The organism is Domibacillus sp. 8LH (assembly GCF_038806185.1).
Classification (GTDB): Bacteria; Bacillota; Bacilli; order Bacillales; family Domibacillaceae; genus Domibacillus; species Domibacillus indicus_A.
The window spans coordinates 57,350-145,711 of sequence record NZ_JAVJNG010000007.1 but is presented as its reverse complement, the minus strand read 5'-3'; the positions used below and the strand labels follow the sequence as shown (position 1 = coordinate 145,711).

Here is an 88,362-nt window from a genome sequence, read left to right as displayed (position 1 = left end):
ATGTATTAGGCACGCCGCCAGCGTTCGTCCTGAGCCAGGATCAAACTCTCCAAAAAAGTTTGACTTGCTCATTTGTTCCCATTAAAACACGGGGTGTTTTTAATGGGAGATAAAAATTTAAAACGTTGACGTTTTTATTGATTTTGTTCAGTTTTCAATGTTCAATTCGTTCACGCCATCTTTGCGACAGCTATAACATCATATCATTAAGCTCTTTTGTTTGTCAACAACTTTTCCAAAAAAGTTTATTAACCTTTTTTATGTTCCTCTCATTTTAACTAGAAGAACTTCTCAATGACAGGCTTTATTCTATCGCATTTCTCAAAAGCAAGTCAACTTCTTTTTAAAGCAAAATGATTGGTGATCTTCACTTTAATTCAGTTGTGTTTTCGCTTGATGTCTTAGCGACGTTTAATAATATAGCATCTCTTATTCTATATGGTCAATACATTTTTCGAGAAAAATATAAAAAATTCTTTTCACCTTTTCTCACATCTCTATCCCGCTTATACAGAAAGCCCCGGTCGTGTGTTGGACCGAGGCTTTCCTTTAGGATTTTTTATTTTGGATAAGCTTGATTACTTCCATAAGCACAACCGCTGCTAAGGCAAGTCCTGCAGCAACGAGCCACTCATCCCAGCCAAACGAAGGCGGAATCGAAAAAATGTTTCGTATGCCTGGCAGCACCGTTAATCCATACAGTAAAAAACAAACACTTACGGCACCAAGAATATATTTATTACTGAAAAATCCTATTCCAAATACTGTTTGTGTATTGGAACGGGCTGCAAAAGTTTGAAGCGTCCGGGCCAAGATCAATGTAGTAAAGGCCATAGCGATACCCATTTCTGCCGACGTCTGCACCCCCATGTAATGAGAGACAATAACCGCGATTCCAATCAGCAGCCCCCGGGTGACTACCGCTCTTAGCGTTCCTCCAGAAAAGATGCCTTCGTTTATATCGCGCGGCTTTCGTTTCATAACCCCCGGTTCTTCCTTTTCCATTCCAAGCGCCAACGCTGGAAGTGAGTCATTAATCAAGTTGATAAATAAGAGCTGCAGCGCTGTAAATGGGTTCGGAAGATTAAAAAATACTGCGAATAAAATAGCGATGATTGCGCCGAGGTTTCCAGCAAACAAATAACTAATCGCTTTTTTAATATTGTCAAACACCGTACGTCCAACGCCGACGGCATTCACAATCGAAACAAAGTTATCATCTGCGAGCACCATAGCGGCTGAATCCTTTGCTACATCCGTCCCGCTTCCCATCGCAATGCCGATATCCGCTTGTTTTAAAGCAGGTGCGTCATTGACGCCATCTCCCGTCATCGCTGTAATGGCGCCTTTTCGCTGCCATGCGCGGACAATACGGATTTTATTTTCGGGCGAAACACGTGCATAAACCGAGATATTCTCCAGCTTCTCATCCAGCTCTTCGTCTGAAAGCCGATCCAGTTCCTGGCCGGTTAAAGCAATATCATTTTCATCCATTAAACCTATATCCCGCCCGATCGCCTTCGCGGTCGTTTTATGATCACCTGTAATCATAATCGTCCGGATGCCAGCACTTTTCGCTTCTTCAATAGCTCCATATACAGCTTCACGCGGCGGATCGATCATGGCGGTCAAGCCGACCAGTACCAAATCATTTTCATCCTCTGTCGTAATAGAAGTTTTTTCAGCAGAAAGCTTTTTATAGCCATATGCCAAAACACGAAGCGCATCATTTGAAAAAGCTTCATTTGCTTCTTTTACTTCGTTCAGCTTCTCTTCGGTAAGCGGCTCCTCCTTACCGTTCGTTAAAATAAAGCGGCAGCGCTTGAACATCACATCCGGGCCGCCTTTTGTAAGCATCAGCCGTTCCCCTTCAATCGTATAAACGGTTGACATAAGTTTACGGTCAGAGTCAAACGGCAGTTCCAGTTCACGCCGAAACTGATTCCGCAGCTGTTCAGGAGGTTCGTTCATCTTTTTCCCAAAATGAAGCAGAGCGGTTTCAGTCGGGTCCCCAATTTCCTGACCTTCTTTATTTACATATGAGTCATTACAAAGCAAGGCGATATAAAGAAGCATTTGCTCAGACTTGTTTCTTTTCTCATGCGCTTCCGTAAATGTCTGTCCTACTCCCGGCAGAAAGGTGTTTGTAACGGTCATTTTGTTTTGGGTGAGCGTGCCGGTTTTATCTGTACAAATCACACTCGTTGACCCGAGTGTTTCTACTGCTGGCAGCTTCCGGATAATCGCCTGCCGTTTCGCCATTTTCGTTGTTCCAACCGCCATGACGATGGTTACAATAGAAGAAAGAGCTTCAGGAATCGCAGCTACGGCAACAGCGACCGCGAACATAAATGCATTCAGCATCCCTTCTGTCGTATCTACCTGCTCATTGCCAAACCAAATGCGCAATGCCTGGGCCGCAAAAATCAAAATACATAAAACAAGAATACCGATTCCAAGCTTCTTGCTGAATTCGTCCAGCTTCCGCTGAAGCGGGGTTTGTTTAGACTCAGCAGTCGCGATCATATTAGCAATTTTTCCGATCTCTGTTTCATTGGCCGTTCCCGTTACTACAAAACGGCCGCGTCCATTTACGACCAGGGAACCGCTATGTACCATATTAAGCCGATCACCAACAGGTACTTGCTCTGTTAATGTATCCGTGCTTTTTTGGGCTGCTTCAGATTCTCCAGTCAGCATTCCTTCGTTTACCTTCAATGATTCACTGGCAATCAGTCGTCCATCTGCCGGAACATAATCACCTGCATCAAGCTGAACAACATCCCCTTTTGCCAGCTCTCTTGCGGGCACCGTTTGACTCACGCCGTCACGTATTACTTTTGCGGACGGGGCGGACATTTCACGCAGTGCATCGAGGGAGCTTTCCGCTTTTCTTGTTTGAATGACGCTGATTACGCCGTTTAACAAAAGAACAAGAAAAATAATAACGGACTCTACCGCCTCGCCAAGTACAAGCTGGATGCCGGCTGCTACAAGCAGAACAATTACCATGGCATCTTTAAACGTGGCTAAAAAAAGCTTCCAAACAGGGTCCTTTTTCTTGCCCTTAATCTCATTATAGCCATGCTCTTCGAGTCGTTTTATTGCTTCCCCGGTTGTTAATCCCTGACTGGTTGTATTCCATTCTGCGATCACATCATCTGCACTTTTGCGATAGGTTTCCAATGAGTCAACTCCTTTCTGTTATTTGGCTTTTGTTTTTTGCTTCCCTAAACATCCGTACGCATCATCCGCTTTTTCCATCTTGTACTGACAAAAGAAACTGTTTAAACAAGTCCGCTTCCTCTGTTATCGTTTTTTCAATTAAATACGTATGGGATGCTTGTTTTTCCGCAGCTTCAGACGGATAGGTGCTTAGCCTGCCCGAAACAAGCTCTTCTTTTACCATCGATTTCGGTATGTATGACACCCCAAGCCCCGCTTCAATAAATCGCTTTGTTACATCCATCTGGCTGACGGTCATGATTTTCAAGCGGGGATATTTCTTTTTCAGTTCTTTTAAAAGCTCTTCCCAGTAACCCGGATGGTTATGCGCTAGAACCCGGTAATTTTTTAAAAGAAAAGCTTCATCGATCTTTTCGGCCGCCGGCCCGGCCAGTACAACCGCTTCACTGTGAATGATGCTGACAGATGTACCGGCAAAAGCAGAAGGCATTCGTGCAAGCCCAATATCTGCCTTACCGCTCCCCACTTTTTCGCCGATTTCATAAGACTTATGAATGTCGATCTGTACATCAATTTCCGGAAAACGGGCCATAAACTGCTGAAGTACGGGGGGCAGAAAGGACGAGGCAATCTGCGGTGCGCAGGCAATCGCCAGCTTTTTTGTATATCCCTGCTTCCAGGCGTCAAACTCACTTATATTCCGATCAAATGATTCGGCGATTTTCTTTGCACGCGGGAGAAAAAACAAGCCGGCAGGTGTCAGCTTGACCGCTTTCCCATGCCGCTCAAACAAAGAGATATCCAGCCGGTCCTCCAGCCGTTGAATATGCTTTGTGACGGCCGGCTGGGAAATAAACAATTCTTCTGAGGCCTGCCGGAAATTTTCTGTTTCCGCTGCTTTTAAAAATGTTTTAATCCAATAAATATTCATACGTTCCTCCTTATTCCACTTCGTTATCTATTTTCTCATTTTTAACTAATTTTCATTATATAGGAAAACCCCTATACTAAATGAAAAGGAGTGAAGTGAATATGATTTGGAATGCACAGTTGTACGATGGAAAACACCAATTTGTCTCAAAATTTGGCGAGGATGTTGTGGACCTGCTTGCACCAAAAGCCGGTGAAGCGATTTTAGACGTTGGGTGCGGTACAGGTGATCTGGCTTTTACATTGTGTAACGAAGGAATTCATGTGGTTGGCATTGACCAGTCTGCCTCCATGATCGAAGAAGCAAAACAAAAATATCCGCACATCCCATTTTTCGTAGAAGACGCGCACAACCTCCCGTTTGTGGAAAAATTTGATGCGGTATTTTCAAACGCCGCTCTTCATTGGATGAAAAAGCCCGAACAAGTGCTGGATGGTATATTTAAGAGTTTAAAGCCGGGCGGCCGGTTTGTGGCAGAGTTTGGTGCCAAAGGAAATGTCGCTTCTATTTCCCGGGCTATTATTGGGCAAATTGATCATTATGATCATAACCAATATCCATGGTTTTTCCCTTCGATTGGGGAATACACTTCTTTAATGGAACAAGCCGGCTTTCATGTTGCGTTTGTCGAGCACTTTGAACGGCCGACCCGTCTTGAAGGTGTAGACGGGATGCGGAGTTGGATCCATATGTTTGGTGATGTGGTCATGGGCGCACAGACGCCGGAAGAAAAAGAGCGGATCATATCCGGGGCTGTAACCGAATTGACGGAAGAACGGTTTTATGAAGATCATTGGATCGCGGATTACTGGCGGATTCGTGTAGTGGGAACGAAAAAATAACCGCGATGCCCTCTTTGGGCTTCGCGGTTATTTTGCCGTTCCTCTTTTTACGCTGCTTTATTTTTATTGTAAATATCAAATGCAACTGCCGCGAGAAGCACGAGCCCTTTGATACCCTGCTGCCAGTCGATGCCGAGTCCAAGGAGGGACATCCCATTATTCATGATTCCCATCACAAGGCCGCCGATGATCGCACCCGGGACAGTTCCGATACCGCCGTACGCAGAGGCACCTCCGATAAAGCAGGCCGCAATGGCATCAAGCTCAAACAAGTTTCCGGCTTTTGGAGTAGCCGCATTTAAGCGGGCCGCAAAAATCAAGCCGGACAGCGCAGAAAGAACGCCCATGTTGACGAATACCCAAAATGTCATTTGTTTTGTTTTAATCCCCGACAGCTGTGCCGCTTTTTCATTTCCGCCAATTGCATAAATATGGCGTCCAGCTTTTGTTTTTTTCATGACATATGTGTAAACGACAATTAAAATGCCAAGCAGGATTAACACATTCGGAATGCCTTCGTAGGAAGCCAGTATGTAGGTAAACACATTCAGCAGCACAATCATGCTGACAAGCTTTAAGATAAACATTCCTTTTGGCTGTACATCAAAACGAAACTTTATTTGTGTACGGCGTGTTCTCAGCTGACTGATCACAAGCACAACAGACAACACAGCACCAATTAAAAGAGTTACTACATTTGCGGCGCTTCCATCCGGAATAAAGCCGGAGCTTATTTTTTGGAATGCCTCTGGGAATGGAGCGATTGACTTTCCTTCTAATACAATCATCGTCAAACCGCGGAACAAAAGCATGCCGGCAAGCGTCACGATAAAGGCCGGAATTTTTACATAAGCAACCCAGAAGCCCTGCCAGGCGCCAATCAAAGCACCGATCAAAAGAGAAATCACGACAGCGCCAAACGTGGACATTTCGTAATTTACCATTAAAATAGCTGAAATTGCGCCGACGAACGCAGCGATCGAACCGACAGACAAATCAATATGGCCGGTAATAATGACAAGCATCATGCCAATCGCCAAAATTAGAATGTAACTGTTTTGCAGGATTAAATTGGTGATATTCAGCGGCTGAAGAAGCAGGCCGCTTGTCAGCACCTGAAACAGCATCATAATGACAATCAATGCAAAAATCATGCTGTATTGGCGCATATTATTTTTCAAAAGCTCTTTCATCGGAGACTCTGGCTGAAGCGACGAGTAATTTCTTTGTTTTTGAGCGTGTGACTGCATCGATTATCCCCTCACCTTTCTTTTGGTCATATACATCATCAATGTTTCCTGGCTGCCCTCTTCTCTTGCGACTTCACCTGTAATCGATCCTTCATTCATGACATACACGCGATCACACATACCAAGAAGCTCCGGCAGCTCAGAGGAGATCAGCAAAATGCCTTTTCCTTCTGCGGCCAATTCATTGATAATCGAGTAGATTTCGTACTTTGCACCAACATCGATGCCACGTGTCGGCTCATCCAGAATTAAAATATCCGGCTCTGAAAAAATCCATTTGCTGAGAACAATTTTCTGCTGGTTCCCGCCACTTAAGTTGCCGGCTTTCTGCAAAACAGACGGTGTTTTAATCCGGAGCTTTTTACGATAATGCTCCGCTTCGATCTTTTCTTTGTTTTCATCAATGATGCTTCGCTTGGAAATTTTATCGAGGCTTGCGAGCGTAATATTTTGCTTAATGTCATCCATTAAGATAAGACCGTTGCCTTTCCGATCCTCCGATACATACGCCATCCCCTGCTTAATCGCACTTGTTACATTGGGAAACTGAACTTCCCGGCCGTTTTTCACAAGATGGCCGCTGATTTTTTTGCCGTATGATTTGCCGAAAATACTCATCGCCAGTTCTGTGCGTCCTGCGCCCATTAATCCGGCAACACCAACAATCTCCCCGCGCCGGATGTGGAAGCTGACATTGTCAATCATTTTCCGGTCGGCGTGCGCCGGATGATACACCGTCCAGTTTTTCACTTCAAAAACCGTTTCACCAATGTTTGGTGTGCGCTCTGGATACCGGTTTGTCAGGTCACGGCCGACCATTCCTTTAATGATTCGATCCTGGTTAACGTTATCCCGTTTCATATCGAGCGTTTCAATAGACTGCCCATCCCGAATAATCGTCATGGAGTCCGCCACCCGCTCAATTTCATTTAACTTGTGAGAAATCATAATGGCTGACATGCCGTGGTCCTTAAATTCAAGCAGTAAATTCAATAGGTTCTCACTGTCATTTTCATTTAAAGAAGCAGTCGGCTCATCTAAAATCAAAAGTTTTACATCCTTTGCGAGTGCTTTTGCAATTTCTACAAGCTGCTGCTTGCCGACACCAATATCTTCTACTTTTGTTTGCGGTGACTCTTTTAATCCGACTTTTTGCAAAAGCTCTTTTGTTCTCATCATCGTTTCATTCCAGTCAATCACGCCATTGCGGCTCAGCTCATTACCGAGGAAAATGTTTTCGGCTATCGACAAATATGGAATAAGGGCAAGCTCCTGATGAATAATGACGATGCCCCGCTCTTCACTTTGACGGATGTTTTTAAATTCGCATACTTCTCCATCCAGCAAAATGTCACCTGTGTAAGAGCCGTGCGCATAAACACCGCTGAGTACTTTCATGAGCGTAGATTTTCCTGCACCGTTCTCTCCGCACAACGCATGAATTTCACCTCTTTTAACTTGAAGGTTTACGTTGGAGAGTGCTTTAACTCCGGGAAACTCTTTTGTAATACCGCGCATTTCGAGAATGATGTCTGTCATTGTGCCACCTCTTCTTTCTGGCCAAGCTGCTCAGCCGTATAATAACCGCTGCCTACCAGCACGGAGTCATAATTGGTTTGGTCCACTGAGACAGGATTTAATAAAAACGAAGGAACGATCTTTGCGCCGTTGTCATATGTTTTTGTGTCATTTACGTCCGCCTTCTCACCATTAAGCACCGCTGTCGCCATATCCACCGCTTTTTCCGCTAATTGGCGTGTGTCTTTAAAAATGGTCTGGGTCTGCTGTCCATGAATGATCGATTTTATCGAAGCAAGCTCAGCGTCCTGGCCGGTAATAACCGGCATCGGCTTTCCGGCTGAACCATACCCGATTCCTTTCAAGGAAGAAATCACACCGATGCTGATTCCGTCATACGGGGACAGCACCGCATCGAGCCGGTCTTTCGTATAGTAAGCGCTTAACAAATTATCCATCCTTGCTTGCGCCACCGCTCCGTCCCAGCGAAGAGTCGCACCTTGATTAAATTTTGTTTGTCCACTTTTCACCACCAGCTTGCCGCTGTCGATATACGGCTGAAGAATGGACATAGCGCCGTCAAAAAAGAAATACGCGTTATTGTCATCTGGCGAACCGGCAAAAATTTCAATATTAAATGGACCTTTTCCATCTTTCAGCCCCAGTTTTTGTTCAATATACTGGCCTTGCAGGACACCGACCTGAAAGTTATCAAATGTCGCATAATAATCAATGTAGTCACTGTATTGAATCAAACGGTCATAGGCAATAATTTTAATGCCTTGCTTGTGCGCCCGCTCAAGCACTGTCGTTAAGGCTGCCTGCCCATCAATGGGCGCGACCACCAGAACGTCCACACCTTTTGTGATCATATTTTCAATTTGAGCTGTTTGGTTTTCCACAACATCTTCTGCATATTGAAGATCCGTTTTATAGCCAAGCTTTTCAAATTGCTTTTTCATATTTTCTCCATCGTTCACCCAGCGCTCTGATGATTTAGTCGGCATGGAAATACCGATATAACCTTTTTCGCTTCCACTCGTATCAATGACACCGCATGCGGATAAAAACAACATCAGCAGCAGAAGGATTGGAACCGAAAGCCACTTTCTCATTTGATGCTCCCCCTTTTGTTCCTTGTTTTCTTACCTTGACTATAGCACCGCACCTGATATGCGTCTTTTCAATAAATTACCTTCTTTTATAAAAATTCAACTTTTATAAAAACGCTTTCATAAACATATAAAAAAACTGCCTTTTTCCTTAAAAGGCAGTCAGTGTGTGGACAAAGTCTTTCGCTTTTAAAAAAGAGCCGATAAGTGGTGTGGAAGATCCATAAGCAAGGACTGACTAGACATTTTCTCTTTTTAAACAGAAGGCTCTGTTAAACACTGTTATTGATTTTCTTGTTAGGCCAACGGAGCAGACTAGTTGAAGAAGAAGTACATGCTACCTTCTGTTGATGTAATAATTAATGTTAGAATTATTATGTGAAATAAAAGTAGTCTTTGGGGGAAAATGTATGAACTCTTTTTTTAAAAAAATTATGAGCTTGTTCTTTGAAAAAGCCGAACGTAGAGTTAAACCGCTTATGTATGCACAATTAGCTATATTAATTGGTGTAATATTTTTAGAGTTTTTAGTGAGTAATAGTGTTGATAATTATTGGAGCTATTCTGCAATTAGGGATCTTATGCTCGGAACAGTAATCCTGTTAATCGGCATAGAAAATTTTGTAGTTAGAGGAAAAGAGCGTAAGGACTACTTCATTTTCTTTGTTGTTGCATTACTCTTTTATGGAATAGCTATTGATAATTTTTTCTTAAACTAACGGTTACTTAGCGAAGAAGCTGCCGATAATAAGAACTCATAAATGGGTTCTTTTGCTTTTCGTGAAATATCAACAATTATATTTAACAGAGCTAAACAGAAAAATACGATCTTATTAGCTCTGTACAATCTTGTCGCAAGCCACTTGGCGGCGGGAGGGCGGCGCAGACTCCTATGGGACTAGCGGGCAGCGGAGACCGGTGGAGCCGCCAGGCGAAGTCGGGCTCAGCGCCTGCCCCATGGAAAGCGGAGCTGCCTGGACGCCGCCGATCCATCCCCTTTATGTGCACGGTCATCCATATAATTTGCCTGCAGTCTGACTGCTTTTTTCTTAAGAGGCGGCTTGTTATCCGCTATTTTTACGATACTGATTCGGTGACATGCCCACAGCTTTTTTAAAAGCGGTGCTAAAATAATGCTGGGATTCATAGCCGACAGCTTCTGCGATATGCAAAATCGGCAGATCCGTTGTTTGAAGCAGATGAACAGCTTTATTCATTCTTTTCCCTGTTACAAGCTGGACAAAAGAAATGCCAAGCTCCTGCTTTATAATCCTGCTTAAATAAACCGGTGAGACTTGCAGGGCTTCTGCAGTAGATTCAAGTGAAAGCTCCGGATTTTCAAAATGCTCATGAATATATTCTTTTGCCCGGCGGACTACAGGGGACGCCAAGGCATCCTGGTTTGCCCGCTGCAGGCATTTTTGATAAGCAAGTGCTACATGTTCCTTAATGTTCTCCCGGTAAAACTGGCTATGTATGTTCATATATTGCTTCAACGCTTCCTCTATCTCCCAAACAAGCTTTTCTGAAAGGGAAACCCATGTAATTAACACAACATGTTCTTCGTTTGAAAACAATAAATGCTCCGTTTCTTTCAGCCAGTCTTCTGCAATATTTTTTACAGCAAACAGCATCATTCGGCGGTCGTTGTCCGTTAAAATCGGCTTGCCAGAACGGTATGCCTGACTTCGAATAATGCCAATTTCCTCCGGCACTTCAGCAGGAAGCCCAAAAAACTCCAGCTGCGCCCTGACTTCTTCCTCTTTTAACGTCTGCTCAATCCATTCCCTTCCGAATGCTTCCTTTAGTGTTAGTTCATTTTTGGTAAGCTGCGCACTCATTCTTTCTACACGGGTGGATTCTCGTTCACTTTGCTGAAGCTGGTCACGCACACGTGTAACAACTTCAAGCAGCTGCTCCGGTTTTACCGGCTTTAAAATATAGTCTGTTACATTTAAACGAAGCGCTTCCTGCGCATACGTAAACTCGTCATGCCCGGTAATAATAATGACCTTGCAGTCCGGCTTTTGTTTTTTCAAGGCGCGTATCATTTCAATTCCATTCATAATAGGCATATTTAAATCGGCGAGCACGATATGAACATCGTGCTCAAGGGCGAGTTCCAGTGCTTCTTCTCCGTCTTCCGCCAATGCCGTTACTTCCATTCCGAGTTCTGTCCAGTTAATGGACTCCTGCAGCCCTTCCCGAATCATCGGTTCATCGTCTGCAATAAGCACCTTCCAATTTTTCATAGTCCTCCCCCTTATTCTCCTGTTAAACGATGATTCAGCGGCAGCACAACCACCACTTTTGTGCCAGCACCCCGCAGGCTTTTTATTTGGATGCCGTATTGGGAACCGAATACGAGCTGAATTCTTGCCTGCACGTTCATCATGCCGTAGCCAAAATCCGTTTTCTGCATCGTTTTTTCAGTCTGGACGGATGCCAGCTTAGCGCGCATTTGTTCCAGCCTTTCTTCTGTCATGCCGGCTCCGTCATCTTCTACCGTTAACAAAAGCTGTTCGTTTTCTTCATAAGCGGAAATGTGAACATGTCCCGGTCCCCGCCTTTCTTTTATTCCGTGGTAAATCGCATTTTCCACTATCGGCTGAAGAACGAGTTTAAGCACGGATGCGTTTTCTACTTCAGAGGCCATATGGATCGTGTAATGGAGCTTATCCTTATATCGGGCTTTTTGAATGCTCAAGTAGCTTTTAATGTGTGTGATTTCATCCTGCAGAGAAATAACATCGTGCCCCTTACTCAAGCCAATCCGAAACAATGTAGACAGTGATTCCACAACCTCTGCCACATCGTATGCTTTTTGCTTTCTGGCCATCCAATTAATGGTGTCAAGCGTGTTATACAAAAAATGAGGCTTAATATGTGCCTGCAGACTGCGCAGCTCCGCTTCCCTTTTTTGTTGCTCCTGCACTTTGTTCATCATCATCAGTTTTTCGATACGCATTAACATTCGGTTTAAGCTTCTGCCCAGCATGCCAATTTCATCTCTCCGACTATCCCTGTAGCGAACCGCCAGATCACCTGCATCTACCTTTTGGATAAATGAAATAATTCGCTCGATCGGCCTTGCCATTGAGTTTGACAAGAGATAAGCAGCCGTAATAGCAATGAAAAAAATAAGAAAAATAAAGCAAACAACGAAAAAGTTAATCGTCCGCACTTCTCGAACAGATTCTTGTGTTGAAAAAACGCCGACGGTGGTCCAGTTGGTAAAGGGCTGGTTCTGATAAATAAACTGTTTCTTTTCTCCATTTATGATAGACGAAAAAGATCCGGCTTTCTTCGCCTTGAACCGCTCAACAGGAACGCCTTTAAGCAGCGAGGGCTCAGGCGAATAAATCGGCCGGCCGGCTTCATCAAGCACCATTAAGTAACCCGCTTTTCCTGTATTAATATTTCGAGCCGCTTCTGCTATCACCCGGATTTTCAAATCAATTAAAATCACACCTTTTACTTTCTTTGTGTCTGGGTCTACAATAGCCCGTACAACCGATACCACTTCCTCTTCGCTGTAATGGACGTGGCTCGTAATAGAGCGGTTTTTCGGCCGGCCGATCATTTTAAAAATCCCGGCTCCTTCAACTGCCTGCTTGTACCAGTCCTCTTTCGCAAGATCCCAATCAGGCAGAGCATATAATTCATTACTGACAGCTTCTCCCTTGCTGTTTACAGCTAAAATACCGGCTACTTCAGGATAAAGCGTTGTAAGCCTTTGCATAAATTGCCGAATTGAATACTCTCCTTCTTCCGTTCGTTTCCCATCTAAAAACGCCTCTACTTCAGGATCAAATGAAAGCAGGTAACTGACATTCTGCATATTTCCTGCATAGTACTCGATTGATTTATTGACCTGCCCAATGAGCTGAAGCGTATTTTCGGTTACTTGATCCTCAATCACACGTTCAACCGTCACGGCAATAAGCAGGCTGAGGACAATGGCAGGAATGATCGTAATAAAGAGCAGCAGCGCGACCAGCTTATGCTTAATCGGAATGTTATTCAATTTCCATTTAGTTATTTTCATGTTTATCTCTTCTTTCCTTTACCATGCATAATAGGAGGCGGCATTCTCTTTTGTAACGACTGTTACCCCTGTATTGACACGGGCAGGAATGGACGAATCCGGATCTTGATGAAGCTGGACCAAAAAGTGCAGAGACTGGTAACCCATCTCCCATGTTCCCTGGGCAATAGCCGCATCGATTTCTCCCGACTGAATCAAATCCAGCGTCGTTTTGTATGTATCAAACCCGACGATTTTCACATCCCGGCCGGCTGCCCTGGCTGCCTGTGCAATACCTGCTCCTGCATTTGCCTCTGTTGAAAAAAAGCCGCCAATATCCGGATGCTGCTTAAATAAATTTAGAACCGCCTGTCTGGCTGTTTTTTCATCCCGTCTTCCGTTTTCAACAGCGACTACCTGCATATTTGGGTAATGCTGCTTCATGGCTTCGGTAAAACCCTTTGTGCGTTCCTGCAAATTCAACTGGCCGGGTGCGGTAATGACCGCTGTTTTTCCTTTTTCGTTCATAAGAGACGCAAGCTTATGAGCCGCTTCTGCTCCTGCTTCTTTGTTATCCGTGCCTAAAAAAGAAGCTGCACCGCTTTTCGGCGCATCTGCGTCAAACAATACAACCTGAATACCGGCTTCAACAGCCTGTTTGATTGTTGGATTTAGCTTTTCTGCGTCTACTGCTGATATGGCGATGCCGGCAGGCTTACGGGCAATGACCTGCTCAAGGACTGTAATTTGTTCATAAGCGTCAACTTGTGGCGCTCCTTTATATTCAATCGAAACACCCAATTCCTCTGCTGCGTCTTCAAATCCTTTGATTGCCGGCTTCCAATAATCAATACCGGCTTGAAACGTCACCATTACATATTTCTCATCAAGCGATTCCGGTGATGAATGCTGAAGTGCTCTTTCGCTCGTTTGATAAAAATAAAAATAAAGACCGAATGCGATGATTAATACTACATAAATAGCAAGCAGCTTTTTCATTGAGCAAGCCCCTTTCGAAGGAAGCATTAACTTGTACGTATAACGTAATTTCAAGATAGCATTTTTATGCTTTTTCTACAATGAGTGCCTGCATAAAAAAATGTGCGCCTTTAAAGGCGCACATTTTTTTATACAGTAGAAGCCGGTGCTGCGTTTGGAAGTGGCTCCCCGAACACCGGATATCCTTTTTCATCATAATGAAACGGCTGAATGCAGGCGTGCCGGCCGGCATCATTTAACGCTTCTCCGCCGCCCGTTTTATGGTCGCGGGCATGGTACACAAGCAGGTCGGTTATGCCGTCTTCGGCAACCGTAAAACTGTTATGTCCCGGGCCAAACTTTTCGTTTTGTTCACTCGTTTGAAAAACAGGCTGCTGCACTTTTTCCCATGACGCCGCATCAAGCAGGTCGGCTTCCTTGTCTGCCGCAAGCATCCCCATCGCATAGTTTTCATCGGTCGCACTCGCTGAATAGGTGATAAAGATTTTTCCGTTCCGCTTCAGCACAGCCGGCCCTTCGTTCACAGGAATTTTACGCATTTCCCATTCAAGATCGGGCTTTGTCAGCATCACTTGCTTGGCTTTCAGCGTCCACGGGTTTTCCATCTCCGCAATATACAAATTCGAGTTTCCTAGAATAGCTGGATCTTTTTGTGCCCAGACATAGAAGTATGTGCCTTTATGCTCGAATACAGTCGCATCCAGTGAAAATGACTCCCAGTTCGTTTTAATCTGCCCTTTTTCTTCCCATTCGCCTTCTAATGGATTTTCACCCTTATTTTCAATCACATACATGCGATGCTGAAATGTTTTATGCTCCGGATGTGCTTTTTCACTTGGAGCCGCTGCAAAATAAATGTACCAGCTTTCTTCTATATAATGAAGCTCCGGTGCCCAAATCAGGCAGCTTAGCGGACCTTCCTCATGCTTTGTCCAGACGGTTACAGCATTTGCTGTACGGAGACCATCAATAGTCGTTGAACGCCGCAATTCAATACGGTCAAACTGTGGACTTGATGCAATAAAATAGTAGAAACCATCTTTATGTTTATAGATAAACGGATCTGCCTGCTTTAACAGCAGCGGGTTTTCATAAACAGTCATTGGAGCACCTCTCTTTCAAATTTGATATGTTGTTCATTTAAAAATCGGAGCATCGTGTGACGGTCCCGCAGCCTGTGGGCGTGTTGAAGGCTGGAGGCTACAAGGCCTTCTTCAATATGAAGGTCAGCCGGTGAAACCGGAGCCCCTACACGTTTTAACAGCTCAGCAATAAAATTCGGATCGGGCGTTGTTACATCTGCTCCTGCTTTTTCAATTTCTGATTGGTATTTTTTATAGATAGAAGCAATGAGCACCGTCGCTGCTGCTACTTTCGCGCCGTGCAAAATTTGCGGGCGCCCTGTTCGGATAAATTCCATCTCCCAAAAGTGCGACAAATGATGCTCTGCTCCAGAAGCTGGGTGCGATTGCCCAAACAAGAGCATCGCTTTCCCGGATTCAATGAGCGCATTCATTAAAATCCGGATGCCTTCTTCTTCTTTTGCAGCAATTTGCTCCACATGATGAACGCATTGCCATAAGGCTTTTTCTGTTATGACTGCCGCTTCTTCCGAATAAGGCTCGCCTGCTGTTGAATGGCTGAACCGCCAGTCCGCAAGTGACGTGAACTTTGCCGTCATGTCGCCGAAACCGGCTGCAATCATTTCAGGCGGCGCAGCGGTTAAGACGCCAATATCCGCAAAAAGCGCCGCCGGTGACGCGGCTTTAAAGGTTGTTTTCTTTCCACGGACGATGAGCGGTGCACCAACCGATGTAAATCCATCCACAGACGGAGCAGTCGGAATCGAAATGAATGGAACTCCAGTTTTGTCGCTGCAAAACCGGGTAATATCATGAATGGTTCCTGCCCCAACAGCCAGGAGTGCATCCAGGCTTTGATCAATCGCAATAAGTGCCTGCACAAGAGAGATTTCATCTGCTTTAACATCACCATGATCATCCGGCTCAATGAGACACGTCTTTACGTTGATCCCTGCCTGGATCAGCTGTTCTGTCAGATCATGACCGGCTGCTTTTTGTGTATACTGATCGGCAATAAGCAGCACGCTGGTCCAGCTCTTCGACTTCAGGTACTCCGCACATTGTTGAAACGCATCCCGTTCCACAACAATCGGCTCGATCTTCATCCTCTTTCTCCTCTTTTTTGCAGGCGGATTACATTCCAGGAAAGCGCTGGAAGCGATGCTGTGACAGTGCCGCCGTCAATCGAAGCATCACCGTTTGAGTGGGGCTTAACCGGTGCAGAACCGGCGGAATTCGACTGTTTCACGTTGCCGCCGTTTTCAAGCACAATATGCTCTGCCACCTCATAGCCTTCAAAATTGCGAATATCACATTCAAGCTGAAGCGGCTCCCTTACCTCGCGGTTCAGCGCAAAAATAGTCAGCTGATCCTGCTCATCGTTGTATACCGCCATTGATTCAAGCACAGGTACGTCAGTAAAATCCTTACTGTCGTATTTCGGTGACGAAACAATCGGATGGAGCGCTATGCCGCGTCCGTATACAGATGCATGCATAAACGGATAATAGATCGTTTGTTTCCAGGCTGACCCGTTTTGCTCGGTCATAATTGGTGCGATGACATTCACAAGCTGTGCCAGGCAGGCGATTTTTAATCGGTCGGCGTGCTTGAGCATGGTAATGAGCATGCCGCCTACAAGCAGTGCATCTTCAAAGTTATAAATATCTTCGAGCTGAGGCGGTGCGACAGTCCATGGCTCCAGCTTCTTATCCTGCTCATTCGAGTGATACCATACATTCCACTCATCAAAAGCAAGATGAATCTGCTTTTTGCTCCGTTTTTTCGCTTTAATGTAATCGGCAATCGAAATAACCGAGCGAATAAAGTCATCCATTTCCATCGTTTGAGCCAGGTAGTTTTGAAGGTCGTTATCGCGGTTGCCGTAATACTGGTGAAGTGAAATAAACTCCACATGCTCGTACGTATGATCTAACACTGTCGCTTCCCATTCAGCAAATGTCGGCATGTTCCGGTGCGAGCTGCCGCAGGCAACAAGCTCTATCGTTGGATCTACCCACTTCATTGCTTTAGCCGTTTCTGCGGCAAGACGACCGTACTCGTGTGCGGTTTTGTGCCCGATTTGCCAGGGGCCATCCATTTCATTTCCTAAACACCACGTTTTAATGTTATAAGGGTCTTTTACGCCGTGCGAGATGCGTAGATCACTATAAAAAGAGCCGCCTGGATGATTACAGTATTCCACCAGGTTTCGGGCTGCATCAATACCGCGCGTTCCCAGATTCACCGCCATATTAACGTCTGTGCCAGCCCGCTTTGCCCATTCCATAAATTCATTTGTACCAATTTCATTTGTTTCAAGCGCGCGCCATGCAAGCTCCAATTTTTTCGGACGCTTACTTTTAGGACCAACCCCATCTTCCCAGTTGTAGCCGGATACAAAGTTGCCGCCCGGATAACGGACAAGCGGTACCTGCAATTCGTTTACGAGATCGATCACGTCGCGGCGAAACCCGTGCTCATCCGCTTCAGGGTGATCCGGTTCATAAATACCGCCGTATACAGCACGCCCCAAATGTTCAATAAATGAACCGTATACCCGTTTATCGATTTCTGCGATTTTAAAATCTTTTTCAACAATCATAGTCGCTTTCATCTTGCACGCTCCTTAAGAGTGGATTGTGAGCTGGATAATAGACATGTTCGGCAGCTGTGCCGTTAATTGGCCGTTTTCCACTGTAAAGTCAGTGTACGCTTCTGGCTTTACGCGTTCCGGATTTTCGAATGTGTTATGCGCATTCATTTCATCTGCTGTTAACATGCGTCCTTCAATAGATAAAGAGCCGCCAGCAATACCCCGGATATCAATAGAAACGGAAGCTGGGTGCTGGTGGTCAATGTTATACAAGCTGAGATGAATAACGCCATCTGCATTTTTCGATGCTGTTGCACTTACTTGTGGAAGCACATCCCCTTCCATTTCATACGTTCCGCTGTCAACACTTACATCAAGGAGCTGTGCTCCCTGGTGCTCTTTATACATATCAAATACGTGATAAGTCGGTGTAAGAAGCATTTTTTCGTTATCCGTCAGCACCATCGCCTGCAGAACATTTACGGTTTGAGCAATATTGGTCATCTGCACGCGGTCCGCATGATTGTGGAAGATATGGAAGTGCACGGCCGCCACAAGCGCATCGCGGATCGTATTCTGCTGGTATAAGAAACCTGGGTTTGTACCCGGCTCCACATCAAGCCATGTACCCCACTCATCAATAATCATGCCGATACGCTTGTCAGGATCATATTTATCCATGATCGTTGAATGGCGTGTAATGAGCTCGTTCATATGTAATGCTTTTTTCATTGTCACGAACCACTCTGATTCTTCAAAATCAAGCGCAGAGCCTTTTCCTTTCCAGAAGTCACCTGGAATCGTGTAATAGTGAAGGCTCAGCCCATCCATAAACGGCGCCGCTTCACGCATCAGCACTTCAGTCCAGTTGTAATCATCGACGTTGGCACCACCGGCAATGCGGTAAATTTTATTATCGCCGTAGTTGCGGACGAACGTTTGAAAACGGCGGTATAAATCGGCATAGTATTCCGGACGCATATTGCCGCCGCAGCCCCAGTTTTCATTTCCTACGCCGAAATACGTTAAGTCCCACGGTTCCTGACGGCCATTTTCCCTGCGCCAGTTGGCCATTGGCGACTCGCCGTCAAATGTCATATATTCAATCCACTCTGACATTTCCTGCACGCTGCCGCTGCCGACGTTGCCGCAAATGTAAGGCTCGCATTCAAGCATCTCACACAGCATCATAAACTCGTGTGTACCAAAATGGTTGTTTTCCACCACACCGCCCCAGTGTGTATTGATCATATGCTTCCGCCCTTCACGGGGTCCGACTCCATCACGCCAGTGGTATTCATCTGCAAAACAGCCGCCCGGCCAGCGAAGCAGCGGAATGCGAATGTCTTTTAATGCCTGCAGCACATCGTTGCGAATGCCGTTTGTATTTGGGATCGAAGAGTCTTCTCCTACCCAGATTCCTTCATAAATACAGCGGCCAAGGTGTTCAGCAAAATGTCCGTAAATGTTTTTATTGATTGTTCCTTTTGTTACATCGGTATTGAGTACAACGTTGGTCATCCCAATCTCTCCTTTTTCATTCAGTACGTGTTCAGTTCTTTTCTAGTAAGCCTGCCGGGACAGTTTAATCGCTTTGTTTTTGGCTGAGTAAACAATGAACGCAAGTAAAAAGAGGACAAATCCGACTACATCCATCACAAGCAGCTGCAAGATGCCCCAGCAAGCAATCCAAACGACGATTTTCGGCTGAATGGCGTTGTCTTTTATGCTTCTGGCAATCAAAAAGTTGATAATAGCCCCGACAAAAATAAACAAACCAAACGTCACAATCACTTTTGATACATTGTCCAGTAACGTTGCGCCCGCCATTGCATTTTCAACAGAAGCCCCTTGAAGCCCCTGTGCCCCTGTTGTTTTAAACCAGGTTGAATAGCCGAAAATCGTTACAATCGCTGTAAATGCATTCCACAGGGAGCCTGCTGTCAGCAGCTTTCTTTCTAATCCTCTGTTCATATGTGTTCCTCACCTTTTAAACCAAATTTTTGATCCTTATCCTTTTACGCCGGAATTCAAGTTAATAGATTGAACAAAGTATTTTTGCGCGAATATAAACAAAAGCAATGTCGGAATAATGGCCAATATCGCCGAGCTCATCAGCTGCCCGATCATCCGGTAATTTCCGTAAATGTCCTGAAGCAACAGAAGACCAGCTGTAACAGGCATTTTTTCTACATCGGTGTACACGATAACCGGCCAGAGAAAGTCATTCCACGACCCGGTAAACGAAAACAGTCCGCAAACAATTAATACTGGCTTAATCAAAGGAAGGATAATCGAGTAGTAAATTCTAAATTCACTGGCGCCGTCTACCCGGGCTGATTCATCAAGCTCCTTTGGAATCCCTTTCATAAACTGTCGGACAAGAAAGATATTTCCCATACCTGCAAGACCCGGAATGATCATGGCCCAGGCTGTATTCACCCATCCAAGTGCATCAATAATCTTATAGGAAGGAATCAGATTGACGACGCCTGGAAAAAAGGAAATACCGAGAAGAGTGAAAAATAATGTATCTCTTCCTTTAAAGTTCAAGCGGGAATAGCCATAGCCGGTAATGGAAATTACAACAATCACCAGGAGTGTATGCATTGTTGCAATAAACATTGAGTTTAAAAGCCATCGTAAGATCGGCGCCGTGGATGTGTTTTGCAAAACGACTACGTAGTTATCGACGATCCAGTTGACCGGCAGCAGGCTGAATCCGGTAGATACCACTTCTGTCTGGGAACGAAACGATGTAGTAATCCCAAATAAAACGGGAATGGCCCAAATCACACAAACGGCGATTAAAAACAAATACGCTAAATACTTGGAGACACTTATTTTTCCAGGCTTCATGCGAACGGCGCTTCTTCCCATCTCTTTAGAAATCGTTGCATGCTTTGACATCTTGCTTCCCTGCCTTTCTATTCTGTAGTTCCAGCTCATGATCAAACATTTAAGCCGCATTCCGGTTCATGATAAAATATTGCAATGCGGAAATCACCAAAATAACCAGCCCCAACAAAACAGCCATCGCTGAAGCCATCCCTGCAATCGACTCTCCATGCCCAAATGCCAGCTGGCGGATGTACATCATTAACACGGCTGTACTTTGATGCGGGCCTCCATCTGTCATCATAAGCGGCTGGCCGAAAACGTTAAAAGCACCGGCAGTCGTCATAACAAACGTGTAAATAAGCGGGAAACGAATAGATGGCAGTGTAATGCTGAAAAATTTCCGAATCGGTCCAGCGCCATCAATATCTGCTGATTCATATAAATCTTTTGATACTCCGTTAATCGAAGCACGGTAGATAATCATATTTCCACCTACACCGCCCCATACTGTCAAAACAATAATGATCAGCCAGGCATACGGCTGGTTTGCAGCCCAGACCGTTTCGGAACCGAATACATTATTGGTGATGCCCAGCTGCTTATTAAAAATCAATGACCAGATCAGAGCGGCAGCAGAAATAGAGATCAAACCCGGTATATAAATAACGGACTGGATCAGGCTTTTCATTTTTACTGCTTTATGTTCCAGCGCCACAGCAATCATTAATGGAATAACAATCAGCAGCGGTACGCTCAGAAGAACGAAAATCAAGGTATTTTTCAAGCCGTTTGTGAATTGAACATGAAAGGTCGATTCTTGATCAAAGAGAATCGTCCGGTAATTCTCCAGCCCTACCCATACGGGATCACTCATTAAATTCCACTGAGTAAATGAAGCATAAATACCGTAAATAGTCGGCAGGAAAATAAAAACAGCAAACAAAATCACATGCGGACCTACAAAGAAAAGAGGGGTTGCGTTCAGTTTTTTATTCATAGGCTTTCAGTTCTCCTTTTAGAAAAGGGATGTGCCGCAATCGGGCACATCACCTGTTACTTTCTACTTTGCTGCTCCGTTGTCGCCTTCTGAAATCTTATCCTCAACAAATTTCTGCATCGTTTTCAGGCCTTTATCGATATCCGTTTCACCGCGGACAATGTCTGGCGCATAAGTGTCTACCGCTTCAGCCACATACGGATAATATTCATATGTGTAAATATGAAGCGACTGTGTTTCTTTTTCATTTGATGTAAAGAAAGACTGCGTAAATTTCTTGTATTCTGGGCTTTGGTTTACTTCGTTACTCGCTACAATCTGGCCGGCTTCCGCCCATTTAATTGAATTTTTGCGGATAAAATCAAGGAAGTCGGCAATCCCTTTTTCTTTTTCTTCTGTTCTTTCTTCATTTTTCAGCATCGCGAACAAGTGCGAAGATGCTCTGTTTGTAAACTTCTCAGGAGTAGGGGAGTACACATTTGTGACGCCGAAGTTCAACCCTTCAACATCTGCGTGAGCAGTAGAGCTCCACGTTCCATCCGTTGAGAATAATACGTTGCCGGATTGGAACATTAGATATCCATCTTCCCCGTACGGCGTCATGATTCCCGCATCATTCAAGCTTTTTACAGATTCAAGTGCTTTTCTCATTACATCTGTGTTAACTGCCGGTTTGCCGTTTTCTTGAATGTCTCCATTGAAGTTTTGGATCTGCGCTAAGATCACCCAGCCAAGAAGTGCATCGTTGACAACATAGTCGCCTTTATCAAGTTTGCCTTGCAGAGAAAGCATTTCGTCGATCGTTACGACATTATCATCCAGAAAACTTGTCGCATTGTATTTTTCAAGCAGATCTTTGTTGTAGTACATGGCGCTGCTGTGGATATCGAGTGGTACTGTATACTGTGTTCCGTCGATGTTGCCGGATGACCAGGCCTGCAGCAGGTAGTTTTCTTCTTTTAACCCTTCTTTTGAAGAGATAATATCGGTCATCGGTTTTAATACATCTTGTTTAACAAAGCCTGGTACACGGTCTGCATGAATAATAGATAGATCCGGTACGCCTTTGCCAGAATTTAAGACAGTAGACATTTTTGTGTACATATCCGCTGTTACAACATGTTTTACTTTAATTTCTGGATCTGTTTCGTTATAGGCTTTAACAAGCTCATCCATGTACGCACCGTCTTCTCCGGTCAGCGGTGTCCAAAATGTGATGGTATTTTTATCACTGCCGCTGCACCCCGCCAAAATGGTTGTTACAAGAAAAACAATGATCAACGAAAGGCTAAAGCTTTTTTTCAAAATGTTCTCCTCCTCATTCGTCCCATTTCTGTTTAGACAATTGATTTTCGGCCTTTAATCAATTAACTTAGTCATATTATAGCCCTATACTGAAAACGCTGTCAATAACTTATTGATAAATTGTGCATTTGATTATTTTTATTTGATTAATAAATATGTTAATTATATAGCTAAAAAAATATAAATAAAAAAATAATTAACTTTTTAATTATTTTATGTTTTAATTAATCATTATAAAGTTATTGTTTATGTTAATCATAGTTCCGACAGAAAGAAGGAGTGCTTATGCAATTAGAAATCGACAGCTCTTCGCTCGTTGTTTATGAGGCGCTGGCAAGCGAAGTCCGCTTAAAGATCATTCAGCTGCTTTCACGGAATAAGATGAATATTAAAGAGCTGGCTGAGGAACTCGGCATCAGCAGCCCTATCGTCACCAAACATATTAAAAAGCTCGAAGAAGCAGGAATCATTAAAACGGAAAAGGTGCCCGGAAAATCCGGTCAGCAAAAAATCTCCATCTTAAAAGTTGATCATATTGAGATTAACTTTCCGAAAAAGATCTTTCACTCGTTTGCTTCGTATGAGTCTTCCATTCCGATCGGCCACTACACTGATTTCAATGTAAAGCCGACGTGCGGGCTTGCAACGGAAAAAGAATTTATCGGCCGGGTGGATGAACCGCAGTATTTTATGGATCCGCAGCGGGTGGATGCAGAAATTCTCTGGTTTACCCAAGGGTTTGTTCAATATAATACAGCCAACTTTTTAAAACCGGGTGAAACATTGCAGCAGTTGGAGATTGCGTTGGAACTATCTTCGGAATTTCCTTTTTCTAACGATGTCTGGCCTTCAGACATTACATTTACTTTGAATGGAATCGAGCTGGGCACGTGGGTAAGTCCTGGCGATTTTGCGGATACACGAGGAAAATACACGCCCGACTGGTGGCCGCATAACATTAATCAATATGGACTGTTGAAGACAATCCGGATTACCAAACACGGCACATATATTGATGGCGACCCGTTATCCGATCTTTCTGTGGAAGACTTGGATACGACCTGTGACAGATGGACGTTTCGAATCGAAGTGAAGGAAGATGCCGAACATGTTGGAGGCGCTACCCTTTTTGGAAAAAAATTCGGAAATCATGCCCAGGATATTGTATTTAAACTTTACTATTTATAAGCACTTGAGAAAAAGCGGACATTTCACATGAAACGTCCGCTTTTTAACATTATTGGATGCTAAATTGATAAATCGTGTGGGCTGTATACGTTTCTCCTGCACGGATAATGCTTTGCGGAAAGTGCGGCTGGTGAACAGAATCTGGCAGCCCCTGTGTTTCAAGACAAAGACCTGCATACTTTCGGGAAATTCCGCCATCCAGTTTTTCTCCGTCTGTTATTTGCGTGCCAGAATATAAAACAACACAGTTCTGGTCCGTTTTCATGCGCAGCACACGGCCGCTTCCCTCATCTGATAAGACGATATCCTCCTGCCCGTTTAACAAGAATGGATGATCATACCCTTCACCCGCCAGCTTGTTCTGCGGATCCTCTGACTCTACACCGGCTCGAATCGGCTGGCCGCGGCGGAAGTCAAAAGCCGTGCCTTCAACCGGCCGCAGCATGCCGGTCGGCAGAAGTTCCTCATTCAGCTCCCCATACCGGTCGCTGTCGAGCTGGAGCACGTGGTCGGTAATATCTCGCTTTAAATCGCCGCTTAAATTAAAATACGTATGGTTGGTCATATTGAGAAGAGTCGGCTGGTCCGAGACCGCTTCGTAATGAATCGCAAATTCGTTCTCATCATTCAGCGTGTACGTAACCACTGCTTTCACATTCCCCGGATATCCGCCTTCCCCATCAGGACTTTCATGGGTAAACCGGACACCGCCTGCTATACATTCCGATTTCCAAACTACTTTGTCAAAACCGGATTTGCCGCCATGCAGATGATTATTTCCATCGTTTTGTTCAAGTGTATACGTTTTTCCGTCCAGCTTGAACGATCCGCTGCCGATCCGTCCGGCAAACCGGCCAATTACCGCTCCCAAATACCATGGATTTTGAACATAACGATCTGCATTCTCATAGCCGATTACAACGTTTTCCAGCTTTCCTTCCCGGTCCGGCACAACGATTTTCGTAATGATACAGCCATAATCCAAAAACGACACAGTCATGCCATTTTTATTTGAAAGCGTAAATTCTTTTATATTGATGCCATTAATGGTGCCTGTCATAATGTCCATTCCTTTCCTTATGAGAAAAAAGGCCGGCCCACGAATGAGACAGCCTCTCCCTTTTGTTTACTTCCAGATTGCTTCTCCCCACTTCAGCTCGTTGCGAAGCTGGGAAGTTTTTGTGTCCTTATCAATGATAATGCATTCAATGCCGGCCATTTCTGAAAAATCATACAGCTGCTCAGCGCTGACAGCGAATGAAAGAACAGTGTGATGGGCTCCGCCTGCGTAAATCCAGGATTCAGTGGCTGTTTTCAAAGACGGCTGCGGCTTCCACAGGACTTTAGCAACCGGCAGATTCGGCGTTTGCTGCGGTGACTCAACCGCATCTACCACATTGACGATCAGCCGGTAACGCCCGCCCATCTCAACAAGTGATGCGTTAACTGCCTGGCCGCTCATCCCATCAAACACAAGGCGGGCCGGGTCTGCTTTGCCTCCAATGGACAATGGATTCACAACAATACGCGGTTTCGAGGCGGCAACAGTCGGGCATACTTCAAGCATGTGCGAGCCAAGAATCATTTCATTGCCGGCTTCTAAATGATACGTATAATCTTCCATAAACGATGTCTGTTTGTTGCCTGCCGCGATTTTCATCATGCGGAGCAGAGCGGCTGTACGCCAGTCGCCTTCACCGGCAAATCCGTAGCCATCTGCCATCAGCCGCTGTGCAGCAAGGCCTGGCAGCTGCTCCATGCCGTGCAAATCTTCAAAGTTTGTTGTGAACGCGTTATAATTTCCCCGTTCCAAGAACGAACGCAGCCCGATCTCGATTCGTGCCTGTTCTTTGATCGCCGCGCAAATATCGTCACTTTCTTCAAATATATATTGCTGCTTGTATTCTTCATAAAGAGAATCGATTTGGTCCTGTGTGACGTTATTCACTTCTTCTACAAGATCACCAATGCCATAATAGTCTACGACCCAGCCGAATTTAATTTGCGCTTCTACTTTGTCACCATCCGTAACGGCTACGTTCCGCATATTGTCACCAAAGCGGGCAACCCGGATATTCGGCCCCTCTGTTACCGCGGCGGCGATATTCATCCAGTCGCTTACGCTTTTCTTAACTGACTCATCCTGCCAGTGGCCGACAATGACTTTGCGGCCAATTTGCATACGTGTACCGATAAATCCATACTCACGATCTCCATGTGCCGCCTGGTTTAGATTCATAAAGTCCATATCAATGCTGCTCCACGGGATCTCACGGTTAAACTGTGTATGCAGATGAAGAAGCGGCTTTTGCAGCGCTTTCAAACCAGCAATCCACATTTTCGCCGGAGAAAAAGTATGCATCCAGGTAATGATGCCGGCACAGTTTTCATCGCTGTTCGCCTGCTGCATCAACTGGTGAATATCTCCGGATGTTGTCAGTACTTCCTTAAAAACAATCGGGTAAGACAGCTCAGCCTCTCCATTTAGTCCATTTACGACTTCCTCTGAATTTTTCTGAACTTCTTGCAGCGCTTCTTCTCCGTACAAGTGCTGGCTTCCTGTAACAAACCAAAATTCTTTCTTATCTATTGCTAACATACTTCTCGCTCCCTTGAGTTATTTTCGCCCCTAACAGGTGCATTCAATATATTTGATTCATTCAAGACCGGCCTAAGAAACTTTTTCTTTAAACCAGCTGCTCTACTACCTTCTTCTGAATGAGTAAATGATCAATAGCGGCTTGCTCAATGCTAAGTCCTTGTTTATAACGATCCATAAAGGCTTCAAAACCTTCCACATCTTCTTCGTCTGCCTCTACTTCCACGCCGACATTGTCGCCAAATACCTTTTTATCCAGATACTCTTCTAATGATTCATTTTCTTCTTTATTAGCTGTAAAAGATGCAAGCAGCGCAATTCCCCAAGCACCGCCTTCACCAGCAGTTTCCATAACAGATACAGGCGCATTCATGGCTGCGGCCATAATCTTCTGTCCAACACCTTTGGTCTTAAACAGACCTCCATGTCCCAAAATCTTGTCGATCCCAATATTTTCTTCATGTAAAAGAATGTCCATTCCGATTTTCAAAGTGCCAAGTGCCGAAAATAAATGTACACGCATAAAGTTTGCAAGGTTAAAATTGCTTTCTGGCGAACGGACGAATAACGGCCGGCCTTCTCTCATTCCTGTAATATTCTCACCAGAATAATAACCGTAAGACAGTAGTCCTCCGCAATCCTTATCCCCTTCAAGAGCCTTATTGAACAAGACTTCAAACAGTTTATCCTTATTTACTTGATAACCCAGGGCTTCTGAAAACTCTTCGAACAGCTTTATCCAGGCATTGATGTCAGAGGAACAGTTATTCGCGTGAACCATACCAACTAAGCTTCCAGAAGGCGTGGTCACGAGGTCGATTTCTGGATAAACCTTTTTCAATTCTTTTTCCAGCACGATCATCGCAAACACTGACGTTCCTGCTGAAACATTTCCTGTACGCTGGGCAACACTGTTGGTTGCGACCATGCCCGTTCCTGCGTCGCCTTCTGGAGGACAAAGCGGAATGCCAGCTTGAAGGCTGCCACTCACGTCTAATAGCTTGGCGCCATCTTCTGATAATTGCCCGGCTTCATCACCCGCTTGCATCGCCTGCGGTAAAATCTCTTCTAATTTCCACGGATAATTCTTTTCAATGATCAAATCATCAAAAGCTTGAATCATCCTTGTATCGTAATCCTTTGTTTCCATATCAATTGGAAACATACCAGAAGCATCTCCAACCCCTAAAACTTTTTTGCCGGTCAGTTTCCAATGGATATAGCCAGCTAATGTTGTGAAGAAATCAATATTTTCTACATGTTCTTCTCCATTTATAATCGCTTGATATAAATGAGCGATACTCCATCTTTGCGGGATATTATAATTAAAAAGGGCTGTTAATTCTTTTTCTGCCTGTTCAGTGATCGAGTTCCTCCATGTACGGAATGGAACCAGCAGCTCTCCGTCTTTATTAAACGCCATATAGCCGTGCATCATCGCACTAAAGCCAATGGCACCAACCTTTTGAAGGGTTACTCCATACTTTTCTTTCACTTCATTTGCCATCTCTTGATAACTTGTTTGAAGACCTTTCCAGATGTCATTAAGAGAATATGTCCATATTCCCTCTTCCAAACGATTCTCCCATTCATAGCTTCCAGAAGCTATGGGTGAGTGATTAGAATCAATCAAAACGGCCTTGATACGAGTAGAACCAAACTCAATACCTAAAGCTGTTCGACTGCTAGCGATATCAGCTTTTATTAGATCCAGCTTATTCATCATTCAGCCACTTCCTTTTAATCGATAATGTACGATTCCTCATTAGACTTTGCCGGGTGCTGAAGGGTTCATTTATAGTCAGGTCCCGAAGCCCTTATCAACGACGCTATAACGGTTTATCCTTTTTGCCCGTAATAGGCGTTAACTCCGTGTTTCCGCAAATAGTGCTTATCCAGCAAAAATTGGTCAATCGGCTCAGTGTCCGGATTCAACTGAAACGTATTCAAGCCCATCTTAGCCACTTCTTCCAGTACAACTGCATTATGAACCGCTTCGCTCGGCGTTTTTCCCCAGTTAAACGGCGCATGTCCGTACACGAGAACACCAGGCATCGCTTTTGGATCAAGGTGTGTAAAGGTTTCAATAATGACATTACCGGTCTCCACTTCATATGCCTGTTCAATTTCCTCCCTTGTCAGCGGGCGGGTACAGGGAACTTCTCCATAGTAATAATCAGCATGTGTGGTTCCAAGCGCCGGAATGGCTCTGCCCGCCTGCGCCCAGCTTGTAGCACAAGGAGAGTGAGTATGAACCACGCCGCCAATTCCCGAAAAATGCTTGTATAGAATCAAGTGCGTGGCTGTATCTGATGAAGGCTTTAACGTCCCTTCCACTACATTTCCGTCCAAATCTACGACAACCATGTCTTCTACAGTCAGCTGGTCATACGCAATGCCGCTCGGTTTAATGACAACGAGCTGCTCTCTTTCGTCGAAACCGCTTACATTACCCCAAGTAAAAGTAACGAGTCCATGCTTCGGAAGAGATAAATTCGCTTCCAGCACTTCCTGTTTTAATTGATCCAGCATAATAAGCCTCCTCATTTCAACTTGTACGTATATATTTACTTCTTAAGATTCATAATAGTACAATATGTACGCATAATCAATATCTATTATGATAATTTTTCAATAACTTGTAGAAAAAACAAAAAGCACATAAACAAGTTACTGTTTATGTGCTTCTTCTGCTATTTTAACCGATGACCGAATGTGAAGCTCCGGTTCAAATAAAATGGATTCCTGCTTTGGTTCCCTTTGTGCTGCTGACCCTTTCCTCTCTTGAACAAGTTCTAAAACGAGCCGAGCCGCTTCCCTGCCAAGATCACTTTTCGGATGTGTAACTGTGGTAAGCTTGACTTCAGATACATCCGCTAAAAAGGAGTCATCGTATCCAACCATGGCGATATCGTCCGGGACACGGAGTTTTTTCTCACGCAGAAGGTTCAGCAGGCTGAGCGCCAGCTGGTCATTGTAGCATACAAGAGAATCCGGTGCCCCGTCTCCCTGCTGTTTGAGCAGTTGATCCAGTTCCCGAGCCGGCTTACTTTCCTTTTCTTCGGTGTAATACGTAATAATATTTTGCGGTTCAATGGGAATCCGGTGCTTTCGATGTGCTTTCAGGAAGCCTTTCATCCGTTTGACCCCCTGGATATCGTCGGTTTTAAAAAACCCGGCAATATTCCGGTACCCCTGCTTAATTAAAAACTCTGTCTGCAGAAAACCTCCTCGTTCGTCATCCACTGCGACATAAAGAGGCTCAAGCTCATCATAGTAGGCATTCATCATCACATAAGGAATGTTCTGCCGTTCTAAATTTAAATAATAGTTGATATTCGGATTGCTGAATGCACTTTTGGTTGGCTCAACAATCACTCCATCAAATGAACCGGACAGTATTTTCTCTAAAATCTCCCGTTCTGTTTGATGATTGTTGTTTGTGCTGAAAAGTGTAACATGATAGCCCTGCTCGCTTAATACAGATTCCGCACCTCGAATAATGGACGGAAAAATATAATCTGAAATATACGTTGTAATAAGGGCAATGTTTTTCTGTCCAGCCGGGTCTAAAACCGCACCGTTTGCCTGACGGTCAGCGCAGAATGTGCCTGCTCCCTGCTCCCGATAAAGCCAGCCTTTGTTGACAAGATCGCCTATTGCAAGCCTGACCGTGTGGCGGCTGACTCCAAACTCCTTCATCAGCTCACTTTCCGAACTGATTTTTTGGTGAGGCAAAAATGTACCATCCAAAATGCGCGATTGAATCGCCTGTTTCACGATGCTGTGTTTGGTTGCCAAGCGATCACCTCCCCGTTTTGTTTCTTTTCCCTATAACTTATACGTATATATTATCACAAGAAAAATAAGATGTATGTAGTTTTATTCAGTCAACGAAGAGCCTGCTTCCCGCTGATTCGTCCAAAAAAAGAACGGCCTTCTCATAAGAAGGCCGTTTTTATTATCCTTTTACACTGCCTGCTGCAAGTCCTTCAATAAAGAAACGCTGCAGGAACAAGAACACAATCACCATTGGCAGCGAAGCCATAAGGGCGGCGGCTGCTACTAAATTCAACTGGCTTGAATTTTGTCCGAAGAAGCCAGCCAGGGCTACCGTTAAGGTCTGCACGCTCGAATCCTGCAGGAAGAAAATCGCAAATTGATAGTCGTTCCAAATATAAACGGAGGAAATGATTAACACCGTCGCCGTAATTGGCTTTAAAAGCGGGAATACAACCCTGAAAAAAACACCAAGTGTACTCGCTCCGTCGATTCGCGCTGCTTCTTCCAATTCTTTCGGAATCGTCGAACGGATAAAGCCGGCATAAAGGAAAATCGTCAGCGGCATAAAAGCTGCCACGTTATTTAAGATCGCAACAAGGTGGGTGTTCATCAAGCCGACATCGACAACAAGCCGGTACAGGGGTACAAGTGCTGTTAGCGGTGGAATTACCATCACTCCAACAAACAGCATGTACACATATTTATTCAGCTTTGTTGTCCGGCGTGCCAATGCATACGCCGCCATTGAGCCAAAAAAGATCAATAAAACGGCTGAGCAAATAGTAATAATCGCCGTGTTGATAAACGCGTTGCCGAGATTTGCCTGCTCCCAGGCAAGCACAAAATTTTCAGTATCAAAGGAAGTGGGAAACGCCCATTTTGACGTAAAATCCCCCACTTTTTTCAGCGATGTGGTGATCAGTATATAAAACGGGACGAGGTGAAAAAGCGTAATGACAAGAGCGAGCCCGGTCAGCAGCCATTTTGTTCTTGAAGATATGTGTTCCATTATGCTTCAACCTCTTTTCGTTTAAAGTAGATGAGCGCCGCCATGCTGATGACTAAAATAATAACCGCCATTAAAACCCCCTGGGTCGCCGCATAGCCTGCATCCTGGCGTGAAAAATAAAGATTGTACATAAAAGTAGACATCGACTGGGAAGCATTCCCCGGTCCGCCATTTGTCAAAGCGACGATTACATCAAACAGCTTTAATCCGCCAATAATATTCAGTACCATATTAATAGTAATAGATGGCATAAGAAGCGGAATCGTAATGTTTTTAAACTTTTGCCAGCCGGTTGCTCCGTCGATGTTCGCTGCTTCGTAATAATCTTTTGAAATGCTTTGCAGTCCTGCCAAATAGATAATCATGGCAATACCGACGAATTGGAAAGTGTTCACAAAAACAATAATATACGGGTTTACAGCGGGGTTGCCGAGCGCGTTAATCGGCTCTTTTCCAAATAGAAGGAAAATATCATTTAATGCTCCTCCTTGAAACGCAAAGAAGAAATACCAGATGTAGCCCATAATAAGCGGGCTGATAATAACAGGCAGATAAATAACCGTTCGTGTGAAAGAGCGTACTTTTAAATTGTGATTGAGCAATAAAGCGTAACCCAGCCCGACAATGTTTTGTAAAATCGTACTGCCTATGCCGTACAGCAATGTATTTTTTACAACAAGCCATGTGTCAGGATCAGCGAACATACGCTTATATTGATCAAGCCCAATGTAATCGTACGTTTGTGAAAACCCGTTCCAGTTGGTAAAGGAAATACGAATTCCATCTATAAACGGATATACAATAAACAAAACAACAATCAGGACACTGGGCAGATACATCCACCAAAGAGACGATTCCCGGCGGCTTCTTTTCAACTTGGCGCTTTTTGTTTTCATGCTTGTTTTTTCGGGTACTTTCGTCAGCTCGGCCATTTTTTATCCATCTCCTTTACGAGCCGGTCGGCCAGGGAAGCAGCTGCCCGCCTCCCTGTTCCGGCCCTTATTCCGCTCTTAAACGCTTGTATTCCTCTTCCATTTTCTCGGATACCTGTTTCGGCTTCATCGTTCCAGCGACCAGCTCCTGGCCGGTTGCTCCCATTGGATCCCACATGCCGCTTGGCAGGTAGACACGGTCGAAGTACGGCTGAATTTGCGTGCCTTCATACTCTTTGTAAAATTCGGCGAAATAGTTGTCTGCATCTACATTTGTCAGTGCGTCTGGAAGAGATGTGCCTTCTGCCAGCTTTTTAGCCACTTCCGGCTGAGTCAGGTATTCAATAAACTGCTTTGCTTCTTCCTTATGCTCAGAATTTTTCGAGATGGCAAATGTATGGCGCTCACCGCCAATCCAGCTTGGTGAGTCTCCTTCATGAATAGCCGGTACCGGAATCGTGCCGACTTGGACCTCTGGATTTAATTCGGATACTTCACGCCCGACTGATCCATTCAGCATCGTGAAGGCAATTTTGTTTTGTGCCATCAATTCAGCACCCTGTGTTACCTGAGCCGTCAGCACGTCTTTGTTTAACAGCCCTTTATCATTCATTTCTTTCAGCTTTTCAGGCAGGTACGTGTAGTTGGACCAGTCAAATGAGCCGTCGAGCAGCGCTTCACCATGACTGTTTTCTTTATCTGTAATAAGAAGAGGTGTAGCGAATTCATCAAAGTACTGGCCGAATTGGCTTTTGTCAGAGCCACCGAGCCAGAATGGCACCACTTCTCCTTTGCTTTTCTTTTTTACTTCTTCAAGCGCCGCCATCAATTCATCAAATGTCTTTGGCGGTTTGATTCCATACTTGTCTAACAGCGTTTTGTTGTAGGTCATTCCATCCAGTGCCTGATTGACCGGGTACGCATGTACCTTTCCTGCGTCATCGGTTACGATTGGCTTCATCGCTTCATCCAGGTTTTTCACCCAATCCATCCCGCTTAAATCCTCTGTGTACTCTCCGTACCGGCTTTTCGCCCAGCCATGCGTATCAAACAGGTCCGGCATGTCGTCCGCTGCCATTTTAACGCGAGCCAAGTCTTCATAGCCGTCGCCTGGATACGTATCTTCAATATCAATTTCCGGATGCGCTTTTTCAAAATCTGCTACGATTTCCTTGAAAATCTGCTGGTCTGCTTTTGTTGTGGCCGTCGACATCATCGTCAGTTTCACTTGTTCTCCGCTGCCGCCGCCCTCTGCGCTGTCCTTGCCGCAAGCCGACAAAGCCATCATGGCAGATAAAGAAAGAACAGATAAGGTGACTCGTTTTTTCATGGAATTCCCTCCGATTTTCATTGAATATTATTGTCGTTCCTGCTGGCGCAGTGCTCCGCAGCTTTCACGGACAACCAGCGTTGTTGGCACCATAATTTTAATGGGCATGTCCCGGCCATCCAGCCGGTCAAGCATAATTCGGACACCGAGCCTTCCCATTTCTTCAGTCGGTATTTTAACGGTGGTCAGCGGTGGAGATGTAAATTGAGCCATTTCAATATCGTTGAAGCTGACAATCGCAACGTCATCCGGCACCTGAACACCGGCTTCGTGAAGCGCTCTCATCGCGCCAATGGCCATCGAATCGCTGGCAATGAAAAAAGCGTCCGGCACGTTTCCCTGCTTAATGGCTTCTTTCATCAAATCGTAGCCGGACTGAATAGAATACTCTTTAACAAACAGCAGGCTTGGGTCATACAAGCCGCGTTCCTTCATTTTGCTTTCGTAAATCGTTTTCCTTGCATCGGGCGTATAAATTTTTTTTAATGACTGCTCCTGTTCGACGGAAATTCGCTCTGTGCCGCCAATATAGCCGATCCGTTCATATCCCTGTGCCGCCAGGTGATCCATTGCCTGGCTGGCGGCTTTTTGGTAATCAAAAATGATTGAATCGTATTGATCTTCATAAGCATCCTGGTTAATTAGCACAATATTGCGGTTGTACTCGCGAATGGTTTGCAAAATCAGATAGTCGATCCGGCCAACGACAAGAAGCCCATCAAGCTCAGCCAGTTTCTCTCTTGCTTTTACCATATGCTGAAGGCGGATCAGCTTTAATGAGCTGATCCCCCGAACTGCACATTCTTTTTCGATTCCTTCCCGGATAGACAGCCAGTAGGGATCACTTGCTTCTTCTTCTTTTGTTTGCAAAAGCACCATACCAATATTAACCGTTTCATGCTTCAAACTTTCCTGTTTCTTTGGCTGGCTTTGCAGCCGTCTGCTTTTAACCGTCCGGTAATTTAACTCTTTTGCTGTGTCAAAAATCTTTTGTTTTGTTTCCGGAGAAGCGGAAAGTGTTTCGTCGTGATTCAACACTCTCGATACGGTTGAAGGAGATACATTTATTCGTTTAGCAATATCTTTGATTGTTACCATGTGGCATCCCTCACTGATCGTTTAGTAAATTTTACTCTTCAAAACGATCATACCATGGATGATAAGCGCTTACAAAATATTTTTTTGAAAAATCAGACAGTTTCACTGTCTGATCGGCTGTTTAGAGGATTGGTATTCCGGCAGCATGTCACCATGTGCTTCAATCAAGTCATCACACAAGCTGATAATGTCGTCCATCGACAGCTCTGCTGCTGTGTGCGGGTCAAGCATGGCTGCCTGATAAATCTTTTCTGTCGATTTTGTAATCGCTGCTTCAATCGTTAACAGCTGCGTATTAATGTTAGAGCGGTTCAGCGCCGCCAGCTGTTCAGGCAGTTCACCCATATAAGCCGGAGTAATACCGTTTCGATTGGCGATACACGGCACTTCTACTACCGCTTTTTCCGGAAGGTTTGAAATAAGTCCGCCCGTATTTAACACATTTCCGCCAAATACAAACGGCTCGTTCGTTTCCATCGCTTCAATAATACGCGAGCCATATTCGTGAGAGCGTTCGTGTGTTAAGTTTTGGTCATTCATCAGCTCTTCTTTTGTTTTCAGCCAGTTGTCGATCTGTTCTTCACAGCGGCGTGGATACTCATCAAGCGGGATGTTGAAGCGGTCAATCAACTCTGGATACTTTTCTTTAATAAAGAACGGATGATATTCAGCATTATGTTCAGAAGATTCCGTCACATAAAAGCCGAATTTATCCATCAGCTCGTACCGCACCATGTCATGATGCTTCGTTTGCTGCTTTTCTTTTGCTCTTCTTTTAATTTCCGGGTATAAATCTCTGCCATTGGATTTAATTTCAAGAAGCCATGCCATATGGTTAATGCCGGCGATGCGCTCTTCAACATTTTCATGCGGGATGCCGAGATCTTTCAGCAGATCTTTTGTGCATACCTGCACGCTGTGGCAAAGCCCAACCATTTTTACATTTGTGTAGCGGGAAACAGCACCTGTTAATGTAGCCATCGGATTGGTGTAGTTTAGAAGCCATGCATCCGGGCACACCTCTTCCATATCTTTTGCAATATCAAGCATCACCGGGATGGTGCGCAGCGCCCGGAACAAGCCGCCAATACCGATGGTGTCCGCGATCGTCTGGCGCAAGCCGTATTTTTTCGGGATTTCAAAATCGATGACCGTACTTGGCTTATAGCCTCCAACTTGAATAGCGTTGATTACATATTTGGCATCTTTCAGTGCTTCCTTCCGGTCTGTGTACGTGTTGATCGTAACACCCGACTTCAGCGTATTCTTCAGTGCCTTAAGCAATACTTCCGACTCTGACAGGCGATTTTCATCAATATCGAATAGTGCAAATTCAAAGTCCTGAAGTGCCGGGGACATCATGCAGTCACCTAACACATTTTTCGTGAAAATTGTGCTTCCTGCGCCAATAAACGTAATTTTTTTCATTTGCCCGCCTCCATTAAAAGTTCATGTTGAAATTTTAGTAAATTTTAATTAATGTATTTCTTATACCAAATAATATAACGCTTTCATTTTTCGAACAATGGTAAATAAAATCGGAAACGGGGTAATATATTGTTCTCACTCCCAGATGATCCTCATCATAGTTTTGTTTATCATCATTCAAAGGAACCTTTAACAGATTCAGCCCGCATTGCTTCGATCGGCTTTGAAAAACGCACCTCCACCGATTACTATTGGGACGGGCGCATGCGGCCGAACGACCATAATACGTTTATTTTTCAATATACCGTTAAGGGCTGGGGAGAAATCCAGGTCGGAGACCGGACGATGGCGGTCCGGCCGGGGCAGGCCTTTATCGTAGAGGTTCCAAGTGACCATTGCTACTACCTGCCGGCGGAAAGTCCAGAATGGGAGTTTCTCTTTATTACACTGGAAGGAACGAAAGCAAAAGAATGCTGGACTCAGTTAAGAAACGAGCTCGGCCCGATTGTTCAGCTCGAAGACGCCTCTCCACTTGTTTTTTTGCTGCAGAAAATCTATCAATTTGCCCTGAAAGAAGGTATTGAAGACACGTTTACGTCTTCTGCCCGTGCTTACGAATTTATTATGGGACTATACCGGTTTGCCAAAGGACTGGACCAGCCAAAAGCAAGCATTCCGGATGACATTCGGACGGCCCTGCAATTTATGGCCTCCCATTACGACCAGCCGCTGTCTCTTGATGAGATTGCCCATCATGCGGGGCTTTCCAAGTATTACTTTACAAACAAGTTTCATAAATATATGAACACAACACCCATTCAGCACTTGGCTAAAGTCCGCATGCAAAAAGCGATGGAGCTATTAACGACCACAAACAAAACCATTCATGAAATCGCTCTTCAAACCGGCTATGACAATGCGAACTATTTCAGCAAGGTATTTAAGAAAATGATCGGCATGTCTGCTGACAGTTTCCGCCGTGACAAAAAAATGACAGACTTTCAGCACGTTATTATTGATTAAGCAAAAAAGCTGCTCCGCCATAGCGGAGCAGCTTTTTTATCTTCGCTTGAATGGCCACCAGACTCCCTGGTTAAAGGAGACGGTCACCGCCGGAATGAGCAGCGGCAGAACAATGAGTCCATACAGGAGAAGTCCTGTAATCACGATTGTCGCGATTTGAACTAGGCTGAGCACACCAGACGGCATCATCGCGCCAAAGGTGCCGGCCAAAATAATCGCTGCCGTAATAATCACAGTGCCCATTTTAGCCATGGACACAGACATCGCCTGCTGAACGCTGACACCATCCCGCGCTTCTTCCCTGAAACGGTCAAGGAGGAAAATCGAATAGTCAATACCGAGCGCCACCAGCATCACAAATCCGAAAAACGGAACGGCCCAGCTGACGCCGTCATAGCCAAGCCCATTTACAAAAATTAATTCTGCTGCAGCAACGGATGTATAATATGTTAAAAGCAGCGAACCGATCATGTAAAGCGGCATAATAACCGAACGGAACAGCAGCGTCAGTACAATAAACAAACTGGCAAGCATAATGATTGCTGTACGACTGAAATCGTTCGATGAAATATCTTTTAAATCACTGTTTACACTGGAAATGCCGCTGTAAGCAAATGTTGCTCCCTCAAACGGGGTGTCAATGGATGCCCGTTTCACAGCCCGCTTCACTTCCTCTATGCTGTCAATCGCTTGAGAAGAATACGGGTCTTCAGACAGCACTACTTCCAGTTTAATCGTTTTTTCGTCATTTACTGTATAGCGGTCGAGCACATCTTTAAATTCTTTTCTTTCCAATGTACCGTCAGGAATATAGATACCGGTATCATGGACACTTTTCGATTGGCTCATAGACCGGGTCGTCTGAGCGGCTTTTGTAAGACCTTGTGCAATCTCTGTCAGCCCATCGTTTGCATCCCCTACTCCAGAGGCAAGCTGGGATAGTCCTCCGCCAAGCTGGCCGACCTGACCGGCAGTTCCTTCAAGTTCTCCTGCCGCTGCATTGATTCCCTGGCCGATTTTGCCAAGCTGCTGCTGCACAGCTCCAAGCCGGGCAGCTGCCTGCTCTGCATTGCCCGACTGCTCAATGCCGGCAGAAATACGGCCGATCTGTTCGTTGACCTGCCCGATGCCCGATGCTGCCTGCTGCAGCCCTTCTGCACCAGAAGCAGCTTCACTTCCAGATGGAATCTGTCCCTCTGCCTGTGTTAATCCGTTTTGAATATCCGCAAGGCCATCCTGCACTTGCAGCAGGCCGTCTCTCGCATCCACAAGACCATCTGTCAGTGTGCCTAGCTGGTTATCTACATATAGCTCATCAAGTGCTTCACCCGTTGGCCGGGTAAGGGTCCGCACCGACTTTACACCATCGACTTTTAAAATATCTTTACTGATGGATTCAAGATACGGAACCGTTTCTTCAGTTGCCATATCTTCTTTCCCACTTATGAGCACGGTAACTGGAAGTGAATCGCCGCTGCCAAACCCTTCCGCAATCGCATCTAGTCCTTTCACAGATTCATAGTTACTGCCAATCTCATCTACCGTGTTAAATGAAAGCTTGCCGTCATAGGTAAACAGAAGCGGTACGGTAATAACGGCAACAATAAGCATAGAAAGAAGCGGACGGTGAACAGATAATTTGCTGAACCAGGCCCACAGCTTGCTGTCGTCATGGGAAGCAGGCTTCTTCGACGGCCAAAATAGCTTTTCTCTTAAAACAGCCATAAAAAACGGCACAAGGGTAAACAGCACAACAATAAGCACGGCAATCCCCACGGCAACGCCGACTGCTGACTTGAAAATTGGGAAATCCGCAAAGCCGATCGCCGAAAAGCCGATAAAAACAGCAATGCCGCTGACCAAAAGCGTACGTCCGGCTGTTTTGTACGTATTCACGATTGAGTCTTCAACCGAATGACCTGCCTGCAGCTCTTCTTTGTACCGGCTGAGCAGCAAAATGCAGTAATCTGTTCCAATTCCGAACAGCACCGCGACAAGAAAAATCTGAGTATAGTTTGAAACAGGAAATCCAAACCAGTCGATGAAAAATGCCACAAGTGACTGGCTGAGCAGGTACGTAAAGCCGACAGCCGCAAGCGGAATAAGCGGTGTGACAATCGACCGGAAAACAGCTAAAAGCAGAACGAAAATCAACCCAACTGTAATGAGCTCAGTCCGCTTAAGCCCTTCCTGCGAGCTTTTATTGACATCATTATTGATGATGGCTTCGCCCGTTACGTATGCAGTCAAATCATCCGGCAGTACTTCCGCGCGGATTTCATCGGCCAGACGATTAATCTGATCCTGCGTTCCATCCACTGTAACCGGCACAAGAACAGTTTTTTGATCCTTTGATACAAGCTGCTTTTTTATTTCTTCACTTTCAAACGGATCCATTACATCTGTAATCGGACCGTCCATTTTCTTAAGGGATGCTACACTTTCGGCAATGGACTGCTGCGCCTGTTCCGTAAGCGGCTGATCCAGCTGGAAAACAAGCGAAATGGTTTCTTCTCCAGCTCCAGCCTGCTCAAGCAGGTCGGCTGCCCGCTGTGAATCTGCGTCACCTGGCAGCTGGAATGACCCCGCCTGTTCAGCCTGCTTGGATAAATTAGGCGCCAGTAAAAACAGGGCGGCTGTTAAAACGAGCAGGCTGACAAAAATCGGCCAGCGCCATTGAATGATCCTTCTCATCTATGATCCTCACCTATCTTTATAATTTCTTTTAGCTTGCGGAACATATTCACAAACTGCTCCACTTCCTGTTCATCAATATGACTGGATAGGAGCGAAGAAATAAAGTCTGAAACACATTCTCTCGTTTTTTGAATAAATTCCCGGCCTTCCTCCGTCAGCTCTACCCATTTTGTCCGCTGATCGCTTTCTGATCTCACCATTTGGATCAGTCCTTTTTCCTCCAGCTTTTTCATGCGATTGGAAATAGCACTTTTATGCACCCCCTGCATCACCGCCAGTCTGCCTGATGTAATGGGCCCATGCTTTTCGATAATTTTCATCATTTGAATTTGTTCCGGTGAAAATTCATGCACAATCGGATCGTCAATCGACTTAAGGATTCGCTCGGTTCCGTAAACGATCACTTCCTCAAACAATTCCACCGCTTCACGCAGCTGTTTCTCCATATTGTTTACCCCCTAAACTTCTTACATTTAGTTTAGGGGGTAAACGGTTTTCCGTCAAGAGATAAGGTATAATTCCTAGGGGGAGGGGGTTTTTTATGGATATCAATGGATTAACCGCTTTATTTAGCAAGAAAGAACAGCACACCTATCTGGTTGCGATTGATGGCGGAGGCGGTGCTGGAAAAAGTACGCTCGCCCGCGCCTTGCAGCAATCACTTGGCAGCGGAGCCGTAATTGTTCATGCGGATGATTTTTATGCGCTGTCGAGCAGGCGAAGCAGCGAAATTGGAGGCGGCTGGGATTTAAAGCGTCTCGAAGAACAGGTGTTAAAACCGCTCAGTCAAAACAAGCCGGCCCGGTATGAACGATATGACTGGGAAACGGACCAGCTTGCAGAAGCACACGATGTGCCGGCAGGCGGATTTGTGATTGTAGAAGGCTGCTATACAATGGTTCGGCCTCTTCTGCCTTACTATCACTTTAAAATATGGGTGGAAAGCCCGGAAGAACTCCGGCTCGAGCGTGGGATTGAGCGGGACGGCGAGGAAAAACGGCATCTTTGGGAGGAGTTGTGGATGCCGGCAGAGAAAGTGTATATGCGTGAACAAAACCCCGCTGGCTCCGCAGACGTTGTGGTCAGTGGAACAGGCGGAGACGATCTTACAATTCTTTCTGCCCGGAACTGAATCTTCAAAAGAAATGTTTTGACTGAACTGAAACTTTTTACACGAACAAATCGTACATTTAGCTGATCATAAGGAGGATAAATCATGAACAATCACGAAATTGACTTTCAATTATTTGGCGATGATATGCAGTTTGTACAAGTGGAGCTTGATCCGCAGGAAACGGTTATCGCTGAAGCCGGCAGTTTGATGATGATGGATGATGGTATTCGAATGGAGACCATTTTTGGCGATGGCTCCTCAAACCGCGGCAGCGGCTTGATGGGCAAGCTGCTCGGCGCAGGGAAACGTATGCTGACAGGCGAAAGCTTGTTTATGACGACCTTTACCAATGAAGGCAGCGGCAAAAAACATGTTTCATTCGCTTCACCGTATCCCGGGAAAATCGTTCCCATGGATTTAAGTGAACATCAAGGCAAGATTATCTGCCAAAAAGATGCGTTTCTGGCAGCAGCAAAAGGCGTATCAGTCGGCATTGAATTGCAGCGCAAGCTCGGCACCGGTTTTTTCGGTGGTGAAGGCTTTATTATGCAGAAGCTCGAAGGCGACGGAATGGCGTTTGTTCATGCCGGTGGAACGATTTATGAAAAAACCCTTGCTCCGGGCGAATTGATTCGTTTGGATACAGGCTGCCTGGTCGCTATGACTGGTGATGTTGATTACAACATCGAAGCAGTTAGCGGCGTAAAAACAGCCCTGTTTGGCGGTGAAGGCTTGTTCCTTGCGACGCTTCGGGGACCTGGGACGGTATGGGTACAGTCTCTCCCATTCAGCCGCTTGGCCAGCCGTGTTTTTGCGGCAATGCCGCAAAACGGCGGATCAAAGGGTGAGGGTGGACTGTCCGGACTGTTTGATTTTATCGGCGGCGACGGCGACTGATTCTATACTAAAAACCGGTGTTCCGAATCGGGAACACCGGCTTTTTTGCTTTACGTCTTACTGAATGTCTTCGTTATAGTATAAATGAGGAACTTTTACTTTGCTCGCTTTCTTCACTTTGATCCCCTGATTATCAAAACGGGCTTTTTCATAAATGGCCGTTCCAACAATTTCACCCACGTCCTGAAGCTTTTCTTTACTAATTTTATCAATTGTATCATCCGGTGTATGGTACCAAGGCTCCGCTGGATCGTGAATAAACAGGGCAGCAGGAACCCCCGCTTCCGCGAATGGAACATGATCGCTGCGGCCGCCTTTAAGATAAGGGATTACTTCTCCATTCAAGCGCGTGCTCGATGCCTGTGCCAGCTCAGTTACCAGATTGGGTTCCCCATCTGCTGTCATCATCACCAAATCACCGGCATCTCTGCTTCCGACCATGTCTAAATTAAAATTCGCAATTATGCGCGAAACTTCTTCTTCCGGCAGCCCTTCTACATAGTACTCAGAACCAACCAGTCCAACTTCTTCTGCTCCGAATGTAATAAAGCGAAGCTCCGTATCGGTTGGAATATCTTTAAACAACCGAGCGAGCTCCAGCGTCATGGCCGACCCGGACGCATCATCGTTTGCACCGGGAGCGCCCGGTACAGAATCATGGTGAGCACCAACGACGATAATGTCATTCGTTGCTTTGGTTTGATTTGCTGGCTTTTTCACCGCGATCACATTATGCGAGGTTTTTTCGTCAACGCTTGCTCCTTCAACGGTCAGGGAAGCCGTCAGTGTTTCCGCTGCTGCTTTCGCAGCAAGCGCTTCTCCTTCGGCTTTTGTTAAAGAAACAGCCGGAACGTATGCGTCATTCGCTTCTCCTAATGTTCCATTTAGGGCACCATCCGTGTTGTTATAGATAATCACGCCGGCAGCGCCTTTTTCAGCTGCATTAAGCACTTTTTCGGCAAAACTAATTTCTCCGCGCTGAATAAGAGCGATTTTCCCCGTCAAACTCAAGTCCGCAAGCTCTTCTTTTTTACCAAGACCGGCCACCGCCAGCTCTCCTGTGATGCTGCCGCTCACTGTGTATGTAAAAGCAGATGGTGTAAATGTTTCATCAGAGCCTTCGATGGAGAGAAAAATAGATTCTGGCTCCGTGTAACTTAAAAACGTAAAAGGCTGAATCTCTGTTTCATAACCGTAGGATTGAAATTGGGATTGAATGTATTGAACTGCTTTTTCTTCTGATTCTGTTCCAGCAATACGAGGTTCTTTCGATAAATAATCAATGTTTTGATACACATTTTCCACGTTAAAATGTTGAACAATCTTATGATCCAAAACATTTACCGGCTGCTGCGCATAAACAGGTTCCACCTGGACTGCTGCAGCTTGAAAACTAAATGTACCGGCTGTGATAGCAGCGGCTATTGTCAGCTTTAAAACAAGTTTCTTCATCTTGCGAACCTCCTTCTGAAAATTACTATTATTTTAAAATAGTCTTGGTTTTTCTGAAAAGAGGCATTATTCTCATTATTTATATGGAATTCCATAGATTACAAGTTCTCATTAAAAGAGAAAGAGGATTTCGAACGGAAATCGTTTCTTTTTATTTAACTTGCTTGTATCTATTCCCCCATGTCTTTTTCATTGTTTTATTTACCCTTAACTGGGGGAATGATGTAAAAAGTGTGTCTAAATGTAAATGCGTACTGTTACAATCTTTAAAAAATGGGATTGAAATTTGAATTTCGGCGTTTTATAATAAGTTTGTGAATAAATTCACATTAACAGCTCAAATCCCTTACTTATCAAATAGAGGAGTGTTTTAGGATGATCGAAATCAGAGGCAACAAAGTCGTTCTTATTGGTACAGGTGCAGTGGGATCAAGCTATGCGTTTTCCATGTTAAACCAGGGTGTATGCGATGAGCTTGTCTTAATTGATTTAAATGAACAAAAATCAATGGGCGATGTAATGGATTTAAATCACGGCGTCCTTTATGCTCCTACTTCTACAAAAGTAAGCTTTGGTAAATATACAGACTGCGTGGACGCAGCTCTCGTCGTGATCTGCGCAGGCGCTAACCAGAAGCCCGGTGAAACACGCCTTGAACTGGTTGAAAAAAACATGGCGATTTTTAAAAATATTGTTGGTGAAGTAATGGCTTCCGGCTTTGATGGCATTTTTCTGATTGCTACAAATCCAGTGGATATTTTAACGTATGCGACGTGGAAATTTTCCGGCCTGCCAAAAGAGCGTGTCATCGGCTCTGGCACAATCTTAGATACGGCCCGCTTCCGTTACCTGCTTGGCGAAAACTTTGGTGTTGCACCGCACAGCGTCCATGCATCTATTATTGGCGAGCATGGTGATACCGAAGTAGCAGTTTGGAGCAGCGCCAACATTGCCGGGATTCCACTGAAGGATTACCTTGCGCGGGATGAGCATGAAAACCCGGAAGAAAAAATGAAGGAAATTGCCGTACAGGTTCGGGATGCGGCGTATGAAATTATTGAAGCAAAAGGCTCTACTTACTACGGAATTGCAATGGGGCTTACTCGTATTTCCCGGGCAATCCTGCAAAATCAGGACGTCGTGCTGACTGTCTCTGCTCTTCTCGAAGGAGAGTTTGGCCATCATGATGTTTATATCGGCGTACCGGCTGTCATTAACCGCTATGGTGTCCGGGATGTAGTGGAGATTCCACTTAGTGAACGTGAAAAAGAGTTATTTGATCATAGCGTGCAAACCTTGAAAAAAGTTCAGGAGCCATTTTGGAAAGAATAATGCACGAAAAAAGCGAAAGCCTTATTTCTCCGACAGGCTTTCGCTTTCTATTTCAATGGAGCTGGCATAAACAAGACCGCTGTGCCGATGGTTTTTTAAAAACGGCGCGTGGACAGGTTTCACCCCTACAATTCGAATGTTCGCATCAAGTAAGAGCAGAATGTCAACGAGCTGGTTAAACTGCTCAATACCGGACAGTGTAATCAAATCCACTGCTGTAAAATCGATGTACAGGTATTCATAATTCCCGTCGTAAAAGCGTTGTGATAATACATCTTTTGTGTGCTCCATCAGGGCGGAGTCCAGATCGCCAAACATTGGAATGAGTGCCGTCGTGCTGCTCAGCGCAATGAGCGGAGCAGAGCGCTCCTTCATTTTAATGAGCGCGGCTTCGGCTTCTTCTTTTTTTTCAAGAAGCTGAAAATCGGCTTCGGCAAGCCTCATCTGCTGCTGGTGTACCATTTTCTCCAAACGGGCGAGCCGGCGGTCAAGCCCGACACACTGCAGATACCCTTCATGCTCGTCCCATTGAACGGACACTGAAAAAGCTTCGGGCTTTAACCCAACAGTTAACAGAGCCAGTTCAATGGTTGTTGATTGTTCTTGCAGTTTTGCTAATTTCCGCTGGCTTCCTTCATCTACGATCGATTCCAAATTCCGCTGGTTTCCGAATCGGCGTTGTGCCGAGTCGGAACATTCAAGAACATTCAGCTTTCGATCTACTCGAAAAGTCGGCAGCGGCATAGACTTAAGATGCCCCACTTGCTTTCCCCTCGCTTTGATCATTCATCCAGTCAGTTAACTTTTTATAATCCGTTATAAAAAGCGTGTTCGGCGTGCAATAAGGTGATAAATCATACATGGATAAAAGACGGCTTCCCACAATGATTTTCGGGCGGAACGGCAAGGACTCCAATGCTTCTGCATACGATTTCAAGACCGGTACATGATACAGAATCGTGACGGATAAACAAATCACGTCCGGCTTCCACTTTTCTGCAGCAGAAACGGCGTGTTCAAGTGGTAAATTCGCCCCCATCATCCGCGTTCTCCAGCCGTTTTCTTCAAACAGCAGCGATGCCATCCGCATGCCGAGCGTGTGCTGCTCTTCTTCTACACATAAAAACATCACTTTACGGCTGGACGTTTTTCGTTTCGCTTGTGCATGAAAACGGGAAATCATAAAATCACACGTAGCCGTTGCTAAATGTTCATCTGCCACGGAGATATCATCCTGTTCCCACAGAAACCCGATATGCTGCATCGCCCCACCGACGATAGACTGGTAAATATCGACCGACGTCCACCCTTTTTCGCGAAGATCACATAAAAAAGCAAAGCTTGCATCCACATCGCCATCAAGCAGCAGATGGGCTAGTTTCGCTGCTTCTGTGTTCATTTCGCTTCCCTTCTTTCAATATCGGCTATCGCCTCTGTCAACACCGTGCGGTAAAATACCGCCTCGTCTGAACGCTCCTCTTCCAAAACATGATAGATTCGTTCAAAATTATCGATCACATGCGCCGCTTTCATTCCACGTGAAACGAGCAGATTCGTCAGCCAATAGGCATAGTCAATGAAAAACTGTCCATTTTGAAGCGTAAAAGCCGTTTTTAAATGGTGAAAATGGTGATGATTGTCTTCGCGGCATTTCACTTTCCCATACTCACCAAATCGTTCCTCAAGCTCCGGATAATCACGGTACATTCCATTCATAATTACATCAATACACTGGTCAATCCGGCTTTGATTCATGTAGCCACCACACGATACTTTTGCACTTTTGGGACGATCGAGGCAAGCTCCTGATCCGGGTAATTCTTTTCTAGATCGTGCACTTTTTGAAAAGCTTCGCTTGTTACCCATTTCATATAAGCCTCTTTTGATTCCCAGACGAGCTGAACGGTTAATTCAGATGGGCGCTTTTCATTTTGAAGCAGCCCGAAAGATACGAAGCCTTCATACTCGTCCACAAGCTTGGACCGGTTTTGATAAATAGAAATGGTTTCCTCAATCTTATCCGGCGGCACATTGACAATGGAATGAACAATATAGCTCATAAAATATCACACACTCGTCCAACTTGCCCATCTTCAAGACGGACTTTAATGCCGTGCGGATGAAAACTGGATTTTGTTAAAATGTCTTTGACCGTACCGCTTGTTTTAGTGCCCGTCCGCTGGTCCTTCTTTAAAATGACGTTGACCTTCAAGCCGGGTTTAATCTCACTCCTGTTTTGTCCGTTCATCACTCATACCCCTCTTTGTTCCAGTTATTAGTACTAGTATAAAGGTTTTTGTTTCAATAATCGAAGAAAAACGGTTCAAACCTCCAGAAACAAAGAAAAGAGACAGGTTATACCTGTCTCGAAGTGTAGACAAAGTTAGAAAGCGGGCAAGCGGCTTTTCAGGAAGCATCACTTTTTAAAAAGGGCCTATAGGGAAGCCCCCTGCCGCCTTATCATCTTCTATCCAACCAGCCGCACTCCTTGCGTGCAAAAGAAATAAAGGGATATGCTGACAAACGGTTTTACTTGCTTGCTGTCTCGCGGTTTGTTTACCTGTTTGCCCAAAGCGGCTATTATAATAATCGCCAAAGTAACAGAACATCATTGTTTTTGAATAGGGTTTTTATTGGATAAATGAACGTGCAAAAAGGAGGATTTATATGAAGCAAGCTCGTCATTTAACGGTTTCTGGAAAAGTACAGGGAGTTGGTTTTCGCTATTTTGCCCAAATGACTGCTGCCGATCATGGTGTTTCCGGCTGGGTGAAAAACCTTGATAATGGCACAGTCGCTGTTCATGCAGAGGGTTCCCCGGCAGAGCTGGACGCCTTTATGGCAGATTTAAAAAAAGGAAACCACTTTGCAAAAGTTCATCATATTGAAGAGGAACGTGTGCCGCCAGAGTCTCTTACTTCCTTTCGAATCAAGTATTGACACTCTTTTTTTCCGTTGCTATGATTAAACAAGTATTTTTGGTACTTGTTTCCCTAAAAACCTAGTAAACAGATCGAAAAAGGAAAAAAGGAGACTGTTGTTATGTATCGGTTGTTCTTTGGACTGCTTTTATTTTTGCTTCTTTTAATTATTAAATCTCCCTTGTTTCGGGGAACTCGTATAGATGCGTCCTATGGTGCGATGATTATGGCCATTGGCATTTTCTCAATCGGGGTTTTCCCCCAGCTTCATATTCCGCTCGTACTGCCTTCCTATTTGATTGATGCAGTGCTTTTTTTTATTTGGCTGTTTTTAATTTTTTCCTTTATGAAAGCAGCACTGAGAGGCGTTTTTCGAAAGCGGTATTTAACCCATCCTGTCCAGAGCTTTGCCGTTGGCACATGGGTAGCCGCTACATCGATTTTATGCCTTGTTTTATTTCATCAATTCCCTTTTTTACAGCCGGTTATTTTCACTGTTGCCCTTTTGAATACAGGACTTTGGACGTTTTATATGGTGCTCTGTCTGAAAAGTTACAAGGTGATCCTTTCCGCTAAGTATTATACACGGATTCACGGCATCGTTTTTTTATCGACAGTGAGTACACAATCACTTGTGATACTATTTAATACTCTGTTTCAAACACCGGTTTTGCAGTTACTCAGCCGATTTGTGATTGCCGGCGGATTGTTCCTTTATTTTTTAAATCTCGTTCTTGTTATAATCCGCTTTCAGCGTTTTCGACGGGGGGATATTCTCGATGGCTGGAAAAATACGAATTGTATCATACACGGGGCCATGTCTATTTCAGGTATAGCAGCGATTGTTTCAGGAGCTTTTACACGTGAAGTTATACTTGTGATGTGGATATGGGCGGCTTTATTATTTTTCATTATTGAAAGCATTGAGTTATGGCGTATGGCTGCCCGTCTTCAAGCTTATTCTCTTCATGAAGCGATTGGCCGCTACCATGTTTCCCAATGGGCACGTAATTTTACATTCGGCACATTTTACATGTTTACTATACATATCGATTTTACCCATGCACCTGCCCCGTTTGTGATGGTACAGCAGATGATCGCCCAATCCGGCATTCCCGTTCTTATCCTGCTTCTTCTGGCGGAATGCATGCTGTTTTTCAAAGATTCACTTCCGTGGTCAGAAAGCCGGGATCATGTAAAACAGCGCGCCTAGTTGGACGCGCTGCTTTACACGACAATTTTGATCCAATCCTGATCGACGCTTTCTGCGCCTTGATCAAATGTCAGCTTCGTTTTAAATCGATAGGATTCATCACGGCCTGGAACCGGCAGGACTTCTGGCAGCCGGAATGTAAATGGCACTTTGTTTAATTCTTCCGCAGCAATGGTGCGGCTGGATAGAATCGTGCGGCTTTCAATCGTTTTGCTTGTTTCATCCGCATGGTTTTCCAGCATCAAATCACAATCGATCCGGTTGATCCGCTGTTCAATTGTTCCTCCTTGAATTAAAAAGTAGGCTTCAATTTGTTCTCCAGGTCTGTACGTCTGCTTCGGCAGAACGAGGTCAATTTGAGCTGAGCCAATCCCCAGCAGTGACATATATTTTCGCAGCATCATAATCATGTTCCTCCACCCTTTTGTTTGGAATTAGTATAGACAAATAAAATAGAAAAAAACCCTTACCGATGCCAGTAAAGGTTTTTTTTCATAAAAAGAGACCTTTACCGGCTGGGTAAAGGTCTCGCTAACAGCTTATGCTGCCGGAAAAGCCGAGAGTCAAGACTCTGAAATGACGACCAATCCGCTAAAGCTACTCCCCTTTAGGAGTTTTCGTTCGATTGTATAGTCATATCATACTTGATTTCGTTTACCTTGTCCATTACTGGTTATTTCACCGCAATTTTCTCCGCAGCTGCTGCTTGTTCCACCACTGCTGCTACGCGTTCATGAACAGTCCGATCTAGTGGATGCGGAACAAGATCGCCTGGTTTTGTGCAGGATGCGATGGCTTCCGCCGCTGCTACGAGCATCGGGTGCGTGACATCATTTGCTCTTGCATTCAATACGCCTCTGAAAATACCCGGGAACCCTAGTACGTTGTTGACAGAGCGTCCGTCTGCCGCGTAAGCCGCTCCAGCTTCAAGCGCTTCTGTCGGCGCAATTTCCGGATTCGGGTTTGAAAGTGCCAGAATAATCTGCCCCTGCTGCACCCATTCTTTTTTAATCAGCCCCTGCACACCTGTTGTCGCAATGACAATGTCGCACTGGCCCATGAGTTCGCCAAGGTCGTTAACCGGTGTGCCGCCATACTGCTCGAGCCGCTGCTTCGCTTCTTCTGACAGGTCTGCACCGTACACCGATTTTACGCCGTACGCCATCAGCATGCGGCAGATCGCAAGACCGGCTGCACCGAGCCCGATCTGGCCGACTGTGGCTTCTTTCAAGTCTACGCCGGCACTTTTGCAGGCAGAGATGACAGCTGCCAGTGTCACAACCGCTGTGCCGTGCTGGTCATCATGCATAACCGGAATATCGAGTTCTGCTTTCAGCCGCTCTTCTACTTCAAAGCAGTGCGGTGAGCCGATATCTTCCAGCAGGATGCCGCTGAAGCCGGGTGCGATATGCTTAACCGTCTCCACAATTTCATCTGGGTTTTTCGTATCGAGCAGAATCGGAATCGCGTTAATATCCACTAATTGATCAAACAGCGCCGCTTTCCCCTCCATCACCGGCATGCCGGCAACCGGGCCGATATCACCCAATCCTAAAATAGCCGTTCCGTCTGTGACAACAGCTACACTGTTGCCGATGTTTGTATAGATTTTTGCTTTTTCCGGCTCTGCCTGAATCACTTTGCACACATCCGCAACCCCTGGTGTGTACACGCGGCTCAAGTCTGCGAGTGTCTGGATTGGCACCCGGCTTTTCATCTGTACTTTGCCGCCTTCGTGGGCACGAAGCACCTCGTCCGATACCGCCTGCACGCGAAATCCTTCCAGTTCGTTGATGCTTTCAATAATGCCTGCAAGCTGATCTTCCTGTTCAATCTGCACGGTGATGTTCCGCTGCGTGTAAGCCGGGCCTACTTTAATCGTTTCTACTTCCCCGATATCACCGCCACGCAGCCCGATAGCCGTTGCTACTTTTCCAAGACTGCCCGGAACGGATGGAATTTCGATCATTAACGTACGAATTAACTTATTGTATGCCATGCTTGTTGTACCTCCATTAAAATAAAAAACTTCCTTTCTCTATCATAGCGCTTTCAATCTGATTTTTCTGCATAAAAAACTTAAAAAATTATGTGAATTTATTCACATGTAAATCTATATCTCTTTCTTCTGATGATTTTTGCCCGTTATGTATAATGATTCTTCCAGTGGAAAAACTATATCAATAAAAATTAATTTATTTTCTGTCTTATGGTTTTTTTTGAATGTATCTTGTCGGTATCAAAGGTGCGAATCCATCTATTAAACTGCTTAAAAGAAGCCGGGTTCGTTTTAGGCCACACGCTCTTCCTGCTCAGCTGCTGCCGCTTTGCGTGAAAAATAAGCATATTTCCGTTAAAATAAAGAAAGAACGGAGTGTGAATGATTGAAAAAATTATTATCTGTTGTGTTGCTGCTTGTTGTGGCTTTTAATACACGGCCGCTGTGGGAAGAATATGCTGAGCCGTATATGAATTTGGCTTTTATGGACGTGATCAGCGACGAGCTGGAAGACGTAAGAGAAAGTTCTGCTGTAACTGGTACTGTAGATAGAGTGACAAGTGAAGTAAAAAGCCTCGTGGGCATAGCGCCAGAAACTGTAGAGAAGGCTGAACAACCGGCGCTGGCTGCTCCAGAATCCCAGACGTTTTCCGTTTACAATATTCAAATTGGGAACAGCCGTTCAAAGGTGGAGCAGGAAGTCGGGGCACCGAAACGCCATTCTCAAAATGAGTATGGAACCGAATGGTATGCTTATCACGAAAATTATCAAAACTTTTTGATGGTGTCCTATGACGAAGAAAACCGCGTGAACGGGCTTTATACGAACCACAACTTGATTTCCTCGAAAAACGGTATTGCCTTGAATACACCTCAGAAAAACGTCCGTGAAAAGCTTGGCGAACCAATGGATAAAATGCGTAAAGGGCTGACGTATTATATTTTAAATGAAACAAACGAACATGATTACTACCATATGGATGACAGCTACGTAACCATTTTTTATGATGTACACGAACAGGATACCGTTACAGCCATTCTTATTTTAGCTGAAGATCTAGAAGCAGAAAAAAAGGGCATGTATGGTGAAAACAGTGCGGCACTGCGCAAAGGGTTTGAATACCAGCTGTTTGATGTGACGAACGCCGCCCGGGTTGTGCACGGATTGCCGGTACTCACATGGGATGATCCGGTCAGTGGCACCGCACGGGAGCACAGCCGGGATATGGCCCAGCACGTGTATTTTGATCATACAAACCTTGAAGGCCAGTCACCATTTGACCGGATGGAAGAAGACCGCATTCACTTTACAACTGCCGGTGAAAACCTTGCTTATGGGCAATTCAACAGTATTTTTGCTCACGAGGGCTTAATGAACTCCTCCGGCCATCGAAAAAATATTTTAAATGGTGATTTCTACTACTTAGGAGTAGGAGTTGCGCTAAACGGCGAAAACCAGCCTTACTTCACGGAAAACTTTTTTAATAACTAAGCCTGATCCGTTTATTCGGCAGGCTTTTTTTATGGAACGCTTCTTTTGCTCGTCATGGAACAAAAACTTTCGCTCAAGCGAGCAAACAAAAAAGGCAGCCTCAAAGAGACCGCCTTTTTACGATGTTATATAAAATTATGCTTTTTGTACGTTAGTTGCTTGAGGACCACGTTGTCCTTGTTCAACTTCGAATGTTACTTCTTGACCTTCGTCAAGAGTTTTGTAGCCTTCGCCTTGAATTGCTGAGAAATGAACGAATACGTCGTCTCCAGCTTCGCGCTCGATGAAGCCGAAACCTTTTTCTGCGTTAAACCATTTTACTTTACCTTGTTCCATGTTATGTTGCCTCCCGTTGTGCATCTGCACAAAATAATACTATTCCTGCTCAAAGCAATATCAAGACAATAAGCTTTTACAGCACTTGTACCTCTCGAACAAAAATAATTCTTATTTATCATAACAGCTTTTCAAAAAATAAGCAAGCGATTCAAAAAAAGAAAATGTTTTCATTTCCTTTTTACGGAAAATCATTTTACCCATAGGCTTGTGCACCGAGCAGGCTCCCGCAATGCCCTAAGGTACGCTCAGCCCGGCCGTCTTCCCCTATCGGCTCTTTTTAAGAAGCGATGTTTCCCGAAAAGTCTTCTGCTCGTTTCGGCTTTGAAAACTTTCATAAAAAAAGACTGACGACTTTGTCGTCAGTCTTAGCTGTTCCTTTGGCAGGAACAGCTTCATGAATTAAAATGTCCGCGCCGCTTCTGCTGCGAGCTTAATACCGTCTGCAATGATTTCTGCTGAACGGTCCGGGAATTGATTATGCCCTTCAATGACAATGGTCTTTACATCTTCTACGCCCCAGAAAGCCATAATGGTTTGTACATATTTTGCCGACATTTCAAGGTCTGCCATTGGTCCTTCTGAATAAACACCGCCGCGCGCATTCAAAAGCATCGCCTTTTTATCCTGTAAAAGACCGACTGGGCCTTCTGCCGTATATTTAAACGTCTGCCCCGCCTGGCCAAGGTAATCAAGGTATGTGTGAAGAACAGCTGGAATCGTGAAGTTCCAAAGAGGGAAAGCGAAAACTACTTTGTCTGCTTCCAAAAATTGATTCAAGTATTTTGTAACAAGATCTGCTGCCGCTTTTTCGCCTTCCGTTAATTCCATTCCACGGGCTAATTTGAACATGCCGTTAATTTTATCGTTATCGTAGTACGGAAGGTTTTCTGCAAAAAGATCTAATTCTGTGATCGTATCCGCCGGGTGCTCAGCGCGGTACGCCTCTAGAAATGCATTATATAGCTGCACGCTGACCGCTTGGTCCGCTGGGCGTGAATTGGCTTTTACAAATAAAACGTTTGTCATTTTTGTTTCCTCCAGTTATTTTGTTACTTTTCATCACTAAAAGGATTGTACCACACATTTAGTTGCTATAGCAACTATTTGGTGCGGACTTTTTATTCCATATTGGTCCGCATTTTTGTTAAAATTCTGCGTACTTCCTCCAGCTCTTTTGCTGTAATGCCTTCTGTAACAGCACGATGAAAGGATTCAACAACCGGTATCACGTCATCTTGAAGAGCTGTGCCGGTTTCAGTAAGAAAAATCCGTACGGAACGCCGGTCGCCGGCTTCGGTAACCCGTTTAATAAACCCTTTTTGCTCAAGGCTTGATACCATGCGGGTAATATTTGTTTTGTCCTTTTCAAGCTGCTCGGACAACTCCTGCTGAGTCCGTCCGTCCCGCTCCCAAAGCAGCATCATAATTAAATTTTGCTCCGGGGCGAGCTGAAATGGGGCGAGGCGTTCTTTTACACAGTTTGTGATTTTTAAATCTGTTTGGTGAATAAAAATGCTGATGTAATCTTTTAATTTGATATCCATAATCAGCCCTCCATCATCCGGCTTTGAAAAACCGCACTTGTACCAGCCCCTGGTATAGGCGTGAGCTGCACAATTTGCACTTTGTCTTGAATGCCAGATCATTTCTTAAGCGTGCTTTTCGCACTGAATGAAAATTCCTTCGCGATCCCGGCAAACGATTCCCGTTCCCATTCCTGGGCACTGACTATAATATCGCCGCCTTCGCTTTGCTGCTGAATACGTGCAGCCATATTTACAGTATGGCCAAAATAATCAAGTAAGCCGTTCGCATTAACCGCGATCGTCGGCCCTATAAACAATCCGCCTTTAATGACGACGCCCATTTCAGCCATTAAAACAAGCAGCGTGTCCAAATCATTTTCTCCAGAAATTTTTGCGGCATAGTCAAAAATAATCTCAAGCATCGCTTCAGCTGAAAGCTCCTGCTGAACCGTTCCACCCTTTTTTAAAAAAATCACTTTACAAAAGGTTCTTATTACCTAAATCTATAGTATCACTTTTTTAAATATATCATATTTTCTACCAGAGTATAGAAATCTATTTTGTTGGGTGAGGTAAAGGAATGGAGCCGTTTAATCTGCTTTTACTGGCACATTTAATAGGTGATTATTTGTTTCAAACGAGCTGGATGGCCCAGTACAAAGCATCCCGATGGGCACCACTGCTTGCTCATTGCTTCTTATACACATTCATTGTTTCCCTGTTTTCCTGGCTGACGTTTGGCGGCCTCTCTCGGCTGGCTATCGCTTTTATTTTCTTCACTCATGTAATCATTGACCGCCGGACCCTCGTTGCCTGGTGGCTGCGGACGATTATGAAAGTCCGGGGACCGGAATCGGGCTGGCTTGGGATTATTGTAGACCAAATCTTTCATCTGCTTGTTCTGGCAGCGGCATTGTACCTATAAGCAAGAAAGGTTTGATGTCATCAGCCGGTTTTCGGCTCTTTCCATATGATGAATCCGCTCATAACGTACATAAGAGATGCCAGATAGAAAATGGTTGCAATCGTTAAAAAATCAACGAGGTAACCGGTAAAGATGACCGCCGCGGCTGCGGCAATGGAAGTCCAGAAGTGATAGCGGCCTATATCGGCGCCGGCCTGACCTTGGTCTGCATGCCGGGCCAAGGCCGCTTTTTCAGTGTTTTTTTGCACAGCACCCAGCACCCCCATGCACACTTGAAGCCCATATACCTGCCATACGCTTGTGGCAAGCGGGAAAAACAGCAGCAGCACAGCCATGGCCATTGAATAAAAAATGAGCAGGACCCGGTCTCCTAATCGGTCTGCCGCTTTTCCAATCACCGGATAAGCGAGGGCAGACGTTAACGCAAAAAGGCCGTACGCCCAGCCAAACTGTGAGTAGCTGTCCCCCACATTCCTCAGCAGCAGAACATAAAATGGAAAAATCATGCTCCCTGCCATTAAAACGAGACTTTGAGACGTGACAAACCGACGATAATTCATTGTTGGTACTCCTCATAAAAATAGTTTGTAAACCGCTTCTTTGGGTCCATCTCCTGCTTTTTCTTAAAAAAAGCAGGAGCAAGCGGATACGCTTTCCTCAGCTGTTCCTTCGTTGGAAAGGAGTAATAGGGCAGATAATAGCTGCCTCGGTGGTTCAAGGTGATATCAATCATTGCCTGTATTACCGCTTTTGATTGCTCCACTTCCTGTTTTGACTTTCCTTGATTGATTAAAAGTACAAGTGCGAACATGTCCTCCTTTGCATAAGACAGAACAGCCTGATCATTTTTTTCCACGTAGCGAATGGTAATGTTCAAAAGGTTAAACTCGTCTTTTTTTTCAAGAAGGTTCCGCATATCATCGATATAAGAAGCAAATTCATCTATTGGAATAAAGTACTCCTGCAGCACTTCGGTTCTCTCGCCACTTTCATAGTCCATAAAATCCGTTTCCGAACGCATAACGTTATTTCTCGATTCAAGTGAGCCATCTTCTTGAAGCATATACTGCTTTTGAGTATCCCAAAACGTTTCTTTTCCCCATTCACTGTAACGGGACAAGCCGAGGAAAAGCTTTGGCAGCGCCACAATCCGCTCTTCCTTCAACTCGTTATAGCCTGTCAGCATGTCCTGATTTTGGGCTTTTATGTAATCTGTTACATACATGCTGCGCAGAAAAGAAGAAGGGGCGACCGAAATACGTGCCAAATGCATTTTTACCGCTTCATTTCCTTTCACCTGCTGCCCAAAATAGCGGGTGTAGTCTCGATAATCAAGTTCTCTCGTTCTTTTTTGATACAGTTCATCTTCCGTCAAAGAAAGCGTAACATCTAAAATAATGCCAAATAAGCCGTAGCCGCCAATCACGTAAGGAAACCATTCAGCGTTTTCCTCTCTGCTGACGCGGATAATGGTGCCGTCCGGCTTTAACAGCCGAAATGATTTTACTGTCGTGATAAGGGCCTCGTTCCGAATATCCCGCCCATGTACATTCACGCTTAATGAGCCGCCAACTGTAAAAATGTTTTGGGACTGCATCACTTTTACGGAAAGGCCGTAAGGATTGATGTACCGCTGGATATCATCCCATGTCGCTCCGCTTTGAACAGTAATCCATTTTTCCTCCGGATCAAAGTCAATAACGTTATTAAAAGGCTTCATATCAATCATAACAGCTCCCGGATAGTAGGTCTGTCCGCCCTGGCTGTGCTGCATTCCTGCAATCGTCAGCTGAGTCCCTGTACGGTTTGCTTCCTGTACAATTTTCTTCAACGTTTGTTCACCATCCGCCCGTTCAATTGTTTTCACCTGCGCAGGCAGGAGACGCCCTGCATCTTCAACGGCTGGCCGGGAATAAACGTGGCTGTAAAGATAAACAGAAGCGGTAAATAAAACACCGTACAAGCAAACGAATAACCCTTTTTTCATGTTTTTGCGCCCCTTTTGCCAAACTTCAACTTCCATATTTTTTCACTTCCACTATACCAAAAAAAGGGTGGAGCTGCCGGGCAGGCTTGTAAACAGCCCAAAAAGCGGATCAGCCCTTTTTTGGCTGATCCGCTTTTTCAGTTATTTTATTCCAATCGACGCGCCCATCTTCTGTAAAAGAAATGCCTTCTTCCCTTAAGCGGCGGCGCTGTTCGGTTTTTGCTTCTTCACCCGGCACGTTTATTTCACCCCGGGCATTTACAACCCGGTGCCAGGGCAGATTATGTTTCTCACCCATCGAATGCAAAATGCGGACTACCTGGCGGGCAGCACGGGGACTTCCCGCCAGACGTGCTACCTGTCCATATGTGACAACAACACCTTCTGGAATACTTTTAAGTACACGAACGACATCTTCTGTAAATGACGTCACTCCGGAATTCCTACTTCAATATGGCGGAAAGCATCTACATCAAACAATCCTTTGTCTGTCAGCTTTAAGCTTGGAATAACGGGCAGGCACAGGAAAGATAAAATCATAAAAATATTTTGTGACTCCTCCGCTACAAGAGACAGCTGTTCATGCAGGTGATGCAGCTCCCCGATCACTTCTTCATACGGCTTTTCTGACATAATGCCGCCGACACGAAGAGGAACTGATGCCAGAACCTTTCCGTTTTCTACAATGACAAGGCCGCCCTGCATGCGCTCTGACGCTTCAATGGCTGCCAAAATGTCTTCATCATTTGTTCCGGCTACGACAAGGTTATGTGAATCATGTGCGACGGTTGACGCAATCGCACCCCGCTTCAGTCCGAGCCCGCTGACGATACCTGCGCCGATGCTGCCGGTTGCATGGTGGCGCTCACACACCACAATTTTCAGCTGATCGCGCGCTGCATCCGGCACGAAAAAGCCATTTTCTACTTTTACATCGGCTTCTATTTTATTTGTAATAATCCGTCCCGGTACAACGCCGATGATCATGGCTTTTTGTCCGTCCTTCAGCGGAATCTGCAAGGATTCTTTCGTAACCTTCTTTATATTAAGCGATGATTGAACCGATTCTGGCACGGCGGCACGGCGGCTTTTAGAAGCAGCTAGATCCAGCACCCGGCCGTCCTTTATAATCGTTTCCGGCTCAAGTTTCTTCAAGCTGCCCGTGATCAAAATATCTGCTGTGTATCCAGGAGCAATGGCTCCTTTGTTTTTCAAGCCGTGGCATACCGCATTATTGATCGTCGCCATTTGAATGGCAATCAGTGGATCGAGCCCATGCTCGATTGCCAGGCGTGCCGCAAAATTAACGGTTCCTTCTTCGGCCAGCTCATCCAAATGTTTATCATCTGTACAAAAAGAAAACCGGCTGCTGTTCCGCTCATGAATAGCCGGCAGGAGGGCAAGCAGGTCTTTAGCAGCTGAACCTTCCCGTACAAGAACATGCATCCCCCGGCGTACACGCGCAACCGCCTCCTCTGCTGTTACGGCTTCGTGGTCGTTGCGGATGCCGGCTGTGCTGTAAACGTTCAACGCTGCATCCGGCAGTCCCGCCGCATGACCGTCTACAGTTAAATTTGCTTCTGTTGTCATCTCAATTTTGGCAAGCATGCCTGTGTCTCCATTTAAAACAGAAGGATAATCCATAACTTCTGCCAGGCCGATCACATTTTTGTGAGGCAGGTATGGGCGCAGGTCATCCGCCGTTAACGTGGCACCGTTCTGCTCAAACGGGGTTGCCGGTACACAGGAAGGCAGCTTCATTAAAATATCAACATCCGTCCCGGCTGCATCCTCCAGCATAAAGTCGATGCCAACTCGTCCCGCCACATTGGCAATTTCATGTGGGTCTGTTACAACGGTCGTCACGCCGTGTTTAATAAGAGCCCGCGAAAACTCCGACGGTGTCACCATCGTTGATTCAATATGGATATGGCCATCGATAAAGCCCGGCATCACATACTTGCCCGACGCATCTACGATCTTTTTTCCTGTTGGATACGTGCCGATGCCGACAATGCAGCCATCTTTGATCGCAACATCCGCTTGAAACGTTTCAAGTGAAAAAACGTCTACCACTGTCCCGTTTTGAATAATAATATCCGCTTCCTCCGGGCGCTGTGCTGTTTCGATCAATCTTTTCAGTGCATTTGTCATGCCGCTTCCCCCTTTATTTTTTTCTGCTCTGTCGGCATTTGTGAATTCTCTCACTAGTTTTTCATATTTTACTCGGAAAAAAATGTGGTTGCAAATGATTTTTTATTAAAAAAAAACAGGCTCTATTTTGTCAGCGCTGACAAAATAGAGCCTGTTTGTACTTCTTCTTATAATAAATGATTTTGTTTATTTATATACGGATCGGTCATTCCCGCCACTTCCGGCTCGATCCTCCAAAAAGGGCAAGACCCGCTTTTAAAAAGCACTTAAAAAATCCATTTCAGAAAGCATCTGAAATGGATGGTAGGTTAAAGATCACCTGTTAAAAACTGCGCTTTACCAAATCCGAAGCTCCAATCGGCATCTCCATTGATGGAAAGAGAAATCATGACATCTTTTGGATCGATTCCGCAGCTTTCCTGCAATTCTTCCACAATATACTGATACAGCTTCTGTTTTTGTTCTTCTGTTCTTTGCTTGCTTACAATACTGATTACCACGACATCTTTTGAGCGTTCAAACCCAAGTCCGGTGTCTTCAATAATCATTTCATGAGCCGGATGCTGGTGAACAATTTGATAGCGGTCACGTTCCGGTACTTGAAATGCTTTGAGCATCCCCCGGTGAGCCGCATCAAGCAGCCCTTTCAGCTCTTCTTCAGTTCTTCCTTCGATGACATCAAAACGAAGCAATGGCATAGCAGAGTCCCTCCAATTCTTATGTACACTTTCACTCTATCATGGTTACCCTTCTTTCACAATGTTCATGCAATTACAACTAATTTATTACTTGTTTACGCAAGTGATTTTTTTCCTATTTTTTCGACTTAAGGATTTTGGAGCAGGAAAGGGGGGTACGACAAATAAAGACACAACATTCTATGATGCTGAAGGAGGATTTTTTTATGTTCCGTCACCAGAAAGAATTACAGTTTGAAGTAAAAGTAGAACGTCCAGACCCGCTGCTTGCCCGCCAGATTCAAGAAGTGCTCGGCGGCCAGTTTGGTGAAATGACCGTCATGATGCAATATTTGTTCCAGGGCTTTAACTGCCGGGGAGAAGAAAAGTATAAGGATATGCTGATGGATATCGGTACGGAGGAAATTGGGCACGTGGAAATGCTTTGCGCCCTGATCAGCCAGCTTCTAGATGGGGCATCGCCAGAGGCACAGGCCGAAGCAGCGGAAGACCCCGCCATCGCTGCCATTATGGGCGGTATGAATCCGCAGCACTTGCTTGTGAGCGGACTTGGCGGCCTGCCAACCAATTCAAACGGTGTGCCGTGGAACGGAAACTATATTGTAGCGAGCGGCAACCTGCTTGCTGATATGCGCTCCAATCTGCACGCTGAATCTCAAGGACGCCTGCAGGTTGCACGCCTTTACCATATGACAAAAGACGAAGGCGTCCGGGCTGTATTCCGTAAAATGCTCGCCCGTGACCGCTATCACCAATATCAATGGATGGAAGCCATTGCGGAGCTGGAAGAGAAAAACGGCGTAGCCGTGCCGGCCTCCTTTCCTCCAGAAGCAGAGCAGGAAGCACAGCCGCACGCGTTTGAGTTCTGGGATCTTTCAGAAGGATCGGAATCTGCTGAAGGACGCTGGGCAAAAGGCAGTGCACCAGATGGAACCGGTGACTATGTCTATTTAAAAGATCCAGCGCCGCAAGGTCAAAAACCGATGCCGGCTGTTCCTCCGACTGCGATTCACCATGATTTAGACGGAAAAGCAACCGATAAATAAAAAGGAGTGATGAGCATGGCCAAATCGTTAGCAATGCATGAGAAGCTGGAAGTTCATGAAGTTCTTTTATTTAAAACAGCCTGCTTGACAAAAAGCACCGCCATGCTTGACCTTGTCAAGGATTCAAATCTAAAAAAATTGCTGAAGGAAGATATTAAGCTTTCTAAAAAAGCGATTAAAGATTTACAATCTGTGCTCGAAGACGACCAAAAACAAACAGCGAAAGGCAGGTAAGCATGGATGGCAAAAAAAAGTGAAAAAGATGTGGTACTCGACGACCTGGCCATCGCGACTGATTTTCTTATTACGGCTAAAGCCGGTGTACGAAATTTAGCCGTAGCCATTACAGAAACAGCTACGCCAGAAGTGAAGCAGCTGCTGCGTCGAGAACTTGATAACGCAATTGACCTGCATGATAAAATGGCCCAGTATATGATTGATAATGAAATGTATCACGCGTATGACATAGAAGAGCAGGTCACACACGATCTTGAGAAAGCAGACAAAGCACTGTCTATTGCTCCTTCCGCTACATCATCCAGCGGAGGCAAAAACAGTTCTGCTAAAAAGTCAAAAAGCAAATAAAAAAGCATCCGGTGAAAGCCGGATGCTTTTTTTTTATAAAATAAGCGCGATCGCTTTTTGAAGCAATTCAATGTCTTTGGCAATTTGTTTTTTGATAGCGCCGTTGTGGCAGCGTGCATAGTCCATGTACAACAACGTGAGCTCCTGCTTAAAAATACACCGATCTGCTGCTATTCCCATGGCTGTCACTTCCTTTGCATGACTTTTCTTTTTAGCCTTTTAGTAATAATTACCCAATCGAAAGGAAAATATTCACCGTCATGTAAAGTTTTTAAACTCTGTATTTTCAAAACACTTCAGCAACAATCGTTGAATAAAGGGCTTTTTCTCTTTTATGCAAAGCCATCTTTAATTCCACCAGCGCACGAGAGCCCGGATCCCGTATATAACGAGTTCCCCGCCAGAAGTAATGAGTTCAAGCAAAACATGGGCCGTATCCCACTTATCTTTGCGCTTTTTTTCTGCTTTTTTATTCATTGCCTCCCGCCTTCGTTTATTTTTTTATACGTTCCATTGGCGGAGTCTGTTTCATTTTCTTTTTGTTCCCGGCCCATGCTATAGTAAAATGAGCGATTGATCGAACGGAGGCGGCCGATGATGCGGGCGTTTGTGTATCTTATTGTCTTCTTTTCTTTTTTTGACCTTTTTGCCCAGCTGCCTATTATGAGCCCGCTTGCCGAATCACTCGGTGCGGCGCCCTTCTTAATAGGACTGGCTGTTGGCATGTATTCTTTTTCTAATACAATCGGCAATATACTGTCCGGCTTTTGGACGGACAAGCTCGGGCCTTTTACCGTTTTGGTTATCGGCCTGCTGTCGACCGGTGCAGCCTTGCTTTTTTATGGGGCAGCTGTAAACGCATGGACACTGCTTTTCATTCGTTTTGTTCATGGCCTGGCTGCCGGGTTCATTACGCCAGCCGCTTTTACTTATTTGGCCAATCATACGGCAAATGAAAAAAAAGGCCAGGGCGCTGCTGTTTCCGGTGCTTTTATCGGCATAGCGGCCATTGCCGGTCCAGCTTTCAGCGGCATTTTAGCCAGCCGCACAAGTGAAATATATGTGTTGGCCGTCATAGGGGTGGTAATGACGGTACTTGGGAGCGCGGCCATGGTGATGCTGAAGAAAAAGCGGCCCGCTGTTCCTCTTTCATCCCAAACAGCGAGCGTTCCGCTTCTTGTCCTTTTCAGAAGCCCCCTCGTACGCAAAGCATTTATCGGCGCTTTTCTGCTTATGTTTTCCCAGGGGGTGCTTGCTTATATGCTGCCGCTTAAAGTAGAACGGCTTGGCTATGGAGCGCAGACAAGCGGCCTGCTCCTCAGCACGTTTGGATTAACAGCCATTGTCGTTTTTCTTTCTCCGGTTAATCGGCTGTTTGACCGGCTAAGGCCGGAAAAAACGTTTCCGTTCGGAGCGGCCATGATGGGCGTGAGCCTTCTGCTTATCAGCCAGGCGGAAGTGCCTGTCCTTCTTCATAGCATAATGGCTATATATGGAGTCGGCTTCGCTTTTTTATTTCCTTCGATTAATTCCCTGCTTGTGGACGCTGTCACAGTGGAAAGCAGGGGCAGGGCGTATGGCTGCTTTTATGCTTTTTTCTCACTTGGCGTGGTGGCAGGTTCTTCCGTAACCGGTGCTCTTGCTCTTTCCCCGCTGCAAGGCTTCATAGGGACCGGCTTTCTTCTTGTAGCAGCAGGCGTGTTCGTGTTTAGTCAATCACTCAAAAAACCGTCCAGCAGCTCTTAAGCCGGACGGTTTTTCTTTTAACCCGCTGTAGGTTCTGCAGAGGGCTTTCCAAAGTAATATCCTTGCACAAGCGGGATGCCTGCCGCAAGACAATACTCATATTCTTCTTTGCGCTCAATGCCTTCTGCGAGTGTTTTAATTCCCAGATTTGACGCCGTTTTCAGCGCTCTTTCAATAAATAATTGTTTATCCCCGTCCTGATCACAAAACGAGACGTACGAACGGTCAATTTTAATGTAGTCCGGCCTTAGCTTCTCAAGCATTTCAATCGTAGAAAAACCGGCCCCGACGTCGTCAAGCGCTACTTTAATGCCTTCTTGCTTATAAACATTCAGCACTTTTCTTAGGTGCTCAATATCTTCTATCTTCTCCGTTTCAACCACTTCAAACACAAGATCGCCAGGATTTACATTGTATTTTTCGATAATCCGAAACGTATGCTGCAGGCAGAATTCCGGATTGTAAATGGTGGAAGGCAAAAAGTTAATAAAGCTTTTCTGTCCATTTCGGATGTATTTTTTACGGGCAATGATGGCACTTTCTCTTGCCTGCTTATCCAAGTAGGAGTGCATGCCCAGCTTTTGAGCGGCAGCAAACAGACGGCCCGGCGGGATTGCCGCTTCTTTGTTTGTCCGCAGAAGCGATTCATATCCGTATATGCTGCCGGTGCCTGCGTCAACAATCGGCTGGAGAAAGCTGACAAATTGGCTCTTTTCAATGACACGGATCACTTCCTGGTGAGAAAACCATTCTGCCACTTCTCCAATGGGTGCGGTGCGAAGCGGCGCCTCGTCATCCGGACGCCCGATCCCGCCTATTAACGTCCCTTCCTGCTTCTCCTGAACAGTTTGAAGCTTTTTCTCCGCTTCTTTCATCGTTTGAAAATCGATAAATGACCAATCTTTCTCATTTGAAATAAACAGGCGGCCCGGTTCATAAAATCGAATGGGAACCCGGCATTCAATACAGCTTTCCGGCATGCGTATATACTCCTTTTCATCAAAAATAAACACTAAAAATAGCGAATATTACTTAAGTCTCCTTTTTGGATACCTTGTAAACTTTATCGGAAAAATAATGAGTATTTTTTAATTAAACTTTTGTCCTGAATCACCTTCATTTTGGTCTATAGTTTGAAGAGGGGAAAAATCGGTTAGACTAATAAGAGCAGACTGCTTAAATGAGGAGGAATTTAATCATGACAGCAATCGTTTTATTCGACGGGGATTGTAATTTTTGCGATGCCAGCGTTCAATTTATTATACAGCGTGATTCGAAAGGCTATTTTAATTACGCATCGCTTCAAAGTGATGTCGGCCAAAAGCTGCTAAAAGAGCACAACATACCAGAAGACCTTGATAGTTTTGTGCTTGTAGAAGATGGACAGGCTTATATTAAATCAACTGCTGCTTTAAGGGTAGCACGCCGCCTGGATGGAGCATGGAAATTGCTTTATGCCCTGGCAGCCGTTCCAGCACCGCTTCGCAATCTCGTATATGATTATGTGGCGGCAAACCGGTACAAATGGTTTGGCAAAAAAAGCGACCACTGTATGCTTCCATCACCGGAAATACGCCAGCGCTTTTTATAAAAAAGAAGAACCTGACTGAGCATGTACAGCGTGCAGCCAAAGTTAGAAAGCAGGCTGGTTGAAAACGTTTGGCTTTCAAGGAACGCTGCCAGTTGGGAAGCGGAATGACCTTTTGGGGTCATGAGCATTCCCAACTGGCAAGTGACGCCGAAAGCGAGCGTTTGTCAGCAGCCTGGAACCTGCCTGAGCAGGTTCTTTTTTTATGGACAGAAAACCTGCCAAATGGGTGTATTCTTTTTTCTCGTTCCACTATGATAGAAGCTGGCGGTCGGTCTTTTTCTGCTTAAAAGTTTATACACATAAACAGATCGTGATACACTAAACGCGCACTACTTTTATAATGGAGCTGACAGAGTATGTTATCAAAATACAGCATTCCCGACTTGAATATTGACGAAATAGACAAACATATTTTGTCTATTCTGCATGAAAACAGCCGCATTTCCTACACGGACATCGCAAAGCAAGTGGACCTCTCTCGTGTTGCTGTTCAAGCCAGAATTAATAACTTAATGGAGCAGGGTGTCATTGAAAAATTCACAACCGTCATTAATCCGGCAAAGATCGGTATGCACGTATCTGCTTTTTTCAATGTAGAAGTAGAGCCTCAATTTTTAGAAAAAGTGGCTGACCACCTTCAAAATGAACCGGCTGTGACAAGCTTGTATCATATGACCGGTCCCAGCAAGCTTCATATGCATGGGATTTTTACAGACAATCAGGAGATGGAGCGCTTTTTAGCAGAAAAGCTGTATCCGCTTCAGGGCGTCGTAAGTGTTGACTGCCAGATTTTAATTAAACGGTACAAAAGCCGAATGGGCATGAAACTGTAATCACATAGCAAACGATTTTCACATATAAAAAAGAGGCTGCTGGGCAGCCTCTTTTTTTGTTGTCTCCCTTCTTTACACCACTTTCTCACTTTCTGTAAATTCTTGGCCTTCTTGTTCCTGGCTGCCTTTATGATCGGTAAACAGGAACATAATCGCTCCGAAAATAAGCAGTGCCCCTGATAAATAAAAACCAAACTCCAATTTCCCGGTCACATCTGCAAAAAAGCCGGTAATGTAGGGAGCAAAAATTGAAGACAGCATGCCGCTGAAGTTAAAAAAGCCGTACACTCTTGAATACATAGAAGGCGGTGTAATATCAGCCATATACGAGATCAGCACCGGATCTAGTGCCAGTTTTCCAAGCAGTCCGTACAGGGCAAGACCTACAAGCAAAAGCGAGTAGTTTTCCGTATATGGAATGGCGAATTGACAGATAGCCCCGGCCAGCGCCAGTGAAATAATCAACGGCTTTCTGTTTTTAATTTTATCGGACAAAAAGCCAAATAAGATAGCGCCTGGAATGGAAGCCCATGGCACCAATGAAGCAATGATGCCTGTCTGGGAAGCTTCTACGCCTCTGACCGTCTGCAAATAGTAAGGCAGCCATGTGAGCATGCCGAAAAATCCATAAAGCGAGCAGAAAATAAGCACATAGACAAGAATATGATTTTTCGTAAACAGTTTTTTCATATCCAGCTTTTCTGCTTTTTCCGCTGATGCTTCTTTTTTCTTATGTGTGTCATCCCGTACAAAAACCGCAATTAAGATGGCAACGATAATAGTCGGTACCGCAAACACGTAAAACGGATACTGCCATCCTTTATTTAAAGTGTACGTAAAATAACTGGACGCCATAAAACCAAGTGAAATACCGAAGGCCATCCCGCTGTTGATCAGGGCTGATACAAGGCCCCGGTATTTTTTAGGTGTAATCGTAGAAGAAATGCCGTACTGGGAGCCGTAATACGTTCCTTCTCCAAGCCCCGTCAGCGCGCGCATCATTAAAAATACAAGAAAGGTTGCCGCCATCCCGCTTAAATAGGTTGCCACGCCGAATATTAAATAGCCAATGACGAGCACTTTTACACGGCCAAACCTGTCTGCCAAAAAGCCGGTTGGAATCTGCATCGCAGCATAAGCAGCGAAAAACACCGTTGACATTAAGCCAAGCTGCGATTTATCAAGGCTCCACTCTTCACCGATACTTCCCATAACAGGTGAAAGAATATTCCGATCTGCATACATAAAGACCCAGCCAAGGAAAAAAAGAAAAATAACAACTGCAGGATGTGTTTTTTTCATGTACGGTACCCCTTTTCATAAATTGATAGGAACAGCATAAAGAAAAAAAACAGCCTCTTGTTCATTTTCGGCAGAAAATCTCCCATAGATTTTATTCGAAACGTAATCATTTTATCTTTTTTTATTACAATCCGAATGTTAAGATGTACTAAACAATACAATTGGTTTGGCAATACAAAATCTCTTCTGAACGTGTTTCACTTTCACCACGATGATAGAAAGGATGTTTTTATGAAGCAGCTCGATATTTTTATCGCTTTTTTCCGCAGCAGCATGCTCGGCTACGGCGGCGGTCCGACGACTATCCCACTTGTTCAAAAAGAAGTGGTCGAGCGGTTTAAATGGATGGATAATGAAGAATTTGGAGACATTTTAGCGATTGGAAACACGCTTCCAGGCCCCATTAATACAAAGATGGCCGGCTATATTGGATACCGGGTCGGCGGGGTACTCGGCACGATCAATGCGATTTTAGCGACCATTCTGCCGACCATTTTATTAATGATTTTTCTGCTGACGACCTTAGCGGCTTTTAAAGACCTGGCCTGGGTGCAGGGAATGACGCGGGGCGTTTTGCCCGTCGTCGGCATCATGCTGGCCGTGTTGACAAAAGATTTTCTTCAAAGCTCGATGAAAGGCTTGAAGTGGGGAACGGTCGCTGTTCATGTTGTAATTGGACTTTTATTGATTGAGTTTCTTCATATTCATCCTGCTATTTTAATTGCCACTTTGCTGCTGTTTGCTTTCTTTAAGCCGGTTAAAGATAAAACAGCTGACAAAAAGAAAGGACGGCCCGCATGATTTATTTGCATATTTTCTGGGTATTTTTCATGACGAATCTGCTTGGCTACGGCGGCGGCCCAGCTACAATCCCGCTTATTCAAAAAGAAGTCGTGGACCGCTATGGGTGGATGACCGTACAGGAATTTAACGAAGCTTTCGCAATGGGCAATGCATTGCCCGGCCCCATCGCCACGAAGATGGGCGGTTATATCGGATTCCAGGAAGGAGGCTGGCTGGGTGCCGTGCTGGCGGTGCTGGCCACTGTACTGCCTTCTCTTCTATTAATGATCTCTTTGATGGGCATTTTGTACAAAAACCGGACCTCCCCGCGTGTAAAACGAATGACCGCTTATGTAAAGCCGACTATTGCTGTTTTACTTGGTGTGATGGCGTTTCAAGCTTTTTTCGACTCATACGTTCAAATCAGCCCTTTGCATATTTTCATTCTGGCGGCAGGCAGCTACTGGCTGATGGAAAAAAGAAAAATCCATCCCGGCCTGGTCGTCCTGTCTTCACTTATTTACGGAGCTGTTTTTCTTTCTTAACCGAAAAGCGTGAATGAAGGCCCGCTGTCTGGCAGCCATCATTCACGCTTTTTTTTGAACCTCTGCTTGAATATACATCATTTTTTCCCGGCACAGTTTCACAAAATAAATAGATTGCTTTTTTTCGTTTGCTAGATCATCCGGGTTTCTTCTTATTTCTTGAAAAACAAGTCTAACGACCCACTCCGATAAATATGTATCTCCCAAAGCTGCATAAGCAACATTCCATATTAACAATGAATATCTTCCATACAATTGTTCTATGTGATCACGGCTTAATTCAGACAATAGGCCCACCCCCTCCCCCACCATACCCGCTTGTGTTCTTACGGAAACAGCAAAATGTGCTCCCTATAAAAAAATATTTTCTTACTGCACGCTGCTTTTTTCTTTTTTTCTTTTTAAAAAATTTTATAAAAAAGTGATCCAATCCAAATCTTCTTCCGCTAGCTATTACAAGAACAACAAATCCTATGTTAAAAAAGGAGAGGTTTAATTTGAACAAAAGAAAAATGAACAAAAAATTCCTTATCGCCCCGCTTGCATTTTCACTCGTTGTCCCAACTGCCGCATTTGCAGACAGCGGTGAACAGCACCATGAAATGAGTCATCAAAACAAAGCAGCAGCCGCTTCACAAAGTACAGCAACACCAGCAGCAGAGCTTCGCATCACGTTGGATACCGCTTTAACAGAGCACGCTTTTCTAGCGGTTGAAGCGATGCGTAAAGGCGCAGATGGTGCAAAAGATTTTGACCAAACGGCCGCGGCGCTTATGGCCAACTCCGATGATATTGCTGCCGCCGTTTCATCCGTTTATGGAGACGAAGCCGGAAAACAGTTTTTAGACATCTGGAATTCTCACATCAACTATCTTGTTGACTATGTAAAAGCGACAGGCGCTGGGGAGGAAGCAGCGAAACAGGCAGCACTTGATAAATTGGAAGAGTACAAAAAAGAACAAGCTGCTTTTTTCGCAACAGCCACAGAAGACCGCCTTCCTGAATCAGCGCTTGTGGAAGGGCTGTCCATGCACCTTGACCAGCTCGTCGGCGCATTTGATGCATATACAGCAGGCGATTTTGAAACGGCATACACACATGAGCGCGAAGCCACCCATCATATGAGCATGTTTGCTGAAACATTATCAGTTGCCATTGCCGATCAATTCCCGGACAAGTTTAAAAACTCGAATCCTAACACACCAGCCATTGACCTTCGCTCGCAATTAAACTCTGTATTTACCGAGCATGCCGGCCTGGCTGCTATGGCGATGCAGGACGGAGCCGATGGAGCGAAAAGCTTTGAGCAGGCTGCTGCAGCCCTGACCGCTAATGCAGATGACTTGTCTGCCTCTGTAGCATCTGTTTACGGTGAAGAAGCAGGAGCTCAGTTTGCAAAAATTTGGAATTCTCATATCGGCTACTTTGTGGATTACGTGAAAGCGACAGGCGCAAAAGATATTAAAGCCCAGGAAGCAGCAAAAGCAGACCTTGATGAGTACATTAAAGAGCAGGCCGCTTTCCTTGATACAGCCACACAAGGACGCGTACCGGCAGCAGACCTTGAAGAAGGCTTGACAATGTACGTGGATCAGCTGCTCCAGGCTTTTGACTCCTACGTTGCGGGTGACTATGAAACAGCATACAGCTCCATCCGTGAAGCATACGCCCACATGAGCATGCCGGCGGCAGGATTATCCGCGGCTATTGTGGATCAGTTCCCGGATAAGTTCTCCGGCGAAGCAATGCCGAAAGAAATGCCGCAAACCGGTCTTGGCGGCTCTCAGCCTAATATGCCATATATGTGGCTGAGAGCCGGCTTGTCGCTTGCATCTATTACTACTGTGGCAGCACTTCGCTTCCGCAAACAGTCTTAACCAACACGAAAAGCCTAAAGGATGAACTCCTTTAGGCTCAGGCTGTTGACAAACGCCCGCTTTCGGCGTCACTTGCCAGCTGTGAATGCTCATGACCCCGAAAAGGTCACTCCGCTTCCCAGCCGGCGGCGTTCCTGGAGAGACAGACGTTTTCAATCAGCCTGCTTTCTTATTTTGTCTACACTCTCAAGCCTAAAGGATAAACTCCTTTAGGCTTTTCTCTTTATTTTTTTAGACGAGCTTTTTCTTTAAAAAGCGGTACAATCCATCTTCTTTATAGGAAAACTCCGTTACTTCATCTGCCTGCTGCTTCACAAAATCCGTGGCGTTTTTCATGGCCACACAATAACCGGCCAGCTCGAAAAGCGGCAGATCATTTTCTCCGTCGCCTACTGCCAATATCTCTTCTCTCTTCAAATGAAAGCGATCAAGCAGATTTTTCACACCCGTTGCTTTTGAAACTCCTTCTACTGTTACCTCCACATTATGGTGTGTAGACGAAGCAGTCGTAAAAGCGATATCTGTTTTTACCTGTTCCAACTCTGCCTTCCATCCATCCATTACCGCTTTGTCCCGGCTGAAAAAGTAAATCTTCGCTGCATTCTCGGCATGCAGCTCACTCGTCCACTGGATCTTAGACTGAACCGCTTCCTGGCGGGACAGCCATTCATTCTCGTGAACGGCCTCAGGCTTCGGCTCTGTTGCAATCTCTGTCATAAACGCCTGGTCTTTCTCAAGTGCCGTCCGCGGTCCCTCGTTCGGATGAATTTCATAATAAATGCCCCATTCTCCTGCCTTCAAGGCCAGTTTCTGCACCAGTTCCGGCGGCAGTGTGTGCTGTGAAATTTGTTTCTCGCCTAAAAAAGCGGACATGCCGTTGGCTGTCACGATGCCGTCTACTTTAAAAAGCGGCGGCAGCACATCCCTCGCTTCTTTTAATGTCCTGCCCGTAGCAATAAACACGAGCATGCCGCTTTGCCGAAGTTCTGCCACATAATCGGTCAGTGTATCGTTCACCGTGTTAAATTCCGTTAATGTTGTTCCATCCAAATCTAAAACAATTGCTTTATACATGGTTGAATCACCTCGTTGAAAAAGGGTATGTAAATAAAAAGACCAGCAGCTTACTTGTTTATAACATCATAAGCTGCTGGCAAATACAAATCATTTTCACTTTTAAGTTTCGTTAAGCTAGTCCAAATAATTTCATGATACTTAAAATTAAAATACCCACTATACCAAAATCAGAGTCTCCAAAAGTAGTGCCTTCGAATCCGATGTCTCCAAGCAAAACAAGCAAAACAGCCGGAAGGAAACTGATAATAATTCCATTTGCAAAAGCACCAGCCATTGCGCCACGGCGCCCTCCTGTAATGTTTCCGAAAACACCTGCAGCTGCTCCGGTAAAAAAGTGAGGGACCAGTCCCGGAACAATAACTTTTAATCCAATAACCGGGAGAATAAACATGGATAAGAGTCCAGCTAAAAAACTAAATAAAAATCCAATAATGACGGCATTCGGCGCAAAAGGGAAAACAGTCGGACAATCAAGTGCCGGTTTTGTATTTGGAGCCAGCTTATCGGCAATTCCTTTAAAAGCCGGTACTATTTCTGCGATCAGCATACGCACGCCAGCAAGAATGATATAAACACCTGCAGCGAATGTTATTGCTTGAATAAAAGAGAAGACAATAAAATTCGAGCCGCCTGAAAGCTCTGTTTCGATATAACTTTGACCAGCAAATAAAGCGACTGCAATAAAAAATATTGTCATCGTCAAGGAAACCGCAACAGAAGTGTCGCGCAGAAAGCCTAGCGATTGCGGAACTTTGATTTGTTCAGTCGTTTTTTCTTTGTTGCCCACCCATTTTCCAATCGTTGCAGACACAAAATACCCGATTGTACCAAAGTGACCGATCGCAAAATCGTCACTCCCTGTTATTTGACGAACGTACGGCTGAAGCATAGCAGGAAAGATGACCATACATAATCCAAGCAAAACAGAGCCAATTATGATTTGAGCAGGTCCATCAAGACCGCCCACCGACAAGGCGACCGCAATTAAACAAGCCATGAAAAGTGTATGATGCCCAGTTAAGAAAATATATTTGAGAGGTGTAAACCTTGCTAATAGAATGTTCACGATCATTCCAAAAACCATAATAAGTGCTGTAGCTGTACCAAATTCACTTTGCGCAGCAGCTACGATCGCCTCGTTATTAGGAATGACTCCCTGCACATTAAATGCATGATCGAACATTTTGCTAAATATATTTAAAGATCCTGTTAAAACGGATGCTCCAGCCCCAATAATAACAAACCCCATTACCGTTTTCAGCGTTCCTGAGACAATATCCGCACTTGATTTTTTCTGAAGTAACAACCCAATAAGCGCAAATAGGCCAACTAAAATGGAAGGCGTGCCTAAAATGTCATTCATAATTACGTCTAACATGCTTTTCAACCCCCTTTATATACGACTTCCTCATTACTTATCCTAAAAGTGGCTCCAATTTCGATTTGATTTCAGGTATGCTCATCATGTTTTCTAGCGTAACAATTTTTCGGCTTCCGTCATTAAGCTGACCGACAATATCAGCTGCTCCAATAAAGATATCCGCTTGTTCTGTTTTAGCTGAAGCTAAATCAGTATGATCAACGTCTGCTGTTTTCCCCATCTCTGTTAACGCTTTTTTCACGTTCATCTCCATAATAAAGCTGCTTCCTAATCCATTTCCGCATACGACCATGATTTTCATTTTGTTTCCTCCTTAGAATATTTATGAATGTATTCCATCAATTGAGCTGGTTTCGAGCTTTTAATCATTTTTTCAATATTGGCCGGTTCACCCAGCAACTGAGTTAATTGGACAAGTGCTTTTAAATGTGAGTCATTGTCTACCGCAGCTAACACGATGATCAGATGAACCGGTTTATCTGGTGCAAAGTAAACTGGCTCATCAAGCTTTAAAAGACTCATGGATAAAGAACGGACTCCTTGTTCAGGACGAGCATGTGGAATCGCCACATTTGGTGTGATCACAACGTAAGGGCCGTTTGCTTCAATCGTTTGAATCATTGCATCAACGTATCGCTCTTCAATTGTTCCAATATCGACTAACGGTTGAGACGCAGTACGGATGCCTTCTTTCCAGTCCGCCACATTTCGTTTAATTTGAACCGTCTGCATTGTCAGCAATTCTTCAAGCACGGGTTTCTCTACCTCCTTTAAGGAATGTTTATTCACTTGATGCGTGTACATGTTTGCCTGCAGCGCTTTTTCCAGCTGCTCCGGCTCATGGACAGTCGCGTACTTCGAGATAATGGACAGCAATGATGAAAGGTCGATTTCCCGCAAAGCATATCCATATAATTCCTGCATGACCTGCTGTCTGAGTTTATGTTTGTCATCTGCTGATAGAATAGGCGGAACCACAAACAATGTGGATGATGTCCGTAAATGAACCGTCGAAAAAACTAGGTCAACAGCAAGAGGATATTCCGCTGCTTTACGAACGGACAGTACGTCCAAAAACAAAATGTCGGGAAATAACTCTCTTAAAGTATAAATAAGAATATTACTAATCCCTATGCCGTTTGGACATACAACAATTGCTTTTTTCCGTTCATCCAACGTGGTTCCCTGTTTGCGGAGCCAGCCGCCAAAATGAATGGTAAAGTAGGCAATTTCGTCTTCAGGTATTGATCGTCTTATTTCTCTTTCCAGCACCTGCATTGATTTTTTGGTTAGATGGTGAAGTTCTGGATATATATCCTGCACCCGTTTAGTTAATGGATTAGTTTGAGAAAACCCATATTTCATCCGATAATATGCCGGACGAAAGTGCACATACAATTGTTTATACAGTTGCTGTTTATCGTGCAAATGGACGCACGCGAGCCGTTCGAACTCCTCTACAATACCGGTCAACAGAGGCCGAATTTGTTCATCCTCATGAAGAAGCGAAAAATCTCTTATACGGTTCATGCCAAGCAAATGAAGTGTTGCATATAAAATCTCCGTTTGATTCCAATCACCATAAAAAGCAGGGGATTCGATCAGCTGGCTGACTATTTCGTATTCCCGAGAAGATAAAAGAGGATTCCAGCTGTCTTCCAGGTCTAATATTTCTCCTTTTTCAATAAACTGATCTGTACATAAAAACCAGTACGTAAATTCATGAAGCTGTTCATCAGTAAATGTGATCCCCATTTTTTTCTCAATTTGTTCAAGCTCACTTCGAATGGTACTTATCTGTTTTTTCTTATCCGCCCACATACAATCAATAACCATTTCACCGTTTATATGGTGCAGCACTTCATGGACAAGATGTTCAATTACATAACGTTTTTGACGAACGGTTCCTTTTGAGATATAACCATCCTGCTTGGAATACAAAATTTCAAGACCACGAGCTTTGGCATTTTCTTTCAGACGCTGAATATCTGACAAAACGGTATTTCTTGAAACACCCATCAGCGATTGAAAGTGGTAAACCGATAAAGGATCCTTGCTCAGTAAAATCATAAAATAATACATTTTTTCTCGATCGTCTTCTGAGAATGTATATACTTTTTTAGAAAATCGAATCTCCTGCTCTTTTAATTGAAGATCCGCCGGCAAAGAATAACCGACCCTGCGGCTATATTGAATCTCCTTATATCCATTGAAACAAAGCCAATCATTAATTTTTCCAAACCCGTATTGGATCTGCCGGCGTGTTAATCCCGTCTTTTCTTCTAAGTCATTCATTTTCCAAATAGGAGAATGTTGTAGCAGTTTTAGCAAAGAAGCGCTTCTTTCATCTAAATACATGTTGTGATCCTCTCCCTGCTTTCACGATATCTTATTTTCTAGTGAAAATATATTTCTTCAAAGACTGATTTTTGTTCTTTCTTCTGCACACTACTATACACTTCGCACAAAAAACTAACTCTGGATACCAATAAGCAAAAAATTATCTTCTAATGGAATTTTAAAAATGAATATCCAGCTCTACAGTATGTATTTTTAAAGCCCAACAAGTCAAAACCCGCATTATGCTTCAATAATTAATTTTACTACACGTTAAATCGCGTGTGGTATCGTTCCCGGAGGCGGTTTTTCGGCTCTTTTACTCCCTTTTTCAATAAATTGGAATAAACTATTTTTAAAAATATAACCCCTATAAAATCAGCGTTGGTATCGTTACCATACTGTTTTTTAAAAAATTGCGGGGAAAAATCCCGCAATTAAGTAGATTTTCGAACAATAATGTCACTCGGCAGCTCGTATGGCTCCATCTCTGCCTGGTTATTGTGAAGAAGCTCTAATATGACATGGGTCGCTTTTTGACCCATACCATCAGCAGGTTGTTGGATTGTTGTTAATGTCGGAGTGATCCACTGAGCTATCGGCTGGTTGCCAAAACCCATAATCGCCAGATCTTCTGGAACGCGGACCCCCTGCTCGTTTGCTTGTGTGATCATGCCGGCGGCAATGTCATCGCTTCCCGTAAAAACAGCAGTAGGCCGATCTTCCATATTCATAACATGAGTAAGCAGCTGCTTTCCATCTTCGGTTGTATGCCGATCGACGAAGATCCATGCAGGATTAATAGAGAGTCCTGCTTCTGCCATTGCTTTTTGGTAGCCCTGGTTGCGGTCCTTGTCTCTTCCTTTTTCAGCAAAAAGAGCGCCGGTGCAATAACCAATCTTTTGATGCCCTTGTTGAATCAAATGTTTAATGCCTGCATACGTTCCACTTAATTGATCAAACTTAATAACCGGAACAGACGGTTCGGGAATATCTTCATTGCACAGTACAATCGGGCCGTGCTTCGTAAACGGCTGAACGTCCTTCCAATCGTTTTCTAAAGCGGCTATGATGATACCGTCTGCCTGCTTTGTTTTCAGCAGATTAAAAAAAAGCCGTTCTTTTTCTTTGTCTCCGCTGCTCTGGCATATCATCGTTTTATAGCCCTTTTCATACGCCGTTTGCTCAACAGCTGCGGTTAAAGAAGCGAAAAAGGGGTCGGTAACAGCTGGAACCACAACCCCAATCGTCATCGTCAGCTGTCCTCTTAATCTTCTGGCAGCCGGGTTTGGATGATAATCGAGTTCTTTCATCGCCTGCAGCACAAGGGCACGGTTTTCTTCGGATACATAATCTTGATTGTTGATTACACGGGATACGGTTGTTTTCGATAAACCGGCTCTCTTCGCTACATCTAAAATGGTTGCCATCCTGCTTCCTTCTTTCTTTGATTCTAATTTCGTACATTGTAGCGCTTATTTAAATCTCCATGCAAGGACACAAAAAAAACAGCTGGGCTTTACCCAGCTGCTTTTTTAGGATTCCGGCTCTGCTTCTGTCCGGAGCGCGTTGAAAAATTCAAGAATGTACCGATAGCTGTTTCCAAAGTCGCCAAGCATTCCTTCTTTTGAGCAGTAGACATCAATGGCAGATTGCATCGGTGTAATGTTGTAAATGGTGATAACCATGCCATATGCCCCTTTTTCAAGCATGATTTCTCCTCTCGCTACGTCTTCATTCAACAGCGCCCATCCGGCAAACTTACCGTTTTGAACAACCTTCTTTATGTCGTTAATAAGCGACTCGCGGCTTTTCCGGTAATAGCGGGTTTTAAGCGAGGATTCTTTCGGATTTTCTTTTGTTTCTTCATGCTTTCTCCAAATTCCCGTTATAACGCGTGCTGTTGACATAGCTTTCCCCCCATGCAGTTAGTTTTTCAGTGGCAGCCATTGGAGCACATCTTGAATTTTCCGGTCCCAATAGCCCCACTCATGCGATCCCGAATCAAATTGTACCGTTACATCAAAAGATGTTTTGTCACATGCTTCTTTAAAACGGAGGTTGTCTTCATACAAGAAGTCTTCTGTGCCGCAGCATTGATACAGGGCCGGCTTTTCGAGGGCGTGCTGCGCTGTTTCCAGCAGTGTGAACAAATCATGCTTCGTGCCGGTTACCTGCCCGTCTCCAAAAACAAGCTCAAACAAACGGTCACGGCTTCCCTCTTCCACCCGGCTTACAATATCGACTGCCCCGGACAAACTGGCTGCTGCGCTAAACCGCCCCGGCTGTGACAGCGCCCACTTCAATGCCCCGTAGCCTCCCATTGAAAGCCCCGCGACAAAATTATCCTCCCGGGCATCGGATAACGGAAAAAAAGATTGTGCTATGGCCGGCAGTTCCTCTGTTAAAAACGTCCAGTACCGGCTTCCGTACGCCATGTCAGTATAAAAGCTATGGTGTACCTGCGGCATCACCACAGCAAGTCCGAGCGGTGCTACATACCGTTCGATAGAGGTCCGGCGTGTCCAGATCGTATCATCATCACTCAGTCCATGAAGCAAATAAAGTGTCTGATGTTTACTGCTGTTTTTTTGGCTTTGCATACCGGTCTGTGAGTGGGTTTGCTGGGGAAGAATAACCGTCATGGATGTACTTAATTGTAAAACGTCAGAGTAGAATTGACAGTGAAGAAGCGCCATTTTTTCACCCTTTTTAATTTCAGAATATTTTTATTATATCATTCTCTTTTATTCTTCTGATAGACATATGGTTCATTTTAGGAGAAATAATTTCCCGTATAAAAGAATGAACCTTCCAGTGTATGGGTACAACAAAAACAGATAGACTGATTATACGAACGGCAGAAAGGAGTTTTCTATGGCTGTCCAATCCAAGGAAGTCCGCAGCTCTTCCCATCTTTCCAGGCGTAATCTCTGGTCCGGCTTTTTATTTGGCATTGGCTTTGTTGCTTTTTTTGATGAAGCTGTTTTTCACCAGCTGCTTCACTGGCATCACTTTTATGACAAATCCACCACAAGCGCCGGGCTCGTTTCTGACGGTTTTTTTCATGCGTTCAGCTGGTTCGCTACTGTAGGCGGGCTGTTTCTATTTGCGGATCTGCGCCGTCGTAATAGGCTTCTCTTAAAAAAGTGGATCGGTGGAGTGCTGCTGGGTGCCGGTATATTCCAGCTTTACGACGGTACTGTTCAGCACAAGCTTATGCGCCTTCACCAAATCCGTTACGTAGAAAATGTATGGATGTATGACCTTGTTTGGAACACGACCGCCGTTTTGATAATGGTGATTGGAGCGGCTCTTGCTGTCCGCACGAAAAAAGGTGAACGGAATGCACAATGAGCATCATATGCAGGCGGCCTCCCTTTGGCTCGCTTTACCTTTTGCGGCCGCACTCCTGTTATACGTCTGGGCCGCTTTTCATTCGAGCCGCCGCTATTCGTCCTGGCCGCTTTTCCGCACTGTTTTATGGACAGGCGGCATACTTTGTTCCCTGGCAGCGGTTATTGGTCCTTTGGCGGAAAAAGCCCATATGAATTTTATCGCTCATATGGCCGGCCATCTGCTTCTTGGCATGCTGGCTCCTCTTTTTATGGTGCTGGCCGCGCCCATCACGCTGATTTTGCGGACACTGCCTGTAGAGCAGGCGCGGCGCGTGTCCCGGCTGCTTCAAAGCCGGCTGCTTCGTTTTGCCATAGATCCTATAACGGCGTTTGTGTTAAACATCGGCGGACTTTGGCTGCTTTATACAACCAGCTTGTATGCACACATGCAGGAAAATGTGCCGATTCATATATTTGTTCATTTCCATGTGTTTTTGGCTGGTTACGTATTTACTGCTTCTATTCTTTGCATTGACCCGGCGCCCCATCGCAGGTCTTTTCACTTCCGAGCTGCTGTTCTTATGCTCGCACTGGCCGGGCACAGCATTTTATCCAAATTTCTTTATGCGCATCCTCCAGCCGGTGTTTCTTCCGCTCAAGGAGAAACGGGCAGCATGCTCATGTATTACGGCGGAGATGCGGTTGACCTTATCCTGGTCATTCTGTTTTGTGCGCAATGGTTTCACGCTGCCCGGCCAAGAAAAGCCGCCAGCTCGAAAACCGTTCAGCTTTAACGATAAAAAAGCCGCCTCTTTTTACAGAGGCAGCTTTCTAACTTGATTTACACTTTTAAGGTTCTTTTTTAGCCGGAAAATAAAAATCAGGGCCGAAAAGTCTTACAGCACGGCCGGATTTTCTTTTTTCCGGCCATAGACTCATCATTGAATTTTCTTTTTTTACAATTTTACTTTTTGCAGACGCAAGGCATTTACTACAACTGAAACCGAGCTAAAAGCCATTGCTGCGCCGGCAAGCCATGGAGCCAGAAAGCCAAGTGCGGCGACCGGAATCCCAAGCGTATTATAGCCGAATGCCCAAAACAGGTTTTGTTTCACATTCCGAATCGTTTTTTTGCTCATCAGGATTGCATCCGCAATACTGTTCAAGTCGCCGCGGATCAAAGTAATATCGGCCGCTTCCATGGCTACATCGGTTCCAGTGCCGATCGCCATGCCGATATCGGCTGTGGCAAGCGCCGGTGCGTCATTAATGCCGTCGCCAACCATGGCAACATGCCGTCCTTCCTGCTGCAGCTTCTTCACTTCGTTCGCTTTGCCTTCTGGCAGAACTTCTGCAATCACGTGGTCAATACCGACCTGACGGGCAATCGCCTGCGCGGTCTGCTCGTTGTCTCCTGTCATCATCACAACATGAAGACCCATGTCTTTTAAGCGGCGTACCGCTTCTTTTGACGTTTCTTTTACGGTGTCTGCCACCGCAATAATACCCGCGTATTGTCCATCCACGGCCACAAGCATCGCGGTTTTCCCTTCCCGCTCAAGAGCTGCCATGCTTTCTCCCGCGTCCTGTATGTTGATGTTTTTCTCACTCATCAGCTTACGCGTTCCGACCAGCACGTCTCTTCCTTCCACTATAGCTCGAATGCCATAGCCCGGAATCGCTTCAAACTGCTCACCCGGTTTCAATTCAATGCCTTTGTCTGTAATACCCTTTACAATTGCCTGGGCAAGCGGGTGTTCTGACTGTTTCTCAGCCGCACCTGTCAGCGCAAGAAGAACGGCTTCTTCTATTTCATATGGGATCACATCCGTTAAAACAGGCGTCCCGTTTGTAACAGTTCCCGTTTTATCGAGCACGATCGTATCGATTTTGTGTGCCGTTTCTAAATGCTCGCCTCCTTTAAAGAGAATGCCGTATTCTGCTGCCCGTCCTGAACCCGCCATGATGGATGTTGGAGTAGCCAGACCAAGGGCGCACGGGCACGCGATCACAAGCACGGCAATCAGCTTCTCAAGTGCCCCAGCAAAATTGCCTGGTTCAACAAGGAGGAACCAAATAAGAAACGTTAAAAGAGCCAGGCCGACAACAATGGGAACGAAGATACCGGAAATTTGATCCGCAAGCCGTTGAATCGGCGCTTTCGACCCCTGCGCCTGCTCGACCGTGCGGATAATTTGCGCAAGCGCGGTGTCCCGTCCGACTTTCGTGGCTTTTATTTTTAAAAAGCCATTTTTGTTGACCGTAGCGCCAATCACTTCATCACCTTTACGTTTATCGACCGGCAGGCTCTCACCCGTCAGCATCGATTCATCGACAGCAGACTGTCCCTCTGTAACGATACCATCAACCGGCACTTTTTCACCAGGCCGGACATGAATCAAGTCGCCTGTCACCACTTGTTCAAGCGGTATTTCTATTTCATTTCCGCCGCGTTCGACAATCGCTGTTTTTGCCTGCAGACTCATCAATTTTTTGATCGCCTCGGATGAACGCCCTTTCGCTTTTGCTTCAAATAATTTCCCAAGCAGAATCAGCGTAATTAAAATCGCACTTGTTTCATAATAAAGTTCTGGTGCGTGGCCGTTGTGGCCCAGTGACTCAAACGACAAATATAAGCTATAAAAGTACGCCGCCGAGGTGCCAAGCGCTACAAGGACATCCATATTGGCACTTTTGTTTTTCAATGCTTTGTATGCACCAATATAAAACTGGCTGCCAATGATAAATTGTACCGGCGTGGCGAGAACGAGCTGAAACCATGGATTCATGAAAAGTGCTGGAACGTAAAGATTCGATGTGAAACCAAAGTGCCCGGCCATCGCCCATAAAAGCGGAAGAGATAAAAGAGCGGAAACAACAAACTTTGTTGTCTGCTTTTGGATTTCTCTTTGCCGGTAATCAACGGATTCTTTGTCGCTTTCTTCTTTTAATACGGCACCATAACCGAGTGAATCCACTTTTTTGATAATGTCTGCCGGTGATAAAACGGACGGGTTATATTGAACAGTTGCACGCTCAAGAGCGAGGTTGACGGTCGCATTTTGAATGCCGTCCAGCTTGTTTAATCCTTTTTCAATTCGGGTGGCGCAGGCGGCACAGGTCATGCCGGTAATCGAAAATTCATCCCTTTCCGAGACAACCTCATAACCGAGATCATGAACTTTCTTCTGCAGATCAGCTTCGGTTATTTTGGACGGATCATATCGAACGGTTGACTTTTCCAGCGCCAGATTCACTGTTGCCTGGTCAACACCGTCCAGTTTATTGAGCCCTTTTTCAATCCGGGTGGCACAGGCGGCACAGGTCATCCCTGTAATCTGCATGTTTGTTTCTTTTTGCGAGGCACTCATTTTATTCCCTCCCAATACCCACACGGGGTATATTTTTTTCCGAAGAGAACGTGCTGATGGAAGTCAGCACGCACTTTTTTAAACGACGTCATATCCTTGGTCATCGATCGCTTCTTTAATTTGGTCAAGTGTCACTTTTGACTCGTCGTACTTTACTTCTACTTGGTTGTTTTCTAAAGAAACGGCAACAGACTCGACCCCTTCTAGTTTACCAACACTTCCTTCTACCGCTTTTACACAATGTCCGCATGACATGCCCTGTACATTTAATGTTGTTTGTTCCATGTTAATCGCTCCGTTCCGTTATTTTTTCATTAACCGCCCAATCGTCACAAGAAGCTCCTCTACAATTTCTTCATCGCCTTCTTGAATTCGCTCGACTACACAGCTTTTCAAATGGCCTTCAAGCAAAACTTTTGCTGCGCTGTTCAGTGCTGATTGCGTAGCGGAAATTTGGGTAATAATATCATCACAATACACATCTTTTTCAATAAGTCCTTTAATACCGCGGATTTGGCCTTCGACCCGGTTCAGCCTTGTAATTAAATTTTTCTTTACTGCTTCAGAATGATGGCTTTTTCGTTCAGATAATTCGCCACAGGCACGAGTTTCCATTTCTTCCATATCCCTCGCCTCCTTGTTTTTAATTTACCATACCCCCCTACTGTATGTAAACTGTTTTGCTCGATTTATTTTTTTATTATTTTGCCTAACAGCCATATGCCCAGCAAAGGGATAAGCCATTTTTTATTTTTGTTCACCTGCATGCTGTATCAACTGTACCGGGCAAATGTGCAGAATGAATGCAGTTTGTTTTTTAACGTTTAAAGGAAAAAAGGACGGTTAAAGTAATATTGTACCCATTCAAAAGAAGGAGGAAAAATGATGAATCAAAACGTACATGACTGTATTCAAGCCTGCCTGGAGTGTTTAGAAGCCTGTAATCACTGCTTTAACCAGTGCCTGCAGGAAGACGACGTGAAAATGATGGCAGGCTGCATTCGACTGGACCGCGAATGTGCAGATCTTTGTGCATTAGCCGTGCAGTCGATGCAGCGCAACAGCCCGTTTATGGCTCAAATTTGTGCGCTTTGCGCAGATGTTTGTGAAGCGTGCGGTAATGAATGCCAAAAGCACGACCACGACCATTGCCAGGCATGTGCACAGGCGTGCTTTAAATGTGCAGAAGCATGCCGGAAGATGGCAGCCTGATGATTATCTGTACAAAAGCCGGAGAAGATATACCTCTCCGGCTTTTGTTTCCTTATGCTACGAACGCGGTGCCCACAGCATAATGGCAACACCCGCAAGGCAGATAGCAGCACCGATCCAGTCATATACATCCGGCGTTTTTTTATCGACACCCCATCCCCACAAAACGGATAACACGATAAATACGCCGCCATATGCCGCATACACGCGTCCGAATGATGGAAAAGTTTGAAAGGTGGCGATAATGCCGTACAGCACAAGGGCCACACCGCCAATGATTCCCCATGTGAACGGTTTTCCTTCTCTCAGCCAGAGCCAAATTAAGTAACCCCCGCCAATTTCAGCTGCTCCAGCTAATAAAAACATCATCCATGTATACAGCAGTTTTCTCACACTTTCTTTTGATTGGTTCCGGCTTTCGCTTCACATTCAAACATTTATTTGAATGTGAAATTGACTTTTTTTCACCTCCAGCATACACTAAAAATATACAATCAAACAACTATTTGAATGAGGTGCTGAAATGACCCAGAAAACAACCGTAAAGTCCCTAAATGATGCCTGTGAAACAAGTTGTTTCAATGGAGAAGTCGTCAGCCGGGTCCAGCCGAAAATAGATGAAGTAACCGGTGTAGAGCTGCTGTTTAAAGCCCTGTCTGATGCCACCCGCTTAAAAATCGTATACGCGCTGACGCTCGAAGAAGAGCTGTGTGTCTGCGATGTGGCGCAAATTATTGGTTCTACTACCGCTACCGCCTCCCACCACTTACGCCTGCTTCGCAACATGGGACTCGCCAAGTATCGGAAAGAAGGAAAAATGGTGTATTACTCTGTTAAAGACGACCACGTCCATCAGCTTGTCAGCATTGCCCTTGAGCATTCCAGAGAGGACTGAGGAAAATGAGTGAGGAAAGGAAACATGTTTACCGGCTTCAGGGATTGTCCTGCACCAACTGCGCGGCCAAGTTTGAAAAAAATATCCGTGATATTAAAACGGTAGAAGATGTCCAGCTGAATTTCGGCGCATCGAAAGTAGCGATTATCGGCGATGCGTCCGTTGAACAGCTTGAAGCCGCCGGTGCGTTTGACGGAATCAAAGTATACCCCGAGCGCGAAAAGGTCAAGGAAGAAAAAGTTCCATTCTGGCAAAAGCGTGAAAATAAAAACACGATCGTTTCGCTGTTCTTTTTGCTCTTCGGTTATATTTCCACTTTTTCCGCCGGCGAAAGTAGTATCGTAACCATTACTCTTTTTGCGCTTTCCATTTTAATCGGCGGCTTCGATTTATTCAAAGTCGGCTTAAACAATTTAATCCGCTTTGAATTCGATATGAAAACATTAATGACCGTTGCCATTATTGGGGCAGCAATTATTGGCGAGTGGGGAGAAGGCGCTGTTGTTGTATTTCTCTTTGCCCTAAGTGAAGCGCTGGAAGGATACTCAATGGACAAAGCCCGCCAGTCTATCCGCTCTCTTATGGATATTGCACCGGATACTGCGCTGATTAAACGGGGCGGCAGTGAGTTTGAAGTGGCTGTTGAAGATATTCAAATCGGAGATATTATGATCGTGAAGCCTGGACAAAAGGTTGCCATGGATGGCGAGGTTATTCGCGGCCGTTCATCCATTAACCAGGCGGCGATTACCGGTGAATCCATTCCGGTGTCCAAGGAAGAAGGCGATGAAGTGTTTGCCGGCTCCCTCAATGAAGAAGGATTTCTAGAAGTACGCGTCACAAAGCTTGCCGAAGATACAACAATCGCTAAAATTATCCACTTAGTTGAAGAAGCCCAGGCTGAACGCGCTCCTTCTCAGGCGTTCGTCGACCGTTTTGCCAAGTATTACACGCCGGCCATTATGGCCATTGCTTTCCTGGTCGCTGTCCTGCCTCCTTTGTTTACGGGGGGCGACTGGCAGGAATGGATTTACCGCGGCCTTGCGGTTCTTGTCGTGGGATGTCCGTGTGCACTGGTGATTTCCACACCGGTTGCCATTGTCACAGCGATTGGGAATGCAGCGAAAAACGGTGTTTTAATTAAAGGCGGCATTCACCTGGAAGAAACAGGACGTTTAAAAGTAGTCGCCTTTGATAAAACCGGCACGTTAACTGAAGGAAAGCCCGAGGTAACCGACATTGCTTCCGTTTCCGACATGAGCGTGCAGGAGCTTTTATCCGTCGCCGCTTCTCTTGAGACGTTTTCCCAGCACCCCCTTGCTTCCGCTGTTTTACGCAAAGCGGCTGCTGAAAAAGTATCGCTGCTTGAAGCCCATGATTTTCAGTCTCTTACCGGTAAAGGTGCGAAAGCTTCTTTAAACGGAACCGTTTATTACATTGGCAGCCCGGCTCTTTTTGAGGATGGTCCTGCTGTAACGGAAAAAGTCCGGGAAGCGATCTCGGCACTGCAGGCGGAAGGAAAGACGGTGATGCTGGTTGGAACGGATGAAGAAGTAAAAGGCTATATTGCCGCAGCTGATCAGGTTCGGAAAAGCAGCCTGGCGGTTTTAGAAAAACTCGCTAAGCTGGGTATTCAAAAAACAGTGATGCTGACAGGTGATAACGATGCAGCGGCGGCTTCCATCGGCAGAAAGCTTGGCTTAACCGATGTGCAGGCAGAATTAATGCCGGAGAACAAGCTGGATGCCATTAAGTCTCTTCGTGCCCAGTACGGCCATGTGGCGATGGTTGGCGATGGCATTAACGATGCTCCTGCTCTTGCCAGTGCCTCAGTTGGCATTGCGATGGGCGGCGCTGGAACAGACACAGCACTTGAAACAGCGGATGTGGCTTTAATGGCGGATGATTTAGAGAAGCTCCCTTATACGGTTGCGCTCAGCCGTAAAACGCTCCAGATTATTAAGCAAAACATCGCTTTTGCATTCGGCTTGAAACTGCTGGCTCTGCTGCTGATCGTCCCAGGCTGGCTTACACTTTGGATGGCTGTATTTGCGGATGTCGGCTCCACTTTAATCGTAGTGTTAAATTCTATGCGTCTTATGAAGACCAGATACAAGTAAAGAACGGCTGTTACGTGAACACTGCCCTCCTCCTATTCATACCCTGTTAACAGGCAAATGAAGGAGGTAAGGCAGTGTTTTTACATGAAAAAGCGTATCGGGCAACTCTGCTAAATTGGTGCAAGCATGTAGAGCAGCAATGGAAATCTATTCGAGAAAAAGCGGTGGCGGCTGATAAAAAAGCACTAGATCAGTGGGAAGCAGCTTTTCTTTCCTTAAAAAAGAATGCAGAAGAAGAACATCCGGTTGACCCACTCTCTCTAAGCAGCCAGGCTGCTGCTTTATACAATCAGCTTCCCCACTTACTACAGCCGTCGTCCCCTGCCAAACAGGAAAAAGATGAATCGAAGCCGAAGCAGCCTGTGCCGATCGGAGGGCACCGCCTGCCTCCACTTCCGTATGCTTACAATGCCCTGGAGCCGGTGATTTCTGAGGAAATTATGAGGCTGCACCACGATAAGCATCACCAAAGCTACGTGGACGGGCTGAACAAAGCCGAAAAAGAAATGCAAAAAGCACGCCGGAGCGGCGATTTCAGCTTGATTAAACATTGGGAGCGGGAAGCCGCCTTTCACGGTGCCGGCCACTATTTGCACACGATTTTTTGGGCAGTCATGACCCCGGGTGGCGGCGGCCTCCCGGCAGGAGAGCTGAATCAAGCTATAACAAACTCTTTTGGGAGTTTTGATGGATTTAAGAAGCACTTCTCAGAAGCGGCGAAAAACGTGGAAGGTGTCGGCTGGGCCATTCTCGTCTGGTCCCCGCGCTCCCGCCGCCTCGAGATTTTAACAGCTGAAAAGCACCAAAACCTGAGCCAGTGGGATGTAGTGCCGCTGCTTCCGCTCGATGTATGGGAGCATGCTTATTACCTGCAATACAAAAATGAACGCGCGAAATACGTAGATGCCTGGTGGAAAGTGGTCAATTGGAAAGAAGTTGAGCACCGGTTCGCCGAAGCGAAAAATCTAACGTGGGAGCCTTTTTAAGAGAAAAATAAAAAACCAGCTAAAAAAAAGCTGGTTTTTTATTTATTGAATCATTGCCTGCACGATTTGTTTATTTCTTTCTTTAAATACATCATTATGGGACGAAACCATAGCACTGCTTCTTGAAGCTGGATCAATAAATTGCTTGGCTCTGTTTACCGCGTTGGCGGCATCCTGAAAAGCGCCGGCAATTAAATGCAGCTTGCCTTCATGCTTGAGCACATCACCTGCTGCGAAAAAGCCCGGTACGGACGATTCGCCTGATGGCTGGCTCGCTACATAAAAATCATCTTTAAGCTCGACATTTAAGGTGCTGTTTTGCAAAAGAGAAGCATCCCGGTCAAAGCCATGATTAATAACCACTTCATCTGCCGCTAAAATGGTTTTCGCCATCGTGACACTGTTGGTCAGCTCCACTTCTCCAATTCGGCTTCCATCAGGTGCAGCTATTAACTTCGTAATCGATTCATTCATCAAGCAGATGGCCGAACTGTCAAGCAGCTGTTGAACTTGTGCTTCGTGGCCTTTTAAGGAACTGCCCCGATATACGACATAGACTTTTTCTGCAACAGCAGCCAGCTCGTTCGCCCAGTCGACAGCTGAATTGCCCCCTCCTGATACCACTACTGTTTTTCCTTTAAACTTTTTCAATGACTGCACCACATAATGCAAATTGGTGACTTCAAACCGCTCTGCTCCTTCAATCGGCAGCTTTTGTGGATTTAATATACCGCTTCCAACAGCGGCAATCACCGTTTTGGAAAAGTGAATGGTTCCCGATGCAGCAGCAAGCTCAAAGAAGCCGTCATCCGTTTTGTGTATGCTCTCCACTTTTTCATTTAAGATCACTTTCGGATCAAATGTCATCGCCTGCTCTGTTAACTGCCCAATCAACTGTTCACCGGTAGTAGGGGTTAAGCCGCCAATGTCCCAAATCAGTTTTTCAGGATATACATGAATTTTTCCGCCCAGCTTCGGCTGATATTCAATAATTTTCGTTTTCATTCCTCTTAAACCGCTATAAAAAGCCGCGTATAACCCAGCCGGACCTCCACCAATAATTGTTACGTCATACAGATCATGTTGAGGCATGATGACCCTCCTTTTAATTAATAATGATTATCATTATTAATTAAAAGAATACACTATTTTTTCTTTTTCAACAATCCCTGTCTTTTCCACTTCTATTTTATACATTAGTGAAAAGACGACAATCTAATGAACATCTATAAAAAGGGATGAAATTTAAGGATGTATCCGTTATCTTTAAAGAAACGATCTTCTTCATATTTAGGAGGCTTTTATGTTAAAAACATCCGTTGGCAAACTGCGGCTCGCAGGCTATTTTGAAGGCATTTCGCTGCTCGTTCTCCTGTTTATTGCCATGCCGATGAAATATTGGCTTGGTATTCCAGAAGCTGTCCGTATCGTCGGCTCTATCCATGGCGCCCTGTTTATTACATACTGCGTCATTATTGCTTATGTGACACTGAAAACACGCTGGAAGCTGATCTG

89 protein-coding genes (1 of these 89 running past the window's edge) are annotated in these 88,362 nt (G+C 45.1%); 27 read left to right on the top strand and 62 right to left on the bottom strand.

Annotated elements, in window-relative coordinates:
* Positions 1 to 549 precede the first annotated feature (549 nt).
* Both RG959_RS11565 and RG959_RS11560 read right to left on the bottom strand, forming a co-directional pair.
* The gene (locus RG959_RS11565) at positions 550 to 3,186 is read right to left on the bottom strand and encodes a cation-translocating P-type ATPase (RefSeq protein ID WP_342797235.1); all 2,637 of its coding nucleotides are present in this window, start codon (positions 3,184 to 3,186) and stop codon (positions 550 to 552) included.
* A gap of 61 nt (positions 3,187 to 3,247) precedes the next feature.
* The gene (locus RG959_RS11560; protein WP_342797234.1) at positions 3,248 to 4,117 is read right to left on the bottom strand and encodes a LysR family transcriptional regulator; all 870 of its coding nucleotides are present in this window, start codon (positions 4,115 to 4,117) and stop codon (positions 3,248 to 3,250) included.
* Positions 4,118 to 4,218: 101 nt separating this feature from the next.
* Here RG959_RS11560 and RG959_RS11555 point away from each other — a divergent pair, with 101 nt between their 5' ends.
* Positions 4,219 to 4,959, top strand: a complete 741-nt coding sequence (locus tag RG959_RS11555) for a class I SAM-dependent methyltransferase (protein ID WP_342797233.1) — start codon at positions 4,219 to 4,221, stop codon at positions 4,957 to 4,959.
* Between the two features lie 47 nt (positions 4,960 to 5,006).
* On the opposite strand, the gene mmsB is transcribed toward RG959_RS11555, so the two are convergent.
* From mmsB to chvE, 3 genes are read right to left on the bottom strand one after another with little or no spacing between them, the layout of a single operon-like run.
* Positions 5,007 to 6,152 carry a multiple monosaccharide ABC transporter permease gene (gene mmsB / locus RG959_RS11550; protein WP_342797241.1) on the bottom strand — a complete coding sequence of 382 codons (1,146 nt, stop codon included), beginning with the start codon at positions 6,150 to 6,152 and terminating at the stop codon, positions 5,007 to 5,009.
* A gap of 60 nt (positions 6,153 to 6,212) precedes the next feature.
* Complete coding sequence (gene mmsA, locus RG959_RS11545) at positions 6,213 to 7,748, bottom strand: multiple monosaccharide ABC transporter ATP-binding protein (RefSeq protein ID WP_342797232.1); 1,536 nt, start codon at positions 7,746 to 7,748, stop codon at positions 6,213 to 6,215.
* Positions 7,745 to 8,842, bottom strand: a complete 1,098-nt coding sequence (chvE, locus tag RG959_RS11540; RefSeq protein ID WP_342797231.1) for a multiple monosaccharide ABC transporter substrate-binding protein — start codon at positions 8,840 to 8,842, stop codon at positions 7,745 to 7,747. Before chvE ends, mmsA begins: the two co-directional genes overlap by 4 nt.
* Before the next feature lie 407 nt (positions 8,843 to 9,249).
* On the opposite strand from chvE, the gene RG959_RS11535 reads away from it, so the two are divergent.
* A complete protein-coding gene (locus tag RG959_RS11535) occupies positions 9,250 to 9,558 on the top strand; it encodes a hypothetical protein (protein ID WP_342797230.1) in 309 nt (102 codons plus the stop codon).
* 345 nt (positions 9,559 to 9,903) lie between these two features.
* On the opposite strand, the gene RG959_RS11530 is transcribed toward RG959_RS11535, so the two are convergent.
* The 11 genes from RG959_RS11530 to RG959_RS11480 form a co-directional block, all read right to left on the bottom strand.
* Positions 9,904 to 11,091 (bottom strand): response regulator, encoded by a 1,188-nt coding sequence (locus RG959_RS11530; RefSeq protein WP_342797229.1) that lies wholly within the window; start codon positions 11,089 to 11,091, stop codon positions 9,904 to 9,906.
* Between the two features lie 11 nt (positions 11,092 to 11,102).
* Positions 11,103 to 12,887, bottom strand: coding sequence for a histidine kinase (locus RG959_RS11525; RefSeq protein WP_342797228.1), 1,785 nt, complete (start codon positions 12,885 to 12,887; stop codon positions 11,103 to 11,105).
* An 18-nt stretch (positions 12,888 to 12,905) separates the two neighbouring features.
* Positions 12,906 to 13,865, bottom strand: coding sequence for a substrate-binding domain-containing protein (locus RG959_RS11520; RefSeq protein WP_342797227.1), 960 nt, complete (start codon positions 13,863 to 13,865; stop codon positions 12,906 to 12,908).
* A gap of 128 nt (positions 13,866 to 13,993) precedes the next feature.
* Positions 13,994 to 14,968, bottom strand: a complete 975-nt coding sequence (locus RG959_RS11515; RefSeq protein ID WP_342797226.1) for a glycoside hydrolase family 43 protein — start codon at positions 14,966 to 14,968, stop codon at positions 13,994 to 13,996.
* Positions 14,965 to 16,053, bottom strand: a complete 1,089-nt coding sequence (locus tag RG959_RS11510; protein WP_342797225.1) for a sn-glycerol-1-phosphate dehydrogenase — start codon at positions 16,051 to 16,053, stop codon at positions 14,965 to 14,967. The genes RG959_RS11515 and RG959_RS11510 overlap by 4 nt, the downstream gene beginning before the upstream one ends.
* A complete protein-coding gene (arfA, locus tag RG959_RS11505) occupies positions 16,050 to 17,564 on the bottom strand; it encodes an arabinosylfuranosidase ArfA (RefSeq protein ID WP_342797224.1) in 1,515 nt (504 codons plus the stop codon). The genes RG959_RS11510 and arfA overlap by 4 nt, the downstream gene beginning before the upstream one ends.
* Before the next feature lie 12 nt (positions 17,565 to 17,576).
* Entirely contained in the window at positions 17,577 to 19,064 is a 1,488-nt protein-coding gene (locus tag RG959_RS11500; RefSeq protein ID WP_342797223.1) for an alpha-N-arabinofuranosidase, read from the bottom strand.
* 42 nt (positions 19,065 to 19,106) lie between these two features.
* Complete coding sequence (locus RG959_RS11495; RefSeq protein WP_342797222.1) at positions 19,107 to 19,517, bottom strand: hypothetical protein; 411 nt, start codon at positions 19,515 to 19,517, stop codon at positions 19,107 to 19,109.
* Between the two features lie 36 nt (positions 19,518 to 19,553).
* Entirely contained in the window at positions 19,554 to 20,423 is an 870-nt protein-coding gene (locus RG959_RS11490) for a carbohydrate ABC transporter permease (protein WP_342797240.1), read from the bottom strand.
* 79 nt (positions 20,424 to 20,502) lie between these two features.
* On the bottom strand, positions 20,503 to 21,381 hold the full coding sequence (locus RG959_RS11485; protein ID WP_309090620.1) for a carbohydrate ABC transporter permease: 879 nt from the start codon (positions 21,379 to 21,381) through the stop codon (positions 20,503 to 20,505).
* 63 nt (positions 21,382 to 21,444) lie between these two features.
* Positions 21,445 to 22,689 carry an extracellular solute-binding protein gene (locus RG959_RS11480; protein WP_483298878.1) on the bottom strand — a complete coding sequence of 415 codons (1,245 nt, stop codon included), beginning with the start codon at positions 22,687 to 22,689 and terminating at the stop codon, positions 21,445 to 21,447.
* 282 nt (positions 22,690 to 22,971) lie between these two features.
* Between RG959_RS11480 and RG959_RS11475 the strand changes: the two genes are divergently transcribed.
* Positions 22,972 to 23,874 (top strand): ArsR/SmtB family transcription factor, encoded by a 903-nt coding sequence (locus RG959_RS11475; RefSeq protein ID WP_251272417.1) that lies wholly within the window; start codon positions 22,972 to 22,974, stop codon positions 23,872 to 23,874.
* 49 nt (positions 23,875 to 23,923) lie between these two features.
* Here RG959_RS11475 and RG959_RS11470 read toward each other — a convergent pair whose 3' ends face one another.
* From RG959_RS11470 to melA, 10 genes are all read right to left on the bottom strand, one after another.
* Entirely contained in the window at positions 23,924 to 24,943 is a 1,020-nt protein-coding gene (locus RG959_RS11470) for an aldose epimerase family protein (RefSeq protein WP_342797220.1), read from the bottom strand.
* 57 nt (positions 24,944 to 25,000) lie between these two features.
* Positions 25,001 to 26,473, bottom strand: coding sequence for an L-arabinose isomerase (araA, locus tag RG959_RS11465; RefSeq protein WP_342797219.1), 1,473 nt, complete (start codon positions 26,471 to 26,473; stop codon positions 25,001 to 25,003).
* 88 nt (positions 26,474 to 26,561) lie between these two features.
* Positions 26,562 to 28,196: a xylulokinase gene (locus RG959_RS11460; protein ID WP_342797239.1), complete on the bottom strand. Its 1,635-nt coding sequence runs from the start codon at positions 28,194 to 28,196 to the stop codon at positions 26,562 to 26,564.
* Between the two features lie 116 nt (positions 28,197 to 28,312).
* The gene (gene araD / locus RG959_RS11455; RefSeq protein WP_251272420.1) at positions 28,313 to 29,005 is read right to left on the bottom strand and encodes an L-ribulose-5-phosphate 4-epimerase; all 693 of its coding nucleotides are present in this window, start codon (positions 29,003 to 29,005) and stop codon (positions 28,313 to 28,315) included.
* A 138-nt stretch (positions 29,006 to 29,143) separates the two neighbouring features.
* Entirely contained in the window at positions 29,144 to 30,274 is a 1,131-nt protein-coding gene (locus RG959_RS11450; RefSeq protein WP_309090630.1) for a GntR family transcriptional regulator, read from the bottom strand.
* A gap of 160 nt (positions 30,275 to 30,434) precedes the next feature.
* The gene (locus tag RG959_RS11445) at positions 30,435 to 31,265 is read right to left on the bottom strand and encodes a carbohydrate ABC transporter permease (RefSeq protein WP_309090632.1); all 831 of its coding nucleotides are present in this window, start codon (positions 31,263 to 31,265) and stop codon (positions 30,435 to 30,437) included.
* The gene (locus RG959_RS11440) at positions 31,265 to 32,161 is read right to left on the bottom strand and encodes a carbohydrate ABC transporter permease (protein WP_375164547.1); all 897 of its coding nucleotides are present in this window, start codon (positions 32,159 to 32,161) and stop codon (positions 31,265 to 31,267) included. The genes RG959_RS11445 and RG959_RS11440 overlap by 1 nt, the downstream gene beginning before the upstream one ends.
* A gap of 103 nt (positions 32,162 to 32,264) precedes the next feature.
* Positions 32,265 to 33,527 carry an ABC transporter substrate-binding protein gene (locus RG959_RS11435; RefSeq protein ID WP_342797217.1) on the bottom strand — a complete coding sequence of 421 codons (1,263 nt, stop codon included), beginning with the start codon at positions 33,525 to 33,527 and terminating at the stop codon, positions 32,265 to 32,267.
* Between the two features lie 27 nt (positions 33,528 to 33,554).
* A complete protein-coding gene (locus tag RG959_RS11430; RefSeq protein WP_342797216.1) occupies positions 33,555 to 34,625 on the bottom strand; it encodes a LacI family DNA-binding transcriptional regulator in 1,071 nt (356 codons plus the stop codon).
* A 102-nt stretch (positions 34,626 to 34,727) separates the two neighbouring features.
* Positions 34,728 to 36,053: an alpha-glucosidase/alpha-galactosidase gene (gene melA, locus RG959_RS11425; RefSeq protein ID WP_342797215.1), complete on the bottom strand. Its 1,326-nt coding sequence runs from the start codon at positions 36,051 to 36,053 to the stop codon at positions 34,728 to 34,730.
* A gap of 129 nt (positions 36,054 to 36,182) precedes the next feature.
* On the opposite strand from melA, the gene RG959_RS11420 reads away from it, so the two are divergent.
* A complete protein-coding gene (locus RG959_RS11420; protein WP_342797214.1) occupies positions 36,183 to 37,076 on the top strand; it encodes an AraC family transcriptional regulator in 894 nt (297 codons plus the stop codon).
* A 36-nt stretch (positions 37,077 to 37,112) separates the two neighbouring features.
* Here RG959_RS11420 and RG959_RS11415 read toward each other — a convergent pair whose 3' ends face one another.
* Both RG959_RS11415 and RG959_RS11410 read right to left on the bottom strand, forming a co-directional pair.
* On the bottom strand, positions 37,113 to 39,770 hold the full coding sequence (locus tag RG959_RS11415; protein ID WP_342797213.1) for an MMPL family transporter: 2,658 nt from the start codon (positions 39,768 to 39,770) through the stop codon (positions 37,113 to 37,115).
* Positions 39,767 to 40,219: a MarR family winged helix-turn-helix transcriptional regulator gene (locus tag RG959_RS11410; protein ID WP_342797212.1), complete on the bottom strand. Its 453-nt coding sequence runs from the start codon at positions 40,217 to 40,219 to the stop codon at positions 39,767 to 39,769. Before RG959_RS11410 ends, RG959_RS11415 begins: the two co-directional genes overlap by 4 nt.
* A 95-nt stretch (positions 40,220 to 40,314) precedes the next feature.
* On the opposite strand from RG959_RS11410, the gene RG959_RS11405 reads away from it, so the two are divergent.
* Together RG959_RS11405 and RG959_RS11400 are read left to right on the top strand one after the other, a co-directional pair.
* Positions 40,315 to 40,905, top strand: coding sequence for a uridine kinase family protein (locus RG959_RS11405; protein ID WP_342797211.1), 591 nt, complete (start codon positions 40,315 to 40,317; stop codon positions 40,903 to 40,905).
* An 84-nt stretch (positions 40,906 to 40,989) separates the two neighbouring features.
* Positions 40,990 to 41,784: a TIGR00266 family protein gene (locus RG959_RS11400; RefSeq protein ID WP_342797210.1), complete on the top strand. Its 795-nt coding sequence runs from the start codon at positions 40,990 to 40,992 to the stop codon at positions 41,782 to 41,784.
* A gap of 57 nt (positions 41,785 to 41,841) precedes the next feature.
* Here RG959_RS11400 and RG959_RS11395 read toward each other — a convergent pair whose 3' ends face one another.
* On the bottom strand, positions 41,842 to 43,236 hold the full coding sequence (locus tag RG959_RS11395) for a M28 family peptidase (RefSeq protein ID WP_342797209.1): 1,395 nt from the start codon (positions 43,234 to 43,236) through the stop codon (positions 41,842 to 41,844).
* Positions 43,237 to 43,611: 375 nt separating this feature from the next.
* Between RG959_RS11395 and RG959_RS11390 the strand changes: the two genes are divergently transcribed.
* A complete protein-coding gene (locus RG959_RS11390) occupies positions 43,612 to 44,568 on the top strand; it encodes an L-lactate dehydrogenase (RefSeq protein WP_251272434.1) in 957 nt (318 codons plus the stop codon).
* Positions 44,569 to 44,589: 21 nt separating this feature from the next.
* Here RG959_RS11390 and RG959_RS11385 read toward each other — a convergent pair whose 3' ends face one another.
* The 5 genes from RG959_RS11385 to RG959_RS11365 are packed head-to-tail and all read right to left on the bottom strand — an operon-like array spanning position 44,590 to position 46,816.
* The gene (locus RG959_RS11385) at positions 44,590 to 45,330 is read right to left on the bottom strand and encodes an STAS domain-containing protein (protein ID WP_342797208.1); all 741 of its coding nucleotides are present in this window, start codon (positions 45,328 to 45,330) and stop codon (positions 44,590 to 44,592) included.
* Complete coding sequence (locus RG959_RS11380) at positions 45,317 to 45,967, bottom strand: cobalamin B12-binding domain-containing protein (protein WP_342797207.1); 651 nt, start codon at positions 45,965 to 45,967, stop codon at positions 45,317 to 45,319. The genes RG959_RS11385 and RG959_RS11380 overlap by 14 nt, the downstream gene beginning before the upstream one ends.
* Complete coding sequence (locus tag RG959_RS11375) at positions 45,964 to 46,323, bottom strand: hypothetical protein (protein WP_342797206.1); 360 nt, start codon at positions 46,321 to 46,323, stop codon at positions 45,964 to 45,966. Before RG959_RS11375 ends, RG959_RS11380 begins: the two co-directional genes overlap by 4 nt.
* Positions 46,320 to 46,628, bottom strand: a complete 309-nt coding sequence (locus RG959_RS11370) for an antibiotic biosynthesis monooxygenase family protein (protein ID WP_342797205.1) — start codon at positions 46,626 to 46,628, stop codon at positions 46,320 to 46,322. The genes RG959_RS11375 and RG959_RS11370 overlap by 4 nt, the downstream gene beginning before the upstream one ends.
* A complete protein-coding gene (locus RG959_RS11365) occupies positions 46,625 to 46,816 on the bottom strand; it encodes a YwbE family protein (RefSeq protein WP_309090662.1) in 192 nt (63 codons plus the stop codon). The genes RG959_RS11370 and RG959_RS11365 overlap by 4 nt, the downstream gene beginning before the upstream one ends.
* A gap of 419 nt (positions 46,817 to 47,235) precedes the next feature.
* Between RG959_RS11365 and RG959_RS11360 the strand changes: the two genes are divergently transcribed.
* Both RG959_RS11360 and RG959_RS11355 read left to right on the top strand, forming a co-directional pair.
* Positions 47,236 to 47,508 (top strand): acylphosphatase, encoded by a 273-nt coding sequence (locus tag RG959_RS11360; protein ID WP_342797204.1) that lies wholly within the window; start codon positions 47,236 to 47,238, stop codon positions 47,506 to 47,508.
* Between the two features lie 102 nt (positions 47,509 to 47,610).
* A complete protein-coding gene (locus RG959_RS11355) occupies positions 47,611 to 48,702 on the top strand; it encodes a TDT family transporter (RefSeq protein WP_342797203.1) in 1,092 nt (363 codons plus the stop codon).
* Positions 48,703 to 48,716: 14 nt separating this feature from the next.
* On the opposite strand, the gene RG959_RS11350 is transcribed toward RG959_RS11355, so the two are convergent.
* On the bottom strand, positions 48,717 to 49,106 hold the full coding sequence (locus RG959_RS11350; protein ID WP_251272441.1) for a sporulation protein: 390 nt from the start codon (positions 49,104 to 49,106) through the stop codon (positions 48,717 to 48,719).
* A 269-nt stretch (positions 49,107 to 49,375) separates the two neighbouring features.
* Positions 49,376 to 50,701, bottom strand: a complete 1,326-nt coding sequence (locus RG959_RS11345) for an NAD-dependent malic enzyme (protein WP_251272442.1) — start codon at positions 50,699 to 50,701, stop codon at positions 49,376 to 49,378.
* A gap of 385 nt (positions 50,702 to 51,086) precedes the next feature.
* Here RG959_RS11345 and RG959_RS11340 point away from each other — a divergent pair, with 385 nt between their 5' ends.
* Positions 51,087 to 52,193 carry a CAP domain-containing protein gene (locus RG959_RS11340; protein WP_342797202.1) on the top strand — a complete coding sequence of 369 codons (1,107 nt, stop codon included), beginning with the start codon at positions 51,087 to 51,089 and terminating at the stop codon, positions 52,191 to 52,193.
* A gap of 135 nt (positions 52,194 to 52,328) precedes the next feature.
* Here RG959_RS11340 and RG959_RS11335 read toward each other — a convergent pair whose 3' ends face one another.
* The 4 genes from RG959_RS11335 to RG959_RS11320 form a co-directional block, all read right to left on the bottom strand.
* On the bottom strand, positions 52,329 to 52,529 hold the full coding sequence (locus RG959_RS11335; protein WP_050183275.1) for a cold-shock protein: 201 nt from the start codon (positions 52,527 to 52,529) through the stop codon (positions 52,329 to 52,331).
* Between the two features lie 402 nt (positions 52,530 to 52,931).
* Positions 52,932 to 53,558, bottom strand: a complete 627-nt coding sequence (locus RG959_RS11330) for an FMN-dependent NADH-azoreductase (RefSeq protein ID WP_342797201.1) — start codon at positions 53,556 to 53,558, stop codon at positions 52,932 to 52,934.
* 92 nt (positions 53,559 to 53,650) lie between these two features.
* Positions 53,651 to 54,076, bottom strand: coding sequence for a MarR family winged helix-turn-helix transcriptional regulator (locus RG959_RS11325; RefSeq protein WP_309090678.1), 426 nt, complete (start codon positions 54,074 to 54,076; stop codon positions 53,651 to 53,653).
* Positions 54,077 to 54,174: 98 nt separating this feature from the next.
* Positions 54,175 to 54,534 (bottom strand): adenylate/guanylate cyclase domain-containing protein, encoded by a 360-nt coding sequence (locus RG959_RS11320; protein WP_342797200.1) that lies wholly within the window; start codon positions 54,532 to 54,534, stop codon positions 54,175 to 54,177.
* Between the two features lie 104 nt (positions 54,535 to 54,638).
* On the opposite strand from RG959_RS11320, the gene RG959_RS11315 reads away from it, so the two are divergent.
* Complete coding sequence (locus tag RG959_RS11315; protein ID WP_342797199.1) at positions 54,639 to 54,983, top strand: DUF3307 domain-containing protein; 345 nt, start codon at positions 54,639 to 54,641, stop codon at positions 54,981 to 54,983.
* A 20-nt stretch (positions 54,984 to 55,003) separates the two neighbouring features.
* On the opposite strand, the gene RG959_RS11310 is transcribed toward RG959_RS11315, so the two are convergent.
* From RG959_RS11310 to RG959_RS11290, 5 genes are all read right to left on the bottom strand, one after another.
* A complete protein-coding gene (locus RG959_RS11310) occupies positions 55,004 to 55,543 on the bottom strand; it encodes an MFS transporter (RefSeq protein WP_242235222.1) in 540 nt (179 codons plus the stop codon).
* On the bottom strand, positions 55,540 to 56,970 hold the full coding sequence (locus RG959_RS11305) for an FAD-binding protein (protein WP_342797198.1): 1,431 nt from the start codon (positions 56,968 to 56,970) through the stop codon (positions 55,540 to 55,542). The genes RG959_RS11310 and RG959_RS11305 overlap by 4 nt, the downstream gene beginning before the upstream one ends.
* Before the next feature lie 109 nt (positions 56,971 to 57,079).
* Positions 57,080 to 57,403: an MGMT family protein gene (locus RG959_RS11300; protein WP_342797197.1), complete on the bottom strand. Its 324-nt coding sequence runs from the start codon at positions 57,401 to 57,403 to the stop codon at positions 57,080 to 57,082.
* Positions 57,400 to 59,124: an adenine deaminase gene (gene ade, locus RG959_RS11295; protein WP_342797196.1), complete on the bottom strand. Its 1,725-nt coding sequence runs from the start codon at positions 59,122 to 59,124 to the stop codon at positions 57,400 to 57,402. The genes RG959_RS11300 and ade overlap by 4 nt, the downstream gene beginning before the upstream one ends.
* Positions 59,125 to 59,432: 308 nt before the next feature.
* Positions 59,433 to 59,822: a tautomerase family protein gene (locus tag RG959_RS11290; RefSeq protein ID WP_315693482.1), complete on the bottom strand. Its 390-nt coding sequence runs from the start codon at positions 59,820 to 59,822 to the stop codon at positions 59,433 to 59,435.
* A 206-nt stretch (positions 59,823 to 60,028) separates the two neighbouring features.
* On the opposite strand from RG959_RS11290, the gene RG959_RS11285 reads away from it, so the two are divergent.
* The 3 genes from RG959_RS11285 to RG959_RS11275 are packed head-to-tail and all read left to right on the top strand — an operon-like array spanning position 60,029 to position 61,453.
* Positions 60,029 to 60,868 (top strand): manganese catalase, encoded by an 840-nt coding sequence (locus RG959_RS11285; protein WP_342797195.1) that lies wholly within the window; start codon positions 60,029 to 60,031, stop codon positions 60,866 to 60,868.
* Between the two features lie 15 nt (positions 60,869 to 60,883).
* Entirely contained in the window at positions 60,884 to 61,102 is a 219-nt protein-coding gene (locus tag RG959_RS11280; protein ID WP_242235209.1) for a spore coat protein, read from the top strand.
* Positions 61,103 to 61,108: 6 nt separating this feature from the next.
* A complete protein-coding gene (locus RG959_RS11275) occupies positions 61,109 to 61,453 on the top strand; it encodes a spore coat protein (RefSeq protein WP_342797194.1) in 345 nt (114 codons plus the stop codon).
* A gap of 33 nt (positions 61,454 to 61,486) precedes the next feature.
* On the opposite strand, the gene RG959_RS11270 is transcribed toward RG959_RS11275, so the two are convergent.
* The gene (locus RG959_RS11270; RefSeq protein ID WP_242235207.1) at positions 61,487 to 61,633 is read right to left on the bottom strand and encodes a hypothetical protein; all 147 of its coding nucleotides are present in this window, start codon (positions 61,631 to 61,633) and stop codon (positions 61,487 to 61,489) included.
* A 168-nt stretch (positions 61,634 to 61,801) separates the two neighbouring features.
* Positions 61,802 to 61,930 (bottom strand): hypothetical protein, encoded by a 129-nt coding sequence (locus RG959_RS11265; RefSeq protein WP_315693489.1) that lies wholly within the window; start codon positions 61,928 to 61,930, stop codon positions 61,802 to 61,804.
* Positions 61,931 to 62,047: 117 nt separating this feature from the next.
* Between RG959_RS11265 and RG959_RS11260 the strand changes: the two genes are divergently transcribed.
* A complete protein-coding gene (locus tag RG959_RS11260) occupies positions 62,048 to 63,199 on the top strand; it encodes an MFS transporter (RefSeq protein ID WP_342797193.1) in 1,152 nt (383 codons plus the stop codon).
* 17 nt (positions 63,200 to 63,216) lie between these two features.
* Here the strand turns inward: RG959_RS11260 and RG959_RS11255 are convergent, their stop codons facing one another.
* Positions 63,217 to 64,179: an EAL domain-containing protein gene (locus tag RG959_RS11255; protein WP_342797192.1), complete on the bottom strand. Its 963-nt coding sequence runs from the start codon at positions 64,177 to 64,179 to the stop codon at positions 63,217 to 63,219.
* Between the two features lie 218 nt (positions 64,180 to 64,397).
* Between RG959_RS11255 and RG959_RS11250 the strand changes: the two genes are divergently transcribed.
* Together RG959_RS11250 and chrS are read left to right on the top strand one after the other, a co-directional pair.
* On the top strand, positions 64,398 to 64,790 hold the full coding sequence (locus tag RG959_RS11250) for a thiol-disulfide oxidoreductase DCC family protein (RefSeq protein ID WP_342797191.1): 393 nt from the start codon (positions 64,398 to 64,400) through the stop codon (positions 64,788 to 64,790).
* A 356-nt stretch (positions 64,791 to 65,146) separates the two neighbouring features.
* Positions 65,147 to 65,623, top strand: a complete 477-nt coding sequence (chrS, locus tag RG959_RS11245) for a chromate efflux transcriptional regulator ChrS (RefSeq protein WP_242235200.1) — start codon at positions 65,147 to 65,149, stop codon at positions 65,621 to 65,623.
* 72 nt (positions 65,624 to 65,695) lie between these two features.
* Here chrS and RG959_RS11240 read toward each other — a convergent pair whose 3' ends face one another.
* The gene (locus RG959_RS11240; RefSeq protein ID WP_342797190.1) at positions 65,696 to 66,925 is read right to left on the bottom strand and encodes an MFS transporter; all 1,230 of its coding nucleotides are present in this window, start codon (positions 66,923 to 66,925) and stop codon (positions 65,696 to 65,698) included.
* 231 nt (positions 66,926 to 67,156) lie between these two features.
* Between RG959_RS11240 and RG959_RS11235 the strand changes: the two genes are divergently transcribed.
* Both RG959_RS11235 and RG959_RS11230 read left to right on the top strand, forming a co-directional pair.
* Positions 67,157 to 67,726, top strand: a complete 570-nt coding sequence (locus tag RG959_RS11235; protein WP_342797189.1) for a chromate transporter — start codon at positions 67,157 to 67,159, stop codon at positions 67,724 to 67,726.
* Positions 67,723 to 68,253, top strand: a complete 531-nt coding sequence (locus tag RG959_RS11230; protein WP_242235193.1) for a chromate transporter — start codon at positions 67,723 to 67,725, stop codon at positions 68,251 to 68,253. Before RG959_RS11235 ends, RG959_RS11230 begins: the two co-directional genes overlap by 4 nt.
* 42 nt (positions 68,254 to 68,295) lie before the next feature.
* Here the strand turns inward: RG959_RS11230 and RG959_RS11225 are convergent, their stop codons facing one another.
* Positions 68,296 to 68,541 (bottom strand): hypothetical protein, encoded by a 246-nt coding sequence (locus tag RG959_RS11225; RefSeq protein ID WP_342797188.1) that lies wholly within the window; start codon positions 68,539 to 68,541, stop codon positions 68,296 to 68,298.
* A gap of 209 nt (positions 68,542 to 68,750) precedes the next feature.
* On the opposite strand from RG959_RS11225, the gene RG959_RS11220 reads away from it, so the two are divergent.
* Positions 68,751 to 70,130, top strand: a complete 1,380-nt coding sequence (locus RG959_RS11220; protein WP_342797187.1) for a copper amine oxidase — start codon at positions 68,751 to 68,753, stop codon at positions 70,128 to 70,130.
* A gap of 231 nt (positions 70,131 to 70,361) precedes the next feature.
* On the opposite strand, the gene RG959_RS11215 is transcribed toward RG959_RS11220, so the two are convergent.
* The 7 genes from RG959_RS11215 to RG959_RS11185 form a co-directional block, all read right to left on the bottom strand.
* A complete protein-coding gene (locus RG959_RS11215; protein ID WP_342797186.1) occupies positions 70,362 to 71,204 on the bottom strand; it encodes an HAD family hydrolase in 843 nt (280 codons plus the stop codon).
* Positions 71,205 to 71,316: 112 nt separating this feature from the next.
* A complete protein-coding gene (locus RG959_RS11210; RefSeq protein WP_342797185.1) occupies positions 71,317 to 72,585 on the bottom strand; it encodes a PTS ascorbate transporter subunit IIC in 1,269 nt (422 codons plus the stop codon).
* A 37-nt stretch (positions 72,586 to 72,622) separates the two neighbouring features.
* A complete protein-coding gene (locus RG959_RS11205; RefSeq protein WP_046175533.1) occupies positions 72,623 to 72,889 on the bottom strand; it encodes a PTS sugar transporter subunit IIB in 267 nt (88 codons plus the stop codon).
* A complete protein-coding gene (locus RG959_RS11200) occupies positions 72,886 to 74,946 on the bottom strand; it encodes a BglG family transcription antiterminator (protein WP_342797184.1) in 2,061 nt (686 codons plus the stop codon). Before RG959_RS11200 ends, RG959_RS11205 begins: the two co-directional genes overlap by 4 nt.
* 416 nt (positions 74,947 to 75,362) lie before the next feature.
* Positions 75,363 to 76,355, bottom strand: coding sequence for a LacI family DNA-binding transcriptional regulator (locus RG959_RS11195; protein ID WP_342797183.1), 993 nt, complete (start codon positions 76,353 to 76,355; stop codon positions 75,363 to 75,365).
* Positions 76,356 to 76,460: 105 nt separating this feature from the next.
* The gene (locus RG959_RS11190) at positions 76,461 to 76,835 is read right to left on the bottom strand and encodes a hypothetical protein (protein WP_342797182.1); all 375 of its coding nucleotides are present in this window, start codon (positions 76,833 to 76,835) and stop codon (positions 76,461 to 76,463) included.
* Positions 76,836 to 76,853: 18 nt separating this feature from the next.
* Positions 76,854 to 77,624 carry an alpha/beta hydrolase gene (locus tag RG959_RS11185; protein ID WP_342797181.1) on the bottom strand — a complete coding sequence of 257 codons (771 nt, stop codon included), beginning with the start codon at positions 77,622 to 77,624 and terminating at the stop codon, positions 76,854 to 76,856.
* Between the two features lie 178 nt (positions 77,625 to 77,802).
* On the opposite strand from RG959_RS11185, the gene RG959_RS11180 reads away from it, so the two are divergent.
* Together RG959_RS11180 and RG959_RS11175 are read left to right on the top strand one after the other, a co-directional pair.
* The gene (locus tag RG959_RS11180; protein ID WP_342797180.1) at positions 77,803 to 78,282 is read left to right on the top strand and encodes a DUF2243 domain-containing protein; all 480 of its coding nucleotides are present in this window, start codon (positions 77,803 to 77,805) and stop codon (positions 78,280 to 78,282) included.
* A complete protein-coding gene (locus tag RG959_RS11175; protein ID WP_342797179.1) occupies positions 78,272 to 79,057 on the top strand; it encodes a cytochrome c oxidase assembly protein in 786 nt (261 codons plus the stop codon). The genes RG959_RS11180 and RG959_RS11175 overlap by 11 nt, the downstream gene beginning before the upstream one ends.
* 162 nt (positions 79,058 to 79,219) lie before the next feature.
* On the opposite strand, the gene RG959_RS11170 is transcribed toward RG959_RS11175, so the two are convergent.
* The 3 genes from RG959_RS11170 to RG959_RS11160 all read right to left on the bottom strand — a co-directional run bounded on the left by RG959_RS11170 (position 79,220) and on the right by RG959_RS11160 (position 82,258).
* Positions 79,220 to 81,634: a heavy metal translocating P-type ATPase gene (locus RG959_RS11170; RefSeq protein ID WP_342797178.1), complete on the bottom strand. Its 2,415-nt coding sequence runs from the start codon at positions 81,632 to 81,634 to the stop codon at positions 79,220 to 79,222.
* Between the two features lie 78 nt (positions 81,635 to 81,712).
* Positions 81,713 to 81,919, bottom strand: coding sequence for a copper chaperone CopZ (copZ, locus tag RG959_RS11165; protein ID WP_251272465.1), 207 nt, complete (start codon positions 81,917 to 81,919; stop codon positions 81,713 to 81,715).
* An 18-nt stretch (positions 81,920 to 81,937) separates the two neighbouring features.
* Positions 81,938 to 82,258, bottom strand: a complete 321-nt coding sequence (locus RG959_RS11160) for a metal-sensitive transcriptional regulator (protein ID WP_342797177.1) — start codon at positions 82,256 to 82,258, stop codon at positions 81,938 to 81,940.
* Positions 82,259 to 82,519: 261 nt separating this feature from the next.
* On the opposite strand from RG959_RS11160, the gene RG959_RS11155 reads away from it, so the two are divergent.
* Positions 82,520 to 82,846: a four-helix bundle copper-binding protein gene (locus RG959_RS11155; protein WP_342797176.1), complete on the top strand. Its 327-nt coding sequence runs from the start codon at positions 82,520 to 82,522 to the stop codon at positions 82,844 to 82,846.
* Between the two features lie 57 nt (positions 82,847 to 82,903).
* Here the strand turns inward: RG959_RS11155 and RG959_RS11150 are convergent, their stop codons facing one another.
* On the bottom strand, positions 82,904 to 83,227 hold the full coding sequence (locus RG959_RS11150) for a YnfA family protein (RefSeq protein WP_396120287.1): 324 nt from the start codon (positions 83,225 to 83,227) through the stop codon (positions 82,904 to 82,906).
* A 142-nt stretch (positions 83,228 to 83,369) separates the two neighbouring features.
* On the opposite strand from RG959_RS11150, the gene RG959_RS11145 reads away from it, so the two are divergent.
* The 3 genes from RG959_RS11145 (at position 83,370) to RG959_RS11135 (ending at position 86,847) form a co-directional block, all read left to right on the top strand.
* Complete coding sequence (locus RG959_RS11145) at positions 83,370 to 83,741, top strand: ArsR/SmtB family transcription factor (protein ID WP_242235175.1); 372 nt, start codon at positions 83,370 to 83,372, stop codon at positions 83,739 to 83,741.
* Positions 83,742 to 83,746: 5 nt separating this feature from the next.
* Entirely contained in the window at positions 83,747 to 85,861 is a 2,115-nt protein-coding gene (locus RG959_RS11140) for a heavy metal translocating P-type ATPase (protein WP_342797175.1), read from the top strand.
* 74 nt (positions 85,862 to 85,935) lie between these two features.
* The gene (locus tag RG959_RS11135; RefSeq protein ID WP_483298877.1) at positions 85,936 to 86,847 is read left to right on the top strand and encodes a superoxide dismutase; all 912 of its coding nucleotides are present in this window, start codon (positions 85,936 to 85,938) and stop codon (positions 86,845 to 86,847) included.
* Positions 86,848 to 86,889: 42 nt separating this feature from the next.
* Here the strand turns inward: RG959_RS11135 and RG959_RS11130 are convergent, their stop codons facing one another.
* Positions 86,890 to 87,939, bottom strand: a complete 1,050-nt coding sequence (locus RG959_RS11130; protein WP_342797174.1) for an NAD(P)/FAD-dependent oxidoreductase — start codon at positions 87,937 to 87,939, stop codon at positions 86,890 to 86,892.
* A 211-nt stretch (positions 87,940 to 88,150) separates the two neighbouring features.
* Here RG959_RS11130 and RG959_RS11125 point away from each other — a divergent pair, with 211 nt between their 5' ends.
* On the top strand, positions 88,151 to 88,362 hold the 5' portion of the coding sequence (locus RG959_RS11125) for a DUF3817 domain-containing protein (RefSeq protein ID WP_315693516.1). It continues 91 nt past the right edge of the window; the window shows 212 of its 303 coding nt (coding positions 1-212); its start codon is at positions 88,151 to 88,153; its stop codon lies off the right edge, out of view.

Coding starts and splice junctions, on each gene's coding strand:
- RG959_RS11325 (WP_309090678.1), bottom strand. CDS start 54,076: ATGGATATCAAATTAAAAGATTACATCAGCATTTTTATTCACCAAACA.
- RG959_RS11490 (WP_342797240.1), bottom strand. CDS start 20,423: ATGGGAAGAAGCGCCGTTCGCATGAAGCCTGGAAAAATAAGTGTCTCC.
- RG959_RS11485 (WP_309090620.1), bottom strand. CDS start 21,381: ATGAATAAAAAACTGAACGCAACCCCTCTTTTCTTTGTAGGTCCGCAT.
- RG959_RS11250 (WP_342797191.1), top strand. CDS start 64,398: ATGACAGCAATCGTTTTATTCGACGGGGATTGTAATTTTTGCGATGCC.
- RG959_RS11280 (WP_242235209.1), top strand. CDS start 60,884: ATGGCCAAATCGTTAGCAATGCATGAGAAGCTGGAAGTTCATGAAGTT.
- RG959_RS11335 (WP_050183275.1), bottom strand. CDS start 52,529: ATGGAACAAGGTAAAGTAAAATGGTTTAACGCAGAAAAAGGTTTCGGC.
- RG959_RS11365 (WP_309090662.1), bottom strand. CDS start 46,816: ATGAACGGACAAAACAGGAGTGAGATTAAACCCGGCTTGAAGGTCAAC.
- RG959_RS11215 (WP_342797186.1), bottom strand. CDS start 71,204: ATGTATAAAGCAATTGTTTTAGATTTGGATGGAACAACATTAACGGAA.
- RG959_RS11390 (WP_251272434.1), top strand. CDS start 43,612: ATGATCGAAATCAGAGGCAACAAAGTCGTTCTTATTGGTACAGGTGCA.
- RG959_RS11175 (WP_342797179.1), top strand. CDS start 78,272: ATGCACAATGAGCATCATATGCAGGCGGCCTCCCTTTGGCTCGCTTTA.
- RG959_RS11170 (WP_342797178.1), bottom strand. CDS start 81,634: ATGAGTGCCTCGCAAAAAGAAACAAACATGCAGATTACAGGGATGACC.
- RG959_RS11440 (WP_375164547.1), bottom strand. CDS start 32,161: ATGAAAACAAAAAGCGCCAAGTTGAAAAGAAGCCGCCGGGAATCGTCT.
- RG959_RS11305 (WP_342797198.1), bottom strand. CDS start 56,970: ATGAAAAAAGGGTTATTCGTTTGCTTGTACGGTGTTTTATTTACCGCT.
- RG959_RS11145 (WP_242235175.1), top strand. CDS start 83,370: ATGACCCAGAAAACAACCGTAAAGTCCCTAAATGATGCCTGTGAAACA.
- arfA (WP_342797224.1), bottom strand. CDS start 17,564: ATGAAAGCGACTATGATTGTTGAAAAAGATTTTAAAATCGCAGAAATC.
- RG959_RS11460 (WP_342797239.1), bottom strand. CDS start 28,196: ATGAATAAGCTGGATCTAATAAAAGCTGATATCGCTAGCAGTCGAACA.
- RG959_RS11525 (WP_342797228.1), bottom strand. CDS start 12,887: ATGAAAATAACTAAATGGAAATTGAATAACATTCCGATTAAGCATAAG.
- RG959_RS11180 (WP_342797180.1), top strand. CDS start 77,803: ATGGCTGTCCAATCCAAGGAAGTCCGCAGCTCTTCCCATCTTTCCAGG.
- RG959_RS11155 (WP_342797176.1), top strand. CDS start 82,520: ATGAATCAAAACGTACATGACTGTATTCAAGCCTGCCTGGAGTGTTTA.
- RG959_RS11205 (WP_046175533.1), bottom strand. CDS start 72,889: ATGAAAATCATGGTCGTATGCGGAAATGGATTAGGAAGCAGCTTTATT.
- RG959_RS11535 (WP_342797230.1), top strand. CDS start 9,250: ATGAACTCTTTTTTTAAAAAAATTATGAGCTTGTTCTTTGAAAAAGCC.
- RG959_RS11395 (WP_342797209.1), bottom strand. CDS start 43,236: ATGAAGAAACTTGTTTTAAAGCTGACAATAGCCGCTGCTATCACAGCC.
- RG959_RS11560 (WP_342797234.1), bottom strand. CDS start 4,117: ATGAATATTTATTGGATTAAAACATTTTTAAAAGCAGCGGAAACAGAA.
- RG959_RS11470 (WP_342797220.1), bottom strand. CDS start 24,943: ATGGACATTATGACAGGCACCATTAATGGCATCAATATAAAAGAATTT.
- RG959_RS11370 (WP_342797205.1), bottom strand. CDS start 46,628: ATGAGCTATATTGTTCATTCCATTGTCAATGTGCCGCCGGATAAGATT.
- RG959_RS11235 (WP_342797189.1), top strand. CDS start 67,157: ATGAAGCAGCTCGATATTTTTATCGCTTTTTTCCGCAGCAGCATGCTC.
- araD (WP_251272420.1), bottom strand. CDS start 29,005: ATGCTGGATCAATTAAAACAGGAAGTGCTGGAAGCGAATTTATCTCTT.
- RG959_RS11210 (WP_342797185.1), bottom strand. CDS start 72,585: ATGTTAGACGTAATTATGAATGACATTTTAGGCACGCCTTCCATTTTA.
- RG959_RS11530 (WP_342797229.1), bottom strand. CDS start 11,091: ATGAAAAATTGGAAGGTGCTTATTGCAGACGATGAACCGATGATTCGG.
- RG959_RS11140 (WP_342797175.1), top strand. CDS start 83,747: ATGAGTGAGGAAAGGAAACATGTTTACCGGCTTCAGGGATTGTCCTGC.
- RG959_RS11380 (WP_342797207.1), bottom strand. CDS start 45,967: ATGAACACAGAAGCAGCGAAACTAGCCCATCTGCTGCTTGATGGCGAT.
- RG959_RS11405 (WP_342797211.1), top strand. CDS start 40,315: ATGGATATCAATGGATTAACCGCTTTATTTAGCAAGAAAGAACAGCAC.
- RG959_RS11160 (WP_342797177.1), bottom strand. CDS start 82,258: ATGGAAGAAATGGAAACTCGTGCCTGTGGCGAATTATCTGAACGAAAA.
- RG959_RS11265 (WP_315693489.1), bottom strand. CDS start 61,930: ATGAATAAAAAAGCAGAAAAAAAGCGCAAAGATAAGTGGGATACGGCC.
- RG959_RS11500 (WP_342797223.1), bottom strand. CDS start 19,064: ATGACCAACGTTGTACTCAATACCGATGTAACAAAAGGAACAATCAAT.
- RG959_RS11315 (WP_342797199.1), top strand. CDS start 54,639: ATGGAGCCGTTTAATCTGCTTTTACTGGCACATTTAATAGGTGATTAT.
- RG959_RS11310 (WP_242235222.1), bottom strand. CDS start 55,543: ATGAATTATCGTCGGTTTGTCACGTCTCAAAGTCTCGTTTTAATGGCA.
- RG959_RS11410 (WP_342797212.1), bottom strand. CDS start 40,219: ATGGAGAAACAGCTGCGTGAAGCGGTGGAATTGTTTGAGGAAGTGATC.
- RG959_RS11475 (WP_251272417.1), top strand. CDS start 22,972: ATGCAATTAGAAATCGACAGCTCTTCGCTCGTTGTTTATGAGGCGCTG.
- RG959_RS11260 (WP_342797193.1), top strand. CDS start 62,048: ATGATGCGGGCGTTTGTGTATCTTATTGTCTTCTTTTCTTTTTTTGAC.
- RG959_RS11195 (WP_342797183.1), bottom strand. CDS start 76,355: ATGGCAACCATTTTAGATGTAGCGAAGAGAGCCGGTTTATCGAAAACA.
- melA (WP_342797215.1), bottom strand. CDS start 36,053: ATGAAAAAAATTACGTTTATTGGCGCAGGAAGCACAATTTTCACGAAA.
- RG959_RS11415 (WP_342797213.1), bottom strand. CDS start 39,770: ATGAGAAGGATCATTCAATGGCGCTGGCCGATTTTTGTCAGCCTGCTC.
- RG959_RS11285 (WP_342797195.1), top strand. CDS start 60,029: ATGTTCCGTCACCAGAAAGAATTACAGTTTGAAGTAAAAGTAGAACGT.
- RG959_RS11230 (WP_242235193.1), top strand. CDS start 67,723: ATGATTTATTTGCATATTTTCTGGGTATTTTTCATGACGAATCTGCTT.
- RG959_RS11255 (WP_342797192.1), bottom strand. CDS start 64,179: ATGCCGGAAAGCTGTATTGAATGCCGGGTTCCCATTCGATTTTATGAA.
- RG959_RS11555 (WP_342797233.1), top strand. CDS start 4,219: ATGATTTGGAATGCACAGTTGTACGATGGAAAACACCAATTTGTCTCA.
- RG959_RS11495 (WP_342797222.1), bottom strand. CDS start 19,517: ATGAACAGAGGATTAGAAAGAAAGCTGCTGACAGCAGGCTCCCTGTGG.
- copZ (WP_251272465.1), bottom strand. CDS start 81,919: ATGGAACAAACAACATTAAATGTACAGGGCATGTCATGCGGACATTGT.
- RG959_RS11270 (WP_242235207.1), bottom strand. CDS start 61,633: ATGGGAATAGCAGCAGATCGGTGTATTTTTAAGCAGGAGCTCACGTTG.
- RG959_RS11510 (WP_342797225.1), bottom strand. CDS start 16,053: ATGAAGATCGAGCCGATTGTTGTGGAACGGGATGCGTTTCAACAATGT.
- RG959_RS11275 (WP_342797194.1), top strand. CDS start 61,109: ATGGCAAAAAAAAGTGAAAAAGATGTGGTACTCGACGACCTGGCCATC.
- RG959_RS11355 (WP_342797203.1), top strand. CDS start 47,611: ATGTATCGGTTGTTCTTTGGACTGCTTTTATTTTTGCTTCTTTTAATT.
- RG959_RS11330 (WP_342797201.1), bottom strand. CDS start 53,558: ATGACAAACGTTTTATTTGTAAAAGCCAATTCACGCCCAGCGGACCAA.
- ade (WP_342797196.1), bottom strand. CDS start 59,124: ATGACAAATGCACTGAAAAGATTGATCGAAACAGCACAGCGCCCGGAG.
- mmsA (WP_342797232.1), bottom strand. CDS start 7,748: ATGACAGACATCATTCTCGAAATGCGCGGTATTACAAAAGAGTTTCCC.
- RG959_RS11515 (WP_342797226.1), bottom strand. CDS start 14,968: ATGACTGTTTATGAAAACCCGCTGCTGTTAAAGCAGGCAGATCCGTTT.
- araA (WP_342797219.1), bottom strand. CDS start 26,473: ATGTTAGCAATAGATAAGAAAGAATTTTGGTTTGTTACAGGAAGCCAG.
- chrS (WP_242235200.1), top strand. CDS start 65,147: ATGTTATCAAAATACAGCATTCCCGACTTGAATATTGACGAAATAGAC.
- RG959_RS11435 (WP_342797217.1), bottom strand. CDS start 33,527: ATGAAAAAACGAGTCACCTTATCTGTTCTTTCTTTATCTGCCATGATG.
- RG959_RS11290 (WP_315693482.1), bottom strand. CDS start 59,822: ATGCCATTGCTTCGTTTTGATGTCATCGAAGGAAGAACTGAAGAAGAG.
- RG959_RS11200 (WP_342797184.1), bottom strand. CDS start 74,946: ATGTATTTAGATGAAAGAAGCGCTTCTTTGCTAAAACTGCTACAACAT.
- RG959_RS11350 (WP_251272441.1), bottom strand. CDS start 49,106: ATGATGCTGCGAAAATATATGTCACTGCTGGGGATTGGCTCAGCTCAA.
- RG959_RS11400 (WP_342797210.1), top strand. CDS start 40,990: ATGAACAATCACGAAATTGACTTTCAATTATTTGGCGATGATATGCAG.
- chvE (WP_342797231.1), bottom strand. CDS start 8,842: ATGAGAAAGTGGCTTTCGGTTCCAATCCTTCTGCTGCTGATGTTGTTT.
- RG959_RS11130 (WP_342797174.1), bottom strand. CDS start 87,939: ATGCCTCAACATGATCTGTATGACGTAACAATTATTGGTGGAGGTCCG.
- RG959_RS11240 (WP_342797190.1), bottom strand. CDS start 66,925: ATGAAAAAAACACATCCTGCAGTTGTTATTTTTCTTTTTTTCCTTGGC.
- RG959_RS11430 (WP_342797216.1), bottom strand. CDS start 34,625: ATGGTAACAATCAAAGATATTGCTAAACGAATAAATGTATCTCCTTCA.
- RG959_RS11360 (WP_342797204.1), top strand. CDS start 47,236: ATGAAGCAAGCTCGTCATTTAACGGTTTCTGGAAAAGTACAGGGAGTT.
- RG959_RS11445 (WP_309090632.1), bottom strand. CDS start 31,265: ATGGAACACATATCTTCAAGAACAAAATGGCTGCTGACCGGGCTCGCT.
- RG959_RS11375 (WP_342797206.1), bottom strand. CDS start 46,323: ATGAATCAAAGCCGGATTGACCAGTGTATTGATGTAATTATGAATGGA.
- RG959_RS11345 (WP_251272442.1), bottom strand. CDS start 50,701: ATGGCATACAATAAGTTAATTCGTACGTTAATGATCGAAATTCCATCC.
- RG959_RS11520 (WP_342797227.1), bottom strand. CDS start 13,865: ATGAAAAAGCTGCTTGCTATTTATGTAGTATTAATCATCGCATTCGGT.
- mmsB (WP_342797241.1), bottom strand. CDS start 6,152: ATGAAAGAGCTTTTGAAAAATAATATGCGCCAATACAGCATGATTTTT.
- RG959_RS11185 (WP_342797181.1), bottom strand. CDS start 77,624: ATGGCGCTTCTTCACTGTCAATTCTACTCTGACGTTTTACAATTAAGT.
- RG959_RS11190 (WP_342797182.1), bottom strand. CDS start 76,835: ATGTCAACAGCACGCGTTATAACGGGAATTTGGAGAAAGCATGAAGAA.